The sequence below is a fragment of the Aureimonas phyllosphaerae genome (assembly GCF_900113065.1).
In the GTDB taxonomy this organism is placed as follows: domain Bacteria; phylum Pseudomonadota; class Alphaproteobacteria; order Rhizobiales; family Rhizobiaceae; genus Aureimonas; species Aureimonas phyllosphaerae.
In genome coordinates this window covers 112,579-203,496 of the sequence record NZ_FOOA01000007.1, presented here as the reverse complement: position 1 = coordinate 203,496, position 90,918 = coordinate 112,579, and the positions used below count along the sequence as shown (strand labels likewise).

The following is a 90,918-nucleotide window of genomic DNA, read 5'->3' as shown; positions in this document are numbered from 1 at the left end:
CCGCCGTCGCGCACCAGGATGTCCCAGTACCAGTGGCCGACCTCGTGTCGGAAATGGCCGAGCAGCGTGCGGTAGGGCTCGCCCATCGCGGTGCGACGCTTCTCGCGCTCGGCGTCGTCGGCTTCGGCGAGCGCCACGGTGATCACGCCGTCGGCATGCCCCGTCATCACCTTTTCGCCGCTCGCCGGATCGTCGGCGAGGAACTTGAACCCGAGCCCTTCCGGGTGTTCGGCCTGCGTGTAGAGCGGCAGGCGCAGGCGCAGGAGCGTGTAGAACAGGCGATGCTTGGCCGCCTCCATCTTCGCCCAAAGCGCCTGATTGTCGGGGTTGGACAGGTCCGGCACCATCAGGTTGTGCCGGTCGGCGAGGCAGTAGAGGTCAGAGCTGTCGGCCGGCACCAGCCAGTTGCAGACGCCGTACTGGTAGTTGTCGCAGTAGCGCCAGTGCGACCCGTCGCTGCCGCGCCCGACCGACACGAAGTCGGTGCTGGCGGGCTCCAGCGCCAGGACGCGGTTGGTACGCGGCTCGTAGCCCAGCGCATGGCCGCAGCGTTCGCAGCGAACGTTGTTGAAGAAGACGACCTGATCACAGGACGGGCATGAGAACAGCTTCATCGGGGATCCCTCGCGCCCCCGCCGGCCGGTCGGCGGGTGTGGCGCGGTAACACGGGCGTGCCCAATCGGTTCCCGCGCCCCGAAGTGACGGATCGATCGAGGAAATCGCGTCTTGCCGCATTGCAGCAGTTCCAGACGGCGCACCTTGTGCATAGACTGCGAGCGGTCGAATCCATTCGTCGAGTCCGGGAACCGATGCCGATCCTCGCAGCGCTCCGTCACCTGACCCATTATCGCTACGACCGCCCGGTCACGCTCGGGCCACAGACGATTCGGCTGCGGCCCGCCCCGCACTCGCGTACGCGCACACCGGCCTACTCCCTGAAGATCGAGCCGGCCGAACACTTCATCAACTGGCAGCAGGATCCGTTCGGCAACTGGCTGGCGCGCGTCGTCTTCCCGGAGAAGGCGCGCGAGCTGCGCATCGAGGTCGATCTCCTCGCCGACATGACGGTCTACAATCCGTTCGACTTCTTCGTCGAGGAATGGGCCGAGACCTATCCCTTCGCCTATGGCGACGACCTTTCGACCGACCTGAAGCCCTATCTCCAGGCCGAAGCGGCCGGTCCCCGGCTCCAGACCTTCCTCCACGCCGTCGACCGGACGCCGGTGCGCACGATCGACTTCCTCGTCGCCCTCAACCGCCGGGTCGAGGCGGCGGTCGACTACACGATCCGCATGGAGCCGGGCGTGCAGACGCCGGAGGAGACGCTGGAGAAGGCGTCGGGCTCCTGCCGCGACTCGTCCTGGCTCCTCGTCCAAGCCTGCCGCCACCTCGGCCTCGCCGCCCGCTTCGTGTCGGGCTACCTGATCCAGCTGAAGCCCGACCTCGTGGCGCTCGACGGCCCCGCCGGCACGAGTCACGATTTCTGCGACCTTCACGCCTGGGTCGAGGTCTACGTGCCGGGCGCCGGGTGGATCGGCTTCGACCCGACCTCGGGCCTGATGACCGGCGAGAGCCACGTTCCGCTCGCCGCGACCCCGCACTACCGCTCCGCCGCCCCGATCGTCGGCGGCGTCGACCCGGCCGACGTCGAGTTCGACTTCGACATGAGCGTGACGCGGGTGTCGGAAGCGCCGCGCGTCTCCAAGCCCTTCTCGGATGAAAGCTGGGAGGCGCTCGACGCGCTCGGGCGGGCGGTCGACGAAGACCTGCGGGCGATGGACGTGCGGCTGACGATGGGCGGCGAGCCGACCTTCGTGTCGATCGACGACTTCGAGGGCGCGGAGTGGAACGCCGACGCCACCGGCCCGGCCAAGGCGGGGCTGGCCGACGGGCTGCTGCGCCGCCTGCAGGCGCGCTTTGCGCCGAACGGCTTCCTGCATCACGGCCAGGGCAAGTGGTACCCCGGCGAAACCCTGCCGCGCTGGACCTACTCGATCTACTGGCGGCGCGACGGCAAGCCGATCTGGCGCGATCCGGCGCTGCTCGCGGCCGACGACGCGCCGTCCGCCGGCGCCACCGTCGAGGCGGCCGAGACCTTGATCCGCAGCGTTGCCGAGCGGCTCGCCATCGATCCCGCGAACGCGCTCAAGACCTTCGAGGACCCGTCCTACTGGATCGCCCGCGAGGCGAAGCTGCCCGAAAACGTGACGCCCGGCGACTCGCGCCTCGAGGACGCCGAGGAGCGCTCGCGCCTTGCCAAGGTGTTCGACCGCGGGCTCGGCCGGCCGGTCGGCGTGGTGCTGCCCGTGCAGGCGTGGCAGGCCCTGCCCCGCCGCTGGATGTCGGAGCGCTGGACGACCCGGCGCGGCCATGTGTTCCTGGTGCCGGGCGACAGCGCGATGGGCTATCGCCTGCCCCTCTCCTCGCTCGCCCACCTGCCGCCGGCGCGCTACCCCTACACCCACCCGGCCGACCCGCAGCAGTCCTTCGCGCCCCTGCCGGAGCCCGAAGCGCTCGGGAAAGCCCAGGCGCGCATCGACAAGCTGGACCCGCCGACTTGGTCGCCGCCGGAAGCGTCGGCCGACGACGAGATCGTGGGCGCCGTGCGCACCGCGCTCGGCATCGAACCGCGCGAGGGCATCCTCCACGTCTTCATGCCGCCGCTCGAAACGGTGGAGGCTTATCTCGACCTTCTGGCCGCGATCGAGGACGCGGCCCGCGCGCTCGGGCAACCCGTGCGCATCGAGGGCTACGCGCCCCCCTTCGACCCACGGCTCGAGGTCGTGCGCGTCGCGCCCGATCCCGGCGTCATCGAGGTCAACGTCCATCCCGCCCGATCGTGGGGCGATGCGGTCGAGATCACCACCGCCGTCTACGACGCGGCGCGCCAGTCGAGGCTCGGCACCGACAAGTTCATGGTGGACGGCCGCCATGCCGGCACGGGCGGCGGCAACCACGTCGTGGTCGGCGGCGCGACGCCGGCCGACTCGCCGTTCCTGCGCCGGCCCGATCTCCTGAAGTCGCTGGTGCTGCAATGGCAGCGCCACCCGTCGCTCTCCTATCTCTTCTCCGGCCTGTTCATCGGCCCGACCAGCCAGGCGCCGCGCATCGACGAGGCGCGGCATGACCAGCTCTACGAGCTCGAGATCGCGATGGCCGAGGTTCCCGCCCCCGGCGAGGGCGCGGCACCCCCGCCCTGGCTGGTGGACCGACTGTTCCGCAACCTCCTCGTGGACGTGACGGGCAACACCCACCGCTCCGAAATCTGCATCGACAAGCTCTATTCGCCGGACGGACCGACCGGCCGCCTCGGGCTCGTCGAGTTCCGCGGCTTCGAGATGCCGCCGGACGCGCGCATGAGCCTTGCCCAGCAACTCCTGATCCGCGCGATGATCGCGGCCTTCTGGCGCCGTCCGCTCGTGGGCCGCTTCGCGCGCTGGGGCACGCAGCTCCACGACCGCTTCATGCTGCCCGAATTCGTCTGGTCCGACTTCCTGTCCGTGCTCAATGAACTCTCCGCCGCCGGCTATCCCGTCCGCTCCGAATGGTTCGAGGCGCAATGGGAGTTCCGCTTCCCGTTCTGCGGCAAGGTGACCCGCGAGGGTGGCCTGTCGCTGGAACTGCGCCAGGCGCTGGAGCCGTGGCATGTCATGGGCGAGACGGGGGCGATCGGCGGCACGGTTCGCTTCGTCGATTCCTCGGTCGAGCGGCTTCAGGTGAAGCTGTTCGGCTTCGATCCCTCGCGCCATGTCGTCACCTGCAATCAGCGTCCCGTGCCGCTCAGCCCGGGCATCGAGGCCGGCGCGGCGGTGGGCGGCGTGCGGTTCAAGGCGTGGCAGCCGGCGTCGGGCCTCCACCCGACGATCCCGGTCCATGCGCCGCTGACCTTCGACATCTTCGACCGATGGTCGGGTCGCTCGCTCGGAGGATGCGTCTATCACGTCGCCCATCCCGGCGGGCGCAACTACGACACGTTCCCGGTCAACGCCTACGAGGCCGAAGCGCGGCGCCTCGCGCGCTTCGAGGACATCGGCCACACCCCGGGTTCGTTCCGGCCGGCGTCCGAGATGCCCGACCCAAGCTTCCCGACGACGCTCGATCTCCGGCGGCCCGCCTCGCTTGCGCACTGAGGGAACCCAGCGCCAGTCGCAGTCGCAGGGGCGGCTCGGTGCGGCCGTCGAGCCCCCGAGGCGCCCCGTCGCCGGGGCCTTCGACGAGATGCTCGCACCGGACGGCAGCGTCCGCCCGGTCTACCAGCCGGTGGTCGAGGCGCTGGCCGCGCTATCTCGGCCCGAGCGCGAGGCCCGGTTCGGCGCCGCCGAGCAGTATCTGCGCGAAGCGGGCGTCTACTACCGGGCGGGCGAGGACGGCGGCGCGCGCCAGTGGCCGCTCGCCTTTCCGCCCTTCGTGATCGATCCGGCGGAGTGGCGCGGCCTCGAAGCGGCCCTGCGCCAGCGCGCGACCTACCTGGAGCGCCTTCTCGCCGACCTCTACGGCGAGCGCTCGCTCGTGCGCGAGGGCGTCCTTCCCGGCCGTCTCCTCGGCCGCAATCCGGAGTTCCTGCGCCCGCTGGCGCGACAGGCCCTTCGTGGGAACCCGCTGATCCGCTTCATCGCGGTCGATCTCGCGCGCGGGCCGGATGGCGTGTGGCGCGTTCTCGGCGACCGGGCGCAGGCCCCCTCGGGCGCGGGTTTCGCGTTGGAGAACCGCGTCGCGACCTCGCGCGCCCTGCCCGATCTCGCGCGGCAGCTCCACGTGCGCCGCCTCGCCGGCTTCTTCGCGCGGTTCCGCGAGACGCTGGAGGGACTGAACGACCAGGACGGCGCCCGCGTCGGGCTGCTCACCCCCGGCCCCTTCAACGAGACCTATTTCGAACACGCCTATCTCGCCCGCTATCTCGGTTTCCACCTTCTCGAAGGTGGCGATCTGGTGGTGCAGGGCGACCGGGCCAAGCTGCGAACTGTCGATGGCCTGCGCCCGGTCGGCGTTCTCTGGCGCCGCCTCGACGCCGACTATGCCGATCCGCTGGAGCTGTTCTCGCAGTCCCGCATCGGCACGCCCGGCCTTCTTCGCGCCGTGCGCGCCGGGCATCTCGAACTCGTCAACGCGCTCGGCTCCGGTATCCTGGAGACGCCGGCCTTCGCCGCCTTCGAGGACGCCTTGGCGACGCGGCTCGTCGGCGAGCCGCTGGCGCTTCGCTCGGTCGAAACGCTCTGGTGCGGCGACGCCGCTTCGCGCGCGCGCGCGGCCGCCGAGCCCGGCTGGACGCTCGGCTCCGCCTTTCCCGGACAGATGCTCGAGCCGGCCGTCGCCCGGCTTCCCGCCAGCGGGGATGCCGATCACCTCGTCGCCCGCAGGTCGCCGCCCCTCTCCTGCGTCCCCGTAGAAGCGGACGGCGCGATGGATGGCCAGCCCGTCACGCTGCGCGTCTTCCTCGCGCGCTCGGGCGAGGGCTGGGACGTCATGCCCGGCGGCTTCGCGCGAGCGGCGCACCGCGGCGAGGCGACGCCCGCGATCGGTGCGGGCGGGCGCTCGATGGATGTCTGGATCCCCGGCGACGAACCGGACGCGCCGATCACCCTTCTGAGCTCCGGCCGCGAATTCCGCCGCCGCCTGCCGGGATCGCTTCCGGCGCGCGCGGCCGACAACCTGTTCTGGCTCGGCCGCAGCGCCGAGCGCATCGAGGTCGCGGTCCGTCTCTGGCGCGCGGCGCTGGAGCGTCGCGGCGAAGAGCGCGAGACCGCCGTCGACGCCGCGCGCCGCGCGCTTCTCAAGCGGTCCGGCGTTCGCGACGACGACCCGCTCGCCGGGCTTCATCGCGCCGCGCGCTCGGCCTTCGACATCGCATCGCGCATCCGCGACCGCTTCTCGCCCGACGCCTGGCGCGTCCTGGCCGAGGTGGTGGAACTCCTCGACGAGGCCCGCCGCCGCAAGGACCCGGCCGACCATCCGGCGCTGGCCGGCCGCCTTCTGACGCGGCTCGCCGGCTTCTCCGGTCTCGTCGAAGAGAACATGTACCAGTTCTCCGGCTGGCGCTTCCTCCAGTGCGGCCGCCGCATCGAGCGCGGCGAGGCGACGGCGACGGCGACGGCCGACTTCCTTGCCGCCGGCGGCGAAGGCGTCTTCGAAGCGCTGCTCGAATTCACCGACAGCCGCCTCACCTACCGACGTCGCTTCTCGGTCGAGCTCCATGCCGAGACCGTCCTCGATCTCTGCCTGCTCGACCCCCTCAACCCGCGCTCCGTCGCCTATCAGGTCGCCGCGGCGCGCCGCGCCATGGCGGACCTGCCGGGTACCCATGCCGGCGAGAGCCTCGATCTGGCGGCGCGGCGCATCGCGCGCCTCCACGTGCGTCTCGAGACCGCCGTGCCTGCCGAGATCACGCCTGCCTTCCTCACCCGCGTGGCACGCGATCTTCGGGACATTTCGGACCTTCTCTCCGAGCGCTACTTCGCCGTCGCCCCGCAAGGGTCGATCGAACGCTTCGGCAGCGAGTAGGCGCGGCCGTGATCTACGATATCCGCCTCCTGATCGCCTACCACTATCCCGGCTTCGTGGCGGACGCCCGCCACATCCTGCGCGTCGAGCCGCGCGAGGATCGCGGACAGCGCGTCCTCGCGAGCCGGCTGCGGTTCGAGCCGACCCCGAGCGAGTTGCAGCGCGAGACGGATTTCTTCGGCAACCGCACCGCCCACGGCCTGATCGCGCGACCGCACGACGCCCTGCGGGTCGAACTCGAGACGCGCGTTCGCGTCGAGCGTCCTTCACCGCGCCTCGAAGACACGCCAACGCTGCGACAGGTCCGCGAATGGAGCGCGTCCTCCGTCGAGAGCGAGGGCGACAGCCCGATCCATTTCGGCGGTTCCGGGCGCCTCGTCTCGCCATCGGCCATGGTCGCCGCATACGCCGCCGAGACCCTGGAGGCGGCACCTGCGATCGGGCTCGGGCTCCTCATGCTTGCCCGGCGCATCCGATCCGACTTCCGCTTCCAGGCCGGCGTGTCGTCGGTGGCGACGCGCGTCGAGGAGACCTTCGCGACGCGGCGGGGCGTCTGCCAGGACTTCTCGCACATGATGATCGCGGGCCTTCGCGGGTGCGGCGTTCCCGCCGCCTATGCCAGCGGCTTCCTGCGCACCGAGCCGCCGCCCGGCCGGCCACGTCTCGCGGGCGCCGACGCGATGCATGCCTGGGTCGAGGCCTGGGCAGGCCCGGACGCCGGCTGGATCGGCCTCGATCCGACGAACGGCTGCCTCGCCGGGGAAGACCACGTCCTCGTCGCGCTCGGCCGCGACTATGCCGACGTCGCGCCGATCGACGGCGTCCTGATCACGGCAGGCCCGCAGAAGCACCACCACGCCGTCGACATGGTGCCGGTCGAGGCCGAGGTAACGGCGTCTTAACGACACCGGCATCCCACGCGCCGACCGGCCAGCTTTCATAAGACTTCCTTCGCGGATGGAGGCACACAGTCCCGCCGATCGGAAAGGCGCGGGGCCCATGCAGATCGACCTGTTCACCATCTACGTCCTCTGCGCGGCCGTTCTCGGTGTCGCCAGCGCCATGGCCTTCGGCGAAAGCCTCTTCAATTCGCGCCACCAGCGGGTCCTGCGGCTCTGGGCGCTCGCCTATCTGTTTCTCCTTGCCGGATCGATGCTCGTGTCCTGGCGGGAGGAACTGCCGACCGTCATCGGCTCCGGCCTGTCGAACATCCTGATCTTCACGGGCTACGGCCTGATGGTCGCCGGCATCACCCGCATCGGCGGCCGCGACGTCGCCCCGCCGATCGCCGCCGTTGCGGGCGGTGCCGCCCTCTGGCTCTGGGCGGGGCCGAACCTTCCGCTGCCGATCTGGCATGCAATGGCAGCGCTGGTGATCGCCTGCATCCAGTTCGCGGGCGTCGCGGCGCTCCTGTCGCCGACGCTTGGCGTCATGCGCTCGCGCCCGCTCGCCGTCGCCGTCTTCGCCATCCACGGCGCGGTCTACATGATTCGCGTCATCGCCATGCCGCTGCTCGACACGGTGGCGGACGCCGGGATCATCAAGGTCCTGTCGATCCTGACTATGGGCGAAGGCGTCCTCTACGCCGTCGCGGCGCCCATGGCGCTTCTAGCCATGGTGCGCGAGGAGGGCGAGAACCGCCTCGTGGTGGCGGCCCAGACCGACTTTCTGACGGGGCTCGCCAACCGCCGCAGCTTCACCCAGCAGGCGAGCGAGCGGATCGGGCCGGATCTGCCTGCCGGCATCCTCCTCGTCTTCGATCTCGACCATTTCAAGCAGGTCAACGACACGTTCGGCCATCAGGCCGGCGACGACGTGCTGAAACTCTTCGCCCGGGTGGCGGAAAGCGAGATGAAGTCGAGCGCGGTGATCGGGCGGCTCGGCGGCGAGGAGTTCGTCGCCTTCGTGCCGGCCTGCGACATGCAAGAGGGAGCCGAGATGGCTGACCGCCTCCGTCGCCGCTTCCGCGACGCGTCCGAGGCCGGCGCGCGCGCCATCCCCGTGACGGTCAGCGTCGGCGTCGCCTCCACGATGGGACGCGGTCTCGACGAGACCATGGCGGCCGCCGACCGCGCCCTCTATCGCGCCAAGCGGCTCGGCCGGAACCGGGTCGAGCCGGAGGCGCTGGCGGCCTGACGCCTCAGCGCGGCACGAGGACGATCGTCGACAGCGGCGGCAGGCTCAGCGACAGCGAGAACGGCCGGCCGTTGGCGTGGACCTCCTCCGCCTCCCGCCCACCGAAATTGCCGACGTTCGAGCCGCCGTAGATCTCGGCGTCCGTGTTCATCGCCTCCGCCCAGAAGCCGCCATGCGGCACGCCCACGCGATACCCGTGGTGGACGTTGGGCGTGAAGTTGCAGACCACCAGCGCCGCGCCGCCGTGCTTGTCCTTGCGCAGGAACGAGAGGATCGACTGGTCGACGTCGGACGTGTCGACCCATTCGAAGCCGGCCGGCTCGCAGTCGTTCTCGTAGAGCGCCGGAACGCCGCGATACAGCGCGTTGAGGTCGCGGATCAGGCGCTGCACGCCCTCGTGCTCGCGATACTGGAGGAGGTGCCAGTCGAGCGACTGGTCGTGGTTCCACTCCGCCGACTGCCCGAACTCGCCGCCCATGAAGAGCAGCTTCTTGCCGGGGTGCGTCCACATGAAGCCGTAATAGGCTCTGAGGTTGGCGAACTTCTGCCACCAGTCGCCCGGCATCTTGCCGAGGATCGAGCCCTTTCCGTAGACCACCTCGTCGTGGGAGAGCGGCAGGACGAAGTTCTCGGAATACGCATACACCATGCCGAAGGTCATGTGGTGCATGTGGTATTTGCGGTTGATCGGGTCCTCCTGCATGAAATGCAGGGTGTCGTGCATCCAGCCCATGTTCCACTTGAAGTGGAAGCCGAGGCCGCCGGCATAGGTCGGGCGCGAGACGTCGGGGAAGGCGGTCGATTCCTCGGCGTGGGTCGAGGCGTTCGGATACTGCCCACCGACCTGCTCGTTGGTCTCCTTCAGGAAGGCCATGGCTTCCAGATTCTCGCGCCCGCCGTAGATGTTGGGCTCCCACTCGCCGTGATTGCGCGAGTAGTCGAGGTAGAGCATCGAGGCGACTGCATCGACGCGCAATCCGTCGACATGGAACCGGTCGAGCCAGTAGAGGCCGTTGGCGACGAGGTAGTTCTTCACCTCGGTCCGTCCGTAGTCGTAGATCAGCGTGTTCCAGTCCTTGTGGAAGCCGCGCCGTGGGTCCGCGTGCTCGTAGAGCGCCGTGCCGTCGAAGCGGCCGAGCCCATGGACGTCGGTCGGGAAATGGCCGGGCACCCAGTCGAGGAGCACGCCGATATCGGCCTGATGCAGGGCGTCGACGAGGCGCGCGAAGCCGGCCGGATCGCCAAAGCGGGCGGTCGGCGCGTAGAGGCCGATCGGCTGGTAGCCCCACGAGCCGTAGAACGGGTGCTCCGACACCGGCATGAACTCGACATGGGTGAAGCCCATGTCCTTCACATAGGCCGTCAGTTCGCGCGCCAGCGCGTCGTAGTCGAGGAACGTGTCGCCGTCGCCCCGCTTCCACGAGCCGAGATGCACCTCGTAGATCGAAACCGGCTTCTCGCGGTCCTGCCAGTCGCGCGACTTGGATCGGAAGGCATCGTCCTTCCACTCGTGCTCGACGAGGCCGTCGACGATCGACGCGGTGGAGGGGGCGAGTTCCTGGCGGAAGCCCACCGGATCGGCCTTCAGCGGCAGGATCTCGCCGTGCTTGCCGATGATCTCGTACTTGTAGACTTCGCCGCGCTGGAGGCCCGGGATGAAGATCTCGAAGACGCCGGTGTCGAGGCGCTTGCGCATGACGTGACGCCGGCCGTCCCAGGCGTTGAAGTTGCCGACCACCGAGATGCGGCGCGCGTCGGGCGCCCACACCGCAAACGCGACGCCCTTCACGCCGTCCATCTCGCGGGGATGGGCGCCGAGCTTCTCGTAGAGCTTGTAGTGCCGTCCCTCGGCCAGAAGATAGGCGTCGAAATCGGACAGGAGCGTGCCGAAGCGGTAGGCGTCCTCCTCCTCCCAGGTCACGTCGCCATGGGTGAAGCGGAAGCGATGGGTCGGCACGTCGCCAGCGATGAAGCCGGAGAACAGGCCGTCGACCTCGCCGCGCTCGAGCGTGCCGAGCACCTTTCCGGCCGTATCGATCACCTCGGCGCGCTCGGCGCCGGGCCGCATCGTGCGGATCACCGCGCCGCCGTCGGTGCGATGGATACCAAGCACCCCGAACGGGTTCTCGTGCCGCCCGACGCCGAGCGCCCGCGCCTCGTCCCCATGCAGCGCGTGGTCGAAGCCGGCGACGGCCGACGAAGGGTTGGTTTCAGTCTGGCTCATCGGAGGACCTGACGCTTTTCGAGAAGGGAGACGATGCCCCGAAGGGGGATGGACAGCCACGCCGGCCGCATGGCCGCCTCGTAGCGCAGTTCGTAGAAGGCCTTCTGCAACACGAAGAGATCGAGAAGCTTCATATTCGCGGCCGAAGAGAGCGAGACGCCGCTCGCCGCTTCCCAAGCCTTCAGGAACTCGGCGCTCGTGCGCTCGCGCCAGGCGTCGGACGCCGCGCGGGCGGCCTCGCCGGCATCGGATCCGAGCCGGTCGCGGGCGGCGAATGCGGCATAGTCGAAGGAGCGCAGCATGCCGGCGACGTCGCGTAGCGGCGAGGTCTTCGCCCGGCGTTCGGCAAGAGGGCGGCCCGGCTCGCCCTCGAAGTCGAGGATCACGGCGTCCGCGCCCGACACGAGCACCTGCCCGAGATGGTAGTCGCCGTGGATGCGCGTACGCCAGCCGCCGGCCTCGTCCGCCGAAAAACCGGCGAACCACCCATCGATCTCGCCGCGCGCCGCGAGCAGGCGGTCGATCTCGCCTTTTAGTTCCGGGCTGCGCTCGGCCTCGCGCGCGAGCACATCCAGCGCCTCGCCCGCCTCGGTCCTCGCCTCCGCGATGATTCGGCCAAGCGAGGCCGCGTCGAGCGGCTCGGGATCGAAGGCGGCATCGCCCGTCTTCCGAGCCAGCGCCGCATGCATCTCGCCGGTGCGCCGGCCAAGCGTCGCGCCGGCATCGAAGCGCTCGTGCGTGATTTGGCTGCCCGACAGGTCGGCAACGAGGTCGTCGGTCACGACGCCCCAGGCGTCGCCGCGATTGGCGACGCGCTCGAAGAGGGCCGCGACGGCGGTGTGGCTGCCGTCAGGCCGCCGCAGTTCCAGCCAGGCGAAGAGCGCCGGCGCGTTGGTGAAGCCGCTCCGGTCGGTCAGGAAGGCTGTGACCTCGAGCTCGGGCTGCTCGCCGTCGCGCAGGCGACGGTAGAATTTCAGGATGCCGAGCTGGCCGACCCCGACCGAGGTGTTGGACTGCTCGCCCGACAGGACCTTGATGTCGGAGGTCGGCACGTCGGCGACGGCCGCCAGCCGATCCGCCGTGGCGCGGCTGCGATGGACGACCAGCGCTCCGCCCTCCCCTTCGCCCTTCGCCAGAAGCGCGACGACGGCCGCGGCAAAGGCGGGGTCGCGCGCGCCGTCCGCCAGAAGCCCGCCGGCCGGCCCCGCATCGAGGCTCGTCGCCGCCGCGCCCTCCGCGGCGCGCACGAGCGGCAGGAAATAGCGCTGCGTCTCGCCGTCCTCGACATGGACGACGAGTTCGCCGAGCTCCGCCGCCCCGATCGAGTCCTCGATCGCCTCGAAGCGGGCGTTCGAGACCCGTTCGGAGCGCCCCGCGTACCAGCGCTGGCGCCCGGCGAACTCGACCAGCGCGGAGGATGGCACCGAGGCGGCGTCGAACCCGGCGCTCGGGGCGCCGTCCGGCCGGGAATGGGACATGGTCATGCTCGCACTCTCGCTTCGCTCATCCTCAACCGCTGACCTCGGCGGCCGTCAGACCGAGATCCGGAACACGGCGTAGGGCCGCTCGTCCGGGCGGAACCACCAATGCTGGATCTTGCCCGACCAGACGAACTGGCGGTCGTCGACGAGATCCTCGACCTTCACCGAAGCGTCGTCGCCCAGTCCGAGTTCCCACAGCGGCACCTCGAAATGCCCGCCCTGCGGATTGTGCGGGTCGAGGCTCACCATCACCAAGATGTAGGACGACCGGTCGGGCGTGCGCTTGGCGTAGTAAAGGACGTTGTCGTTCCAGAAGTTCAGGAACTCGAGGTTTCGGAAGTCGCGCAGCGCCGGTTCCGAGTTCCGGATGCGGTTGAAGAAGGCGATGTCGTCGCGGATATTGCCTTCGCGCTTCCAGTCGAAGGCGCGGATCTCGTACTTCTCGGAGTCCTTGTACTCCTCCTTGCCGGCGACCAGCGGCTCGTATTCGCAGAGCTCGAAGCCGGAATAGACGCCGTAGTTGCCAGCCAGCGTCGCGGCCAGCGCCAGCCGGATGCGGAAGCCCGGCCGCCCGCTCGTATGGAGGAAGAGCGGGTTGATGTCCGGCGTGTTGACGAAGAAGTTCGGCCGCATGAACTCGGCGCACTCCTCCTTCGTCAATTCGGTCAGGTACTCGCGCAGCTCCCACTTCTGGTTTCGCCACGTGAAGTAGGAATAGGACTGGTTGTAGCCGACCTTGGCGAGCCGCTTCATCAGCTTCGGCCGGGTGAAGGCCTCGGCCAGGAACACCGCGCCGGGGTCCACCAGCCGCACCTCGGCGATCATCCATTCCCAGAACGGGAAGGGCTTGGTGTGCGGGTTGTCGACGCGGAAAATGCGCACGCCCTTGTTCAGCCAGAACAGGACGACGTCGAGCAGTTCCTGCCACAGCGAGGGGATCGCGCCCTCGCGGTAGAAGTCGACATTTACGATGTCCTGGTACTTCTTCGGCGGGTTCTCGGCGTATTTGATCGAGCCGTCCGGCCGCCAGTCGAACCATTCCGGGTGCTCCTTGATCCACGGATGGTCGGGCGAGCACTGGATGGCGAAGTCGATGGCGATCTCCAGCCCGTGGTCGGCAGCGCGCGTCACGAGGCGCTGGAAGTCGGCGAAGGAGCCGAGCTCCGGGTGGAGGTCCTTGTGGCCGCCCTCGTGCGATCCGATCGCATAGGGGCTCCCCGGCTCCCCCTCCTGCGCCGTGACCGAGTTGTTCTTGCCCTTGCGATTGGACTTGCCGATCGGGTGGATCGGCGGGAAATAGAGGACGTCGAAGCCCATCTCGCGAATGTCGGGCAGGCGCGCGATGACGTCGTCGAACGTGCCGTGCCGGTTGACGTCGCCCGACTGCGAGCGCGGCATCAGCTCGTACCAGGCGGAGAAGGCCGCGCGCTCGCGGTCGACCCAGACCGGCACCTCGCGGCCGTAGGACGAGAGGTTCTCGCGCAGGCCGACGTCGCGCAGGAGCGCGACGGTCGTCGCCTCCTCGAAGGCGGCGTAGAGAGCCTCGCCGTCGCCCTTGGCGGCGAGCTTGCCGATCCGGTCGCGCAGCGCTTTCAGCGCCTTTTGCTGGTCCTTGGTGCCGCGCCCGGACCCGGATGCCTTTTCGAGGAGGATCGCGCCCTCGCGCAGTTCGAGCGAAATGTCGACGCCGGCGTCGCGCTTCTTCTTCGTGTCGCTCGCCCAGGTCGCGAACGTGTCGCGCCAGGCAACGATCGTGAAGCGGTAGGGCCCCGGCCGGTCGAAGGCGACAGTCGCGCCCCAACGGTCGTTGGCGATAAAGACGAACGGCGTCTCGCGCCAGTTCGCGTCGTCCACGCCGCGCGTCAGAAGCGCTGCGGCAATGATCTCGTGGCCGTCGGAGAAGATGTCGGCGGTGACGGTGAGCGGCTCGCCCTCGAAGCGCTTCACGGCGAACCGACCTCCGTCGATCTCGGGCTGGACGCCCTCGATGGCGACGCGGTCGGCGGCGAGCATCTGCAGTCGGTCGAGCGATGCGGCGGCGGATGCCTTTCGGGCTGCCGTCTCGCGCTTCTTGGGCTTCGATCCGGTTTCGACCTGGGACATGGGCGGGCCTTCCTGCTGCCTGTCGAGGGGTCGGACGTGCCGTTTCGAAGGCTCGTCCGACGCGCAGAAGGAATAGGGGCCGGGCGCGCCGCTTCCAGTGCGCCGCACCCTTTTGCGGGGAGCTTTCTTTCTGAGCCGTGCCGTTTCAGCGGGGCGCGGAGAAGACCTGCCGCTGCTCGCCGAGCTTGGCGTTGCCGAGCGTGACGATGTCACCGTCCTTCAGGAACACCGGCGGCTTCATGCCGGCGCCGACGCCATGCGGCGTGCCCGTCGTGACGATGTCGCCGGGCTCCAGCGCGAAGAACTCCGACGCGTAGGAGACGATGGTCGCGAAGTCGAAGATCATGTCGGCCGTCGTGCCGGTCTGCATCCGCTGGCCGTTCACGTCGAGCCAGAGTTCCAGCGCGGCCGGATCCTCGATCTCGTCGCGCGTCACCAGCCAGGGGCCGAGCGGGCCGAAGCCGGGCGCGCTCTTGCCCTTCAGCCACTGGCCGCCGCGCTCCTTCTGCCAGGTGCGCTCCGACACGTCGTTGCATAGGCAGAAGCCGGCGATATGGTCCATCGCCTCGGCCTTCGAGACCTGGTAGCAGCGCTCGCCGATGACGACCGCGACCTCGACTTCCCAGTCGATCTTGGACGAGCCCTTCGGGATCACCACGCCGTCGCGCGGGCCGGCGATCGAGGAGACCGCCTTGTTGAAGAGAAGCGGCTCCTCCGGCACGTCTGAGCCTGTCTCGGCGGCATGTTCGGCATAGTTCCGCCCGACGGCGACGAAGTTGCGCGTGCCGGCCACCGGGGCGCCGAGACGATGGCTCGGGTCGGTCTTCGGTAGGCTCTTCGGGTCGAGCGCGCGCAGCTTCGCCAGTCCCTCTCGCGAAAGCACCGCCCCCGCGATGTCGTCGATCTCGCCCGACAGATCGCGCAGCGTGTTCTCGGCATCGATCAGGCCGGGCTTCTCGGCTCCGGGCTCGCCGAATCGGACCAGACGCATGGTTCAACCTCTTCGTTGCGGGGCCGGACGGCCCCCTCCAGTTCAGGCATAGGACGAGGACACCGACGGATGCCAGCGCCGCTCGACATCGGACGCGCCAGAGCAGCGCATAGATCGTGCTGGCGCGTCAGCGGGCCTGCGTTTCGCCGCCCTGCATGCCGCCGCCCGAGGGCGCGAACGCCGGCTGGTCGAGCCGGCCGGGCAGCCCGCGATCACCATCGCGCGAATGGACCTTCCGGCCCGCCGCGTAGGTGGCCACGACATTGCGCTCGTCGCCGGTCGTCATCAGCACGAAAAGCTCCTCCTCCAGCGTCTCGATCCGCTCGGCCCGGCGCCGCTGGGCCGGCGTCGCCGCCGTGTCGAGGATCACGAAATCCGCCTCGAAACCGGGCGCCACCTGCCCGATCCTGTCATTGAGGCCGATCGCGTCGGCATTGCCGGCGGTCAGCATATAGAAGGCGGCGTGGCCGCGCAGCTTCTGTCCGCGCAGGGCCAGCACCTTGTAGCCCTCGGCCGCTGTCGTCAGCATCGAGTAGGACGTGCCGCCGCCGATATCGGTCGCGATGCCGGTCCGAAGCCCCGCCGCCAGCGCCGCGTCGCGATCGTAGAGGCCGGAGCCGAGGAAGAGGTTCGAGGTCGGGCAGAAGACCGCCGTCGCCTCCCTCTCGGCGAGCGCGCCGCGCTCGCGCTCCGACAAGTGGATGCAGTGGCCGAACAGCGCCTTGCGCCGCACGAGACCGTATCGCTCGTAGACTGCCGTATAGTCCTCCGCCCATGGGAACAGCTCGGCCACGAAGGCGATCTCGCCGTGGTTCTCCGACAGGTGCGTCTGGATATGCAGGTCGGGGTATTCGGCGGCGAGCACGCCCGTCGCCTCCAGCTGCGCCTCCGTCGAGGTCGGCGCGAAGCGGGGCGAGATGGCATAGGACAGGCGGCCCCTGCCGTGCCAGCGGCGGATCAGGTCCGTCGATTCGTCATAGCCGCGCTCCGGCGTGTCGAGGAGCGCGTCCGGCGCGTGGCGATCCATCATCACCTTGCCGCCCACCATGCGCAGGCCTAGGCGATCGGCCTCGGAAAAGAAGCTCTCCGCCGACTGCGGGTGCGATGTGCAAAAGGCGACCGCCGTCGTCGTGCCGTTGCGGAGAAGCTCGGCCATCAGGAAGCGGGCGGCGGCATCCGACACGGCGGGGTCGCCGTAGCGCGACTCCTCCGGGAACGTGTACTTCGACAGCCATTCCATCAGTTCCGTGCCGTAGGAGCCGATGACCTGCGTCTGCGGCATGTGGAGATGCGGGTCGATGAAGCCGGGCATCAGGAGATGCGGGCGGTGGTCGACGAGGGGAATCGCGGGATCGAGGTCGGCCAGCAACCCGGCCGCCTCGCCCACCGCCTCGACCACGCCGCCGCGGACGACGACGAGCCCGTCCTCGATGTAGCGGTGCGAGGCCTCGACGCCCTCCGTGAGGGGATGGGCATGGTAGGAGAGGACGCGCGCGCGGATCGCCAGCGTGCCGCCGGCCGGATGAATGTCGCTCATGATCCGATCCTTCAGCGGCGCCAGGTTCCGTCGCCGGACTCGATCCAGCGCGCGAGGGCCAGCCGCTCGGCCGGCTCGAGGCCGGTGATGTTGCCGGGCGGCATGGCATGGCTGCGCACGGCCTGCCGCTCGATCAGCGAGGCGTTGAGGACGATGTCGCGTCCGGTCTCCAGCAGGATCGCCTTCGGCGCGTGGCCGATGCCGGGCCAGAGCGGCTGGCGGGCATGGCACATCGAGCAGCGCGACTGGACGATGCTCTCGGCCTCGGCGAAATGGCTGGAACGGGCGAGCGCCACCTGCGGGTCGGCTGGAAAGTCGAGGCTGGTCTCCGCCGCCGTCGGCCCGGACCCGGCCGCCGCGCGCCAGCCCGGCGCGCCCGACAGGGTGATGACGGCCGCGAACAGGACGCCGGCCACCGCCCAGCACCACCAGAGCTGCTGCCCGGTCTTGTGCATCGTGTTGAAGAAGTGCCGCACCACGGCACCGATCAGGAGCACGAGGCCCGCGATCGCCCAGTTCCACTCCGTGGCGAAGGCCAGCGGGTAGTGGTTGGACAGCATCAGGAAGACGACGGGCAGCGTCAGGTAGTTGTTGTGGAGCGAGCGCTGCTTGGCCACCGCTCCAAGGCGCGGATCGGGCGTGCGCCCGGCCTTGAGGTCGGCCACCACGATCTTCTGGTTCGGGATGATCAGCATCGCGACATTGGCGGTCATGATCGTCGCGATCATCGCGCCCGTGTGCAGCATCGCACCGCGCCCGGAAAACACCTGGCTGAACACGAAGCTCGCGGCCACCACGTAGACGAAGAGCACGCCGAGGAGCGCCGAATCGTTGTTCTTCAGCGGCGACTTGCAGATCGCGTCATAGACGATCCAGCCGAGCCCGAGGCCGAGCAGCCCGATCAGCGTCGCCCCCCAGGCCGGCAGGTCCGCTTTGGCCGGGTCGATCAGGTAAAGCTCGGCGCCGAGATAGTAGACGAGGAACAGGAGCGCGAAGCCGGACAGCCAGGTCGCATAGCTCTCCCATTTGAACCATGTCAGGTCCTCCGGCATGTGCGGCGGCGCGACCATGTATTTCTGAATGTGGTAGAAGCCGCCGCCATGGACCTGCCAGGCCTCGCCGCCGACGCCGACGAGCGGCGCTCCGTGGGGCTTCCGCAGCCCGAGATCGAGCGCGATGAAGTAGAACGACGATCCGATCCAGGCGATCGCGGTGATGACGTGCAGCCAGCGCACGCCGAATTGCAGCCAATCGGCGAAATAGGTCCACATGGGATGAGCCCCGGAACGCCGCCCCCTTGTCGCGGACGCTCCCCACAATGATCCGATGTGCCTTCAGCGGTCCCTCGCCGTTCAGGAGACGGTGGGAAGGACAGGCGTTGGGATCGAAGGGCGCGTGACGCCCTTCGAACGGTTCCAGTCTTTCACGCCTCGAAGGGCCGAGACAAGAGGTTTGCGGCGCTATGCGCCGACGCGAGCCGTCAGTTGCGAACGCCCTCGACGTACCAGTCCATCTTGAGAAGATCGGCGTCCGGGATGCGGGTGCCGGCGGCGATCTTCTCGGCACCCGACTGGTCCTTGATCGGGCCGGTGAACACCTCGTAGGTGCCGGCCTTGGTCTCGTCGACGATCTTCTGCGCGGCGGTCTTTACGTCGGCCGGCATCTTGTCGTTGAACGGGGCCATCTCGACCTCGCCTTCCTTCATGCCGAGCCAGACGTCCTGCGTCTTCCAGGAGCCGTCGATCACCGCGTTGACGCGGTCGACGTAGTACGGGCCCCACTGGTCGACGATCGCCGTCATGTGGGCGTTCGGCGCGAAGCTCTTCATGTCCCAAGCCTGGCCGAAGGCGATGGCGCCGCGCTTCTCGGCCTCCTGCAGCGGGCCCGGGCTGTCGGTGTGCTGGGTGATGACGTCGGCGCCCTGGTCGAGCAGCGCGCCCGCCGCCTGCGCTTCCTTGGCCGGATCGTACCAGGAGTTCACCCAGACGACCTGCGTCTCGAAGTTCGGGTTCACCTTACGCGCGGCGAGCGTGAAGGCGTTGATGCCCATCACGACCTCGGGGATCGGGAAGGAGGCGACATAACCCGCCTTGCCGCTCTTCGACATCATGCCGGCGATGGTGCCGAGCACGGCGCGGCCCTGGTAGAACTTCGAATTGTAGGCCGCCATGTTCGGCGCGGTCTGGTAGCCCGTCGCATGCTCGAACTTCACGTTCGGGAACTGCTTGGCGACCTTCAGCGTCGGGTTCATGAAGCCGAACGAGGTCGCGAAGATGATGTCGTTGCCGTCCTGCGCAAGCTGGCGGATGACGCGCTCGGCGTCCGGCCCCTCGGCGACGTTCTCGACGAAGCTCGTCTGCACCTTGTCGCCGAGCTTCTCGGCCAGATACTTGCGGCCCTGGTCATGGGCGAAGGAGTAGCCGAAGTCGCCGACCGGGCCGACATAGACGAAGGCGGCCTTGACCGGGCGGTCGGAGACCTGTGCGAAGGCCGGCAGGCCGAATGCGGTGACGGCGGCGAGCGCGGCACCCCCGAGGAGGACTTGGCGGCGGGTGAAGAGGCTCATGAGGGCTCCTTGCAGAGGGCTGTTCGAGTGGTCAGGCGGTCGCCCGGAACGGCTTGCCGAGGCAGGCCGGCGCGGCATTCCGCGTCCGCGCGCTGCCCGAGATCAGGGCCAGCACCAGAACGGTCGCGAGATAGGGAAGGCTGGTCAGGAACTCCGGCGCGAGCAGCGACCAGCCGGCCGCCTTGGCCTGGAGTTCCAGCGTGATCACGGCGCCGAAGAGATAGGCGCCGAGAAGCAGACGGCCCGGACGCCAGGAGGCGAAGACGACGAGCGCGATGGCGATCCAGCCACGACCGGCGGTCAGCCGCTCGGCCCACATCGGCGTCAGCACAAGCGAGTAATAGGCGCCGGCGAGCCCCGCCATCGCGCCGCCGAAGAGCACTGCGAGATAACGCACCTTGAGGACGGGGTAGCCGATGGAATGGGCCGAGGCATCGCTCTCGCCGACGGCGCGCAGGATCAGCCCGGCCCGCGAGTGCTTCAGGAACCACCAGACGGCGAAGGTCAGGACCAGCGAGAGATAAACGATCGGCGAATAGCCGAAGAGGACGCGCCAGATCGGGTCTGCAGCAAGCGCGGCGGGAAAGAACGAGTCGAGCACCGGCGTCGTGATGCCGACGAAGCCGGCGCCGGCCAGCGCCGAGACGCCGGTGCCGAAGATGGTGAGCGCGAGGCCCGTCGCGACCTGGTTGGCGGTCAGCGTCAGGGTCAGCCAGGCGAAGATCAACGACGACGCGGCGCCGGCGACCAACGCCGCCACCGCGCCGAGCCAGGGCGAGCCGACCGTGACGGACACGGCAAAGCCCGTGACCGCGCCGATCAGCATCATGCCCTCGACGCCGAGGTTCAGGACGCCGGACTTCTCGACCACGAGCTCGCCGAGCGCTGCGATCAGGATCGGCGTCGCGGAGGCGACCACGGCGACGACGATGGCGACGATCAGTTCGGGGCTCATGCGGCGGCTCCCCGGCCGGGCGTGGGTTCGGGCGTCAGCGTCGGCGCCGGTGCGATGGGCGCGGCGACCGGAACGCCGCCCGCGCCGCTCGTCAGCCGGTAGCGGACGAGGATGTCGACCGCGAGGAGGAAGAACAGCATCATCGCCTGAAAGACGCCGATGGCCGCGGCGGGCAGGCCGATCGTCGTCTGCGCGCTCTCGCCGCCGACATAGGTCAGCGCCAGCACGAGAGCGGCGAGAACGATGCCGACCGGATGAAGCCGCCCGAGAAAGGCGACGATGATGGCGGTGAAGCCGTAGCCGACGGGAAAGCTCGGCACCATCTGCCCGAAGGGACCGGATGCCTCGAAGATGCCGGCGAGCCCCGCCATGCCGCCGCCGAGCGCCATGCAGAGCCAGACGACGCGCGCCTCGCGAAAGCCGCCGTAGCGCGCCGCCTGCGGGCTGAGGCCGACGACGCGAACCTGGAAGCCGGCGACGGTGCGCGCGATCAGGAACCAGACGGCGAGCGCCAGCGCCAGCGCCACCGGAATGCCGAGATGGATCAGGGTGCCCGGCACGACATAGGGCAGCGTCTGCGACGAGGAGAACATCGCGGTCTGCGGGAAGTTGAACCCCATCGGGTCCTTCCAGGGTCCGCGCATCAGGTAGTAGAGGATCTGGATCGCGACGTAGTTCAGCATCAGCGACGACAGGATCTCGGAAACGCCGAGCCGGTTGCGAAGGAAGGCGGGGATCGCCGCCCAGGCCATGCCCCCGAGAATGCCGGCGACGACCATCGCGGGCAGGATCCAGTGCCCCTCCATGTCCATCGTGAGGAGCGCGATGCCGGTGCCCGCGAGGCCCCCGATGACGTACTGGCCCTCGGCCCCGATGTTCCAGACATTGGCGCGGAAGCCGACCGACAGGCCGATGGCGATGGTGGCGAGCGGCGCCGCCTTCACCAGAAGATCCTGCCAGCGGTAGGGGTTGAAAAGAGGCGTCACGAAGATCTCGCGCGCGGCCCCGAGCCCGTCGTAGCCGAGAAGCGTGAAGACGATCGTGCCGACGAGGAGCGTCAGCGCGACGGCGAGAACCGGCGTCGCGAACAGCATGACGCGGCTCGGCTCGCGGCGGGGGACGAAGCGGAGCGCCATCAGGCGGCCTCGGCGGCATGGGGCTCGCCGTGCACGCCGCCCATCAGGAGGCCGACGCGCTCGATCGAGATGCCCTTCACGTTCATCGTCTCCGACAGGCGCCCTTCGTTGAGGACGGCGATGCGGTCGCAGAGCTCCAGAAGCTCGTCGAGGTCCTGGCTGACGACGACGATCGCCGCGCCCCGCGCCGCCAGATCGATCATCGCCTGCCGAATGAAGCCGGCGGCGCCCGCATCGACGCCCCAGGTCGGCTGCGAGACCACGAGCACGCTCGGCTCCTGTCCGATCTCGCGACCCATGATGAACTTCTGCAGGTTGCCGCCCGACAGGCTGCCGGCCAGCGCGCCCTCGCCTGTCGCCTTGACGGAGAAGGCGGAAATCACGCTCTTCGCGTAGTCGCGCGCCGCCTTGAGGCGGATCAGACCGCCGTGGCTCAGGCCCTTGCGGGCGCGCGCCGACAGGATGGCGTTCTCGGCAAGCGACAGCGCGGGCACCGCCGCGTGCCCGTTGCGCTCCTCCGGCACCGTGGCCAACCCCAGCCTTCGACGGGCCGAGACGCCCTCGCGCTCGACGCGGGCGCTGCCGATGGTGATCGTGCCGGACACGCCGTTCAGCTTCTCGCCCGACAGGACTTCCAGAAGCTCGTTCTGCCCGTTGCCCGCCACGCCCGCGATGCCGAGGATCTCGCCGGAGCGGACCGAGAAGGAGACGTCCTTAAGGCTCGTGCCGAAGGGCGGATCGCCGGGTGCGCTCAACGCCTCGACGCTGAGGCGGGTCTCGCGCAACTGCCCCTCGGCCTTCGGCTTCAACGCTTTCAGCGAGCCGCCGATCATCAGTTCGGCCATGGACTTGGCGGTCTCCTCACGCGGATCGCAGGAGGCCACCACGCGGCCGCCTCGCAGGATCGTCGCCGACGTGCACAGCGCTTTGATCTCGCCGAGCTTGTGCGAGATGTAGAGGATCGAGCAGCCCTCGCTCGCGAGCTGGCGGAGGACCGCGAACAGAGCCTCCACCTCCTGCGGCGTCAGCACCGAGGTCGGCTCGTCCATGATCAGGAGCTTCGGCTTGCCGAGCAGAGCGCGCACGATCTCGATGCGCTGGCGCTCGCCGACGGACAGCGTGTGCACCTCGCGGTGCGGGTCGAGGCCGAGGCCGTAGGCCGTCATCACCTCGCGCACGCGCGCTTCGAGCTCGCGCCGGGGCGGCGGGTCGTCCATGCCGAGCGCGACGTTTTCGAGAACCGTCATCGCCTCGAACAGGCAGAAGTGCTGGAACACCATGCCGATGCCGAGCGCCCGTGCCTCGCGCGGCGAGCCGACGCGCACCGGCCGGCCGTCGAAGAGCATGGTGCCCTCGTCCGCCTGCTGCACGCCGTAGATGATCTTGACGAGGGTGGACTTGCCCGCCCCGTTTTCGCCGAGCAGCGCATGGATGCGCCCCGGCTCCACGGAAAACGAGATGTCGTCGTTGGCGACGACGCCGGGGAAGCGCTTCGAAATGCTCCTCAGTTCTAGACGATGCGCCATGGAACTCCGACCGGCGGGACACCCGGTCCCGATATTGCACCGAGTTTACGCAGGCGCAAAGCCTGCGCAATCCTGCTCCATGTTTTGCCCAAGAAGTTGAACGACGAGCTCCGCGGCGACCATCGCGGCGATCACCGCCGGGCGCTTGTCGCGCACAGCCGAGCCGCCGATCGGCAAGACAAGCCGTCCGATTCGCTCCGCCTCGCCGCGCTCGGCGAGGAATCGCCGAAACTTCTCGCGCTTCGTCGCCGAGCCGATCATCCCGACATAGGCGGCGTCCGGCCGCCCGAGCGCGGCGGCTCCGATCAGGAAATCGAGCCCGTGATCGTGGGTCATGACGACGAAGGCGCTGCCGCGGGGCGCCCCGGCGATCTCGGCCTCGGGCATCGCCGCGCGCCGCCGCTCTATGCCAGGCGGAAGCTCGGCGAGCCGGTCCGCCCGCGTGTCGATCACCAGCGTGCGCAGCGGCAGCGGGGCCAGCGCGCGCGCCGTCGCCTGCCCCGTGTGGCCGGCACCGAAGAGATAGACATGCGGCCAGCCGAGCCGCGCCGTCTCGTCGGCCTGCTCCAACTGCTCCAGGAGCGCCGCCGTGCCGCGCTGGAGGCCGAGCACGACGCGCCCACCGCAGCACTGGCCGATAGCGGGGCCGAGCGGAATGTCGAGCCGCCCCTCGCGCTCGCCGGCCGCCAGCATGCGCCGCGCCTCCGCGATGCCCTCCATCTCGAGCGCACCGCCGCCGACCGTGCCGAACACGCCGGACGCCGTGACCAGCATCGCGGCCCCCGCCTCGCGCGGCGTCGAGCCCGCGGCGCGCTCGACCCTGACGACCATCGCGGGATCGCGCGCGGCCAGCGCCGCCCTGAGATCGGCCAGCAAGCTCAAGCCCCCCGCACCGCCTCGACGGCGGCGAGGATGCGCTCGGGCGTCGCTGGTGCGTCGAGATCGGGGAAGCGGCGGCGGCGGCCCGCCGCACAGATCGCGTCACCCAGCGCCGAGAAGACCGAGAGCGCCAGCATGAAGGGCGGCTCGCCGACGGCCTTGGAGCGGAAGATCGTGTCGGCCGGGTTGCGGCCCTTGTCCCAGAGCGTCACGCGGAGGTCGTCCGGCCGGTCGTTGGCGGTCGGGATCTTGTAGGTGGAGGGCGCGTGGGTGCGCAGCCGCCCCGCCTTGTCCCACCAAAGCTCCTCCATCGTGAGCCAGCCCATGCCCTGGATGAAGCCGCCCTCGATCTGGCCGAGGTCGAGGGCCGGGTTCAGCGAACGGCCGACGTCGTGGAGGATGTCGGCCCGCAGGAGGCGGTTCTCGCCGGTCAGCGTGTCGATCACGACCTCGGAGCACGAGGCGCCGTAGGCGAAGTAGTAGAACGGCTTGCCGCTGGCCGTCTCACGGTCGTAGGCGATGCCGGGCGTGGCATAGAAGCCGGTCGATGACAGCGAGACGCGGGCGAGATAGGCCTCGCCCACGAGGTCGCGGAAGCGAAGTTCCTTCTGGCCGATCCGCACCTTGCCGGGGCCGAAGACCACGGCCTCGCGCGCTACGTTGTATCGCAAGACGGCGTAGTCGATCAGCCGCTCCTTGATGGTGCGCGCGGCGGCCTGCGCGGCCATGCCGTTGAGGTCGGAGCCCGACGAGGCGGCGGTGGCCGACGTGTTGGGCACCTTGGCGGTGGTGGTCGCGGTGATCTTCACGTCCGCGATGTCGATCTGGAACTCCTCGGCGACGACCTGCGCGACCTTGGTGAAGAGGCCCTGCCCCATCTCCGTGCCGCCGTGGTTGAGATGGACCGAGCCGTCCTTGTAGACATGGACCAGCGCACCGGCCTGGTTGAGGTGGGTCGTCGTGAAGGAGATGCCGAACTTCACCGGCGTCAGCGCGAGACCCTTCTTGAGGATCGGGCTCGACGCGTTGAAGGCCTCGACCGCCCGGCGCCGCGCGCGATAGTCGCTGGACGCCTCGAGTTCCGCGACGATCTCGGCGATCACGCAATCCTCGACCGCCATATGGTAGGGCGTGCGGCCGGGCGTCCCCTCGCCCATCGCGGCGTAGAAGTTGCGCCGGCGCACGTCCAGCGGATCGAGCTTGAGGTCGAAGGCGATGCGATCCATCGCCCGCTCGATCGCCACCATGCCCTGCGGCCCGCCGAAGCCGCGAAAGGCGGTGTTGGAGACCGTGTTGGTCTTGAGGCGGCGGGAATGGATGTGCGCGGCCCGCAGATCATAGGCGTTGTCGGAGTGGAACATCGCGCGGTCGGCGATCGCGCCCGACAGGTCCTTGGAGTAGCCGCAGCGCACCACGTGCCGGAACTCGGCGCCGAGGATGCGGCCCTCGCCGTCGTGGCCGATCCGGTAGTCGGCGCGCATCTCGTGGCGCTTGCCGGTCATCTCCATGTCATCGTCGCGGTCGAGCCGGCACTTGGCGGGCCGCCCCGTCTTCACCGCGACCAGCGCGCAGACGGCCGCAAACAGCGCGGGCTGCGATTCCTTGCCGCCGAAGCCGCCGCCCATGCGGCGCACCTCGATCGTGACGGCGTTGTCCGGCCGCCCGAGGGCTTTCGCCACGTTGTGCTGCACCTCGGACGGATGCTGCGTCGAGGAGCGCACGAGGACGTCGCCGTCCTCCAGCGGGATCGCGCTGGCGATGTGGCCTTCGAGGTAGAAGTGGTCCTGCCCGCCGGTCTCGACGCGCCCCTCGACCACGTGCGGCGCGCCGGCGATCGCGGCGCCCGCATCGCCGAGCCGCATCTCGTGAGGCGGCAGCAGGTCCTCGCCGGCCTCTTGCGCGGCGGTCAGCGCCTCGTCGATCGTGATCGCGGGCGGAGCGTCGGCATACTCGACCCTGGCGAGCTTCGCGGCCATGCGCGCGGTGCGCAGGTCCGTCGCCGCCACCGCGAAGAGCGGCTGCCCGAGATAGTGGATCGTGCCGTCCGCAAAGATCGGATCGTCGCCGAAGACCGGCGAGTAGTCGTTGATGCCGGGGATATCCTCGGACGCCAGCACGCAGGCGACACCCGGCATCGCGCGCACGGGATCGAGATCCATCGACAGGATCGCCGCGTTGGCGCGCGGGCTCATGGCGATGAACACCTGGAGCGTGCCGGGAAGCTCGGGCTCGTCGTCGGTGTAGCGCGCCTCGCCGGTGACGTGCTTGACGCCGCTGTCGTGGCGGATCGGCTGGCCGACGCCGCCCTTCAGTCGGGTGCGGGGCGCTGGCGGAGCCTCGTCGAGCGCGGCTGGATCGACCGTGCCGGCCTCGCCGCGGTCCTGGATGCGGGTCTCGTCCATCACGCGACCTCCGAAATCCGCGTGGGAACGCCCGAGAGCTCGAGCCGGAAGCGTTCGAGACAGGCGGCCGCGGTCTTCAGGCGATAGTCGGCGCTCGCGCGCATGTCGCTCAGCGGCTGGAAGTCATCCGCCAGCGCCGCCGCAGCGTCCCTCACCGCCGCCTCGTCGAAAGGGCGGCCGACCAGCATCGCTTCGGCGGCGAGCGCGCGCTTCGGCGTTCCCGCCATGCCGCCGAAGGCCAGGCGCGCGCTTGCCACGCGCTCGCCCTCGAAGCCGAGCTTGAAGGCGGCAAGGACGGCCGAGATGTCGGAATCCATGCGCTTGGAAATCTTCGAGGCCGAGAAGCGCTCGCCCTCCTTCAGGAGCGGCACCTCGACGGCGACCACGAACTCGCCCTCGCGGCGGTCCTGTTTGCCGTATTCGAGGAAGAAGTCTTCGAGCGGCAGCCGCCGCACCGCCTCGCCCTGCCGCAGATAGAGGGTCGCGCCGAGCGCGATCAGCACCGGGGCCAAGTCGCCGATCGGCGAGCCGTTGGCGATGTTGCCGCCGACCGTCCCGGCATTGCGCACCTGATAACCAGCGAAGCGGCGCATCACCTCGCCGAGGTCGGGATGCAGCTCCGCCAGCCGCGCGCGGGCGTCGGCATGGGTTACGGCGGCGCCGAAGAACAGGCTTTCCGGCCCTTCCTCGACATGGCGGAGATCATGGACGCGCGACACGTCGATCAGGGTCTCGAAGGTGCGATGCTGCTTCGTCACCCAGAGGCCGACATCGGTGGCGCCGGCAACGAGCGTCGCCTTGGGGTTGGCGGCATAGGTGTCGGCAAGCTGGTCGACGTCGGCGGGCGAAAGCCAGGTCGCGCCGGCTGCCTCGTAGCGGAAGAGGTCGTCGCCGCGAAGCGACTGCAACGCCTCGGAGCGCAACGCGTCCTCAGGTCCGGTGTCGGGCACCGGGACGGACGCCACGGCGAGCCCCGCGTCGACGATCGGCCCGTAGCCGGTGCAGCGGCAGAGATTGCCCGAGACGACGTCCTTGACCGACTGGCGGTCGGTGAGTGCCCCCGTGCGCCAGCCGGCGTAGAGCTGCATCACGAAGCCCGGCGTGCAGAAGCCGCATTGGCTGGCATGGCGCTCGACCATGGCCTCCTGCACGGGGTGCAGCCCGCCGGCCGAGGCCAGATGCTCCACGGTCTCGACCGAGCGTCCGTGCAGCGCCGGCAGGAAGAGGATGCAGGCGTTCAGGGCCCGCCGCTTGAGGCCGCCCTGCCCGTCCGGCTCCTCGACCATGACGGTGCAGGCGCCGCAGTCCCCCTCCGCGCAGCCTTCCTTGGTGCCGGTCAGGCGCTCGGCGGGGCCGCGCAGGTACTGGAGAACCGTCGTGGTAGGGGCCAGCCCCTCCACGCTGCGCTCCTCGCCGTTCAGGATGAAGCGGATCGGCGCCATCAACTCCCCCGATAGGTCGAATAGCCGAAGGGCGAGAGGAGCAGCGGCACGTGGTAGTGGCGGTCCTCCGAGATGCCGAAGCGGATCACGACGTCGTCGAGGAACTTCGGCTGGTCGAGTTCGACCCCTTGCGCGTCGAAATAGGGCCCGCAGAAGAAGGTGATCTCGTAGGTCCCGTGGCGGAAGCCCTCGCCTTGCATCAGCGGCGCCTCGCAGCGCCCGTCCTCGTTGGTACGCCCTTCGCCGACGAGTTCCCGCCGCTCGCCCTCCAGCCGATGGAGCACGAGCTCCAGCCCGCGCGCAGGCGTGCCGCGGGCCGTGTCCAGAACATGCGTCGTCAGCCGGCCGGAGCCGGAGGGCATTGGTGGCATCGTGCGAGGATCCGTTCCGTCTCGGTCGTCCGGTGCGCCAGTCTGCACCCGTTCGCAACGCCCCGTCCAGCGGAAAGGTTGGGGCGTCCGCGCCGCGTCCGCCCTGGCAAGCGCGCCGGCAAGCGCGTATCCAGAGCTTAAGCTTAGCGTCACGATCGAGGGCCGCCCGATGACCAGTTTCTACCCCCGCGACCTCCGCGGCTACGGCCGCAACGCGCCGGATCCGCAATGGCCGAACTCGAATGGCAGCGGCGCGGCGAAGATCTGCGTCCAGTTCGTGGTCAACTACGAGGAAGGCGGCGAGAACGCCGTGATCCACGGCGACAAGGCGTCCGAGGCGTTCCTGTCGGAGATCGTGGGCGCTGCGCCCTGGCCGGGCCAGCGCCACATGAACATGGAATCGATCTACGAATACGGCGCGCGCGCCGGCTTCTGGCGGCTCTGGCGCCTGTTCACCGAGCGGCAGATGCCCGTCACCGTCTACGGCGTCGCCACCGCCCTGGAGCGCAGCCCCGAGCAGGTGGCGGCGATGCGCGAGGCCGGCTGGGAAATCGCCTCGCACGGGCTGAAATGGATCGACTACCGCGACCACGCGGCGGATGCCGAACGTGCCGACATGGACGAGGCGCTGGCGCTGCACGAGGCGGTGACGGGCGAGTCGCCGCTCGGCTGGTACACCGGCCGCTCCTCCGAGCACACGCTGGAACTCGCCGCCGAGCGCGACTTCCTCTACGTCTCCGACGCCTATGCCGACGACCTGCCCTACTGGCAGGAAACGCGCATCAGGCCGATCCTCGTCCTGCCCTACACACTTGATACCAACGACATGCGCTTTGCGACGCCGCAGGGCTTCAACACGGGCGAGCAGTTCTACACCTACCTGAAGGACGCCTTCGACGCGCTCTATGCCGAGGGCGAGGCGGGCGCGGCCAAGATGCTGAACGTCGGCCTCCATTGCCGTCTCGTCGGCCGTCCCGGCCGGTCGGCGGCGCTCGCACGCTTCCTCGACTATGTCCGATCGAAGCCCGACGTCTGGGTCGCCACGCGCGCCGACATCGCCCGCCATTGGCGCGCCCGCTTCCCCCATCGCGAGACGATCAGCCCGCACCGCCTGGAGCGAGCCGTGTTCCTCGAGATGTTCGGCGGCATCTACGAGCACTCGCGCTTCATCGCCGAGCGCGCCCTCGACCGCGGCCTCGGGCCCGCCAACGACACCGCGGAGGGACTGGCCGCAGCGTTGGCCGTCCAGTTCCGCCGCGCCAGCCGGGAGGAGCGGCTTGGCGTCCTGCGCGCCCATCCCGATCTCGCCGGCCGCCTCGCGCTCGCCGGCAACCTCACGGCCAATTCCTCGGCCGAGCAGGCGTCCGCCGGTCTCGACCGCCTGACGTCCGACGAACTCGCCCGCTTCACCGACCTGAACGACCGCTATCAGGCGCGCTTCGGCTTTCCCTTCATCATCGCGGTGCGCGGCCGCTCGAAGGAGGACATCCTCGCCGTCTTCGAAAGCCGCGTCTCGAACGACACGGAAACCGAGTTCCGCACGGCCTCGGCCGAAGTCGAGCGGATCGCCCGGCTGCGCCTCGACGCGATCCTCGGGGCCGGCGCATGAGCCTTCGCACCCTCAAGGCCGTGCCGCTGACGGCGGAAGCCTTCCGTGCGTTCGGCGAGGTGATCGAGCCCGACAACTGCACCGAGATCCGGCTCATCAACAACGGCACCACGACGCGCTTCCACGACATCGCGCCGGTGGACGTGTCGTCCGGCGGGGGGCACGCGCTGATCTCGATCTTCCGCGGCAAGCCGTTCGACCTTCCCTTCCGTGTGGAGATGCTGGAGCGGCACCCGCTCGGCAGCCAGGCCTTCATGCCGCTGGAGGGCCGCCCGTACCTCGTGGTCGTCGCGCCCGATGCGGACGGGCGGCCCGGCGAGCCCGTCGCCTTCATCGCGAGCGGTGCGCAAGGGGTTTCCTATGCGCGCGGCACCTGGCACCACCCGCTGGTCGCGCTGGGCGAACGGTCCGACTTCCTCGTCGTCGATCGCGGCGGCTCGGGCGTCAACCTGGCCGAGTACGTGCTGGACGCGCCGGTTCTCGTGGACGGCTGAACCACCCCTCGCGCTTGACGCGGCGCAATGTCGCGACATGTCCGCGTTGGTCCGGCAGGGTTCACGGCTTCGCGAGGGAGCCGTGTCGCGTCCGGGCGAAAGGATGCCCAATGCCGCAGCGACCCACGCCCGCCTTTCTTCGCGTCATGACCTGGGTGATCGGACTGTGCGGCATCGCCCTGCTTCTCGGCGGCGGCTGGCTCGTCGCCATCGGTGGCTCGGCCTACTACGTCGTCGCTTCGTTGTTCTTCCTCGGCACCGCCTATCTCCTCCACCGCGCCCGCCCGGAGGCGCTCGGCGTCTTCGCGGTTCTTGTGATCGGCACTCTGATCTGGGCGCTCTACGAGGTCGGCTTCGACTGGTGGCCGTTGGCCGCACGCGGCGACGTCGTCTTCGTGCTCGGCGCGCTTCTGCTCCTTCCCTGGATCACCCGGCCCCTCTCGCGGCGGAGCGTCGCCGATGCGCTGGACGGGCGCGACCGCAGCGTCACGCCGCTGAAGGGGCACGGCGCCTTCCTCACCGCCTCGCTGCTGGTGGCCGTCGCGGTCGCCGCCACCTCATGGTTCACCGACCTTCACGCCAAGGAGGGTGAGCTCCCCGGCACCCGTCTCGGGGCGGCGGACAACGGCATTCCGGAGGGAGAATGGCTCGCCTATGGCCGCAGCCAGATGGGTCAGCGATACTCGCCGCTCGCTGACATCACGCCCGCCAACGTCGCCTCGCTCAAGGTCGCCTGGCAGTTCGAGACCGGCGACGAGCCGCAGCCGGGCGACCCCGAGGAGACGACCTTCCAGGTCACGCCGCTCAAGATCGGCGAGCGCCTCTATCTCTGCACCCCGCATCAGAACGTCATCGCGCTCGACGCGACGACCGGCGCCGAGGTCTGGCGATACGATCCGGTGATTCAGGGCGAACTCGCGCTCCAGCATCTCACCTGCCGCGGCCTGTCCTATCAGAGCGCCGCAGCCGCCGCGGCCGCGGGCAAACAGAGCGGCGCGACGACGACGCCGGTCGCGCCGGCCACCACGGGCGCGCCGGAAGGCACCGCCACCGGGCTCTCAGCGGAGGGCGGCCTGACGGCGCCTCAGGAGACCGCCGAGACGCCCGCCAACACCGGCGGCGCCCCGGTCGACCAGACCGGCGGCAACACGGACCCCGGCCTGCCGGTCGCCGTCGCCAACGCGCGCACCACAACCTGCGACGACAAGCTCTTCATGCCGACCGCGGACGGGCGGATCGTGATCCTCGATCCCGAGACCGGCGCGGTCTGCTCCAATGCCGGGGGCGGCGACGGGCAGATCGATCTCTGGGACCGCATGCCCAACGTCAATCCCGGCTCCTACTACTCGACCTCGCCGGTGATTGTGGCCGGCAATAGCGTGATCGTCGGCGGCACGGTGCTCGACAACGTGTCGACCGCCGAGGCGTCCGGCGTCATCCGGGCCTTCGACATCACGACGGGCGACCTCCTGTGGAACTGGGACTCGGGCCGTCCGAACGACACCCAGCCGATCGCGGAAGGGCAGACCTACACGCCCAATAGCCCGAACTCGTGGTCGATCATGAGCGCCGACGAGAACCTCGGTCTCGTCTACGTGCCGCTCGGCAACCAGCCGCCGGACCAGTGGGGCGCCAACCGTTCGCCCGAAGTCGAGGAGTACTCGTCCTCGATCGTCGCCCTCGACATCCGCACCGGCCAGCCGCGTTGGCACTTCCAGACCGTGCACCACGACCTGTGGGACTACGACGTGCCGGCGCAGCCGAGCCTCGTCGACCTGCCGATCGGCGGTGAGATCGTGCCGGCCCTCGTGCAGCCGACCAAGCAGGGCGAGATCTTCGTCCTCGACCGCCGCACGGGCGAACCCGTGATGCCCGTGGTCGAGAAGCCGGCGCCGGGCGGGGCCGTTCTGCCAGACCGCGCCGCGCCGACGCAGCCGAAATCCGCGATCTCCTTCGACCCGCCCCCTCTGCGCGAGCGCGACATGTGGGGCGCGACGATGTTCGACCAGCTCCTCTGCCGCATCGCCTTCCACGCGCTGAACTACGGCGGTCGCTTCACGCCGCCCTCGCTCGACGGCTCGCTGATCTATCCCGGCAATTTCGGCGTCTTCAACTGGGGCTCGGTGGCGGTCGACCCGGCGCGCGGCGTGATGTTCGCAACGCCGACCTATCTCGCCTTCACCTCGCGCCTCGTGCCCAGACCGAACGACCGGACGCTGGTGGTCAACCCCAGCCAGCCGCAGGGCGCGCTGCCGGCCCTCAACGAGAATTTCGGCGCCCCGTATGCGATCGAGCTCGGCCCCTTCACCTCGGCGCTCGGCCTGCCCTGCCAGCAGCCGCCCTGGGGCTACGTCGCGGGCGTCGACCTCACCACCGGCGAAACGGCCTGGATGCACAGGAACGGCACGACGCGCGACGCCTCACCCGTTCCCCTGCCCTTCCGCATGGGCGTGCCGAACCTCGGCGGGCCGATGATGACGGCGGGCGGCGTCGCCTTCCTGTCTGGCACGATCGACTACTACGTGCGCGGCTACGACGTGACGACGGGCGAGGAACTCTGGAAGGCCCGCCTTCCGGCCGGCGGTCAGGCCTCGCCGATGACTTATCGCGGCGCGGACGGGCGGCAGTACCTGCTGGTCGTCGCCGGCGGCCACGGCTCGCTCGGCACCAAGCGCGGCGATTCCGTCATCGCCTACGCACTGCCGCAAGGCGGTTGATCCGCTCTCAAGCGAAGCGGCGCGCGGCAGCCCCATGCTCGCGCCGCAGCCGGGCGAGGTCGAGCCCGACCGGCTGTCCATCGACGACACGCCAGCGCCCCGCCACCATCACCCGGTCGGCGCGCGTCGCGCCGCACAGGACGAGCGCTGCGATCGGATCGTGCGCGCCGGAAAAGCGCAGCTCGTCCAGCGTGAAGAGCGCGAGGTCGGCCTGAAGCCCAACCGCGATGCGCCCGATGTCGGTGCGCCCGAGGCAGGCCGCCGACCCCTCCGTCCCCCACCGGATGGCGTCGCGCGCGGTGACGGCCGAGGCCGAGCCGCGTGACAGGCGGTTCACCATCAGCGCGTGACGCACCGCCTCCATCATGTTGGACGAGTCGTTCGAGGCCGAGCCGTCGACGCCGAGGCCGACCGGGCTGCCCGCCGCCTCGAGTTCGGCCGTCGGGCAGAAACCGGAGGCGAGCACCGCGTTCGACGTCGGGCAATGGCAGACGCCGACCCTGTGCGCTCCGAGCCGCCGGCATTCCTCGCTCGTGAAATGGATGCCATGGGCGAGCCAGGTACGGGGCCCGAGCCAGCCGACCTCTTCCAGATAGTCGACCGGCCGGCACCGGAACCGCTCCAGGCAGAAGCGGTTCTCGTCCTCCGTCTCGCCGAGATGGGTGTGGAGCCGCGCGCCGTGGCGTTCCGCGAGCCCAGCACTCTTTTCCATCAAGCCCTTGGTGACGGAGAAGGGCGAGCAGGGCGCCAGCGCCACCTGCACCATCGCGCCCTCGCCCGGCTCGTGCAGCGTGGAAAGGAGGCGCTCGGAATCGGCGAGGATCTCGTCCTCGTCCTGCACCACCGTGTCCGGCGGCAGGCCGCCGTCCTTCTGGCTGAGGTTCATCGAGCCACGCGTCAGCGTCACCCGGATGCCGAGGCTCCGCGCCTCTTCCGCCTCGACGTCGATCGCGTCGCCGAGCCCCTGCGGAAAGAGATAGTGGTGATCGGCCGCCGTGGTGCAGCCCGACAGGAGAAGCTCGGTCAGCGCAAGGCGCACCGACAGGCGGAAACTCTCCGGATCGAGCCGCGCCCAGATCGGGTAGAGCGCCTGCAGCCAGGGAAACAGCTCCTTGTCGACTGCCTGCGGATGGGCGCGCGTCAGCGTCTGGTAGAAATGGTGGTGCGTGTTGACGAGGCCCGGCAGCATGACATGAGCCGAGGCGTCGAACGTATCGTCCACGGACGCCGAGGGCTGGCCGCCGGCGGGCACGAGTTCGGCGATCCGCCCGTCCTCCACCACCAGGCCGCCCTCGGCGCCCGAGGCGAGGATGGCGAGCGGCGTCTTCAGGAACAGGCGCGCCACGGGTCAGGCCGCCCTGGCGCGGGCGGGAAGTCCTCCGGTGGCGGCGAGGAAGTCCAGAATGTCGTCCAGCCCGACCCTCCGCGACAGGTCGGCGAAGATGGTCGGCAGCCCCTTGCGCCCGCGCGCCGCGTCCGCCTCCATCCGCTGGAGGTCGGCCCCGACGTAAGGGGCAAGGTCCGTCTTGTTGACGACGAGGAGGTCGGACCGCGTGATCGCCGGCCCACCCTTGCGGGGGATATCGTCACCCTGGCAGACCGAGATGACGTAGATCGAGAGATCCACGAGATCGGGGGAGAAGGTCGCGGCGAGATTGTCGCCGCCCGATTCCACCAGCACGAGGTCGAGGTCGGGATGGCGCGACCGCAGATCGGCGATCGCACGCAGGTTGAGCGAGGCGTCCTCGCGGATCGCCGTGTGCGGGCAGCCGCCCGTCTCGACGCCGATGATCCGGTCCGCCGGCAGCGCCTGCCGCCGCACCAGCGCCTCGGCGTCCTCCACCGTGTAGATGTCGTTGGTGACGACGCCGATCGACCAGTGGTCGCGGGCGGCAAGGCAGATCTTCTCGCACAGCGTCGTCTTGCCCGAACCCACGGGACCACCGATGCCGACCCGCAGGGGACCGTTGCGACGCAGCGAGGTGACGGCCTTCTCGATCGTGGTCATGTGCGGAACAGCCTCGTTTCCAGAGTTTCGTGACGCATCGCCTGGATTTCGGACAGGATCGCAGCCGAGCCGAGATCGTCGAGCGTGGATGCTGCCGCGCGGCGTGCGACGGCTTCCAGCACGGGTTCCAGCCGGCGCAGGATCGCGACGGCCTCGCGCTGGCCGAGCGGCACGAGCCGGACGCAGACGCTGAGGAGATTGGCGGCAAAGGCATGGGCGAAGGCGGCGCAGACGGCCGAGAGCGGCAGCCCCTCGCGGCACGCCAGCGCGCCGACCGCGACCGGGTAGGTCGCAGCGATGCTGGCTCCGTCGCCCCACGGCACAGAGGCTTCCCCGAAGGCGCTCCCGAGATCCATCGCCTCCCGCCGCCGCTCGGCCGATCCGGACATCGCGAGCCCGAGTTCGGCGACCTCGACAAGCTCGCTGGCATCCGCCCGGTAGGCCGCCGCCAGCAGCACAAGGTCGTTCCAGCCGCTTCCATGCTGGAGAAGCGTCGCGATCCACGCTTCGCAGTCCGTGCCCCTCCGAAGGAGGCCGTCCGCGATCGCGGCCTCCAGACCATGCGAATAGCCGAAGGCGCCGATCGGAAAAGCGGGCGATAGCCAGGTCTGAAGCTTCAAGAGCCCGTCCAGCCCGGTTCGCTCGTCCGACGACACTCCGTCAGTCATGGCCGTGACGGTGGCCCCCATGTTGGTGGCCGCCGGCATAGGCTCCGTCCAGGGGATCGAAGGCTGCCTCGACCTCGTGGACATGGGCGCCGAGCCCTTTCAACATGTCCGCCACCACATGGTCGCGGCGCAGGAGGATGCGCCCGTCGCGGATCTGGCAGGGCAGATGCCGGTTGCCGATCTGCCAGACGATCTGCAGGAGATGGTCGGCGTCGCGTCCCTCTACGGACAGGAGCGGCTCGGGCTTCGCCTTCACCTCGACGAGACGCCCGTCGGACAGGGCGATCGCGTCGCCCTCGACCAGGAGGCGCGCTTCCGGCAGATCGAGCAGGAAGGCGATGCCGCCATCCGACACCATCGCCATCCGCCGGCGATGGCGCTGCGCCTCGTCGAGCGTGATCGTGTCGTCGGCCGGCCCCTGCCACTGCCCGCGTTCCCGGATCTCTCCCGCCTCGATCAACCGCGTGACCCTTTCCTGGATTGTTGGCATTCGGCGATCGGCGCGTCGCCCTTTGTGACGTCGAGGAGGCTGGCTTCGCTGCCCTTCGACCACCAGACCTGCGCGCCGGCCGCGTATTTCGCGCCGGACGCGGCAATGACACCGACGAAGAGCCGCCGGCTCGGGCCCGCCTCGACCAGCGCGAGGTCGTTGTCGGGCAGGTTGACGTATTCGACCACGCGGGCCACGCCGTCGGAGCACTCGTAGGTGAAGCGCATGCGCTCCGGCGTTCCCGGCAGGTCGAGCGTCAAGGGATCGGCATGCGCGCCGCCGACAGACGCCAGAAGGACTGCCAACGCTTTTCGGACGCTCTTCATTCGCCGTCCGGGTAGAAGGCGGGGTCCAGGATGTCGTCGAGCGTGAAAGGGCATTCGTGCGGGAAGACGTCCTCGGGCAAGTCGGTTTCGGCTGCGGCAAGAGTCCGGGCGAGCGCGTATTCGTCGCCGAGCACCTCGGCCGGGTAAGCCTTCAGGCTTGGGCTCTTGGCGATCCGGCGTTGCAGACGGTTGCGCTGCTCGACGATCGAACCTTTCCAACTGCCGGATCGGCGATCGGGCTGGTATCGCCATTTCAGGAGATGAACCAACAGCACGTTCATCCGGCTTTCGATCTCGTTCCGCTGCGAGTCACCCAAACTTTCCAGTTCCTCCGCCGCGTTGTCCCAGTCGATCGAGTTGTGCGCCCGCGCGCGCAGCTTCGCCGCCTGGTCCTGGGTCCAGGCATAGAAGTCGCGCTCGTAGAGCGGCAGGTCGGCGGGCTGCGGCTTGGCCATGCGGGAAGCCTAGAACAGGAAGTACCGCTGCGCCATCGGCAGCACCTTGGCGGGCTCGCAGGTGAGGGGCTCGCCGTCGGCCCGCACCTCATAGGTCTCCGGGTTCACTTCGATGTGCGGCGTCGCGTCGTTGAGGATCATCGAGGCCTTCGAGATGCCCGACCGCGTGTTCTCGACCGCGAGGAACGTCTTCTCGCAGCCGAGCTTCTCGCGCAAGTTCTCGGCCATCGCGGCGCCGGAGACGAAGGTCACGCCGCTCGCGCCCACCGCCTTGCCGAAAGCGCCGAACATCGGGCGGTAGTGCATGGGCTGCGGCGTCGGGATCGAGGCATTGGGGTCGCCCATCGGAGCGGCGGCGATCGTGCCGCCGAGCAGCACCATCGCCGGCTTCACGCCGAAGAAGGCCGGGTCCCAGATTACGAGGTCGGCGCGCTTGCCGACCTCGACGGAGCCGATCTCGCGCGAGAGGCCGTGGGCGATCGCCGGATTGATCGTGTATTTCGCAACATAGCGCCGGGCGCGCAGGTTGTCGTTGTCGCCGGTCTCGCCCGTCAGGGCGCCGCGCTGCTTCTTCATCTTGTCGGCGGTCTGCCAGGTGCGGATCACCACCTCGCCGACGCGGCCCATGGCTTGGCTGTCCGACGAGACGATCGAGAAGGCGCCGATGTCGTGGAGGATGTCTTCGGCCGCGATGGTCTCCTTGCGGATGCGCGACTCGGCAAAGGCGATGTCCTCGGGGATCGAGGCGTCGAGGTGGTGACACACCATGAGCATGTCGAGATGCTCTTCCAGGGTATTCACCGTGTAGGGGCGCGTCGGGTTGGTCGACCCCGGCAGGACGTTGGGCAGGCCGCAGACCTTGATGATGTCGGGCGCGTGGCCGCCGCCCGCGCCTTCCGTGTGGAAGGCGTGGATCGTGCGCCCCTTGAAGGCGTCCACCGTGTTCTCGACGAAGCCCGATTCGTTGAGCGTGTCGGTGTGGATCATCACCTGCACGTCGTAGTCGTCGGCGACCGACAGGCAGCAGTCGATCGCGGCCGGCGTCGTGCCCCAGTCCTCGTGGAGCTTGAGGGCCGCCGCGCCCGCCTTGACCATCTCGACCAGCGCCTGCGGCTGCGAGGCGTTGCCCTTGCCCGACAGCGCGAAGTTCATCGGGAAGGCGTCGAGCGACTGGAGCATGCGCGCGAGGTGCCAGGGGCCCGGCGTGCAGGTGGTCGCGAGCGTGCCGTGGGCCGGCCCGGTGCCGCCACCGATCATCGTGGTCACGCCCGAGTAGAGCGCCTCGTCGATCTGCTGCGGGCAGATGAAGTGGATGTGGCTGTCGATGCCGCCGGCGGTGACGATCTTGCCCTCGCCCGCGATCGCCTCGGTGCCGGGTCCGACGACGATGGTGACGCCCGGCTGCGTGTCCGGGTTGCCGGCCTTGCCGATGGCCGCGATGCGCCCGCCGCGCAGGCCGATATCGGCCTTGTAGATGCCGGAATGGTCGAGGATCAGCGCGTTGGTGATGACGGTGTCGACCGCGCCCTCGGCTCGGCTTCGCTGCGACTGGCCCATGCCGTCGCGGATCACCTTGCCGCCGCCGAACTTGACCTCCTCGCCGTAGGTGGTCAGATCCTTCTCCACCTCGATCAGGAGATCGGTGTCGGCCAGCCTGACGCGGTCGCCGGTCGTCGGCCCATACATGGCGGCATAGGCGGGGCGGGAGATCGAAGTGGACACGGCTCCTCCGGCGTCGGGCGTTTGCACCGCAAAAGACTTAAGCGCCCGGAGCCGCCTTGTCTTCCTCCTGTGGCTTTGGCCTTGAGCTTTTTTCCCACCTCGCGCGTTGCACCTTTCGAACACGAGACCTCACATGATCGTCCGATCACTTCTCGCCCTCGCTGCCGCCGCGCCGCTCGCCGTCCCGGCCGCTGCTCAGCCCTTCGATCCCGGCCCGCAGGGCTCCGTCGTCGGCCAGTCGATGTCGGGCGCCCCGATCGGCGGCTATCGCGCGCCCTCCCGCCCCCTCTCCATCCCGAACGCGCCGGTGTTCGGCGACACGGTGGAGGAGCGGACCTACGGGCGCGACTACGACAATTCCTATCTCCGCCCGCGCGTCGTGCGGCCCGACGCCGACGGAACCTCGACGCGCCTGCGCGCAGCGGAAGGGCGCTCGACGATCGGTCCAGACACGGCGGGCGACTTCGCGCGCTCTGACGGTTCGGTGATCAACAACAGCGGCGTGACGCGGCCGATCTCGCCGCCGCGCCGCGCCCGGATCGTGCGCTAGCGGGGCGGATGCAACTTAAACAAGCGCTCAGACTTTCGCCTGTAGAACGGATACGATGTCCGTCCCTGTTTTCGGGCTGCGCGCGACCGATTCGGCGCGAGCGCCCCAACCTCGAAAGGCCCGTCCCATGCGCCGCGCTTCGTCGTCGCTTCTCGGTCTTGCCACCCTCGCCGCCGTGTCGATCGCGGTCCCGGCCGGCGCACAGTCGCTCGGCGGTGCGTCGAACTCGGTCGGGTCGTCGGGAACCGGCGGCTCCAGCGTCGGCAGCAGCGGCGGCACGACGGGTACGGGCCTGACGCCGAGCCTTGGCGGCGCGAGCAACCCGATCGGCTCGTCCGGCGGCGTCGGCTCCAGCGCGACCTCGACGCAGCAGCGCGCGACGGCAGGTTCCACCACGCTCAACCCGATCAACGCGGATGCGGCCGCGCGCACCGGCAATGTCGGCGCGGCGTCGACGATCGGCAGCGACGGAACGCTCGGCTCCAGCGGCTCGAACGGCACGGGATACGGCCAGGCCGGCGCCGGTCCGGCCTCGCTCTACAACATCCCGCGCCCGCGCGTGAACGTCGATCTCGGCGCCATTCGCTCGGCGCTGCGCATGGGCCCGAACGCGACCCCGGATTCGCGCGGCAACTGAGCGACCGGAAGGCGGTCAGCCGTCCAAGGCGCCGCCGACCCGACCGTTGAAGCCATGGACCTGCCGGTCGCCCGAGAGGGCGATCAGGCGCACGTCGCGCGACTGTCCGGGCTCAAACCGCACGGCGGTGCCGGCAGCGATGTCGAGGCGCATCCCGCGCGCGGCGGCGCGGTCGAAGTCGAGCGCCGGGTTCGTCTCGGCGAAATGATAGTGCGACCCGACCTGAATCGGGCGATCGCCAGTGTTGGCGACCTTCAGGCTCAGCGCCTCACGCCCCTCGTTGAGAACGATCTCGCCCTCGCGCGTCAGGATTTCGCCTGGGATCATCGTCGTCGCCTGCCTGCCGGTCACCTCGTGTCCCGCGATCATGGCGTCGCGGGCTGAACCTGTCAAAGCCGAGGGTCCGAAGCGACCGCTTTGGCGGGCTCGATCGAGCGACACCGGATCGAAACCTCGCGCTGCTAGTTTTCGATGAGACAAGCCGGTCAGCGGCGGCGGGCAAGCGCCGAACGACGATAGAACCGGCGGCACAGGGAATGAGCGACCATGAAACGCAAGCTGACGGGCGCCTTCGCGCTGGCGGCGGCCATCCTGGGAACGGCGGGCACGGCGATCCCCGCAGGCGCGCCGGAACCCTTCCAGGTCCGCACCGTGACGATGAACGGGACAAGCGGCCCGGCCTACTATTCGCATGCGACGCGGAGCTACCGCTTCATCGTCACCACGCCGCACGATCAGGTCGTCGCGATGGTGCCGGGCGCGGCTTTCAGCGAATCGGCTCGTGCACAGTGACGAGCTTGGTGCCGTCCGGGAACGTCGCCTCGACCTGAATGTCGTGGATCATCTCTGCGATGCCCTCCATCACCTGCTCGCGGGTGACGACATGGGCGCCCGCCTCCATCAGGTCGGCCACCGAGCGCCCGTCGCGCGCGCCCTCAACCACGAAATCGGTGATCAGGGCGATCGCCTCTGGATGATTGAGCTTCACGCCGCGTTCGAGGCGCTTGCGCGCCACGATCGCCGCCATGGCCACCAAGAGTTTGTCCTTCTCGCGCGGGGTCAGGTTCATCAGGCTCGATTCCGATCGGTCGCAGGATTCACATCGACCATACTAGCGGCAGCGGGGCATGCGCCAGACGGCCAATCAGCAGCATGAGGCGTTTCCTCAAGGTGTAGCCGTCCGCCGCCACGACCCGCACCACGAGAAGACCATCGACGAGGCTCGCGCCTTCGGTCGGGCCCAGCCCAGCGCGCACGTTCGCCAGCATCCCGGCGGCGTCCAGTCCCTGCCAGACCAGCGTCGAGAAGGCGCGGCCGCCACCGAGCGTCGCGCTCTCCCGCCCGAGCGCCGCGATGTCGCCCCCGAGACGCAGGTCTTCGGCCAAAACCAGCCGCCCCTCGCGCCGGATGCGCCAGCGATCGGCGACGAGGCCGTCGGCGACCGTCTCGCCCATCGCCGCGCGGCCGAGAATGACGCTTTCCAGAAGCAGGAACCGGCTGTCGGCGGCGGCATCGAGCGTTAGGCGGCGCGACAGGCGCCCACCCTCGAAGAGGATCGTCTCCTGCGGCAGGTAGGCGAGCGAGGCTTCGGGTCCGAGCCGCATCGACAGATCGACATCCGCTGTGCCGCCCACCGAGCGGTAGACGCGCTCGCAGGCCTGCGTGGTGACGGTGAGGGCTCCGCGCGGCTCGACCTCGAAGCCGAGCGCCAACCGGTCGCCGCCGGTCAGGCCTCCCGAGGTGTTGATGACGACGGCCTGACACTCGCCGTCCGCCAGACGCGGAAATCGCAGCTTCAGGCAACCGGCCTGATGGAGGCGGCGGATGGCGGTGCGGGTGCCGGGCCCTCGCGGGACCGGCCCGACGCTCGCGCGCGCCTCGCCCTGAGCGCGCTGGAGGCGCGGCGGCGAGGCGGCGAGAAACGGCGTATCCGAACCGGCGGGCGCGTCGTCGAGGAGCGTCACTGCGCGGCTTCGACGAAGCCGTTCTGCTTCTCGTGCGTCACCTCGCGACCGGGGACGGCGCCTTCCGCCAGCCGCCGACCGGCAACGGCCAGATCGGACGGTCCGGCGACGAAGACGCGCGTGGCCGGATGGAGGAGGCTGGCAAAGCCGGTGTCGACGACGCCCGCGGCCGAGACGGCCTCGATCGTGGAGCCGGCCGGCAGGTCGATCTGCTTGATGAGGCAGAGGGAGGCGCCCTGGAACTGACCGGCGAGCCAAGCGGCAAGGCTGTCCGACGTGGTGCTCCAGGTGTGCTCGATCTCGTCGGCGCGGATGACGAGCTTGGCCGGCATCCAGACGGGGATCAGGCCCTCGCCGTGCGCGGCGGCGATCGCATCCAGCGTCGCGGCGGGGCGCAGGCGCGTGCCCAGACTCGCCAGCGCGTGGCCGAACTGCTCCATGCCAAGGATCGCCATGCGATGGGCCGCGTCGTCGTCGTAGCCGATGCGGGTCTGGTACTGGCGCACGAGCTTGGCGAACGGACCGCCGCCGGGCACGACCACGAGGCGGCGCTTGGACTTCTCGATCGCCTCGACCCACTTGCGCAGGTCCGTCGACGCGATCGAGCTTCCGCCGAACTTGACGACGAGGACGTCCTTCATTTCAGGCAACTCCCGACTCAACCGATATACGCACGCGGCGATCCTGCCCCGCGCCGTATTTTGAACAAGTTTCCTGCGGGTTGGAAGGTTCCTTCTCACGCACGCGTGAGCCCGAGGCAAGCTCGCTCTAACCGATCGCCCGACGTCGGATCTCGATGCCGACCGCTTCCGGCCCGAGGTCGAGCTTTTCCACACGCACCATCACCTCGGCGACGCGGCGATCCGTCAGAAGCTCGACCGCGAGTTCCTCGGCCAACGTCTCCACGAGGTCGGTGTGCCCGCGCTCGCACAACCGTCGCGCGGCGTCCATGACGATGTCGTAGGAATAGACGTCGCCCATCGCCCTCGGCACGCCCGCGACCGAACGCCGGACGGCCGCCTCGACGCTGAAGCGGATGCGCTGGTTGCGTTCGCGCTCGAAGCCGTAGGCCCCGACCCGCGCCTGCAGGATGAAGTTGGTGACGCGGATGAGATCGGTCGGCGCATCGGCGAGCGGCGCTTCGGCCGAGCGCAGCATCCGGCCGGCTTGAGCCAGCGCCGCCTCGTCGAAGCCCTCGACCACCAAGACGTCCGGCGAGAGGGCCATCAACCGCGGAATGTCGGGGAGTTCCAGCGCACCGGCCAGCCAGCATTCGGCGCCGGCCGCGCGGCACGCCGCGATGTGGTTGGCGATGGTCTCGGCGGAGAAGGCGCGCAGGATCGGCCGGCCGGGATCGAGAAGGACGATGCCGCCCGCGTCGCCCCGCAGCGCGGCGGGATCGGCCGGCGTCTCGACGCTGCGCACCCGACGCGGCTCGGACGGGAGGGACTCGTCGGCAGCGATCGCATACAGCGTCTGCTCGCCGTCGCCCTTCAATCGGTCGGGCACGCCGAGGCCGGAGCGATCGCGGCGCGTCGGGGCGAGCACGTAGTCGGCCCCCGCCTCGAGGGCCCGTCGCGCCTCGTCCGGCGAGGAGACCAGCGCGGCCAGGCGGCAGGACTTATGCGCCATCGGTCAGGCGCGTCCGAACGCCTTGAAGGCGACCGTCGTGAACGTGTCGGACACGCCGTCGAGCACCTGCAGGCGCTCGGTGACGAAGTGGCCGATGTCGCGCCCGGCCTCGAGATAGAACTTGGCGATGAGGTCGTACTGGCCCGACGTCGAATAGACCTCCGAGATTTCCTCGACCGTCTCGACTAGGGCCGAGGCGACCGCATAGGCCTTGCCCGGGCGGCACTTGAACTGAACGAAGATGGCTTGCATGGGGGACCTCCGGCCTTCGCCTATCAGAGCGGCGCGCCGCCCGTCAAAAGCCGCGACAGCCGGCCGGAGGCCTGACCGAGGCTCTCGACGACGTCGAAGTGATGGGTGCCGGGCAGCTCGGTCGCGGTGATGCGCGCGCCGAGCCCCGCCCAGGCCGAGGCGAGCGCGTCCGTCTGGCGGCGCAGCTCGGGAAGCTCGTCCGCCCCGACCACGGCCTCGATCCGGCAGTCGACGACCGGCTCGAGCAATGCCGGGCTTTCCGCCTGCGCCTCGCGCTCGTCGATGCGCAGGACGTCGTTCATCCGCGTGCGCCTGATGGGGCGCAGATCCGACAGGCCGCTAATCGGCACCACCAGATCGATGCGGGACATGACGGGAGCAGGCAGCGGCGAATCGCTCGCGATCTGGCGCGCCACGAGGTGACCGCCGGCGGAATGGCCGACGAGGCGGATCGGGCCCGCGACGAGACCCGCGGCGTAGACGATGGCTCGCGCCACGTCCTCGCCGATCTCGGCGACGCGCGCTTCCGGCGCCAGGCGATAGCTCGGGACGGCGACCGCGAACCCGTTGTCGCGCGCGCCCCTCGCCAGATGCGACCAGACCGACTTGTCGAGCGCCTTCCAGTAGCCGCCGTGGACATAGACGACGAGGCCGGCCGGCGTATCGCGGTCGGGCCGGAAGAGGTCCAGCCGATGCCGCTCGTGCGGACCGTAGGGAATGTCGAACTCGGCAAAACCTCGCACACCGGCCGCCTCGCGATAGGCGGCGGCCAGGCGCGGGAGTTCGGCGATGATGGCGGCGGAGCCCGGCACCGCCGCCGAATTGTCGTAGGCGGCGTCGAAGTCGGCGACGGGCGTCCAGACGGTCATCGGGGCTCTCCGGCGGGAAACGAGCCCCGTTCTATCAGTCGACGAAGGCGCGCTCCACGACATAGGTGCCGGGATTGGCGTTGGAACCCTCGACGAGGCCGAAGCGCTCGCACATGGCGGCCGTATCCTTTAGCATCGCCATCGAGCCGCAGATCATCGCGCGGTCCTCGGCCGGATCGATCGGCGGCACGCCGAGATCCGTGAAGAGCTTGCCGGTCTCCATCAGCGTCGTGATGCGCTCGCCCTTGTGCTCGCCCTCGCGGGTGGCCGAGCCGTGGTAGAGGAGCTTGCCCTGGCTGATCTCGGCGAGGATCTCGTCGGTCTTCAGCGCCTCGACGAGTTCTTCGCCGTAATGAAGTTCGGCCAGCGTGCGCGTCGTGTGGGTCAGGATGACCTGATCGAACTTCTCGTAGGTCTCCGGGTCGCGGATCGTGCCGGCGAAGGGCGCGATGCCGGTGCCGGTCGAGAAGAGATAGAGCCGCTTGCCCGGCAGGAGCGCGTCGAGCACCAGCGTGCCCGTCGGCTTCTTGCGCATCAGGACCGTGTCGCCCGGCTGGATCTTCTGCAGGTGCTCGGTGAGCGGTCCGTTCGGCACCTTGATCGAGAAGAACTCGAGTTCCTCGTCCCAGGAAGGGCTCGCGATCGAATAGGCGCGGAACACCGGCTTCTCGGCGTTGGGCAAGCCGATCATCGCGAACTCGCCTGTGCGGAAGCGGAAGCTCGCGGGCCGTGTCATCCGGAACTTGAACAGCGAGTCGGTGTAGTGCTTCACCTCGGTCACCGTCTCGGCGAAGACGTTGGCGGGGATCGGGAAGCTCGGCGCGCCGGAAGCCTGGGCCGCGGTCTCGGCGGTGGCGGTCATGATCGAACCTTCGGGCAAGAGATCGTGTGTCGGCCCCGGAGATAGAGCCGGATGCGGTGCAGCAAAAGCCCCGCTGAGGTCATCACCCACCCGTTTGCACGAAGACGGCGCGGGCTTGAAGGGACGATATTCTCAAACCACGACCTCGCGCGGAATTTTCGCCGCCGTGCCGAACACTCGGCGATAGCGCTCGATGTCCTCCGGCCGGCCCGTCGCCTTGGCCGGATTGTCGGACAGCTTCACCGCCGGGCGGCCGTTCGCCTCCATCACCTTGCAGACCAGCGAGATCGGGTGGAGGCCGAAGTTCTCCTCCGGCGCGACGCCGCGGAAGTCGTTCGTGAGATTGGTGCCCCAGCCGAAGCTCATGCGCACGCGACCGTCGAAATGGCGATAGGTCTCCTCGATCGTGTCGATGTCCATCCCGTCGGAGAAGACGAGAAGCTTCTCGCGCGGATCGATCCCCTTCGAGCGCCACCACGTCATGATCGCCTCGCCGCCCTCGATCGGCGGGGCGGAATCGGGGCGGAACCCCGTCCAGTTGCCGACCCAGTCGGGCGCGCGCTCGAGGAACGAGGCGGTGCCGAAGGCGTCGGGCAGAACCACGAGGAGGTTGCCGCCGTACCAGCTCTGCCACTCCTCGAGCACCCGGTAGGGCGCCTCGCGCAGCTCGGCCTCGGTGTCGGCGAGCGCGGCCGCGACCATCGGTAGCTCGTGCGCGTTGGTGCCGATGGCCTCCAGATCGGCCTCCATCGCGAGGAGCACGTTGGACGAGCCGATGAAGCGGGGGCCGAGCTTTTCCTTCAGCGCCTCGACGCACCAGCGCTGCCACAGGAACGAGTGGCGGCGGCGCGTGCCGAAGTCGGAGATGCGGATCGCCGGCAGCTTGTCGAGACGTTCGACCTTCTCCCACATCTTGGCCTTGGCGCGGGCGTAGAGAACGTCGAGCTCGAAGCGGCGATAGGTCTTCATCGCCGCGCGCGAGCGCAGTTCGTTGATGATGGCGAGCGCCGGGATCTCCCACATCATCGTGTCGGTCCAGCGGCCGAAGAACATCAGCTCGTACTGGCCGTCGCGCTTGGACAATTCGTAAGGCGGAAGCTGGAAGTCCTTCAGCCATTCGAGGAAGGCGGGGCGGAAGATCTGGCGCTCGCCATAGAACGTGTTGCCGGCCAGCCAGATCATCTCGCGCTTGGAGAAGCGGACCGAGCGCGCGTGGTCGAGCTGGGCGCGCAACTCGCCCTCGTCGATCTCGTCGGCGACGCGCACGGTCTTGGTGCGGTTGATCAGGCGGAAGGTGACGTCGGTGTCGCCGTGCAGCCCCCACACCATCTGCAGCATCAGGAGCTTGTAGAAGTCCGTGTCGAGCAGCGAGCGGACGATGGGGTCGAGCTTGAACGTGTGGTTCCAGACCCGGGTGGCGATGTCGATGGCGACCATGATTCGTCCTGGCGTCCGCTGGCGCTCGTGGGGCGTCCGACCCTTAGCCGAACGCGCAAGCCCCTGACAAACCCTCCGAAGCCCCGGATGCCCCCTGCGCCGACGGTTCCCGCCATGCCTGTGCCCGATTTGCAGCCGACGCCTCGGCGACGGGACACCTGATGGGAGCGGACCCTTTTTATGAGACGCCACGCGATCATCGCCGCCCTTGCCGCCGCGGCGCTCGGGACCGGTATCCCGGCGGCCCGCGCCGAATTCCGGCTCGGCCTGCCCGTCGCATGCACGATCGGGCAGGACTGCTTCGTCCAGCAGTGGCCCGACATGGACGCCGGCCCCGGCGCCAGCGATCCGTTCTGCGGCATGGCCGCCTATGACGGGCACGACGGGCTCGACATTCGTGTACGCTCCATGGCCGACGTGGCGCGGGGCGTCGACGTGATCGCGCCCGCTGCGGGCACAGTGAAGGGCGTTCGCGACGCGATGCCCGACCGGCTGATCGGGTCGACCCGCGAATCGCGCGACAGCGTCAAGGGCGTCGAGTGCGGCAACGGCGTGGTGATCGACAACGGCGACGGCTGGGAAACGCAGGTCTGTCATCTGCGACGCGGCAGCATCCGCGTGAAGACCGGCGACCGGGTCGAGGCAGGCACGGTGCTCGGGCAGATCGGTGCGTCGGGCGCCGCCGAGTTCCCGCATGTCCACCTGTCGGTGCGCCGCAACGGCGAGAAGATCGATCCGGCGAGCGGGAGAACGGTCGGCGCCGGCTGCTCGTCCGGCCCGGCCTTTGCCGGCACGCTGTTCGACCCGGCGGCCGTCGCCACCCTGTCCAAGGGCTCGACCGCGGTTCTCGGCCTCGGTCTTGCGGCCGCCCCGGTCGACTACGCGCGCCTCGTCGTCGAGGGCGGACCGCCGACCCCGCCGGCCGGCGGCAATGCGGCGATCGTCTGGGCCTTGGTCAACAACCTGTCGAAGGGCGATACGCTCGCCTTCCGCATGACGGCGCCGGACGGCACGCCGTTTTACGAGGGATCGAGCCCCCCGGTTGACAGCAACAAGGCGGTCTACTCCGCCTTTGCCGGCCGCAAGCGTCCGCTGGCGCCCGGCCCCTGGACCGTCGCCGTCGACGTGGTGCGCAACGGCGAGACCGTGGTGTCCGAGAGCCGCCGGATCGACGTGAAGGGCTGAGGGGTCAGCCGGCGGCCGGAAGGCGCTCGACAAGCCGGCCGGCTCCCGCACGACGGAGCCCCACATCGGCGAGCAGCCGCGCGTCGAGGTGACGGATGGCGTCGAGCGACGCAAGGCGGCGGCGACGGGCGCTGACAAGGCGGCTGAAGCGGGCGAGCATGGCGTCCTCCTTCGGATCGGCCTCGTTCTGCCCATGCTCCGTTTCACGCGAACGACAGGTTCGTGTCGCTTTCGTTTCGACAGCGCGGCCGACTTGGGCCATCCTCCCTCGGGTCGAAGAGATCGGGGAGCCTCTGATGTCCATCCATCGCCTTGCGCGCGCCGGCCAGGCCGGCGTCCTGACGCTCTGCCTCCTGCAGACCGCCGCCGCCTTCGCCGCCTCGCCCGCGCCTGTCGCCGGCGAGAACGGCTTGGTCGTCACTGCCCAGCGACTGGCGAGCGAGGTCGGCGTCGACGTCCTGAAGGCGGGCGGCAACGCGGTGGATGCCGCGGTCGCCGTCGGCTATGCGCTGGCCGTCACCTATCCGACTGCCGGCAATCTCGGCGGCGGCGGCTTCATGACGATCCGCCTCAAGGACGGCCGCTCGACTTTCATCGACTTCCGAGAGCGCGCGCCCGGCCGGGCGACCCGCGACATGTATCTCGACAAGGACGGCAACCCGGTCGAGGGCCTGTCCACCGACGGCTATCTCGCGGTCGGCGTGCCCGGCTCGGTCGCTGGCTTCGAGTACGCGCGCGAGCGCTATGGCACGCGCGAGCGGCCCGACCTCCTCGCCCCGGCGATCCGGCTCGCCAGCGACGGCTTCGCGCTCTCGCCTGGCGACGTCGCGAGCTTCCGGGAGGGCAATGCGGACCTCGCCAAGGACCCGGCGGCCGCCGCGATCTTCCTGAAAGGCGGCACGACGCCCTATGCGGTGGGCGAGCGCTTGGTGCAGGGCGATCTCGCCGGCGTCCTGCGGACGATCTCGGAACGCGGACCCGACGGCTTCTACCGCGGGCCGGCAGCGCAGGCGATCGTCGCAGCCTCGCGGGCCCATGGCGGCATCCTCGAGACCGCCGACTTCGAAGGCTACAAGGTCCGCGAACTCGCGCCCATCCGCTGCGACTACAAGGGCTACGAGATCGTCTCCTCGCCGCCGCCGAGCTCCGGCGGTGTCATCATCTGCGAGATCCTCAACATCCTGAAGGCCTACCCGATCGCCTATACCGGGTTCGGCTCGGTCGAGACCGTCCACCTGATGGCCGAGGCGATGCGCCATGCCTATGTCGACCGGAACTCGGCGCTCGGCGACCCGGACTTCGTCAACAACCCGGTCGACAAGCTCCTGTCCGAGGAGCACGCGGCTGAAATCCGCGCCAAGATCGACCCGAACCGCGCGGGTGTCTCCGCCGACCTCAAGCCGGCCGGCATGGGCGAGAGCCATGAGACGACGCACTACTCGATCGTCGACAAGGACGGCAACGCGGTGGCCGTCACCTACACCCTGAACGGCTCGTTCGGCGCGCGGGTCGTCGCCCCCGGCACCGGCGTCCTCCTCAACAACGAGATGGACGACTTCACGCAGAAGCCCGGCGTTCCCAATCTCTACGGCCTCGTGCAGGGCGAGGCCAACGCGATCGAGCCGGGTAAGTCACCGCTCTCCTCGATGAGCCCGACGGTGGTCTCGAAGGACGGCGAGCCGCTGATGGTGATCGGCAGTCCCGGTGGCTCGCGCATCATCACCATCACGCTGGAGGCAATCCTCAACGTCATCGAGCACGGGATGGACATCCAGGAGGCGATCGACGCGCCGCGCATCCACCACCAGTGGCAGCCCGACCGCATCACGATCGAGCCGCACGCCCTGTCGCCGGACACGATCGCGCTTCTGGCTGCCAAGGGCCACAAGGTCGCCGAGGATCCGGACTGGCCGGTCTGGGGTGAGGCGGCGGGCATCCTGATCGGCGGTCCGAGCCTTGCCGCGCGGGACCCGGCTTCGAAGGAGCGCTTCTTCGGCGCGATCGACAGCCGCGCGACCGCGGGCGCCGCGATCGGCTACTGAGAGCCGATCGGATCGGCGCCGCGCAGGGCGACGGCATCCGTCGTCGCCTCGCTGCGGATGCCGGCGAGAACCCAGCCGGCCGCAGTCGCCAGCACGACATAGCCAAGGAGCTCGGCCGTTTCCTCGAGGAACGTGCCGAGCCAGGCAACGCCGGCAAAATGCGGCGCACCGTCGAACACGGCCCCGAGGCCGACGAGACCGGCCGCCACGGCAAAGGGCCAGCCGCGCAGGCTGAGTCCGTAGGCGAGGAAGGTGCGCCAGTGACGCCACCCGCGAACGAGGCAGGGCAGGACGAGAACCACGAGCGCCAGCGCCTCATGCCAGCGGAATGCATCCGAGGCGAGATAGGTGGTCACCGGACCGACCGGCGGCAGTTCCAGTTCTCGCAGGAGGAACACGAGGTAAAGAAGGGTGGCGAGATAGGCGGCGATGCGCTCGGGGCCTCTTAGTCCGGCAGCCGCTGCGCCGGAGAATACGGCCGCCGCCAGGAGAGCCGCCTCCTGAACCCATTCCAGTGGACCATTCTCGTGCGCGGCCAAAGGCAGACCCAGTGTCCACCACGAAAAGAGGGCCCCGAGAAGGGTAAGGGTCATTACGCCCGCCAGGAGCTTGGCGAAGCCGTTTCGAAATTCCAGATGCTGCATCGTGTCCCCACAGTCTGCGCAGCACGCTAGAGTCCGTAAGGGAACCTGTCATCCCATATGACAGAATGATGAATAGGCGGCTACGGTCCTGTGGCATTTTGGTCTCGGATGGGAAATCCGCAGACTTATACCGCAATGCAGCTATGCGGTTTTTGCACTACAGCATTTCGATCCGAACCCCTATGTTCGAAGCATCAGAGAAACGGAAGCGGCACCCGCGGGGCCTCGACTGATCCTCTCAAGATTTTCGCGTCGGCCACTCTCCTCCCAACGGCCGAAGCGGATCGAAGCCCGCGTTCCTCCCACGCGGGCTTTACCCATGACGCCCTGCCGGTCCTCCCCCGGCAGGGCGTTTTGCGTTGGGCGATGCGCGGATCGCGCGGGTTTCCGTCTCGCACAGAAAAAGGGGAGGATCCGCGGACCCTCCCCTTCCCGATTTCGTCTTGCCAGACGCGATGCCGCTCAGGCGAGCCGTGCTTTGGCGCCGTCCGCAAGGCTTTTGAGGATCATCGCGCAGGACGTCGCGCCCGCATCGAGCACGCCGCGCGAGCGCTCGCCGAGGCGGCTCGCCCGGCCGATCTTCGCCACGAGGTCGATCGTCGAGTCGCGCCCCTTTTCGGCGGCCGCCACCAGCGCATCCAGCGCCTCGGCGAAGGACTTGCCCTCGGCGTTCGCCGCATCGAAGGCCTCCACCGCCGGCACGAACGTGTCGAGCAGCGTCTTGTCGCCGACCTTGGCCGAGCCGATCGACTGCACGCCTTCGAGGCCCTTGTGCAGCATGGTCGAGAACAGGGCGGCGTCGATCGCGTCCCGACCCTCGATGGCTTCGGCGAATTCGGTGAAGGTCATGCCGTAGAGCGGGCCCATCGAACCGCCGATCTCGCCCATCAGCACCTCGCCGAGAAGCGCGAACGCGTCCGCGAGCGACGCGTCGCGGTCCTTCAGCCGCTCGGCCGCCATGCCGAAGCCCTTGGCCATGTTCACGCCATGGTCGCCGTCGCCGATCTTGCCGTCGATCTCCGACAGGTAGGCCTTGTTCTCGACGATCCGCGCGGCCATCGCCTCGACGATCGCGCCGCCGCCGGCATTCGGGAAGCTCTGCATCGGTCCGGTCTCCCTCAACCCTGGAAGCCGGGCGCGCGGGCCTCGGCGTCGAGAAGGCGCTTCAGTTCGTCGTCGAGCGCCAGCACCGTCAGCGTCGCGCCGACCATCTCCAGCGAGGTGAAGTAGTTGCCGACATAGGTGCGGTAGACCGTGAGGCCGCGACCGGTGATCTCGGCCTCGATCGTGTCGTTGAGGATGTAGAGCTCGTTCAGCGGCGTCGCACCGAGGCCCGAGACGAGGACCGCGACCTCGGTGCCCGCGGCGAGCGCATGGTCGTCGAGGACGATCTTGGCCATGTCGCGCGCGACCTCAGTGGCCGTCTTCAGCGGTTCGACGCGGATGCCGGGCTCGCCGTGATGGCCGATGCCGACCTCCATCGTGCCAGCCTCGATCTGGAAGTTCGGATGGCCGACGGCCGGCAGGGTGCAGGGCCCGAGGCCGACGCCGATCGAGCGGCAGTTGTCGATCGCCTTCTGGGCGGTGGCGCGCACCTCCTCGAGGCTCGCGCCCTCGTTCGCCTTGGCGCCGCCGATCTTCCACATGAAGATTTCGCCCGCGACGCCGCGGCGCTTCTCGCGCTCCTCCGGCGGGGCCGAGCAGACGTCGTCGTTGGCCACCACCACGGCGACCTCGATGCCGTCCTTGGACGCCAGTTTCTGCGCCATCTTCACGTTCATGTTGTCGCCGGCATAGTTGCCGTAGAGGCAGACGACGCCCGCGCCGCCGCTCGCTTCCTTGATCGCGTCATGGAAGCTCTTCGCGGTCGGCGAGGAGAACAGCTCGCCCACGGCCACCGCGTCGACCAGCCCCTTGCCGGTGTAGCCGATGAAGGCCGGCTCGTGGCCCGAGCCGCCGCCGGTGACGACGCCGACGCGCCCGTTCTTCGGTGCGTGCGTGGAGACGACCACCCGCCGGTTCGTCTCCGACAGACGCACGAGGTCGCGATGGGCCTTCACGAAACCGCGGACGGTGTCGTCCACCACATTGTCGGGATCGTTGATGAAACGCTGCATGGGACGAGGTCCGTTCTAAGGAGTTGGGCTGGGAGGCAGGGCTTCAGAGAATGGTGTAGCCGCCGTCGACCACGAGATCGGCGCCGTTGACCATGGCCGCGGCGCCCGAGGCGAGGAAGACGGCCGCCGCCGCGATCTCACCCGGATAGGCGAAGCGGCCGGTCGGGATGCGCTTCTTGGCGGCCTCGCCCTTCTCGCCGGCCCAGGCGGCCTTGCCGAGCTCAGTGAGGACGACGGTCGGCGAGATCGTGTTCGCGGTGATGCCATGGCGGCCCCACTCGGCGGCCAGGGTCTTGGTCAGGCCGATCACGCCGAACTTCGACGCGCAGTAGGCGATGTGCTCCTCGATCGCGACCGTGCCGGCCTGCGAGGCGAGGTTGACGATGCGCCCGCCGCGCCCGGCCGCGATCATGCGCTTTCCGGCTGCTTGGCTGACGAGGAACGTGCCCTTCAGGTTGATCGCGATCGTGCGGTCCCACTGGTCGAGCGTCAGGCTCTCGGCCGGGGCGAGCGCCACGATGCCGGCGCTGTTGACCACGATGTCGATCGCGCCGAACGCGCTCTCAGCCGCCCCGACGGCCTCCTCGACGGAGGCGGGATCGGCGACGTCGCAGCGGAAGGCGCGCGCACCGGATAGTTCACCTGCGGTCGCCTCGGCGGCCTGGAGGTTGTTGTCGAGCAGCGCGACCCGCGCACCCTTCTGGCTCAAGGCGCGCGCGATCGCCTGGCCGATGCCCGAGCCGCCGCCCGTGACCAGCGCGACCTTGGTCGCCAGCGAGAAGTCGAGATCGATGGAAGGGGCGTCGCTCAAGGGACCGGCTCCAGGCTGTGGGGAAGGGCAGGATGGGGACGACGGCCGGGATGCCGGCCGCCGTCCGCGATGCGACTACTGGCGCGACTTCAGGAGCTCGTCGGCATTGGCCGTCGTCACCGGCGTCCAAGGGACGAGGTAGGTCTTCGCCTTGCCGTCTTCCCACTTCATCGACGGGTACTGGTTCCAGATCGGCGACTGCGGCTGGTAATCCGCCTTCACAGCCTTGATCGCGACGTCGAGCGCGCCCTGTGCCTGCGCGTTCGCGTCCTGCAAGATCGAGGCCATCTCGCCGGCCTTCACCGCGTTGATCGCGTCGGTCACGCCGTCGATGCCGGCGATCGCGAAGTCGCTGACGTTGAGGCCGGCGGCCTTGATCGCCTCGATCGCGCCGAGCGCCATCTCGTCGTTCTGGCCGATCACGCCCTGGATCTGGCCGGGATGCGAGGTCAGCCAGTTCTCCATCAGCGTCTGGGCTTCGGCGCGCGACCAGTTGCCGGTCTGCTTCTCCAAGACCTTCACGTCGGGGCAGGCGGCGAGCGCCTTCTCGTTGCCCTCGAGGCGCTGGATCTGGCCGCTCTGGCCGATCGGGCCCTCGATGATCACGAGGTTGCCCTTGCAGCCCATCTTGTCGAGCACGGCCTTGCCCTCGAGCTCGCCCGCCTCGACGTCGTTGGAGCCGACATAGGAGGTCAGGAGGTCGGAATTAACGCGCGCGTTGGAGCCGACGACCGGAATGCCGGCATCGACCGCGGCCTGCACGGGCGCGGCGCCTGCCTCGATATCCATCGGCACGAAGATGATCGCGTCATACTGCTGCGTGATCATCGTGTTGAACTGTTCCTGCTGGACCAGCGCGTCGTAGCGGCCGTCGAACACGGTCACCTCGACCTCGCCCTTCTGCACGGCCGGATGCTTCTGCAGCGCGGCGGTCCAGATCTGCATGAATTCGGCGTTGAGGCCGTAGACGGTCGCGCCGATCTTCAGCTTCTCCTGGGCGAGCACCGGACCGGTGAGCGCGGTGGCAAGGCCAAGGGCGAGCAGTAGGGTCTTCATCGTCAAGTCTCCTCCCGAGTGGAACTGGTGGTCGGGCCGCCGGAATGGCGGCCCCCTTTCGGTCCGGCTCGTCGCCGGACGGAATGCGTCGAGCGGTCAGCCGGCGTGGCTGCGCTTCTGGTCCAGCATCACCGCGCCCACGATCAGGGCGCCCTTGAGGATCTGCTGGTAGTAGGACTGGATGCCCATGAGATCGAGGCCGTTGTTCATCACGCCGATGATCAGCGCGCCGATCAGGGTGCCGGTGACGCGGCCGACACCGCCCGACAGCGAGGTGCCGCCGATGACGACCGCGGCGATCGCATCGAGTTCGTAGGCGACGCCCGCCTGCGGCAGGGCCGAGCCGGTCCGGGCCGACAGGATCATGCCGGCAAGACCTGCGAGCGCGCCCGAGATGACGTAGACCATGAAGCGGATGCGGGCGACGTTGATGCCCGAGGTCTTGGCTGCGTGGGGGTTGCCGCCGACGGCGTAGATGTAGCGGCCGAAGCGGGTCGAGGAGAGAAGCCACCACGAGACGGCGAAGACGAGGGCGAGGATCACGACCGGTAGCGGCACGCCGAAGACGTTGCCCGTGCCGATCCAGCGGAACTCCGGGATGAGGCCCGGCACGGGACGGCCGCCGCCGTAGATCAGCGTCATGCCGCGCGCGGCCGACAGCATGCCGAGCGTCGCCACGAAGGCCGGTACGTTGAAGCGCGAGACGATGAGGCCGACGATCGCGCCGGAGAGAACGCCGACGCCGATGCCGATCGCGAGCGCCAGCACCATCGGGTACGGCCCGCCCGCGACGCTGGCGTTCGCCGTCGTCGTCACGAAGCTGGCGCTGACGATGCCGGCCAGCGCCACGACGGAGCCGACCGACAGGTCGATGCCGCGCGTCAGGATGACGAAGGTCATGCCGATGGCGAGGATGCCGTTGATCGACGTCTGCAGGAGGACGTTCGAGATGTTGCCGGCCGTCAGGAAGTAGGGGCTGGAGACGGCCAGCACGCCAACCAGGATCAGGAAGGCGATGAAGATGCCGTATTCCTGGATCAGGAGCCGGCGGCGCTCGGCGCCCGCGTTGGGATCGGCGGCTTTTGCGTTGATGTCGGTCACGGGATCGTCTCCCCCCAAAGGGTCTTGCGCGGGCGCGGGCTGCGGGAAGCCCGGTTCAGGTCGAAAGATGGACGAGCGATTGCGCGCTGGCCTCGCTGCGGTCGAGGATGCCGGCCGAGCGCCCGCCCCGCATCACCATCACGCGGTCCGACAGCCCGAGGACCTCGTCGATCTCCGACGAGATCATCGCGACCGTGCCGCCGGCGGCGGCGAACTCGCAGATGATGCGGTAGATCTCGCGCTTGGCGCCGACATCGACGCCGCGGGTCGGCTCGTCGAGGAGCAGCACCCGGGGGTTCCGCAGGAACCACTTGCCGAGCACGACCTTCTGCTGGTTCCCGCCCGACAGGCCGGACACCGGCATCGTGTCGCGCGCCGCCTTGATGCCGAAGCGCGCGATCATCTCGTGGGCGGCGGCCGCCTCGTCCCGGCCGCGCATGGAGAAGGCCGGGCTCATCTCGGGCAGGCTCGCCAGCGCGATGTTGCCGCGAACCGAATCGTGGAGGTTGAGGCCGGTCTGCTTTCGGTCCTCGGTGACGAGCGCCAGCCCTTCCGCCATCGCATCGGCCGGCTTGCGGACCGCGATCTCGCGGCCGTCCACGGCAACGCGCCCTTCGGCCTTCGGGTCGAGGCCGAACAGCGCATCGAAGATCTCGGTGCGGCCCGAGCCCATCAGCCCGTAGATGCCGAAGATCTCGCCCTTGCGCACGTCGAACGAGATGTCCTCGATCCGGCCGGGGCTCGCCAGCCCCTCGACCCGCAGGCCGACCGTCTCCGACGGCGTGTTCGTCTTGATATATTCCTCGCCGAGCTCACGCCCGACGATCATGCCGATCAGGCCGGGGCGGTCGATCTCGGCGAGCTTGCCGCTCGAGACAAAGGCGCCGTCGCGAAAGACAGTGTAGCTGTCGGCGATCTGGAAGATCTCCGACAGGCGATGCGAGACGTAGACGATGCCGCGCCCTTGAGCCTTCAGGCGCTCGATCGCGGCGAAGAGGTGCTGCGCCTCGCGCTCGCCGATGGCCGAGGTCGGCTCGTCCATGAAGATCACTTCGGCGTCGTGGCTGAGCGCCTTGGCGATCTCGACGAGCTGCATCTGCGCGACCGAGAGCGTCGCCATCGCCTGGCGCGCGTCGATGGCGAAGCCGAGCTCGTCGAGCAGCGCCTGCGCGCGGGCGTTCATGGTGCGGAAGTCGATGCCGCCGAAGCGGCCGGACGGCTCGCGCCCGAGATAGATGTTCTCGGCGACGCTCATGTGCGGAACCGGGCTCAGCTCCTGCTCGATGATGGCGGTGCCGGCCTTCAGCGCATCGGCGGGACTGGAGAAGTCCACCGGCTGGCCGTTGCGCCAGATCGTGCCGCCGTCGCGCTTCTGGATGCCCATGACGATGGTGAGGAAGGTGGACTTGCCAGCCCCGTTGCCGCCGCACAGCGCATGCACGGAGCCGACCTCGAGCTCGAAGCGGCCGTCGCGCAGCGCGGCGACGCCGCCGAAGGACTTGCGCAGCCCTTCCACCTTCAGAAGCGGTTCCGACATTCCGACGTCCTCCCGAAACGCCTTTGCGGCGCTTCCGACGTCGACTCTCCCTTCGACGCCTCGTTTCGACATTAGTCAGATTGTTTCCGACAAATGTCAACACCGCATCGCCAAGCCGTGCCGATCGGCTGCCGGCGGGCCGACGCTTGCGCGATCGGCCGTGCGCTCCGACACTTGGGCCATGACACGAATCACAGCCGAACAGCTGGTCGAGATCCTGCGCACGGTGGCGCGCCGGATCGACGAGGCACGCGAGCATCTGGCAGACCTCGACGGCGCGATCGGCGATGCCGATCACGGCCGCACCATGTCGGAAGGGTTTGCGGCCGTCGTCCGTGATGCGCAGGACGCGGCCCATGCCGGCGCCGGCGCGGCCGACCTCCTGCCGATCGCCGCCCGCTCCTTCCTCGACGCTGTCGGCGCAACGGCGGGGCCGCTCTACGCCAGCGGCTTCCAGGAAGCCGGACGGCGGCTCGCGGGACGCGCGGAACTGTCGGACGGCGACCTCCTGACGCTCGTTGCGGGCCTTGGCGACGGGATCGCGCGTCGCGGCAAGGCGGTGCCGGGCGACAAGACGATGATGGACGCGTTCGGGCCCGCGCTACGGGCGATCGCGGCGGCCGAAGCATCCGACGCGGATGTCGGGGCCGCGCTCGGCCTGGCGGCGCGAGCCGCCGCCGAGGGCCGCGACGCGACCCGGACCATGGTCGCGTCGAAGGGCCGCGCGGCGCGGCTCGGGACCCGCAGCCTCGGGCATGTCGATCCCGGCGCCGCCTCGGCCGCGATCGTGATCGATGCGCTGCGCGAGGCCTTCGAGGCGATCCGCGCCGCACGCGGCGGGCGCGGCTGATGGCGCGCCCCTCCCCCCGCGCGGCCGGCGAGACGGCGATCCCGCTCCGTTTCGGCGACGACGCGCTGCTGTGGGCGTCATGGCTCTACCACGAGGAGGGCATGACGCAGGGCGACATCGCCGCCGAGATGGGCGTCTCGCGGGCCTCGGTGAACACCTATCTCGCGGAGGCCCGCGCGCGCGGCCTCGTGACGATCGAGATCGAGCCACGCCAGTTCCGGGCGCTCTCGCTCGCTGAGGCGCTGCGCAAGCGTTTCGACCTCGAGGACTGCCTCGTCGTGCCGACGAACGGCGGCGAACGCTCGCTGAACGCGCGGCTCGGCGCGGCCGGCGCGCAGGCCCTCGCCCGCTACGCACGGCCCGGCGACACGCTCGCCGTGACCTGGGGCCGGACCATCCTTGCGCTGGTCGAGGCGCTGCGGGTCGCGCCGCTCGGCGACGTCCGCGTCGTGCAGGCGACGGGCGGCACCACGGCCAAGATCCCCTGGACGCCGGAAGCCTGCGCCTCGCGCCTCGCCGAAGCGCTCGGCGGTCGCTGCATCCCGCTGTCGGCGCCCGCGATCGTCTCCAGCGCCGCGATGCGCGACATGCTCTTCGCCGAGCCCGTCCTCGCCGAGCAGATGGCGGTCCTGTCCGAGGCGAACCGCATCCTCTTCGGCATCTCCTCGTTGCGGCCCGAAAGCACGATCCACACGAGCGGCTTTCTCGACGGGCCGGAGCGCCACGACTACGAGCAGGTGGCGATCGGCTCGATCGCGGGGCGCTTCATCTCGGCTTCAGGCGAGCGCGTACCCGGACCGCTCGACGGCCGCACGATCGGGATCGACCTTGCGGCCCTTCGCGCCGTGCCGCAGCGCATCGCCGTGGCCGGCGGGTCCGACAAGGTGCCGGCCATTCTCGGCGCGCTGCGCGGCGGCTTCGTCAGCGTCCTCGTGACCGACACGCAGACCGGCTGGGGCATCCTGACGGCGGACGGCTGGAGCGAGCCGCCGCGCCGCGCCGCGCCGTCGCCGCCGACCTCGGCGCCGATCGGCCGAACCCACACCAAGAAGCTCCTCAACGATCCCCGCGCGGCGGTCGACGAGGCGCTGGAGGGCGCCCTCGCCGCCCACGGCGACACAATCGCGCTGGTGCCGGGCACGCCGCGCGCCGTCCGCGCCGTCCACGGGCCGCGTCCCGGCAAGGTCGGCGTCGTGATCGGCGGCGGCTCGGGCCACGAGCCGGCCTTCTGGGGCTATGTCGGGCCGGGGCTCGCGGACGCGGCGGTGGTCGGCAACCTTTTTGCCGCCCCGCCGCCCGGCCCCATCCTCGCGGGCACCCGCGCGATCAACGGAGGTGCCGGCGTCCTCTACGTCTTCGGCAACTTCTCCGGCGACGTGATGAACTTCGAGATGGCCGCCGAGGAACTGGCGTCGGACGGCATCGAGACGCGCTCGGTCGTGACGATCGACGACATCGCCTCGGCGCCGGCGGAGGCGGTTGGCTCGCGACGCGGGGTCGCCGGCAACGTCTTCGTCTTCAAGATCGCGGGCGCGGCGGCCGATCGAATGATGCCGCTCGACGCCTGCGAGGCGGTGACGCGCCGGGCCGCGGCGCGCACCTTCTCGATGGGCGTCGCGCTCGAACCCGGCACCATGCCCGAAACGCGCCGGCCGAGCTTTTCGCTCGGGCCGGCGGACATGGAGATCGGCGTCGGCGTCCACGGCGAGCCTGGCGTCGCACGCGAACCCTTGGCCAGCGCCGACGCGGTGGCCGATCTCCTCGTCGACCGCCTCTTCGCCGAGATGCGTCTCGAGGCCGGAGCCCGCATCGCGGTTCTCGTCAACTCGCTCGGCGGAACGCCCGCGATGGAGCTCTACGTCGTCCACCGCCGCGTGGCGCAGCGGCTGGCGGCGCGGCGCGTCGAGGTGGTCGGCGCCTGGGTCGGTCCCTACTACACCTCGCTCGACATGGCCGGCGTCTCCCTGTCGTTCCTCCACTGCGACGACGAACTTCTCGATCTTCTTCGCCATCCCTGCCGCAGCGCCGCGATGACGGTGGTCCGATAACGAGAATTTAAGGTGCGACAGATCGAACCAATCGCCGCCTAACGACTTATAGGCTCCGACAGCGGATCAACCGCTCGCCTATCAAGGAGTTTCGAACTCATGGACAACAACCGTCTCGAGGGCGCCGCCAAGGAGTTTGGCGGCAAGGTGCAGGGCGCTCTGGGCGACGCGTTCGGTTCCGAGAAGGACTCGGCCGAGGGCCGTCGCCGCCAGGCTGAAGGCGCCGCGCAGAACCTCCTCGGCCAGGGCAAGGATGCCGTGCGCGAGGCGACCCATGACGCGCAGAAGTACGCGACCGACCTCTACGAGAACGCTGGCACCTATGCCGAGGAAGGCACGCGTGTGGTCCGCCGGACGATCCACGAGCATCCGCTCTCGTCGCTGCTGGCGGCCGGTGCCGTCGGCTTCGTGCTCGGCCTTCTGGCCCGCGACCGCGACTGATCAGGCGGACTGACCGGTTCTGATATCGCCCGCGTGCCGAGATCGGCACGCGGGCGTTTCTCGTTAGCGCCCGCTACTCGGCGGCCGAACGGAAGCCTTCCACCCCGCGGTGGTCGGGGTTGAGGCGCGCGAGCGCCTGCTTGGCCGTCTCTCCGGGATATTCGGTGTCGATATAGACCGCGCGTCCGTCGAGCGACTTGTTGACGAGGATGATCGTGTCGAGGACCTCGGTGAAGGTCGCACGCTTATCCTCCGGGCCCGCGATCAGAAGCTGGAGCCCCATGTCGCGAAAGAAGCGCAGGAGCGCCTGCGTGTTCGGCACGTCGAGCTTGTTGAAGGCTTCGTCGAAGAGCGCGAGACCCATACCGACCGGACGCCCGGCGATGTGTCCGGGGAAGTAGGCGAGCGCCAGGGACGCGGCGATCGCGACGTAGAACGGCACCTGCGCCTCGCCGCCCGAGCCCTTCATGGCGCGCGACGACAGCGTGGTGCGGTTGCCGTCGGCATCGCTCATCACGATCTCGAACGTGTAGTACTGGCGGTAGTCGGCGAGCAGCGCCGCGTCCTCCGCCCCCTCGATCATCGCCTCGACCTCGCCCATCGACGTCTCGAACGCCTCGTCGCCGAGCTGCCCGTCGGCGGCGCGCTGCGCCAGATCGTGCATCCCTTCGAACCGCCCGTTGACGGCATAGGAGAAGGCATAGGTCTGGCCTGTGAAGCGATGGCGCTTGAGAAGCCGATTGATGCCGGCAAGTCGGTAGCCGACCCGCGCCAGCTTCTCCGACAGGCGCGCCAGGAGGTCCTCGCGCATCATGCGTCGCATTTCGGCGGCCGCCTTCACGCAGGCGTCGCGATGGCCGCGCAGCTCGTGCGTTTCCAGCCGCGCCGCCTCGCACTGCACCCAGGCGAGCGCCGCCACCATCGTCTCGCCGTCGAAGGCCGGCACCGGCGCACTCCAGCGGGACGCGTATTCGGTGAGCTCGCGCAGTGCCGACAGCTGCTCGCGCCGCGCCGTGCCCTCCGCGCTCTCGGTCGCCGCCTCCGCCTCGTTGCGCCGGGTCGCCAGCCAGGCGGGCGCATCGCGCCGTTCGGCCTCGCCGGCGGCGATCTCGGCCCGCAGCGCCGCGGCGACGCCGGCCAGCGTGCGCGGCGCGCCGTCGCCTGCCGGCACCAGCGCGAGGAGTTCGGCCGTCGCGTCGGTCGCGAGCACGGCCCAGTTCCGACGCCGACGCGCGAACGCCGCCCTGTGCCGCTCCGCCGCCATGTCGCCGCGCGCCTTGAGCGTCGCCACGGTCTGGCGCAGAGTCTCGACCTTGGGCTCCACCTCCTCGGCGAGTTCGGCCGCATAGGCATCGCGCTCGGCCCGGATCTCCTCGATCTCGGCCTTCAGCGTCGCGGCCTCGCCGTCTTCCAGCGCCTTGCGGTCGCGCACCAGCTCGTCGGCGCGCTGGCGCACGCCGAGCGCCCGGCGCTCCAGTTCTGCCGGCCCCGCCTCCGGCGACAGGGCGACCAGCACCGGCCCCAGCGCCCGTGCGCCCTCGCGCGCCTCGCGTAGGCGCGTGCGCACCTCGGCGAGTTCCACCTCCAGCCGGTCCCGTTCCGCCTCGAGCCCGGCGCCGTCGCTCATTGCGTTGCCGCGCCCGAAGAGGAGATCGCCGAGATCGCGCTGGACCGAGAGGCCCATGCCCGACGAGGTTTTGCCGTTGCGCATGACGCCGCGCTCCAGCCGGTCGAGTTCGGCGTCGGTCTCGGCCTTGCGGAAGGCGCCGATGCGCACGTTGAGGAAGGCGCGCGCATGCGGGTCGTCGGTCGTCAGCGCTTCGAGGATGCTCCCGGCCGGGGCGCGCGCGTTGATCGAGCGCGTCGCGGAGGTCTTGACCAGCGTGCACCCGGCAAAGGCGTTCCGGTCGCGCCACATCAGGTCGAAAGCCTGGGAGAGCAGCGACGGCTCGACGATCAGCGCCTCGCGCCCGCGGCCGAGAAGGGCCTCGGCGGCATATTGCCAGCTGGGATCGGCGACATCGACGACGTCGCACAGCGGCACGGCGGGAATGCCGGCGGCCTGAAGCTGGGCGAGAAGGCGCGAGGCCTCGCGCGACAGGGTGCCGCCAGCGCCCTTCGGCCGCGACAGGGCCCCGCGCAGGCGCTCCAGTTCCGCCTCGAGCGCATGGGCTCGGCTCCCGAGCCGCTCGGTCGCCTTGTCGAGCGCGGCCTCGAACCCGTCCGCGCGGCGCGCCGCCGCCACGAGGTCCTCCAGCCGGTCGCCCTTGCCGCGCGCATGGTCGAGGAAGCTGTCGCCGTCACGCACCAGGGTCAGTGCCTCGGCGGCCGCGCGTCCCGCCTCGACCGCGCCCGGCGGCAGGTCGGCCGCGTGGCGGAGCACGAGGCGGGCGAGCGTGCCGAGCGCCGTCGCGATCCGGCCCCAGCCCTGCTCGATCTCGCGGATGTCGCGTTCGTTGAGGCGCGTCTCGGCCGCGATCTCGCGCAGCCGCCCCTCGCCGCCACCGGCGGCCAGCCGGGCGGTCTTGTCGCGAATCTCCTCGTCCCACGAGCGGATCCACTCGCGCCGCGTCGTCAGCACGCCCTGCTCGATCGAAAGCTCCGCCTCGCGCTCGGTGAGCGACCGGCGGATGCCGAGCCATTCCTGTCCCGTGCGGCGCGCCTGGAAGGCGCTGGCGCGCCAGCGCCCGAGATCGGCCGCAAGGCGTTCGCGGCCCCAGGTCTCGAACTTGCCCGCAATGCGCGAGACGTGTCGGTGCTTGGCCTCGGCCTCCTCGATCAGGCCTTCCAGCTCGCGCCACGTCGCGATCGAGGCGCGCACGCGCTCGACGTCGAGCGGATCGGGCTCCAGCACGAAGTCGCGCACGAAGACGGTCGGGTCGAAGATCGGGCGGAAGGCGAGCGCGTTGGAGAAGGCCCGCAGGAAATGGCGCGCGTTGGGCGCGGCGGCCGGCCCGCGCATGGCGACCAGCATCTCGGCGGTGAACTTCTCGGCCGACGCCTTGTATTCGGCAAAGGCGGGGCAGCTTGCCCGGAGGTCGGCCGCGATCTCGCTCCAGGGCATCACGGTCTCGACGCCGTTCTCGCGGCGCCGGACGGCCTCCAGCGAGAAGGCATGGCCGGGCGCGATGAAGCGCGACAGGATCTCCTCGCGCGTGTCGCCCTGACGGGCGGCCATGGCGATGCCGACGGCGATCGGCTCGCCCGTCTGGTCGTTGGCGAAGGTCAGGACGAGAAGCGTCTCGCAGGATTGGCGCAACGGCCGGCCGTTCTCGGCCGGATCGCCCGTCATGCCGAGGCAGTATTCCAGCACCGAGCGCGAGGAGCGACCGGACGCGCTGGCGTTGAGGTTCAGCCGGTTCTGGCTGGCGCCGGTGATGACGGTCTGGATCGCGTCCTGGATCGAGGTCTTGCCGGCACCCGTCGGGCCGATCAGCGCCGCCTCGCCGCGGATGTCGATGTCCTTGGCGTCGATCAGGTACCAGTTCGAAAGCGAAATCCGCCTGAGGCTATACATTCGACGCGTCCTCGGACGGGTTCCCCGGATCGTTGTCGGCGGCTTTCGGCCCGGAGGGAAGAGCGGCCGGGGCGCCCGCCCACAGGACCAGTTCCTTCACATAGGAATCGGGCACGAGAATGCCGATGCCGGGCAGGACGGCGAGCGGCGACACGCGGCGCACACGATCGCGCTCGCCGAGCCGCAGCGCGCCGTGGCGGGCGAACCCGCGCAGGATCTCGAGAAGGCGGACCTCCTCCGGCGGTGGCGCCTGCGTCAAGGCGGCGATCCGGTCGACGAGATCGTCGGTCGTCGCGTCCACGACGCCCCCGTCGCCAGCCTCGTGCGCACGAAGCGCCTCCTCCCAGAGAAGGCGCAGCGCCAAGAGCACGATCGTCTCGTCCTTGCGCAGCCGCTCGAACAGGCCGTCGTAGCGCGGCGCGTCGGCGGGCACGGCGAGCGCCACCATCTGGTCGCGCGGCGAGACCATGAGCCGGTAGCCGAGCGAGCCGAAATAGCGCTCGAAGAAGGTCGGGTAGGCGCGCACGAGATCGTAGGTGCGCCCGACATTGGGCGTATGCGAATAGACGCACTGGCGCGTCATCATCACCTGCAGCGCGCGCGTCATCTCCTCGGCGGTCGGGCGCTTGCCGGCGATGTGGCCGCCGGCCCAGTCGCCGTCCACGATGTCGCGGAATTCGTCGGTCTCAGGCGGCATCGACTTGGGCTCCCGGCCGGCGGCGGATCACGAAGTCCTGGCAGGTGATCCAGCGATTGGCGCAGCGGTCCTCCAGGAACTCGATCTCGTAGCGCTTCGACAGGAGGCCGCCGAAGATCGAGGGCAGCTCGCGCAGGCGCTGGAAGGCGACGAAGTCGTCGACCGAGGCGAGCGTCACGTCGCGCGCGCGCACCTCCATGCGGGAGCCGAGAACCCGCTCGACATAGGCCGACAGCACCGGCGCGGTGACGCGGGTGCGCCGGACGTATTCCTCCTTGGCACGGGCGTAGAGCACGGCGGCCGGATCGGGCGTCAGGTCGCGCAGGGCCACCATCGCGACGGGCGCCTTGTCGCGGCGCGGCGTCGGCACGTGCGGCGGCCCGAGCGGCAGGATGCGCGGGATCAACATCGGCGCGACGGGTATCTCGCCGTCCTCGCGCCGCGCCGCCACGAGACGCAGCGCTTCGGCGAGGTCGGCGGTGGAGCCGCCCGCGATCCGGTCCATCTGCCGCGCGGCGTTGACCATGCGGCGCTCGATGCGCGCCACCGTCGCGTTGATTGCGTCGAGGTGCCGCTCGGCCGCCTCGAAGACATGGACGATGCGCGAGAGCTCCTCGCGGATCTCCGCCTCGCCGTCGGCGCCGTCCCCGAGCCGCCCCTCGCGACCATAGGCCTCGCCGAGCGTCGATAGGAGCGCCCGGTTCTCGAACATCTCCGTCGCCTGCCGGATGATCGCCGTGCGGAAGCGGAACGGGTTGTCCTTGGTCTGGAGCGTCTTGAAGTCGCGGATGAGGTGCCGCTCGACGAAGTCGCCGAAGAACTGCCGGAAGATGGCGCGCAGCGACGGCTGGCGCAGGATGCGCTCCTCCGCCTGCCGAAGCGAGACGGCGACCGTGCGCATGTGGCCCATGAAGTCCTCGGCGCCGCGCAGCGCGTTGCGCAGGGCTTCGGAGCGCTCGTCCGGATGGGCGGCGGCGCCCTCGAGGCCGCTCAGCACTTCGAGGACCGCGCCGCCGTACGAGCGCGTCTCGCCGCGTTCGATGCGCGACAGAAGCTGGAGCAGCCCTGCGGCTTCCGGATCGAGATCGACGAGCCGCAGGTAGCGGTCGCGATGCTCCACCATCCAGCCGGTCTCGACCAGACGGTCGTAGACCGCCCGCGCCCGCTCCTCGGGACGGCCGGCAGGCATGTCCGGCTCGTCGTCCTCGCGCGCGGCGAGGAACGTCTCGATCGCACGCAGGACGTCGACCCGCCGCGGCGCCTCGGCCGAGGGCTCGAAGGTCTCGTGGAAGATATGGAGAAGGAGGTCGGAATAGAGCCGCTTCGCCGGAGCCGCCAACGGCTTGAAGAGATCCGGCGGCAGGACGTCGAAGAGCGGCATTCCGATCCGAAAGCTGGTTGCGCGGGGCGGGCGCTAGGGCGCCTCACGGCCCGATCACGGGCCGGGCGACCCGGACCGGACCTTGCGTGGACCTGTTCCCCGCTCTTAACCCTCTCGCGGGACGGGATCAACCGGCGGCCGCTGGCGCGCCGCCTTCTTGCCGCGCTTTCCGTCGAGACCAAGGAACTGCCGGGCGGGCTCGTGTCCTGGCAGCCGCAGGAAGACCTGACCGAGATCGGCCTCCTGGACATGGTCCGCGGCATCGACGATCCGGAACCAGCGACGCTCGCGCTGGTCCTTTTCCTTCCACGTCTTCAGCACCTTCTCGACGCGCAGGAGGAAGACGTCGACCTGCAGGAAACGCGTCTCCAGCCGGCCGCGCTGCCAGTAGGCGTAGCGCCCGACAGGGGCCGCCAGAAGCTTGCCCTTCACGCCGGCCTCCTCGCGCGCCTCGACGCCGGCGGCATCGTGGTCGTCGAGGCCGTTCATCGGCCAGCCCTTGGGAATGATCCAGCGGCGCGTCTCGCGCGAGGTGACCAGCAGCACTTCCAGTTCGCCGTCCTCGCGAAGGCGGACCGGGAGCGCGGCGATCTGATCGCGCGGCCCCTTGGCCGGTCCGGGATCGAACATCTGCATCGCCGTCTGCATCATCGCCTTCCAAAGCCTGGGCACGTCGCTCACAACCCTAGCGCGGGAGGCACACGTATGCGTCGTTGAATGGCCGTTTCAATGAAATTTTGTGTGGTCATCGCGTCGATCGACGGCACCGTCGGACCAGCCGGGCACGCGCGTTGAACGGGCGTTCAATCTATACGCCCGATCGGGCCGCGCGTCTTGCGTTTTTTACTTCGACGTGTGGCTGGCCGGCGGGTAGCGGTGCACCTGCCCCGTCGGATCGGCGACCTCGTAAGCCTCGCCGGCCTCCTCGATGAAGCCGGGCCCGATCGGCACCTTGCCATGGCCGCCGGGAATGTCGAGCACGTAGGTCGGCTGGCAAAGGCCGGAAATCCGGCCGCGGAGGCCCTTCATCAACGCCTGCCCCTCCGCCACCGTGGTGCGCAGGTGGCTGGTTCCCGGCGCGAGATCGCCCTGATGGAGGTAGTAGGGCTTGATTCGGTTCTCGACGAAGCAGCGCATCAGACGCGACAACGTGTCCGCGTCGTCGTTGACGCCGCGCAGGAGTACCGACTGGCTGACGAGGGGCACGCCACCGTCGACGAGGCGGGCGATCGCGGCCAGCGCATCCGGGGTGAACTCGCGGGGATGGTTGGCGTGGAGCGCGACGAAGGTCGCGCCGGGAAAGGCGCGCAGCGCGGCGACCAGCGCCGCATCGACGCGCGCCGGCTCGACCACGGGTACGCGCGTATGGAAGCGCATGACCTTGACGTGTCCGATCGCCCCGAGCGCGCGCCCGAGCGCCTCCACCCGGCGGGGCGACAGGAGGAACGGGTCGCCCCCGGTGACCACGACCTCCCAGATCTCGGGCCGGCTGGCGACATAGGCGATCGCGGCGTCGAGCTCCGCCTCCAACAGGCTGCCGTTGCCGTCCGGCCCCACCATCTCGCGCCGGAAGCAGAAGCGACAGTAGACCGGGCAGACGTGCAGCGGCTTCAGGAGGACGCGATCGGGATAGCGGTGGACGATGCCGGGGACGGGCGAATGCGCGTCGTCGCCGATCGGGTCGGCATTCTCGTCCGGCGTCGCGTCGAGCTCGGCGGCGCTCGGCACGAACTGCCGGCCGATCGGATCGTCGGGGTCCTCGATGAGATCGGCCATGTCCGGCGTCACCGAGACGGCGTAGCGCGCGGCCACCTGTTCCAGCTCGGCAAGTCGCTCCGTCGGGGCGAGGCCGGCCTCGACCAGCGCGGCGGCGCTGCGCAAGGGGCGCGTCACGACCGGAGATCCGCGACCGGCGTCCAGATCACGTCCTCGATGCGCAAGGCGCCGGCCGCCAGCATCACCAGCCGGTCGAAGCCGAGCGCGATGCCGCTGGCCTCGGGCATCGCACCGAGCGCGGTCAGGAAGTCCTCGTCGAGCGGATAGCGCTCGCCGTAGACGCGCTCGCGCTCGTCCATCTCGGCCGTGAAGCGACGACGCTGCTCGGCGGCGTCGGTGAGTTCGCCGAAGCCGTTGGCGAGTTCCACGCCGCAGCAGTAGAGCTCGAACCGCTCGGCAACGCGCGGATCCCTGGCGCTGACGCGCGCCAGCGCCGCCTCCGGCACCGGATAGTCGTAGAGGATCGTCGCACGCCCCTGCCCGAGGCGCGGCTCGATCCGCTCGGTGAGGACGCGACTGAAGAGATCGGCCCAGGTGTCGTCGGGTGCGGTGCGAAGCTCCAGCGCCCGAACCGCCGCTGCCAACCGGTCGCGATCCGTCGCGCCGCCCGGCTCGACGCTCGCCAGGATGTCGATGCCCGCAAAGAGCTGGAACGCCTCGGCGACGCTGATGCGTGCCGGCTCGAAATAGGGATCGGCCCGGCGGTCGCGGAAGGCGAAACGCCGGACGCCGGCCGTGTCGGCGGCGAGCGCCAGAAGCGCGGCGCAATCTCGCATCAGCGCCTCGTAGGTCTCGCCCGCGCGATACCATTCCAACATCGTGAAGGCCGGATGATGCAGCGCGCTGCGCTCGCCGTTGCGATAGACGGGCGCAAGCGAGAACAGACGCGGCTCGCCGGCCGCCAAGAGCTTCTTGCAGGCGAACTCCGGCGAGGTGTGGAGGTAGAGCGGCTGTTGCGTGCCGTCCGACCGCGCCTCGACGGTGGCGAATGCCGCCAGATGCGCCTCGTTGCCGGGCGAGACCTGCAGCGCCCCGGCCTCGATCTCGACGAAGTCGCGCGAGGCGAACCACGCACGCAGCGCGCCGGACAGGGCGTTACGCAGCATCAGCCGCGGGCGGCGATCGGCGTGGACATGGGACGCCCACCAGGGCGAGGCATCGGTCATGGCGGCCTTGGACAAGAGGGCGCGTTGGCGTGGCGTCGATCGAAACGGGCCCGCCCGACTGGCGGCGGACCGTCAGATGCGCTAGGGCCCGGGGATCGAGGCTCGGACGAGCTCCCTTACAACATCAGACCGAAATCAGGAACAAAGCCCGTGAAGGTGATCGCCAGTTCGCTCCGCAAAGGCAACGTCGTCGAACGCGACGACGGCAAGCTCTACGTGATCCTGTCCGCGGAGAACATCCATCCGGGCAAGGGCACGCCCGTCACCCAGCTCGACATGCGTCGCATCTCGGACGGCGTGAAGGTGTCGGACCGCTACCGCACCACCGAGCAGGTCGAGCGCGCCTTCGTGGAGGAGCGCGAGCACACGTTCCTCTATTCGGACGACGAGGGCTTCCACTTCATGAACCCGGAGACTTTCGACCAGGTCGCGGTGCCCGAGAGCGTCGTCGGCGACTACGCGCCCTACCTGCAGGAAGGCATGGCGGTCCAGGTCGCGGTCTATAACGGCCTTGCGATCTCGATCGAGCTGCCGCAGCGCGCGGTCTACGAGGTCACCGAGACCGAGCCGACCACCAAGGGCCAGACGGCGTCCTCGTCCTACAAGCCGGCCGTCCTGTCGAACGGCGTGCGCACGCTGGTTCCCCCGCACATCGCGCCGGGCACCCGCATCGTGGTGATGACGGCGGACGGCTCCTACGTCGAGCGCGCCAAGGACTAAGGGACCGACCGCGCCATAAGCCGGCGAACCAATCCGGCGGTAGCGCGTTCGGACCCACGGGCGGGAGCCGACGAGGCTCCCTCCCCCGCAGTGACTATGGAGACACGACCTCGCATGGTGCTCCCTCTCGAGGAACGCGGCGCGATCGGCGCGCTGATCGGTTCGCGCAACTGGAGCGACTTCCCGCTCGGCCCCCCGGCCGCCTGGCCGCCCGCGCTGCGCACCGCCGTCGACCTCCTCCTGTCGTCGCACGCGCAGATCGTCCTCTTCTGGGGGCCGGACTACCACGCCTTCTACAACGAGGCCTATGCGCCGACGATCGGCACGAAGCACCCGCGCGCGTTCGGGCGCCCTGCCCGGGAGAACTGGTCCGAACTCTGGGACGACCTCGGACCGCTTCTGGCCGGCGTCGTGCGGACGGGCGAGACCGTCTCGGCCAAGGATCGCCCCTTCCAGATCGAACGGCACGGCTTCCGGGAAGAGGTGTACTTCGACATCAGCTATTCGCCCGTCCACGGTGAAGGCGGCGACGTCGCGGGCGTCTTGTGCATCGTGTCAGAGACCACCGGGCGGGTCGTCGGCGAGCGTCGGCTGGCCGAGAGCGAGAGCCGCTTCCGCAACATGGCCGACCACGCGCCGGTCATGCTCTGGGTCACCGATCCCGAGGGGCGCTGCACCTATCTGAACCGGTCCTGGTACGAGACGACCGGGCAGACGCCGGAAGCCGCGGAAGGCTTCGGCTGGCTCGACGCCACGCATCCCGACGACGCCGAGGAGGCGGGCCGCGTGTTCCGCCGCGCCAACGCCGCGCACGAGGCGTTCCGGCTCGAATACCGCCTGCGCCATCGCGACGGCCGCTATCGCTGGGCGATCGACGCCGCCTCGCCGCGGTTCGACGAGACCGGCGCCTTCCTCGGCTTCGTCGGCTCGGTGATCGACATCGACGAGCGCCGAGCCGGCGAGGATCGCCTGCGCGCCAGCGAGGCAGGCTTCCAGGCGATCGCCAACACGATCGACCAGATGGTCTGGACGACGCTGCCCGACGGGTTCCACGACTACTACAACGACCGCTGGTACGAGTTCACCGGCATGCCGCATGGCTCGACCGACGGCGAGGCCTGGAACGGCATGTTCCACCCGGACGACCAGGAGCGGGCCTGGGGCGTGTGGCGTCGGTGCCTGGCGACCGGCGAGCCCTACCATATCGAATACCGGCTCCGGCACCGCTCGGGCGAATACCGCTGGGTGCTCGGCCGCGCGCAGGCGATGCGCGACGCGGCGGGCCGCATCATCCGCTGGTTCGGCACCTGCACCGACATCCACGACTTCAAGCTGGAGGAGGAGCGGCGCGCCTTCCTCTTGGAACTCAGCGACACGCTGCTCGGCCATCCGGACCCGACAAGCGTCGAGTCGACGACGACGCGCCTGCTCGGCCAACGCCTGCGCGTCGCGCGTTGCGGCTATGGCGATGTCGACGCCAGCGGCGAGATCGTGCGCGTGGCGCGCGACTGGACCCGCTCACCCGAGGTCACGAGCCTTGCCGGCGAGAACCGCATCCTGCGCAAGTTCGGACCGACGGCGATCGAGGAACTGCGTGCGGGCCGGACCCTGACGGTGGAGGACGTGCGCCGCGATCCGCGGATCGGCGAGCGCTTCCTCGAGACCTGGGACGGAATCGGCTGCCAAGCGCTGATCGTCGTGCCGATGCTGCGCGACGGGAGCCTGCGCTCGATCCTCTACCTGCACGAGCCCTCGCCCCGGCGCTGGACGCCGGACGAGATCCGGCTCTGCGCGGAGGTCGCCGCGCGCACGCGCGAGGCATTGGAGCGCGCGCGGGCGGAAGCCGCGCTGATCGAGCTTAACGCCTCGCTGGAAGAGCGCGTGCGCGAACGCACCGCCGAACTCGAGCGCACGTCCGAGGTGCTGCGCCAGGCGCAGAAGATGGAAGCCGTCGGCCAGCTCACCGGTGGCATCGCGCACGACTTCAACAACATGCTGTCGGTGATCATCGGCTCGCTCGACCTCCTCGGCCGGCGTCTGCCCGACGGCGAGGCGCGGCTGCGGCGCTACGCCGAGAACGCGATGGAGGGCGCGCGCCGTGCGGCGACGCTGACGCACCGGCTTCTCGCCTTCTCGCGACAGCAGCCGCTCAATCCGCAGGCGGTCGACCTCAACAAGCTCGTCTCGGGCATGTCGGAACTCATGCGCCGGACGCTGAGCGGCAACATCCGCCTGGAAACCGTGCTCGGCGGTGGCCTCTGGTCCTGCTCGGTCGACGCCAACCAGCTCGAGAACGTCATCGTCAACCTCGCCGTCAACGCCCGCGACGCGATGCCGGACGGCGGACGCCTGACGATCGAGACGCAGAACGCCCATCTCGACGACCGCTATGCCGCGGCCGACATCGGGATCGTGCCGGGCCAGTACGTTCTCGTGGCGGTGACCGACACCGGCACCGGCATGAGCCCCGAGGTGATGGCCAAGGCCTTCGACCCGTTCTTCACCACCAAGGAGATCGGCAAGGGCACGGGCCTCGGCCTCAGCCAGGTCTACGGCTTCGTCAAGCAGTCCGAAGGCCACGTGAAGATCTATTCCGAGCCCGGCCGGGGCACGAGCGTGAAGATCTACCTGCCGCGCCTCGTCGGCGAGCACGACGTGACGGATCAGATCGCGGCGGCGCTGCCGGAGCTGACCGATCCGTCCGCCGAACTGATCCTCGTGGTGGAGGACGACGAGAGCGTGCGCCGCGTCACGATCGAGGCGGTGCAGGAGCTCGGCTATCGCACGCTGGAGGCCGAGGGTGCGGCGGAGGCCCTGCGCCTTCTCGCGCAGCGGGCCGATATCGACCTCCTGTTCACCGACGTCGTAATGCCCGATATCGACGGGCGCATGCTGGCCGAAGAGGCGCGGCGGGCGCGTCCCGACCTCAGGGTCGTCTTCACCACCGGCTACACCCGCAACGCCATCGTGCACCACGGCGTGCTCGACGCCGGAGTGCGGCTTCTGACGAAGCCCTTCTCGCTGGAGGACTTGGCAATGAAGCTGCGGGACGCCCTCGACGATACCTGAACCAAGTGTCGTCCCTGGACCGCGGCGCCGCTCGCTCATGCACCGGACAAGAAAAAGCCCGGTGGCGGCGGAAGCCGCTCCGGGCGATGCGGGAGCGCGGGGCAGGCTTGGCGCCGCGCAGGCGCCGACCGTCAGTTCGACGGGGCGATGTCGCCTGCGACCTTGCGAAGCGAGTTGGCGTCGTAGGGCTTGGGCAGCAGCGGCCAGTCGAGCTTCTGAACGTTGACGTACCCCGACACGAGGACGATACGCACTTGCGGGTAACGCTCGGCCACGGCCTGCGCGAGTTCGGGACCCGACATGCCGGGCATGCGACAGTCGCTGAAGAGAAGCGCGACGTCCGGCCGCCGCTCCAGCACCCGGAGCGCCGACGCGCCATCCGAGGCTTCCAGCACCTCGAACCCCATTTCCTCGAACATGTCGACCGCGTTCAGCCGCACCAGCGGCTCGTCGTCGACGACGAGCACGACCTTCCGCGACCCAGCCTGCAAATCACCGTGCATTCCGATGCCTGTCCGTCCGATCGGGAGCTTGGGAAAAAGCTGGCTCCGCCGATCTCATGAGGGTGGTTCCATCCCGGCTTCAACATAGCCGGACGAGCGCTTGGAATGTCTAGATGGTGCGCTGGCAACAGATGGAAACCCCCTGAACGGACGTTCAGCCAAGGCCGAGACCGGAATCGTGCAACCGCGGCGCGTAGCTTCGGTCCCGCAAGCCCGCTGACGGCGCAACCGTCCGGACCCGCCCCGCACGCGCCGGGCGACCGCGCAAGCCTTCGGCCAGCGTCAACGCGTCGGGCCAGGGGCCGAAGCCGCTGGCGATGTTGACGTGTCCCGCCTCGCCGAGGTCGTAGAGCGCGGAGCCCCAGGTCGAAGCGCAGCGCTCGGCGCCCGCAAAGCTCATGTACGGGTCGTTGCGGCTGGCGACGAGGATCGAGGCGAACGGCAGGCGCGCCCCCGCGCTGTCGGCGAAGGACGCCGCGCTCGGCACGGTCTGCGAGAGGCTGGCGATGTCGGCCGGGGCAACCAGCAGCGCACCGCCGACATGGGAGGCCGCCGGGCGGCCGGCGAGCGCGGCGACCAGCGCGCAGCCGAGACTGTGCGCGACGAGGATCACCCCTGGCCGGCTGGCCATCAGGGCCGCCTCGAGCTGGTGCAGCCAGTCCGTCAAGACCGGCCGCGCCCAATCCTCCTGCTCCACCAGCGTCGCCTGCGGGTCGATCTCCAGCCAGTGGTGCTGCCAGTGGCCGGCGGGCGAGCCGTTGAGGCCGGGGACGATCAGCGTCTCGGTCATGGGTCGCGTGCCTTTCCTGCCGCATCGACGTCGACAGGGAAGGTAAGGCCGGCGGTCGCCGGCCGACACGCACAACATACTCTTTTTATCGACTGAGGCGGAAAGCCGATCCGCCGTCCGCCCGCCTTACGCGCCGAGGGCCAGTTCGCGGAACTCGGCCTCGAGGCTTTCCGGCGCACCTGCCGCTTCCGCCAGCGTGCGCTCGTCGAGGACCGCGGAGATGGCGTTGCGCACCTCCAGCATGATCCGCCGCACGGCGCAGGAGCGCTCGTCCCGGCAGTCGTCGCAGCGGCGATAGGCGGTGCGACTGGCGCAGGGGATGGGCGCCAACGGCCCGTCGAGGACGCGCAGGATGTGCCCGACGCGGATCTCCGACGGCGGGCGGGCAAGGATGTAGCCGCCACCCCGGCCCTTGCGCGCATGGATCATGCCGGCCACGCGCAACTCGCCGAGGATGGTGTCGAGGAACTTCTTGGAAATGTTGTGCGCCCTTGCGATCTCCTCCGAGAGCGCGCGCTGGCCTTCCGGCAGTTCGGCAAGATGCAGCATGGCCTTCAGGCCGTACTTGCCCTTCATCGTCAGCATGGCGGGGACTTCGTTGGCGGGAAGCGGAACAGGGGCACGTCCCGACAGGTAGACCGCGGCGCGCCGGATTTCCAGCGCGCCGCGAAGGAGGCGACGGGCGGCGTCCCAGCCGCCGCCCCTTGCAGCCCGATCAGAACGGCGAGTCTGGGTAGTAGAACTCCTGCGCGTTGTCCTTGGTGACGAGCGTCGCGTCGAGCACGTAGTTGCCGCGTACGGGGTTCTGGTCGAAGAGACCCGCGGCCGTCAGGTCCATCGCGGTCGCGATCATCGCGGGCGGATAGAGCACGTCGACCGGCACCATCTTGTCGCCGTCCTGCACCTTCTTGATCATGTCCTTCATGCCGGCCCCGCCGACCACGAACTGGATGTCGGAGCGATTGCTCTGCGCGATCGCCTCGAGGATGCCGACCACCATGTCGTCGTCCTGCGCCCAGACCGCGTCGATCTTGGGGTACTTGGCGAGGTAGTCCTGCATCACCTTGAAGGCGTCGTCGCGCGACCAGTTGCCGAACTGGCGGTCGAGGACGTTGACCTTGGAACCGGCGATGCCCTCGTCGAAGCCCTTCTGACGCTCTTCGTCGATGACGATCGGCAGGCCGCGGATGATGACGATGTCGCCGCCGTCCGCCATGCGCTCCCTCATGTACTCGCCCGCCACGCGGCCGAGGCCGTGGTTGTCGCCGGCCACATAAAGGTCCTGGATCGACGGATCGGAGAGGGCCCGGTCGACCACCGTGACGAAGACACCCTTCTCCTTCACCTGCCGGATCGGATCGGTCAACTCGTCGGAATTGTGCGGCAGCGTGACGAGGGCGTTGATGCCCTGCGCGGTCAGGTCCTCCAAAGCGTTCGCCTGGGAGGCGCCGTCGGGCGAGGTCTTCACCACGATGTCGAGGCCGGGATAGCGCTCCTCGAGGAGCTTGGCCTCGCGCTCGGCATGGTAGACGACGCCGCCTGTCCAGCCGTGATCGGCGGCCGGGATCGACACGGCCATGGTGAGCTTCTTGTCCTGCGCGAGCGCGAGACCGGCGGTGGACAGGACGGCAAGGGCCGCGAGCCCGGCGACGATGCGTTTCATATGTGTTCCTCCCGAATGCCGGAGCTTGTCTGGTTTCCCGCGAGCGGCGCGCCCCGGACAGGGCGCCGCCCGCTTGGCTCAGCGGCGCGCGAGGGAGCGCTGGATCAGCATCGCCAGGATGATGATCGCCCCCTGCACCGCACCGATGAGATATTCGCTGACGAGGTCCGACAGGACCATGATGTTGCCGACGAGCTCGAGGATCAGCGCCCCGCAGATCGTGCCCCAGACCCGCCCGACGCCGCCGCGCAGCGCCGTGCCGCCGATGACGACGGCGGTGATCGCCTGCAACTCCCAGAGGAGGCCCGTCGTCGCGGTCGCAGCGCCGAGGCGCGGCACGTAGACGAGGACGGCGACCGCCACGCAAAGGCCCTGGATGACGTAGGTGATCGTGCGCACGCGGTTGACGCGGATGCCGGAATAGCGCGCCACGTCCTCGCTGGAGCCGACGGCCATGACGTGTCGGCCGAAACGCGTGCGGTAGAGGACGAAGGCGCCAAGCGCGGCGACCACGAGAAACGCGATCACCGGCACCGGCACGCCGAGGACATTGCCGAAATAGACCGGCCGGTAGGCGGCGCGCAGCTCCTGCGAGCGCATGGCGATCGACCCGCCCTCGGCGAGCCAGATGGTGAGGGCGCGGAAGATGCCCATTGTGCCCAGCGTGACGATGAAGGGCTCGATGCGGCCGAGCGTCGTCATCAGGCCGTTGGCGAGGCCGCAGAGCGCCCCCACGCCGAGCGCCATCGCCATGCCGAGCGCGATCGTCGGCACGGCGCCCTCCACCGGCGCCGAGTTCAGGAACAGGATCATCGTCCCGGCGACGAAGGCGGCCATCGAGCCGACCGACAGGTCGAGCCCGCCGGCCGAGATGACGAAGGTCGCCCCCACCGCGATGATCGCGATGAAGGCCGAACGGGTCACGACGTTGGACAGATTGTCGATCCCGAGGAAGTTCGGGTTGATCAGCGCGCCGAAGACGAGAAGCGCGGCCAGGGCGACGAAGGGCGCGACCGCCCGCAGGTCGATCTCGCGGCGGGGGCTCGGCGCCTGGGCTGGCGAGGTTGCGTCGGTCATGCGAGTTCGGCTCCCTCGACCGCCATGGCGGCCTGTTTCTCGCCGGCGCCCGTCGCCAGCATCACGATGTTGCGCTCGGTCATCGCATCGCCCGCGACCTCGCCCGCGATCGTCCCCTCGCGCATCACGACGATGCGGTCGCACAGGCCGATGAGCTCCGGCATCTCGGACGAGATGACGATCACCGCGCGGCCCTCGGCAGCAAGGCCCGCGAGGAACCGGTAGATTTGTTCCTTGGTGCCGATATCGATGCCGCGGGTCGGCTCGTCGACCACAACGACGCGCGGGTCGAGGAGCATCATCTTGGCGAGCAGCAGCTTCTGCTGGTTGCCGCCCGACAATTGCCCGGCGAGGAGATCGCGCCGGCGGGTCCGGATATCGAAGTCGCGGATCGCCGTCGTCAGGGCCTCGTCCTCGCGGGCGGGCTGGAGCAGCGGGCCGCTGGCAAAGCGGTCGAGCGCGGCCAGCGTCAGGTTGGTGCGAAGGCTCTGGGCGAGGAGCAGCCCTTTGCCCTTGCGGTCCTCGCTGAGATAGACGATCCCCGCTTCCATGCTGTCGCGCGCGTCGCGGAAGCGAACCGGCTTGCCGTCGAGGCGCACCGTGCCTTCGGCCGGCCGAAGACCCAGGACACCCTCCAGAAGCTCGGTGCGTCCGGCACCGACGAGGCCGGCAAAGCCGAGGATCTCGCCCTTCGCGACCTCGAACCCGCCCGAGCGGACATAGCCCGGCACGCGCATGTTCTCGGCCGACAGAAGGGGCGTGCCGCGCACCTGCGCCACGCGGTCGGGATAGAGTTTCGAGACGTCGCGCCCCACCATCAGACGGGCCATGTCGGCGGGTTCGAGTTCGGCGGCATCATGGGTGCCGACCCGCCGCCCGTCGCGCAGAACCGTGACGCGGTCGGCAAGGAGCTTCACCTCCGGCAGGCGGTGCGAGATGTAGAGGACGCCGACGCCGCGCGCCCGGATATCCGCGATCACCTTGAGAAGCGCTTCCGTCTCGTGCGGGGTGAGCGAAGCGGTGGGCTCGTCGAAGATCACCACCTCGTGCGGTACGAGCAGGGCGCGGGCGATCTGGACGAGCTGGCGCTGCGCGATCGACAGCGAGCCGACGCGCACGCGCGGGTCGATCGCCGCACCCAGCCCCTCCAGCGCGGCCTTCGCCGACGCGTTCATCGCGCGGTCGTCGAGCGTCAGGCCGCGGCGCACCTCGCGGCCGAGATGGATGTTCTGGGCCACCGTCAGGTCGGGCGCGAGAAGGATTTCCTGGTGCACCAGCACGATCCCGCGCCGCTCGGCCTCCACGGGCCCGGACAGGCGCACGGGCTCGCCCTTCAGGACGAGCTGTCCCCCAGTCGGCTGAAGGTGGCCCGCAAGGATCTTCATCAGGGTGGACTTGCCGGCGCCGTTCTCGCCGATGATCGCGTGCACCTCGCCGGCCCGCAGGTCGAAGCGGATGTCCTTCAGCACCTCGACCGGACCGAACGACTTGGACACGCCGTCGGCCGTCACCACGGCCGGACGCCCCGCGTCTGCGCCGTCGACGCGCTTCGCCGCGGGAGCCGGCACCGTCATGCCGCGCTCCACGTCAAAAGTCGTGTGCGGACGCCTCCCCGGCTCGCGCCGGCGTCCCGTCTCGAACGTCTCATCGTGCCGTTCCTCCCGGCGCGCGCGGACCTCGGTCCGCGTCTCTCAACCACTCTCCGGCGGCTTTTTGAGTTACGTACTTCATAACCGCCGGCGCCGACAGCCTCGCCGCCACATCTTCACACAACCGTTAGCAGCGGTCTCACACCCTGTGGGACTACAGCACCATCGCGAGGCGTTGACGAGCGGTCTCCCGTTTCCGACTCGGACAACCCTTCCAAAGGGTCACCGATCATCCGACCGGCGTCCAGACGCTGCCGCCGCGCGAGGAGGCGACCGCCGCTTCGATGAAGCGCATGCCGGCGAGCCCGTCCGCGACGGAGGGATAGGTCACCGCGGCATCCGGCGCCCCGCCACTGCGCGCGGCCAGGATCGCCTCGGCCACCTCGTAATAGATGTTCGCAAATCCCTCGAGATAGCCTTCGGGGTGCCCGGGCGGCACGCGCGTCATGCGCGCGGCGGCGGGGAGCGAGCCCGCGCCGTTGCGGGTCAGAAGCTGCTTCGGCTGCCCCAGCCGCGAGAACCACAACTGGTTCGGGTTTTCCTGGCACCATTCGAGCCCGCCCTTGGTGCCGTAGACCTGCAGCCGCAGCGCGTTCTCGTTGCCGACCGCGACTTGGCTCGCCCAAAGGACGCCCTTGGCGCCGCCCTCGTATCGCAGGAGCACGCGCACGTCGTCGTCGAGCGCCCGGCCTTCGACGAACGTCGTGAGTTCGGCCAGAAGTTCGCGCGTCTTCAGGCCCGAGACGAAGGCGCCGAGATTGTAGGCGTGCGTGCCGATGTCGCCGATGCAGCCGCCGGCACCCGAGCGCGCCGGGTCGGTGCGCCACTCGGCCTGCTTCGAGCCGGTCGCCTCGGCGCGCTCGGACAGCCAGTCCTGCGCATACTCCATCTGCACGAGGCGGATCTCTCCAAGTTCGCCCGCCTCGACCATCGCCCGCGCCTGCCGGATCAGCGGGTAGCCCGTGTAGTTGTGGGTCAGGGCGAAGATGCGCCGGCTCTTCGCCTGGAGCGCGACGAGGTCCTCGGCCTCGGCGACCGAGACCGAGAGCGGCTTGTCGCAGATCACGTGAATGCCGGCCTCGAGGAAGGCCTTAGCCGCCGGCACGTGCATGTGGTTGGGCGTGACGATCGAGACCACCTCGATGCCGTCGTCCCGTGCGGCCTCCGCGCTCGCCATCTCGGAAAAGCTTGCATAGGAGCGCTCCGGAGCCAGCCCAAGGTCCGCTCCCGAGGCGCGAGCGCGCTCGGCATCCGACGACAGGGCGCCTGCGACCAGTTCGTAGCGGTCGTCGAGCCGCGCCGCGATACGGTGGACGGCGCCGATGAAGGCCCCCTGCCCGCCGCCCACCATGCCGAGCCGGATGCGCCGCGCGCCGCCTTCGGTTCCCTTGCCTGCCTCGATGGCCATCCTCTGAGTCTCCTTAAGCGTCGAGGCCGAGCATGCGGCGGTTGGCGGCGTCGTCGGCGCCGCCTGCGGCAAAATCGTCGAAGGCGCGCTCGGTCACGCGGATGATGTGGGCGGCAATGAATGGCGCGCCCTCGGCCGCCCCCTGCTCGGAGTGCTTCAGCGCGCATTCCCATTCGAGCACCGCCCAGCCGTCGAAACCGTACTGGGTCAGTTTCGAGAAGACGCCGGAGAAATCGACCTGTCCGTCGCCGAGAGAGCGGAAGCGGCCGGCGCGGTTCGCCCAGGACTGGAAGCCGCCGTAGACGCCCTGGCGACCGGTCGGATTGAACTCGGCGTCCTTGGCATGAAAGGCGCGGATGCGCTCGTGGTAGATGTCGATATAGGCGAGGTAGTCGAGCCCCTGCAGAACGAAATGCGAGGGATCGTAGAGAAGGTTGGCGCGGGCGTGGTTGTCCGTCCGCTCCAGGAACATCTCGTAGGAGGCGCCGTCGTGGAGGTCTTCGCCCGGATGGATCTCGTAGGCGACGTCGACGCCCTGTTCGTCCGCGTGGTCGAGGATCGGCTTCCAGCGACGTGCCAGTTCGTCGAAGGCCGTTTCGACGAGGCCGGCCGGGCGCTGCGGCCAGGGATAGACGAAGGGCCATGCCAGCGCGCCGGAGAAGGTCGCGTGCGCCTTGAGACCGAGATGGCGCGAGGCGGTCAGCGCGCGCTTCACCTGATCGGTCGCCCATTCCTGCCGGGCCTTCGGATTGCCGCGCACGTGCGGCGCGGCAAAGCCGTCGAAGGCCTCGTCATAGGCCGGATGGACGGCGACGAGTTGGCCCTGCAGGTGGGTGGAGAGTTCGGTGATCGCGAGACCGTGGTGCGCGGCGACGCCGGCGATCTCGTCGCAATAGTCCTTGGATTCCGAGGCGCGCTTCAGGTCGAAGAGGCGGGCGTCCCAAGTCGGGATCTGCACGCCCTTGTAGCCGTGACCGGCGGCCCAGCCGCAGATCGCGTCGAAGGAGTTGAAGGGCGCCTCGTCCCCGGCGAACTGCGCCAGGAAGATGCCTGGTCCCTTGATGGTCTTCATCCTGCGTCGTCCTCTCCTGCGAAGCGGTCGCCGCCGGCCGCCACCGCGAAGAAGCGGCAATGCGGCGCAGTCGGGCACCCGCGCGGCCTGTCTCCTCTCAGGCAGCGCGGGCGCACGATGGCACGATTCGCGCGAGCCTCCCACCCGTCTCGCGCAAGCGTCCGGCGGCAATCGCTTTGCCCGGAAGCGGACGCCGCGAACGCCGCTCCATCAGCATCAGCCGGTCGAAGACCTCACGCAGCGGAACCCTTGGGAAGGCTACCCGACATATTTCAGAAATAATCTTGCGCGCCATGGAACGCGAAGCCGCTCGATTTGCTTATTCGGCAAAACGAAAGGGATCACTCCATGAAACTCACCATTCTTGCAGCCGTGTCCGCCTTGGCCCTGACGAGCGGCGCCGCTCTCGCTCAGACGGCCACCTCCGTCGATACCCCGCAGAATTCCAGCGCCGTCCCGGTTCCAGGTACGGAGTCCGGCCTCGACAGCGTCCTGCCGGCCGACCAGGCCTCGCAGATCAAGACGAACCGCGATGCGCCCCCGGCGACGACCGACGCGGCCACCAGCTCGATCCCGGTCCCGGGCAATACGTCGGGCATCGGTTCGGCGATCGACGCCGAGGCTGCCAGCACGGTCGTCGTGCCGCGCGATGCGACCCCGGTGCCGCGCGACACCTCGGTCCCGGTCCCGGGCACCTCGACGGGTGACGACACGGTCGCCCCGGCGAACTAAGACCGCCACTGAACGGAAAGGCCGTCGCGCTTCGGTGCGGCGGCCTTTTTGCGTGCGGCGTTCCTCGCGGTGACGGGGCATCGGCGAGCGGCTATCCTCGGTACGGGAGGATTCGGGCGTGGACGTCAGGCAGCTTCGATATTTCGTCGCCATCGTGGAGAGCGGCTCGATCTCGCGTGCCTCGGGGCGGCTCAACATCGCGCAGCCCTCGCTGAGCCTTCATGTGCGCAACATGGAGGCCGATCTCGGCGTGCCGCTCCTGTTCCGCACGGCGCAAGGCGTGCAGCCGACCGAAGCGGGCGAGATCCTCCTGCGCAACGCGCGCGCCATCGTCGCGCAGTTCGAGGAGGCCGAGCGCGAGATCCGCGGCAGCGGCGCCGAGCCAGCGGGCGAGGTGCGGCTGGGCCTCCCCTCCTCGATCGCGCAGGTGCTCGGCGTTCCGCTTGTGATGGCGGCGCAGGAGCGCCTGCCGAAGGTCAAGCTGCGCATCGCAGAGGCGATGAGCGGATACGTCCTCGACTGGCTGCGGCTCGGCCGCGTCGATCTCGGCCTTCTCTACGCGTTCGTCGAGGATCGGGGCCTGCGCTCCATCGGCCTCCTGTCGGAGACGCTGCACCTTTTCGGCCCGGCGTCGGATCCCGACACGGCGGCGCTGCCCGCGTCGGGATCGCCCGTTCCGGCCTCGCTGCTGGCGGGCCTGCCGCTGATCCTGCCGAGCCCCGGCCACGGGCTGCGCGATCTTCTCGACGAACGGGCGGCGGCGGATGGGACACGTCTGTCCGCCGCCATCGAGATCGACGCCTACGGCGCGATCAAGTCGCTGGTCGAGAAGGGTCTCGGCTATTCGGTGCTTCCCGCTCATGCGATCCGGCGCGAGACCGAGCGCGGCGTCATCCGGGCTTGGCCGTTCATGCCGGCCTTCCTGCGGACGGTCCATCTCGTCGAGCCGATCGACCGGCCGCTGTCGCATGCCGTGCAGGCGGTCGAGAAGCTCTGCCGCGAGACGCTGCGCGATCTCGTCCGGTCGGGCGAATGGAGCGGCGCGCAGATGCGCGTCAGCGGCTAGTTCCCTAAGGACGGGCCACCCCAGCACAGACTGCGTTCGCTCGCGCAGTCCGGTGTTACACGCCCCACGCGCTGCGGTCTGTTTTCTTCGCTCGCCGACCCACGACCGAGCCACTCACAGCTGATCGCGCGCCATAGGGTGGGGTGATAGCGGCTGCACAAAAGCCCTATTGGCGCGGCCCTCGGCCGCCGCGGCATCTTCGGTCCGACCGGCGGCCAGACCCGCCTCGACGCTTCGGGAGGAAACGTCGTTGATCAGCCATTTCTACATGCCGACGCGCGTCGTCGCCGGCCAGGGTTCGCTCGCCACGATCGGGACGCTCGCGCGCGATCTGGCGATGAGTTGCGTCCTTGTCGTGTCGGACCCCGTGATCTCGCAGCAGCCGTTCCACGCCGAGGCGCTCGCTGCGCTGGAAGCGGCCGGGATCGCCACCGCCCGCTTCGACGACTGCGGCATCGACGCGCGATGCTCGCATATCGACACGGAGGGCGCACGCGTCCGGCGGGAGGGCATCGACGGCGTCGTCTGCATCGGCGGCGGCTCGGTGATGTGTACCGGCAAGGGCATCGCGATCGTCGCGACCAACCGCAAGCCGATGGCCGAATGCACCGGCGTCGGCCGGTTCGACAAGCGGGCGCTTCCCATGATCATGGTGCCGACCACGGCCGGTTCGGGCTCCGAGGTCTCGCAGTGGACGATCGTCAAGGACGAGGAGCGCCACCTGAAGCTTCTCGGCGGCGGACCGCTCAGCTTCCCGGATGCGGCGATCCTCGATCCCGTGACGCTGCGCTCGCTGCCGATGCGCGTGGCGGCTCTGCCGGCGGTCGACGCGCTGACCCATGCCGTCGAGGCCTATTTCAGCGCCATCGGCTCGCCGATCACCGATGCGCTGGCGATCGCGGCCGTGCGCCTCCAGTACGGATCGCTGCGCGCCTCGATCAATTCCGACGACGAGCGTGCCCGCGAGGACAATCTCGTGGCCTCCTGCATGGCCAACATCGCCTGCGGCAACGCCCGGCTCGGTCACGGGCACGCCCTGTCGCTGCCGCTCGAGGGCCATCTCGACCTGCCCCATCCCTATGGCGTCGGCGTTCTCCTCCCGCATGTGACGGCCTTCAACCTCGCCGTCCTGCCCCAGAAGGTGAAGCCGCTCGCGGAAGCCTTGGAGGTCGAGACCGCCGGCCTGTCGCGGCCCGAGATGATCGAAGCCTGCGCGGAGGCGGTCCGCGCGCTCTACCGCGACATCGGCTTCCCTGAGCATTTCACGCGCGAGCAGCTGCCGGAGGCGCGCGTGCGCGAGATGGCGCAGCGCGCGGTGCCGGGCCTCTACGCTGGCATCGCCGCTCGCGACTTCGACCCGGCCACCGCCAACGACCACACCGTGATCGCCTGCCCCTCGGCCCGCAAGATGACGGTCGGGCAGGCCGAAGCCATCTTCCGGCGCTGCCTCGCTTAAGGCGTCGCCACCCTCGAAACGCGTTCTCGGGAGGAACGTCGCCATGGACCAGCCGATCCTGCATCACTACGATCTGTCCCCGTTCGGCGAGAAGGTCCGTCTTGCCTTCGGGCATAAGGGACTGGCCTGGCGCTCGGTGGAAACGCCGATCTGGCCGCCTCGACCGGACACCGTGCCGCTGACGGCTGGCTACCGCCGCTCGCCGGTCCTGCAGATCGGCGCCGACGTCTATTGCGACACGCTCCTGATCCTCCGTGAGCTGGAGCGCCGCTATCCCGAACCGACGCTCTATCCCGGCGGACAGGCGGGGCTGGCCGCCGTCCTGTCGTGGTGGGCGGACACGACGACCTTCATCGCCGCGGCCTCGATCGCGACCTCGATCATCGGCGACGGCGTGCCGCCCGAGTTCATCGAGGACCGCATCGCCTTCATGCGGCATGACTTCTCGAAGGCCGCCTCGCTGCGCGATCTCGGCCTCAACCGCCAGCGCGTCGCCGCCCAGATGACGCATCTCGCCAATATGCTGCGCGACGGTCGCCCCTTTCTCCTCGGCGACGCGGTATCAGCTGCCGACCTTTCCGCCTATCACCCGCTCTGGTTCGTGCGCACCCATGCGGGCGCGGAGGCGGATCGCCTCCTGCCCTTCGATCCGGCGATTCTCGCCTGGATGGAGCGCGTCGCGGCGCTCGGCCACGGCACGCGCAGCCCGCTCGGCGCCGACGAGGCGCTGGCCATCGCCCGCGCCGCCGAACCCGTCGTCCTCGAAGGCGTCGATCTCGACGACCCGAGCGGCCTGAAGGCGGGCGACGCGGTCGCGATCCGGTCCGACGACGCCAACGATCCGATCCACGGCATCCTCGTCACCGCCGACCGGGACGAGATCGTGATCCGCCACGAGAGCGAGCGGGTCGGGCTCGCCCACGTCCACTTCCCGCGCTTCGGCTACAGCGCGGTTCCCCGCGAGGCCGCCTCCTCGCAGGCCGAGGCCGCCTGATGCGCATCCTCACCAACACGACGTCGCCCTATGCCCGGATCGCCCGCATCGCGCTCGGTGAGAAGGGGTTCGACCTGTCGGGCACCGAGATCGTCAACCCGTGGAGCGACGATCCGGGCCTTCTCGCCCTGAACAGCGCGGCGCGCGTGCCGACGATTGAGACCGACGAGGGCCTGCCGATCACCGAAAGCCTGCTCGTGGTCCTCTGGCTGGAGCGCAAGGTGCCGGAGCCCTCGCTCCTGCCCGGCCCGCTGGACCGGACGATCAGCCTCGCCGGCCGCGCGATGGGCGTCGTCGACGCGATGGCCAACATCGTCATCAACCGGATGCAGGTCGACCCGAATTTCGGCGAGCACCGCGTCGGCCTCAAGCGCCGGCGCACGATCGTCGAGGGGATGCGCCAGCTGGAGAGCGATCCGCCCGAATACGACGGCGGCACGCCGTCGATCGCGGTGATCGCGAGCGTGGTCGCGCTCGACTACCTCGCGCTGCGTTTTCCCGGCGAACCCTGGGTCGAGGCCTATCCGCGGCTCGAAGACCTGCGCGCCCGTGTCGCCGACCGCCCCGCCTTCGCGGCGACCGCACCCAGCCTTTGACATCACAGGGCCGTCTCGGGAGGACGACACATGGCGACGCCGGAAGAGAACAAGCAGCTGGCCAGGGACTACTTCAAGGCGTTCCGGGCCCATGACGAGGCCTGGTGGGCCGCCCACATCGCCGACGACTTCGTGCGCCACGACCCCGGCCTGCCCTTCGAGGTGCGCGGGATCGAGGGGGTGCGCAAGCTCGCCGACGTCCTCAACCCCGGCATTCCCGACATGAAGCTGCCCATCAGCCACGCCGTCGCCGAGGGCGACCTCGTGCTGATCCACCTGCGCGTGCAGGGCACGCATGGCGGCGAGCTGATGGGACTGGAGCCGACCGGCAAGCCGATCGACATCGGGGTCATGGACCTCTTCCGCTTCCAGGGCGACAAGCTCGTCGAGCACTGGGCGCTGCTCGACAATCTCGGGCTCCTCAGGCAGCTCGGCGTCTCGTCGATCTGACGGCGACGCCACCCGCCGGGGTCAGGCGCGAATGCGCCACCCCGTGCGGAAGATCCACCAGATACCGGCGACGCACAGGACCATGAAACCGAGCGTCGCGGCGAGGCTCCAGCCGACGCCGACGTCGGACGTGCCGTAGAAGCTCCAGCGGAAACCGCTGACGAGATAGACCACCGGGTTGAACAGCGTCACCGTCTGCCAGACCGGCGGCAGCATCGAGATCGAATAGAAGCTGCCGCCGAGGAAGGTCAGCGGCGTGACGATCAGGAGCGGCACGATCTGCAGCTTCTCGAAGCCTTCCGCCCAGATGCCGATGATGAAGCCGAGGAGGCTGAAGGTCACGGCCGTCAGCACCAGGAAGGCCAGCATGAAGCCGGGATGCTCGATCCGGAGCGGCACGAAGAGTGCGGCGGTGGCGAGGATGATGAGCCCGAGGATCACCGACTTCGTCGCCGCCGCCCCGACATAGGCAATGGTGATCTCGATCGCGGACACGGGCGCCGACAGGATTTCGTAGATCGTGCCGGTGAACTTCGGGAAGTAGATGCCGAACGAGGCGTTGGAGATGCTCTGCGTCAGAAGCGAGAGCATGATGAGGCCGGGCACGATGAAGGCGCCGTAGGAGACGCCCTCGATCGCATCCATGCGCGAGCCGATCGCCGAGCCGAACACCACGAAGTAGAGCGAGGTCGAGATCACCGGCGCGACGATGCTCTGGAGGAGCGTGCGCCAGGCGCGCGCCATCTCGAAGAGGTAGATCGAGCGGATCGCATGGAGGTTCATGGGCGGGCCTCGACCAGGCTGACGAAGATGTCTTCCAGCGTGCTCTGGCGGGTCGTCACGTCGCGCAGGCGCACGCCAGCCGCCGACAGGTCCTCCAGAAGTCGGCTGATGCCCGGCCGCTCCGACTGGCTGTCGTAGACGTAGGTGAGTTCCGTCCCCTCCCCCGACAGCGAGAGATCGTAGGCGGCCAGCGCCGGGGGAACGGCATCCAGCGGCGCCTGCAGCGTCAGCACCATCTCCTTGCGACCGAGCTTTCGCATCAGCGCGGTCTTCTCCTCGACGAGGACGATGCGCCCGCCCCGGATCACGCCGATCCGGTCGGCCATCTCCTCGGCCTCCTCGATGTAGTGCGTCGTCAGGATCACGGTGACGCCACCGTCCCGCAGGCCCCGCACCACCTGCCACATGTCCTGGCGCAGGCGCACGTCGACGCCCGCCGTCGGCTCGTCGAGGAAGAGGACGCGCGGCTCGTGGCTCAGCGCCTTGGCGATCAGGACGCGCCGCTTCATGCCGCCGGACAGGGTCATGATCTTGGCGTCGCGCTTATCCCAGAGCGACAGCTGGCGCAGCACCTTCTCGATATGGGCGGGATCGGGCGCGAGGCCGAAAAGGCCGCGGCTGAAGCTCACCGTCGCCCACACCGTCTCGAACGCGTCGGTGGTCAGCTCCTGCGGCACGAGCCCGATCAAAGAGCGCGTTCGCCGGTAGTCGCGCACGATGTCGTGGCCGCCGACGCGAACCTCGCCCTCGCCCGGGTTCACGATGCCGCAGATGATGCTGATCAGCGTCGTCTTGCCGGCGCCGTTGGGCCCAAGCAGCGCGAAGATCTCGCCGGGCTCGATCGACAGGTTGATGTCGTCGAGCACCTTGGCGCCCGAGCGATAGGATTTGGAGAGATGGCGGACCGAGAGAATGGGCTCGCGCGCCGCAGCCGGCGGCACGCCGGCCTCGGACGCGGACAGGGAATTGGGCATGGGGCCTCCGTCCGGCGCTTGGGCGCCGATCGCACGGACAATTCGGGCGCCTTGCGATTTGGACAAGTCCCGGCGCGACCCGATACGGTCAGCGGACGCGCATCACAGCGCGGCGCGAGACGATGTATGCTGAAGGGGTTTCGGTGGTACGGTTGAGTGGGTTCGAACCACCGACCTTCGGAGCCACAATCCGACGCTCTAACCAGCTGAGCTACAACCGCATACCGATGGGCCCGCAATAGAAAACTTTTGCGGCAAAGGCAAGCCTCGGGCGCGCGATCGGCGCCCGAGGCTTCGACGTCTCAGAAATTGTCCTGCCCGGTGGCCTTCTGCGCCGCATCGCGGCTCGGGCGGATGACGTCCTGCGCGACGTTCTGCGACAGGGATTGCATCTCCTTGGCCTGATCGGCGAAGAGTTCCATCTGGCGGCGCATGAAGCTCGTCTGCAACTCCACGAACTCGGCCATCGACTTGGCGGAGGCGAGCTTCTCGAAATGCTGGAAGTTCATGTCGGCCTGCGCCCGCATGCCCTCGAGCGCGCGTTTGGTGAGGTTGAGCGAGCCCGAATGAGCGTTCTCGATCGTCGCCTCGAGCGTCTGCGTCGCCTGGTCGGCGGCCGACTTCATGCGCGCATAGGCTTCCTTGGACTGCTCGATCGACGTCTGCGTCATCGTGCGGAAGGCTTCGCCCATCTTCGACGGGTCCATGCCCATGGCGGCCTGGGCGCGCTTGGCGTTGTCGAAGGCGTCGCGCGCCGGATCGCCGGAGTTGAAGTTCTCGGTATCGGACATGACGGCATTCTCCTCGACCGGATGATGGCGGATCCACAGCCCGCCAACGACAAACTAGGGGCGTGCGCGGGGCTCGAACAGGGTCGGCACGGCATTCACACAGCCATGTTAACCCTGCCCCGGCTTTCAAGCCCAGCGGCGGCCGTCGGTTCTGGATTTGATCTCCCGGTCGCCTTATTAACGAAGCAGTAACCGATCGACCGCCCGCAGGAGCGCAAGGCCATTCCGTCCGCCCTCGACATCATGTCGCTGAAGTCCGTCCGCGCCGCCGCGCAGACCGGTTCGGCCGTGGCCGTGCTGGATGCCGGGCTGTCGCAGATCCTCTGGATGAACGCAGCCGGTCGCCGGCTGCTGGGGCTGGCCGAAGCACCGGATGCCGACGCCATGCGCCAGATCCGCTCGGCGCGCGAGGCCTTCGCCGGCAAGGGCCGCACCCAGCTTCTCCTGCGCCCGCCCGAAGCCAGCGGCCTCGGCAAGGCGCTGCTGGCGCGGCTCGAGGCGATCTCGGCCGGGCGCACGCATCTGGCGCTGCTCACCGTGAAGCTTGGCACCGACGCAGCCGCCGCACCCGATGAGCAGGCGCGCGAGTTCCTGCACGACGCGGGCCTCGCCGAGGCCCTCGCCTGCGTCGTCGGGCCGACCGGATTGCTGGCGGCGACCAATCGCCTGCCCGAGGACGAACACTCGCTTCTGGCCATCCAGGGGCAGGAGTTCCTCCAGGCCGACGAGGACCGCCTCGTGGTCGAGGACGAGGCCGGCGCCCTGTCCTTCACCCGCGTCGGCGACGGGCTGGTGCTCATCCATATCGACATGCCGAGCGTGGCCGAAGAACCCGTCGCCGAACCGGCCGCGGTCGAGGATGCCGGGCCGGCAGCGGCTCCCGCCGGCGAAGCGTCGATCGAGGCCGAGATCGAGATCGCGGAACCCGCCGCCCCCGATGCGGCCGCGGAACCGGTTGACGAGGTCGCGCCCGTCCTCGTTGAACCCGAAGAGAGCATTTCGAACGAGATGGCGGGCCTTCCCGACGAGATGCCCGAGCCGGCTCCGGCCGCCCTGTCCGCCGAGCCCTTCCGCGCCGTCCTCGACGCCGAGCCCGTCCGCTTCGTCTGGCAGACCGACGCCGAGACCTGCTTCTCGCAGCTGTCGCCGGAATTCGCCGCGATCGTCGGCCCGCGCGCGGCGGACGTGATCGGCAGGCCCTTCGCCGATGTCGCGCGCGTCTTCGGCTTCGACGAGACCGGCGAGATCGAGCGCCTCCTGCAGCGGCGCGACACGTGGTCGGGCCGCACGATCCTGTGGCCGATCGAGGGCACCGACCGCCGCGCGCCGATCGATCTCGCGGGTCTCCCTCTCTACAGCCGCGATCGCGAATTCCTCGGCTTCCGCGGCTTCGGCGTGGTGCGTCCGGCCGAGCATGAGAGCGATCCGGCGGCGATCGGCCTTGCGCTCGCGCTCCCCGAGCGCAGCGCCCGGATCGAGGTCTCCGCTGCGAGCCTGCCTGCGGGCGACGACGCGGCGGAGGCGCAAGCCGCAGCGGCCTTCGGACGCCGCACGGCGCCCCCGGTGATGGGCGTCGAGACGGTCGCCGAGCGGCGGCGCCGCGAGGCCAATCTCTCGAACGCCGAGGTCGCGGCCTTCAAGGCGATCGGCGCGAAACTCGGCCTTCGCGCGCACGAGGCTCTCGCCGACGCGCAGGCGCCCCTCCCCGCGCCGGTCGAGACCGCGGCCTCCGACGCCGCGCCGGACGACGGCTCGACCCTGCTCCTGCCAGTCCAGGAGCTCGAGGACATGCTCGACGCGCTCCCGCTCGCGGTGCT

Annotated in this window: 80 protein-coding genes and 1 tRNA gene (1 of these 81 only partly in view); 24 read left to right on the top strand and 57 right to left on the bottom strand. The window is 69.5% G+C overall.

The window, feature by feature from the left end:
- Positions 1-614: putative zinc-binding metallopeptidase (locus BM175_RS11285; RefSeq protein ID WP_175526833.1), on the bottom strand; the 614-nt coding region annotated here is incomplete at its 3' end.
- 195 nt (positions 615-809) lie between these two features.
- On the opposite strand from BM175_RS11285, the gene BM175_RS11280 reads away from it, so the two are divergent.
- The 4 genes from BM175_RS11280 to BM175_RS11265 all read left to right on the top strand — a co-directional run bounded on the left by BM175_RS11280 (position 810) and on the right by BM175_RS11265 (position 8,634).
- Positions 810-4,130 (top strand): transglutaminase family protein, encoded by a 3,321-nt coding sequence (locus tag BM175_RS11280; protein WP_090963049.1) that lies wholly within the window; start codon positions 810-812, stop codon positions 4,128-4,130.
- On the top strand, positions 4,120-6,498 hold the full coding sequence (locus BM175_RS11275; RefSeq protein ID WP_244545969.1) for a circularly permuted type 2 ATP-grasp protein: 2,379 nt from the start codon (positions 4,120-4,122) through the stop codon (positions 6,496-6,498). The genes BM175_RS11280 and BM175_RS11275 overlap by 11 nt, the downstream gene beginning before the upstream one ends.
- 8 nt (positions 6,499-6,506) lie before the next feature.
- Positions 6,507-7,400 (top strand): transglutaminase family protein, encoded by an 894-nt coding sequence (locus BM175_RS11270; protein WP_090963048.1) that lies wholly within the window; start codon positions 6,507-6,509, stop codon positions 7,398-7,400.
- A 97-nt stretch (positions 7,401-7,497) separates the two neighbouring features.
- Complete coding sequence (locus tag BM175_RS11265; RefSeq protein WP_175526832.1) at positions 7,498-8,634, top strand: GGDEF domain-containing protein; 1,137 nt, start codon at positions 7,498-7,500, stop codon at positions 8,632-8,634.
- Positions 8,635-8,638: 4 nt separating this feature from the next.
- Here the strand turns inward: BM175_RS11265 and glgB are convergent, their stop codons facing one another.
- From glgB to uraH, 14 genes are all read right to left on the bottom strand, one after another.
- Positions 8,639-10,858 (bottom strand): 1,4-alpha-glucan branching protein GlgB, encoded by a 2,220-nt coding sequence (gene glgB / locus BM175_RS11260; RefSeq protein WP_090963044.1) that lies wholly within the window; start codon positions 10,856-10,858, stop codon positions 8,639-8,641.
- Positions 10,855-12,342, bottom strand: a complete 1,488-nt coding sequence (locus BM175_RS11255; protein ID WP_090963042.1) for a phosphotransferase — start codon at positions 12,340-12,342, stop codon at positions 10,855-10,857. The genes glgB and BM175_RS11255 overlap by 4 nt, the downstream gene beginning before the upstream one ends.
- A 48-nt stretch (positions 12,343-12,390) precedes the next feature.
- Complete coding sequence (locus BM175_RS11250; protein ID WP_090963040.1) at positions 12,391-14,442, bottom strand: alpha-1,4-glucan--maltose-1-phosphate maltosyltransferase; 2,052 nt, start codon at positions 14,440-14,442, stop codon at positions 12,391-12,393.
- A 145-nt stretch (positions 14,443-14,587) separates the two neighbouring features.
- Positions 14,588-15,433: a fumarylacetoacetate hydrolase family protein gene (locus tag BM175_RS11245; protein WP_090963038.1), complete on the bottom strand. Its 846-nt coding sequence runs from the start codon at positions 15,431-15,433 to the stop codon at positions 14,588-14,590.
- A gap of 127 nt (positions 15,434-15,560) precedes the next feature.
- On the bottom strand, positions 15,561-16,970 hold the full coding sequence (gene guaD / locus BM175_RS11240) for a guanine deaminase (RefSeq protein WP_090963036.1): 1,410 nt from the start codon (positions 16,968-16,970) through the stop codon (positions 15,561-15,563).
- An 11-nt stretch (positions 16,971-16,981) separates the two neighbouring features.
- Complete coding sequence (locus tag BM175_RS11235) at positions 16,982-18,241, bottom strand: urate hydroxylase PuuD (RefSeq protein ID WP_090963034.1); 1,260 nt, start codon at positions 18,239-18,241, stop codon at positions 16,982-16,984.
- Positions 18,242-18,450: 209 nt separating this feature from the next.
- The gene (locus BM175_RS11230; RefSeq protein ID WP_425285272.1) at positions 18,451-19,551 is read right to left on the bottom strand and encodes a BMP family ABC transporter substrate-binding protein; all 1,101 of its coding nucleotides are present in this window, start codon (positions 19,549-19,551) and stop codon (positions 18,451-18,453) included.
- A gap of 16 nt (positions 19,552-19,567) precedes the next feature.
- Positions 19,568-20,491 (bottom strand): ABC transporter permease, encoded by a 924-nt coding sequence (locus tag BM175_RS11225; RefSeq protein ID WP_090963031.1) that lies wholly within the window; start codon positions 20,489-20,491, stop codon positions 19,568-19,570.
- Positions 20,488-21,627 carry an ABC transporter permease gene (locus BM175_RS11220; RefSeq protein ID WP_090963029.1) on the bottom strand — a complete coding sequence of 380 codons (1,140 nt, stop codon included), beginning with the start codon at positions 21,625-21,627 and terminating at the stop codon, positions 20,488-20,490. The genes BM175_RS11225 and BM175_RS11220 overlap by 4 nt, the downstream gene beginning before the upstream one ends.
- Positions 21,627-23,153 (bottom strand): ABC transporter ATP-binding protein, encoded by a 1,527-nt coding sequence (locus BM175_RS11215; RefSeq protein WP_090963027.1) that lies wholly within the window; start codon positions 23,151-23,153, stop codon positions 21,627-21,629. The genes BM175_RS11220 and BM175_RS11215 overlap by 1 nt, the downstream gene beginning before the upstream one ends.
- Positions 23,154-23,198: 45 nt before the next feature.
- Positions 23,199-24,035: a xanthine dehydrogenase accessory protein XdhC gene (xdhC, locus tag BM175_RS11210; RefSeq protein WP_090963025.1), complete on the bottom strand. Its 837-nt coding sequence runs from the start codon at positions 24,033-24,035 to the stop codon at positions 23,199-23,201.
- Positions 24,032-26,434, bottom strand: a complete 2,403-nt coding sequence (gene xdhB, locus BM175_RS11205; RefSeq protein ID WP_090963022.1) for a xanthine dehydrogenase molybdopterin binding subunit — start codon at positions 26,432-26,434, stop codon at positions 24,032-24,034. The genes xdhC and xdhB overlap by 4 nt, the downstream gene beginning before the upstream one ends.
- Positions 26,434-27,876 carry a xanthine dehydrogenase small subunit gene (gene xdhA, locus BM175_RS11200; protein ID WP_175526831.1) on the bottom strand — a complete coding sequence of 481 codons (1,443 nt, stop codon included), beginning with the start codon at positions 27,874-27,876 and terminating at the stop codon, positions 26,434-26,436. Before xdhA ends, xdhB begins: the two co-directional genes overlap by 1 nt.
- Entirely contained in the window at positions 27,876-28,247 is a 372-nt protein-coding gene (uraH, locus tag BM175_RS11195; protein ID WP_244545968.1) for a hydroxyisourate hydrolase, read from the bottom strand. The genes xdhA and uraH overlap by 1 nt, the downstream gene beginning before the upstream one ends.
- 169 nt (positions 28,248-28,416) lie before the next feature.
- Between uraH and puuE the strand changes: the two genes are divergently transcribed.
- The 3 genes from puuE (at position 28,417) to BM175_RS11180 (ending at position 33,067) form a co-directional block, all read left to right on the top strand.
- Positions 28,417-29,856 carry an allantoinase PuuE gene (gene puuE / locus BM175_RS11190; RefSeq protein ID WP_090963017.1) on the top strand — a complete coding sequence of 480 codons (1,440 nt, stop codon included), beginning with the start codon at positions 28,417-28,419 and terminating at the stop codon, positions 29,854-29,856.
- Positions 29,853-30,350 (top strand): ureidoglycolate lyase, encoded by a 498-nt coding sequence (locus tag BM175_RS11185; protein ID WP_090963015.1) that lies wholly within the window; start codon positions 29,853-29,855, stop codon positions 30,348-30,350. Before puuE ends, BM175_RS11185 begins: the two co-directional genes overlap by 4 nt.
- 110 nt (positions 30,351-30,460) lie before the next feature.
- Complete coding sequence (locus tag BM175_RS11180) at positions 30,461-33,067, top strand: membrane-bound PQQ-dependent dehydrogenase, glucose/quinate/shikimate family (protein ID WP_090963013.1); 2,607 nt, start codon at positions 30,461-30,463, stop codon at positions 33,065-33,067.
- A 7-nt stretch (positions 33,068-33,074) separates the two neighbouring features.
- Here BM175_RS11180 and BM175_RS11175 read toward each other — a convergent pair whose 3' ends face one another.
- From BM175_RS11175 to ureC, 7 genes are read right to left on the bottom strand one after another with little or no spacing between them, the layout of a single operon-like run.
- On the bottom strand, positions 33,075-34,412 hold the full coding sequence (locus tag BM175_RS11175; RefSeq protein ID WP_090963011.1) for an 8-oxoguanine deaminase: 1,338 nt from the start codon (positions 34,410-34,412) through the stop codon (positions 33,075-33,077).
- Positions 34,413-34,415: 3 nt separating this feature from the next.
- On the bottom strand, positions 34,416-35,075 hold the full coding sequence (gene ureG, locus BM175_RS11170) for an urease accessory protein UreG (protein ID WP_090963009.1): 660 nt from the start codon (positions 35,073-35,075) through the stop codon (positions 34,416-34,418).
- Complete coding sequence (locus tag BM175_RS11165; protein ID WP_090963007.1) at positions 35,072-35,743, bottom strand: urease accessory protein UreF; 672 nt, start codon at positions 35,741-35,743, stop codon at positions 35,072-35,074. The genes ureG and BM175_RS11165 overlap by 4 nt, the downstream gene beginning before the upstream one ends.
- Complete coding sequence (locus tag BM175_RS11160) at positions 35,736-36,203, bottom strand: urease accessory protein UreE (protein ID WP_244545967.1); 468 nt, start codon at positions 36,201-36,203, stop codon at positions 35,736-35,738. Before BM175_RS11160 ends, BM175_RS11165 begins: the two co-directional genes overlap by 8 nt.
- Complete coding sequence (locus tag BM175_RS11155) at positions 36,200-36,559, bottom strand: MliC family protein (RefSeq protein WP_090963003.1); 360 nt, start codon at positions 36,557-36,559, stop codon at positions 36,200-36,202. Before BM175_RS11155 ends, BM175_RS11160 begins: the two co-directional genes overlap by 4 nt.
- Positions 36,556-37,014 (bottom strand): DUF29 domain-containing protein, encoded by a 459-nt coding sequence (locus BM175_RS11150; protein ID WP_090963000.1) that lies wholly within the window; start codon positions 37,012-37,014, stop codon positions 36,556-36,558. Before BM175_RS11150 ends, BM175_RS11155 begins: the two co-directional genes overlap by 4 nt.
- 9 nt (positions 37,015-37,023) lie before the next feature.
- Complete coding sequence (gene ureC / locus BM175_RS11145; protein ID WP_090962999.1) at positions 37,024-38,736, bottom strand: urease subunit alpha; 1,713 nt, start codon at positions 38,734-38,736, stop codon at positions 37,024-37,026.
- A gap of 133 nt (positions 38,737-38,869) precedes the next feature.
- Here ureC and BM175_RS11140 point away from each other — a divergent pair, with 133 nt between their 5' ends.
- Together BM175_RS11140 and BM175_RS11135 are read left to right on the top strand one after the other, a co-directional pair.
- A complete protein-coding gene (locus BM175_RS11140; RefSeq protein WP_090962997.1) occupies positions 38,870-39,286 on the top strand; it encodes a hypothetical protein in 417 nt (138 codons plus the stop codon).
- Positions 39,287-39,413: 127 nt separating this feature from the next.
- A complete protein-coding gene (locus BM175_RS11135) occupies positions 39,414-39,923 on the top strand; it encodes a hypothetical protein (RefSeq protein ID WP_090962995.1) in 510 nt (169 codons plus the stop codon).
- A 15-nt stretch (positions 39,924-39,938) separates the two neighbouring features.
- Here the strand turns inward: BM175_RS11135 and BM175_RS11130 are convergent, their stop codons facing one another.
- Positions 39,939-40,250, bottom strand: coding sequence for an urease subunit beta (locus BM175_RS11130; protein WP_055886582.1), 312 nt, complete (start codon positions 40,248-40,250; stop codon positions 39,939-39,941).
- Positions 40,251-40,469: 219 nt separating this feature from the next.
- Here BM175_RS11130 and BM175_RS11125 point away from each other — a divergent pair, with 219 nt between their 5' ends.
- Complete coding sequence (locus tag BM175_RS11125; RefSeq protein ID WP_090962993.1) at positions 40,470-40,715, top strand: hypothetical protein; 246 nt, start codon at positions 40,470-40,472, stop codon at positions 40,713-40,715.
- On the opposite strand, the gene BM175_RS11120 is transcribed toward BM175_RS11125, so the two are convergent.
- The 8 genes from BM175_RS11120 to pncB all read right to left on the bottom strand — a co-directional run bounded on the left by BM175_RS11120 (position 40,690) and on the right by pncB (position 46,939).
- Positions 40,690-40,992: an urease subunit gamma gene (locus BM175_RS11120; protein ID WP_090962992.1), complete on the bottom strand. Its 303-nt coding sequence runs from the start codon at positions 40,990-40,992 to the stop codon at positions 40,690-40,692. The two genes, BM175_RS11125 and BM175_RS11120, sit on opposite strands and share 26 nt — an antisense overlap.
- A 28-nt stretch (positions 40,993-41,020) precedes the next feature.
- Positions 41,021-41,887, bottom strand: a complete 867-nt coding sequence (locus BM175_RS11115; protein WP_090962991.1) for an urease accessory protein UreD — start codon at positions 41,885-41,887, stop codon at positions 41,021-41,023.
- On the bottom strand, positions 41,884-42,528 hold the full coding sequence (locus BM175_RS11110) for an amino acid kinase family protein (protein WP_090962989.1): 645 nt from the start codon (positions 42,526-42,528) through the stop codon (positions 41,884-41,886). Before BM175_RS11110 ends, BM175_RS11115 begins: the two co-directional genes overlap by 4 nt.
- 127 nt (positions 42,529-42,655) lie before the next feature.
- On the bottom strand, positions 42,656-43,519 hold the full coding sequence (locus BM175_RS11105; protein ID WP_090962987.1) for a dihydroneopterin aldolase: 864 nt from the start codon (positions 43,517-43,519) through the stop codon (positions 42,656-42,658).
- A gap of 3 nt (positions 43,520-43,522) precedes the next feature.
- Positions 43,523-43,771, bottom strand: coding sequence for an Lrp/AsnC ligand binding domain-containing protein (locus tag BM175_RS11100; protein ID WP_055886538.1), 249 nt, complete (start codon positions 43,769-43,771; stop codon positions 43,523-43,525).
- 23 nt (positions 43,772-43,794) lie between these two features.
- Positions 43,795-44,640, bottom strand: a complete 846-nt coding sequence (locus BM175_RS11095; protein WP_090962985.1) for an alpha/beta hydrolase — start codon at positions 44,638-44,640, stop codon at positions 43,795-43,797.
- 34 nt (positions 44,641-44,674) lie between these two features.
- Positions 44,675-45,502 carry a ferredoxin--NADP reductase gene (locus tag BM175_RS11090; protein ID WP_090962984.1) on the bottom strand — a complete coding sequence of 276 codons (828 nt, stop codon included), beginning with the start codon at positions 45,500-45,502 and terminating at the stop codon, positions 44,675-44,677.
- 132 nt (positions 45,503-45,634) lie between these two features.
- On the bottom strand, positions 45,635-46,939 hold the full coding sequence (gene pncB, locus BM175_RS11085; RefSeq protein ID WP_090962982.1) for a nicotinate phosphoribosyltransferase: 1,305 nt from the start codon (positions 46,937-46,939) through the stop codon (positions 45,635-45,637).
- A 180-nt stretch (positions 46,940-47,119) separates the two neighbouring features.
- On the opposite strand from pncB, the gene BM175_RS11080 reads away from it, so the two are divergent.
- Positions 47,120-48,124 (top strand): M23 family metallopeptidase, encoded by a 1,005-nt coding sequence (locus BM175_RS11080; RefSeq protein ID WP_090962980.1) that lies wholly within the window; start codon positions 47,120-47,122, stop codon positions 48,122-48,124.
- Between the two features lie 4 nt (positions 48,125-48,128).
- Here the strand turns inward: BM175_RS11080 and BM175_RS22715 are convergent, their stop codons facing one another.
- Positions 48,129-48,284 carry a hypothetical protein gene (locus BM175_RS22715; protein WP_175526830.1) on the bottom strand — a complete coding sequence of 52 codons (156 nt, stop codon included), beginning with the start codon at positions 48,282-48,284 and terminating at the stop codon, positions 48,129-48,131.
- Between the two features lie 136 nt (positions 48,285-48,420).
- Here BM175_RS22715 and ggt point away from each other — a divergent pair, with 136 nt between their 5' ends.
- Entirely contained in the window at positions 48,421-50,166 is a 1,746-nt protein-coding gene (ggt, locus tag BM175_RS11070) for a gamma-glutamyltransferase (protein ID WP_090962976.1), read from the top strand.
- Here the strand turns inward: ggt and BM175_RS11065 are convergent.
- The 7 genes from BM175_RS11065 to BM175_RS11035 all read right to left on the bottom strand — a co-directional run bounded on the left by BM175_RS11065 (position 50,160) and on the right by BM175_RS11035 (position 57,432).
- Positions 50,160-50,810 carry a hypothetical protein gene (locus BM175_RS11065; RefSeq protein ID WP_090962974.1) on the bottom strand — a complete coding sequence of 217 codons (651 nt, stop codon included), beginning with the start codon at positions 50,808-50,810 and terminating at the stop codon, positions 50,160-50,162. The genes ggt and BM175_RS11065 overlap by 7 nt on opposite strands.
- Positions 50,811-51,272: 462 nt before the next feature.
- Positions 51,273-51,914: a dihydroxyacetone kinase subunit DhaL gene (dhaL, locus tag BM175_RS11060; RefSeq protein ID WP_090962972.1), complete on the bottom strand. Its 642-nt coding sequence runs from the start codon at positions 51,912-51,914 to the stop codon at positions 51,273-51,275.
- Between the two features lie 14 nt (positions 51,915-51,928).
- Complete coding sequence (locus BM175_RS11055) at positions 51,929-52,927, bottom strand: dihydroxyacetone kinase subunit DhaK (protein WP_090962970.1); 999 nt, start codon at positions 52,925-52,927, stop codon at positions 51,929-51,931.
- Positions 52,928-52,970: 43 nt separating this feature from the next.
- Positions 52,971-53,738, bottom strand: a complete 768-nt coding sequence (locus tag BM175_RS11050; protein WP_090962968.1) for an SDR family oxidoreductase — start codon at positions 53,736-53,738, stop codon at positions 52,971-52,973.
- A gap of 75 nt (positions 53,739-53,813) precedes the next feature.
- Positions 53,814-54,794 (bottom strand): substrate-binding domain-containing protein, encoded by a 981-nt coding sequence (locus BM175_RS11045; RefSeq protein WP_090962966.1) that lies wholly within the window; start codon positions 54,792-54,794, stop codon positions 53,814-53,816.
- 96 nt (positions 54,795-54,890) lie between these two features.
- Positions 54,891-55,895 carry an ABC transporter permease gene (locus tag BM175_RS11040; protein ID WP_090962964.1) on the bottom strand — a complete coding sequence of 335 codons (1,005 nt, stop codon included), beginning with the start codon at positions 55,893-55,895 and terminating at the stop codon, positions 54,891-54,893.
- A 55-nt stretch (positions 55,896-55,950) separates the two neighbouring features.
- The gene (locus tag BM175_RS11035; protein ID WP_090962962.1) at positions 55,951-57,432 is read right to left on the bottom strand and encodes a sugar ABC transporter ATP-binding protein; all 1,482 of its coding nucleotides are present in this window, start codon (positions 57,430-57,432) and stop codon (positions 55,951-55,953) included.
- A 181-nt stretch (positions 57,433-57,613) separates the two neighbouring features.
- Between BM175_RS11035 and dhaL (BM175_RS11030) the strand changes: the two genes are divergently transcribed.
- The 3 genes from dhaL (BM175_RS11030) (at position 57,614) to BM175_RS11020 (ending at position 60,771) form a co-directional block, all read left to right on the top strand.
- On the top strand, positions 57,614-58,282 hold the full coding sequence (gene dhaL / locus BM175_RS11030; protein WP_090962961.1) for a dihydroxyacetone kinase subunit DhaL: 669 nt from the start codon (positions 57,614-57,616) through the stop codon (positions 58,280-58,282).
- Entirely contained in the window at positions 58,282-60,330 is a 2,049-nt protein-coding gene (locus BM175_RS11025; RefSeq protein WP_090962959.1) for a bifunctional sugar-binding transcriptional regulator/dihydroxyacetone kinase subunit DhaK, read from the top strand. The genes dhaL (BM175_RS11030) and BM175_RS11025 overlap by 1 nt, the downstream gene beginning before the upstream one ends.
- Positions 60,331-60,429: 99 nt before the next feature.
- On the top strand, positions 60,430-60,771 hold the full coding sequence (locus tag BM175_RS11020; RefSeq protein ID WP_090962957.1) for a CsbD family protein: 342 nt from the start codon (positions 60,430-60,432) through the stop codon (positions 60,769-60,771).
- A 73-nt stretch (positions 60,772-60,844) separates the two neighbouring features.
- Here the strand turns inward: BM175_RS11020 and BM175_RS11015 are convergent, their stop codons facing one another.
- The 6 genes from BM175_RS11015 to epmA form a co-directional block, all read right to left on the bottom strand.
- Positions 60,845-64,288, bottom strand: a complete 3,444-nt coding sequence (locus BM175_RS11015) for an SbcC/MukB-like Walker B domain-containing protein (protein ID WP_090962955.1) — start codon at positions 64,286-64,288, stop codon at positions 60,845-60,847.
- Positions 64,281-64,985 carry a DUF4194 domain-containing protein gene (locus BM175_RS11010; protein WP_090962953.1) on the bottom strand — a complete coding sequence of 235 codons (705 nt, stop codon included), beginning with the start codon at positions 64,983-64,985 and terminating at the stop codon, positions 64,281-64,283. Before BM175_RS11010 ends, BM175_RS11015 begins: the two co-directional genes overlap by 8 nt.
- Positions 64,975-66,366, bottom strand: coding sequence for a Wadjet anti-phage system protein JetA family protein (locus tag BM175_RS11005; protein ID WP_090962951.1), 1,392 nt, complete (start codon positions 66,364-66,366; stop codon positions 64,975-64,977). The genes BM175_RS11010 and BM175_RS11005 overlap by 11 nt, the downstream gene beginning before the upstream one ends.
- Before the next feature lie 105 nt (positions 66,367-66,471).
- Positions 66,472-67,038 carry an NUDIX hydrolase gene (locus BM175_RS11000; protein WP_244545966.1) on the bottom strand — a complete coding sequence of 189 codons (567 nt, stop codon included), beginning with the start codon at positions 67,036-67,038 and terminating at the stop codon, positions 66,472-66,474.
- Between the two features lie 171 nt (positions 67,039-67,209).
- Positions 67,210-68,259: a lysine-2,3-aminomutase-like protein gene (locus BM175_RS10995; RefSeq protein ID WP_090962949.1), complete on the bottom strand. Its 1,050-nt coding sequence runs from the start codon at positions 68,257-68,259 to the stop codon at positions 67,210-67,212.
- Entirely contained in the window at positions 68,256-69,308 is a 1,053-nt protein-coding gene (gene epmA, locus BM175_RS10990; protein WP_090963078.1) for an EF-P lysine aminoacylase EpmA, read from the bottom strand. Before epmA ends, BM175_RS10995 begins: the two co-directional genes overlap by 4 nt.
- A 150-nt stretch (positions 69,309-69,458) precedes the next feature.
- Here epmA and efp point away from each other — a divergent pair, with 150 nt between their 5' ends.
- Positions 69,459-70,028: an elongation factor P gene (efp, locus tag BM175_RS10985; RefSeq protein ID WP_090962947.1), complete on the top strand. Its 570-nt coding sequence runs from the start codon at positions 69,459-69,461 to the stop codon at positions 70,026-70,028.
- A gap of 114 nt (positions 70,029-70,142) precedes the next feature.
- Positions 70,143-73,097 carry a PAS domain S-box protein gene (locus BM175_RS22975; RefSeq protein WP_183193293.1) on the top strand — a complete coding sequence of 985 codons (2,955 nt, stop codon included), beginning with the start codon at positions 70,143-70,145 and terminating at the stop codon, positions 73,095-73,097.
- A gap of 131 nt (positions 73,098-73,228) precedes the next feature.
- Here BM175_RS22975 and BM175_RS10975 read toward each other — a convergent pair whose 3' ends face one another.
- From BM175_RS10975 to BM175_RS10940, 8 genes are all read right to left on the bottom strand, one after another.
- Positions 73,229-73,564 carry a response regulator gene (locus tag BM175_RS10975; protein ID WP_183193294.1) on the bottom strand — a complete coding sequence of 112 codons (336 nt, stop codon included), beginning with the start codon at positions 73,562-73,564 and terminating at the stop codon, positions 73,229-73,231.
- A gap of 190 nt (positions 73,565-73,754) precedes the next feature.
- On the bottom strand, positions 73,755-74,390 hold the full coding sequence (locus BM175_RS10970) for an RBBP9/YdeN family alpha/beta hydrolase (protein ID WP_090962942.1): 636 nt from the start codon (positions 74,388-74,390) through the stop codon (positions 73,755-73,757).
- A gap of 126 nt (positions 74,391-74,516) precedes the next feature.
- Positions 74,517-74,975, bottom strand: a complete 459-nt coding sequence (locus tag BM175_RS10965; protein WP_090962941.1) for an RrF2 family transcriptional regulator — start codon at positions 74,973-74,975, stop codon at positions 74,517-74,519.
- A gap of 130 nt (positions 74,976-75,105) precedes the next feature.
- Positions 75,106-76,053 (bottom strand): substrate-binding domain-containing protein, encoded by a 948-nt coding sequence (locus tag BM175_RS10960; RefSeq protein ID WP_090962940.1) that lies wholly within the window; start codon positions 76,051-76,053, stop codon positions 75,106-75,108.
- Positions 76,054-76,131: 78 nt separating this feature from the next.
- A complete protein-coding gene (locus tag BM175_RS10955; protein WP_090962939.1) occupies positions 76,132-77,130 on the bottom strand; it encodes an ABC transporter permease in 999 nt (332 codons plus the stop codon).
- On the bottom strand, positions 77,127-78,704 hold the full coding sequence (locus tag BM175_RS10950) for a sugar ABC transporter ATP-binding protein (RefSeq protein ID WP_090962938.1): 1,578 nt from the start codon (positions 78,702-78,704) through the stop codon (positions 77,127-77,129). The genes BM175_RS10955 and BM175_RS10950 overlap by 4 nt, the downstream gene beginning before the upstream one ends.
- A gap of 304 nt (positions 78,705-79,008) precedes the next feature.
- A complete protein-coding gene (locus BM175_RS10945; protein WP_090962937.1) occupies positions 79,009-80,187 on the bottom strand; it encodes a Gfo/Idh/MocA family protein in 1,179 nt (392 codons plus the stop codon).
- A 13-nt stretch (positions 80,188-80,200) separates the two neighbouring features.
- A complete protein-coding gene (locus BM175_RS10940; protein WP_090962936.1) occupies positions 80,201-81,259 on the bottom strand; it encodes a sugar phosphate isomerase/epimerase family protein in 1,059 nt (352 codons plus the stop codon).
- A 348-nt stretch (positions 81,260-81,607) separates the two neighbouring features.
- Here BM175_RS10940 and BM175_RS10935 point away from each other — a divergent pair, with 348 nt between their 5' ends.
- From BM175_RS10935 to BM175_RS10910, 6 genes are all read left to right on the top strand, one after another.
- Positions 81,608-81,991: a catalase gene (locus BM175_RS10935; RefSeq protein WP_090962935.1), complete on the top strand. Its 384-nt coding sequence runs from the start codon at positions 81,608-81,610 to the stop codon at positions 81,989-81,991.
- A gap of 118 nt (positions 81,992-82,109) precedes the next feature.
- Positions 82,110-83,057: a LysR substrate-binding domain-containing protein gene (locus BM175_RS10930; RefSeq protein WP_090962934.1), complete on the top strand. Its 948-nt coding sequence runs from the start codon at positions 82,110-82,112 to the stop codon at positions 83,055-83,057.
- 250 nt (positions 83,058-83,307) lie between these two features.
- The gene (locus tag BM175_RS10925) at positions 83,308-84,513 is read left to right on the top strand and encodes an iron-containing alcohol dehydrogenase (protein ID WP_090962933.1); all 1,206 of its coding nucleotides are present in this window, start codon (positions 83,308-83,310) and stop codon (positions 84,511-84,513) included.
- Between the two features lie 43 nt (positions 84,514-84,556).
- Positions 84,557-85,507: a glutathione S-transferase family protein gene (locus tag BM175_RS10920; protein ID WP_090962932.1), complete on the top strand. Its 951-nt coding sequence runs from the start codon at positions 84,557-84,559 to the stop codon at positions 85,505-85,507.
- On the top strand, positions 85,507-86,103 hold the full coding sequence (locus tag BM175_RS10915) for a glutathione S-transferase family protein (protein WP_090962931.1): 597 nt from the start codon (positions 85,507-85,509) through the stop codon (positions 86,101-86,103). The genes BM175_RS10920 and BM175_RS10915 overlap by 1 nt, the downstream gene beginning before the upstream one ends.
- A 30-nt stretch (positions 86,104-86,133) precedes the next feature.
- Positions 86,134-86,553: an ester cyclase gene (locus BM175_RS10910; RefSeq protein ID WP_090962930.1), complete on the top strand. Its 420-nt coding sequence runs from the start codon at positions 86,134-86,136 to the stop codon at positions 86,551-86,553.
- 21 nt (positions 86,554-86,574) lie between these two features.
- Here the strand turns inward: BM175_RS10910 and BM175_RS10905 are convergent, their stop codons facing one another.
- The 4 genes from BM175_RS10905 to BM175_RS10890 all read right to left on the bottom strand — a co-directional run bounded on the left by BM175_RS10905 (position 86,575) and on the right by BM175_RS10890 (position 89,101).
- Positions 86,575-87,336 (bottom strand): ABC transporter permease, encoded by a 762-nt coding sequence (locus BM175_RS10905; protein WP_090962929.1) that lies wholly within the window; start codon positions 87,334-87,336, stop codon positions 86,575-86,577.
- Positions 87,333-88,310: an ABC transporter ATP-binding protein gene (locus tag BM175_RS10900; protein ID WP_090962928.1), complete on the bottom strand. Its 978-nt coding sequence runs from the start codon at positions 88,308-88,310 to the stop codon at positions 87,333-87,335. Before BM175_RS10900 ends, BM175_RS10905 begins: the two co-directional genes overlap by 4 nt.
- A 144-nt stretch (positions 88,311-88,454) precedes the next feature.
- Positions 88,455-88,531 (bottom strand) — tRNA-His (locus BM175_RS10895).
- An 81-nt stretch (positions 88,532-88,612) separates the two neighbouring features.
- Positions 88,613-89,101 carry a phasin family protein gene (locus BM175_RS10890; RefSeq protein ID WP_090962927.1) on the bottom strand — a complete coding sequence of 163 codons (489 nt, stop codon included), beginning with the start codon at positions 89,099-89,101 and terminating at the stop codon, positions 88,613-88,615.
- A gap of 243 nt (positions 89,102-89,344) precedes the next feature.
- On the opposite strand from BM175_RS10890, the gene BM175_RS10885 reads away from it, so the two are divergent.
- Positions 89,345-90,918: the 5' portion of a PAS domain-containing protein gene (locus BM175_RS10885; protein WP_090962926.1), read on the top strand. The gene runs 1,411 nt beyond the window's last position; only the first 1,574 of its 2,985 coding nucleotides appear in the window; its start codon is at positions 89,345-89,347; its stop codon lies off the right edge, out of view.

Bases quoted from the DNA above. Each gene is read 5' to 3' on its own strand.
- BM175_RS22715 (WP_175526830.1), bottom strand. From the start codon at position 48,284: ATGCTCGCCCGCTTCAGCCGCCTTGTCAGCGCCCGTCGCCGCCGCCTT.
- glgB (WP_090963044.1), bottom strand. From the start codon at position 10,858: ATGAGCCAGACTGAAACCAACCCTTCGTCGGCCGTCGCCGGCTTCGAC.
- BM175_RS11005 (WP_090962951.1), bottom strand. From the start codon at position 66,366: ATGCCGCTCTTCGACGTCCTGCCGCCGGATCTCTTCAAGCCGTTGGCG.
- BM175_RS10940 (WP_090962936.1), bottom strand. From the start codon at position 81,259: ATGAAGACCATCAAGGGACCAGGCATCTTCCTGGCGCAGTTCGCCGGG.
- BM175_RS11020 (WP_090962957.1), top strand. From the start codon at position 60,430: ATGGACAACAACCGTCTCGAGGGCGCCGCCAAGGAGTTTGGCGGCAAG.
- BM175_RS10915 (WP_090962931.1), top strand. From the start codon at position 85,507: ATGCGCATCCTCACCAACACGACGTCGCCCTATGCCCGGATCGCCCGC.
- BM175_RS11015 (WP_090962955.1), bottom strand. From the start codon at position 64,288: ATGTATAGCCTCAGGCGGATTTCGCTTTCGAACTGGTACCTGATCGAC.
- xdhB (WP_090963022.1), bottom strand. From the start codon at position 26,434: ATGGACGAGACCCGCATCCAGGACCGCGGCGAGGCCGGCACGGTCGAT.
- xdhA (WP_175526831.1), bottom strand. From the start codon at position 27,876: ATGGCGCCGATCCGCTTCATCCTGAACGGCGAGGAGCGCAGCGTGGAG.
- BM175_RS11135 (WP_090962995.1), top strand. From the start codon at position 39,414: ATGCGCCGCGCTTCGTCGTCGCTTCTCGGTCTTGCCACCCTCGCCGCC.
- BM175_RS11120 (WP_090962992.1), bottom strand. From the start codon at position 40,992: ATGAACCTGACCCCGCGCGAGAAGGACAAACTCTTGGTGGCCATGGCG.
- uraH (WP_244545968.1), bottom strand. From the start codon at position 28,247: ATGCCACCAATGCCCTCCGGCTCCGGCCGGCTGACGACGCATGTTCTG.
- BM175_RS11150 (WP_090963000.1), bottom strand. From the start codon at position 37,014: ATGGCCAAGCCGCAGCCCGCCGACCTGCCGCTCTACGAGCGCGACTTC.
- BM175_RS11105 (WP_090962987.1), bottom strand. From the start codon at position 43,519: ATGGCGCATAAGTCCTGCCGCCTGGCCGCGCTGGTCTCCTCGCCGGAC.
- BM175_RS11125 (WP_090962993.1), top strand. From the start codon at position 40,470: ATGAAACGCAAGCTGACGGGCGCCTTCGCGCTGGCGGCGGCCATCCTG.
- BM175_RS11215 (WP_090963027.1), bottom strand. From the start codon at position 23,153: ATGGCGCATCGTCTAGAACTGAGGAGCATTTCGAAGCGCTTCCCCGGC.
- BM175_RS11250 (WP_090963040.1), bottom strand. From the start codon at position 14,442: ATGTCCCAGGTCGAAACCGGATCGAAGCCCAAGAAGCGCGAGACGGCA.
- BM175_RS10960 (WP_090962940.1), bottom strand. From the start codon at position 76,053: ATGAAACGCATCGTCGCCGGGCTCGCGGCCCTTGCCGTCCTGTCCACC.
- BM175_RS11025 (WP_090962959.1), top strand. From the start codon at position 58,282: ATGGCGCGCCCCTCCCCCCGCGCGGCCGGCGAGACGGCGATCCCGCTC.
- BM175_RS10965 (WP_090962941.1), bottom strand. From the start codon at position 74,975: ATGCTGACGATGAAGGGCAAGTACGGCCTGAAGGCCATGCTGCATCTT.
- BM175_RS11255 (WP_090963042.1), bottom strand. From the start codon at position 12,342: ATGACCATGTCCCATTCCCGGCCGGACGGCGCCCCGAGCGCCGGGTTC.
- BM175_RS10945 (WP_090962937.1), bottom strand. From the start codon at position 80,187: ATGGCCATCGAGGCAGGCAAGGGAACCGAAGGCGGCGCGCGGCGCATC.
- BM175_RS11055 (WP_090962970.1), bottom strand. From the start codon at position 52,927: ATGCAGCGTTTCATCAACGATCCCGACAATGTGGTGGACGACACCGTC.
- BM175_RS11010 (WP_090962953.1), bottom strand. From the start codon at position 64,985: ATGCCGCCTGAGACCGACGAATTCCGCGACATCGTGGACGGCGACTGG.
- BM175_RS11080 (WP_090962980.1), top strand. From the start codon at position 47,120: ATGAGACGCCACGCGATCATCGCCGCCCTTGCCGCCGCGGCGCTCGGG.
- BM175_RS11280 (WP_090963049.1), top strand. From the start codon at position 810: ATGCCGATCCTCGCAGCGCTCCGTCACCTGACCCATTATCGCTACGAC.
- BM175_RS11035 (WP_090962962.1), bottom strand. From the start codon at position 57,432: ATGTCGGAACCGCTTCTGAAGGTGGAAGGGCTGCGCAAGTCCTTCGGC.
- BM175_RS11065 (WP_090962974.1), bottom strand. From the start codon at position 50,810: ATGCAGCATCTGGAATTTCGAAACGGCTTCGCCAAGCTCCTGGCGGGC.
- BM175_RS11130 (WP_055886582.1), bottom strand. From the start codon at position 40,250: ATGATCCCAGGCGAAATCCTGACGCGCGAGGGCGAGATCGTTCTCAAC.
- BM175_RS10950 (WP_090962938.1), bottom strand. From the start codon at position 78,704: ATGACGGTGCCGGCTCCCGCGGCGAAGCGCGTCGACGGCGCAGACGCG.
- BM175_RS11155 (WP_090963003.1), bottom strand. From the start codon at position 36,559: ATGAAGAGCGTCCGAAAAGCGTTGGCAGTCCTTCTGGCGTCTGTCGGC.
- BM175_RS11090 (WP_090962984.1), bottom strand. From the start codon at position 45,502: ATGACCGCCACCGCCGAGACCGCGGCCCAGGCTTCCGGCGCGCCGAGC.
- BM175_RS10890 (WP_090962927.1), bottom strand. From the start codon at position 89,101: ATGTCCGATACCGAGAACTTCAACTCCGGCGATCCGGCGCGCGACGCC.
- BM175_RS10910 (WP_090962930.1), top strand. From the start codon at position 86,134: ATGGCGACGCCGGAAGAGAACAAGCAGCTGGCCAGGGACTACTTCAAG.
- BM175_RS10970 (WP_090962942.1), bottom strand. From the start codon at position 74,390: ATGACCGAGACGCTGATCGTCCCCGGCCTCAACGGCTCGCCCGCCGGC.
- epmA (WP_090963078.1), bottom strand. From the start codon at position 69,308: ATGACCGATGCCTCGCCCTGGTGGGCGTCCCATGTCCACGCCGATCGC.
- pncB (WP_090962982.1), bottom strand. From the start codon at position 46,939: ATGGTCGCCATCGACATCGCCACCCGGGTCTGGAACCACACGTTCAAG.
- BM175_RS11180 (WP_090963013.1), top strand. From the start codon at position 30,461: ATGCCGCAGCGACCCACGCCCGCCTTTCTTCGCGTCATGACCTGGGTG.
- BM175_RS11235 (WP_090963034.1), bottom strand. From the start codon at position 18,241: ATGTGGACCTATTTCGCCGATTGGCTGCAATTCGGCGTGCGCTGGCTG.
- BM175_RS10920 (WP_090962932.1), top strand. From the start codon at position 84,557: ATGGACCAGCCGATCCTGCATCACTACGATCTGTCCCCGTTCGGCGAG.
- BM175_RS11095 (WP_090962985.1), bottom strand. From the start codon at position 44,640: ATGACCGTCTGGACGCCCGTCGCCGACTTCGACGCCGCCTACGACAAT.
- BM175_RS11265 (WP_175526832.1), top strand. From the start codon at position 7,498: ATGCAGATCGACCTGTTCACCATCTACGTCCTCTGCGCGGCCGTTCTC.
- BM175_RS11185 (WP_090963015.1), top strand. From the start codon at position 29,853: ATGAGCCTTCGCACCCTCAAGGCCGTGCCGCTGACGGCGGAAGCCTTC.
- BM175_RS10900 (WP_090962928.1), bottom strand. From the start codon at position 88,310: ATGCCCAATTCCCTGTCCGCGTCCGAGGCCGGCGTGCCGCCGGCTGCG.
- BM175_RS11045 (WP_090962966.1), bottom strand. From the start codon at position 54,794: ATGAAGACCCTACTGCTCGCCCTTGGCCTTGCCACCGCGCTCACCGGT.
- BM175_RS11165 (WP_090963007.1), bottom strand. From the start codon at position 35,743: ATGACTGACGGAGTGTCGTCGGACGAGCGAACCGGGCTGGACGGGCTC.
- BM175_RS11220 (WP_090963029.1), bottom strand. From the start codon at position 21,627: ATGGCGCTCCGCTTCGTCCCCCGCCGCGAGCCGAGCCGCGTCATGCTG.
- ureG (WP_090963009.1), bottom strand. From the start codon at position 35,075: ATGACCACGATCGAGAAGGCCGTCACCTCGCTGCGTCGCAACGGTCCC.
- BM175_RS10905 (WP_090962929.1), bottom strand. From the start codon at position 87,336: ATGAACCTCCATGCGATCCGCTCGATCTACCTCTTCGAGATGGCGCGC.
- BM175_RS11225 (WP_090963031.1), bottom strand. From the start codon at position 20,491: ATGAGCCCCGAACTGATCGTCGCCATCGTCGTCGCCGTGGTCGCCTCC.
- BM175_RS11140 (WP_090962997.1), top strand. From the start codon at position 38,870: ATGATCGTCCGATCACTTCTCGCCCTCGCTGCCGCCGCGCCGCTCGCC.
- puuE (WP_090963017.1), top strand. From the start codon at position 28,417: ATGACCAGTTTCTACCCCCGCGACCTCCGCGGCTACGGCCGCAACGCG.
- dhaL (WP_090962972.1), bottom strand. From the start codon at position 51,914: ATGCAGAGCTTCCCGAATGCCGGCGGCGGCGCGATCGTCGAGGCGATG.
- dhaL (WP_090962961.1), top strand. From the start codon at position 57,614: ATGACACGAATCACAGCCGAACAGCTGGTCGAGATCCTGCGCACGGTG.
- BM175_RS11100 (WP_055886538.1), bottom strand. From the start codon at position 43,771: ATGCAAGCCATCTTCGTTCAGTTCAAGTGCCGCCCGGGCAAGGCCTAT.
- BM175_RS10955 (WP_090962939.1), bottom strand. From the start codon at position 77,130: ATGACCGACGCAACCTCGCCAGCCCAGGCGCCGAGCCCCCGCCGCGAG.
- guaD (WP_090963036.1), bottom strand. From the start codon at position 16,970: ATGAGCGACATTCATCCGGCCGGCGGCACGCTGGCGATCCGCGCGCGC.
- ggt (WP_090962976.1), top strand. From the start codon at position 48,421: ATGTCCATCCATCGCCTTGCGCGCGCCGGCCAGGCCGGCGTCCTGACG.
- BM175_RS11110 (WP_090962989.1), bottom strand. From the start codon at position 42,528: ATGAAGGACGTCCTCGTCGTCAAGTTCGGCGGAAGCTCGATCGCGTCG.
- BM175_RS11245 (WP_090963038.1), bottom strand. From the start codon at position 15,433: ATGCGTCTGGTCCGATTCGGCGAGCCCGGAGCCGAGAAGCCCGGCCTG.
- BM175_RS22975 (WP_183193293.1), top strand. From the start codon at position 70,143: ATGGTGCTCCCTCTCGAGGAACGCGGCGCGATCGGCGCGCTGATCGGT.
- BM175_RS10935 (WP_090962935.1), top strand. From the start codon at position 81,608: ATGAAACTCACCATTCTTGCAGCCGTGTCCGCCTTGGCCCTGACGAGC.